121 protein-coding genes and 1 tRNA gene (2 of these 122 running past the window's edge) are annotated in these 110,606 nt (G+C 64.8%); 74 read left to right on the top strand and 48 right to left on the bottom strand.

Annotated features, from left to right (window positions below; genetic code table 11):
- From QW881_RS14670 to QW881_RS14650, 5 genes are all read right to left on the bottom strand, one after another.
- On the bottom strand, window positions 1–134 hold the 5' portion of the coding sequence (locus QW881_RS14670) for a DUF2182 domain-containing protein (RefSeq protein WP_315758959.1). 688 nt of this gene lie to the left of the window's left edge; the window shows 134 of its 822 coding nt (coding positions 1–134); it begins with the start codon at window positions 132–134; the stop codon falls past the left edge of the window.
- 36 nt (window positions 135–170) lie between these two features.
- Window positions 171–803, bottom strand: coding sequence for a DUF1326 domain-containing protein (locus QW881_RS14665; RefSeq protein ID WP_315797629.1), 633 nt, complete (start codon window positions 801–803; stop codon window positions 171–173).
- Window positions 804–954: 151 nt separating this feature from the next.
- Window positions 955–1,986, bottom strand: a complete 1,032-nt coding sequence (gene moaA, locus QW881_RS14660) for a GTP 3',8-cyclase MoaA (protein ID WP_315758957.1) — start codon at window positions 1,984–1,986, stop codon at window positions 955–957.
- 184 nt (window positions 1,987–2,170) lie between these two features.
- On the bottom strand, window positions 2,171–2,563 hold the full coding sequence (locus QW881_RS14655; protein WP_315739633.1) for a hypothetical protein: 393 nt from the start codon (window positions 2,561–2,563) through the stop codon (window positions 2,171–2,173).
- A gap of 266 nt (window positions 2,564–2,829) precedes the next feature.
- Entirely contained in the window at window positions 2,830–3,516 is a 687-nt protein-coding gene (locus tag QW881_RS14650; RefSeq protein ID WP_315758956.1) for an HAD family hydrolase, read from the bottom strand.
- A 174-nt stretch (window positions 3,517–3,690) separates the two neighbouring features.
- Between QW881_RS14650 and rpiA the strand changes: the two genes are divergently transcribed.
- From rpiA to QW881_RS14630, 4 genes are all read left to right on the top strand, one after another.
- On the top strand, window positions 3,691–4,383 hold the full coding sequence (gene rpiA, locus QW881_RS14645; protein ID WP_315758955.1) for a ribose-5-phosphate isomerase RpiA: 693 nt from the start codon (window positions 3,691–3,693) through the stop codon (window positions 4,381–4,383).
- Between the two features lie 48 nt (window positions 4,384–4,431).
- Entirely contained in the window at window positions 4,432–4,953 is a 522-nt protein-coding gene (locus QW881_RS14640) for a DUF2059 domain-containing protein (protein ID WP_315739635.1), read from the top strand.
- A gap of 33 nt (window positions 4,954–4,986) precedes the next feature.
- Window positions 4,987–6,372, top strand: a complete 1,386-nt coding sequence (gene gor, locus QW881_RS14635) for a glutathione-disulfide reductase (RefSeq protein ID WP_315758954.1) — start codon at window positions 4,987–4,989, stop codon at window positions 6,370–6,372.
- A gap of 146 nt (window positions 6,373–6,518) precedes the next feature.
- Window positions 6,519–7,277, top strand: a complete 759-nt coding sequence (locus QW881_RS14630) for a DUF4336 domain-containing protein (protein ID WP_315758953.1) — start codon at window positions 6,519–6,521, stop codon at window positions 7,275–7,277.
- Between the two features lie 199 nt (window positions 7,278–7,476).
- Here the strand turns inward: QW881_RS14630 and QW881_RS14625 are convergent, their stop codons facing one another.
- The 5 genes from QW881_RS14625 to QW881_RS32600 form a co-directional block, all read right to left on the bottom strand.
- On the bottom strand, window positions 7,477–8,112 hold the full coding sequence (locus QW881_RS14625) for a LysE family translocator (protein ID WP_315758952.1): 636 nt from the start codon (window positions 8,110–8,112) through the stop codon (window positions 7,477–7,479).
- 173 nt (window positions 8,113–8,285) lie between these two features.
- Window positions 8,286–8,507, bottom strand: a complete 222-nt coding sequence (locus QW881_RS14620; protein ID WP_315739639.1) for a hypothetical protein — start codon at window positions 8,505–8,507, stop codon at window positions 8,286–8,288.
- 36 nt (window positions 8,508–8,543) lie between these two features.
- Complete coding sequence (locus QW881_RS14615; protein ID WP_315758950.1) at window positions 8,544–8,954, bottom strand: SRPBCC domain-containing protein; 411 nt, start codon at window positions 8,952–8,954, stop codon at window positions 8,544–8,546.
- Complete coding sequence (locus QW881_RS14610; protein WP_315758949.1) at window positions 8,951–9,274, bottom strand: metalloregulator ArsR/SmtB family transcription factor; 324 nt, start codon at window positions 9,272–9,274, stop codon at window positions 8,951–8,953. Before QW881_RS14610 ends, QW881_RS14615 begins: the two co-directional genes overlap by 4 nt.
- 77 nt (window positions 9,275–9,351) lie before the next feature.
- A complete protein-coding gene (locus QW881_RS32600; protein WP_409999040.1) occupies window positions 9,352–9,525 on the bottom strand; it encodes a hypothetical protein in 174 nt (57 codons plus the stop codon).
- A gap of 118 nt (window positions 9,526–9,643) precedes the next feature.
- On the opposite strand from QW881_RS32600, the gene QW881_RS14600 reads away from it, so the two are divergent.
- On the top strand, window positions 9,644–9,826 hold the full coding sequence (locus tag QW881_RS14600) for a hypothetical protein (RefSeq protein WP_315758948.1): 183 nt from the start codon (window positions 9,644–9,646) through the stop codon (window positions 9,824–9,826).
- A 39-nt stretch (window positions 9,827–9,865) separates the two neighbouring features.
- A complete protein-coding gene (locus QW881_RS14595) occupies window positions 9,866–10,594 on the top strand; it encodes a sulfite exporter TauE/SafE family protein (protein ID WP_315758947.1) in 729 nt (242 codons plus the stop codon).
- Window positions 10,595–10,657: 63 nt separating this feature from the next.
- Here QW881_RS14595 and QW881_RS14590 read toward each other — a convergent pair whose 3' ends face one another.
- Together QW881_RS14590 and QW881_RS14585 are read right to left on the bottom strand one after the other, a co-directional pair.
- Window positions 10,658–11,392, bottom strand: coding sequence for a metallophosphoesterase family protein (locus QW881_RS14590; protein ID WP_315758946.1), 735 nt, complete (start codon window positions 11,390–11,392; stop codon window positions 10,658–10,660).
- Window positions 11,393–12,195: 803 nt separating this feature from the next.
- Window positions 12,196–13,068, bottom strand: a complete 873-nt coding sequence (locus tag QW881_RS14585; protein ID WP_316196801.1) for an alpha/beta fold hydrolase — start codon at window positions 13,066–13,068, stop codon at window positions 12,196–12,198.
- 170 nt (window positions 13,069–13,238) lie between these two features.
- On the opposite strand from QW881_RS14585, the gene QW881_RS14580 reads away from it, so the two are divergent.
- From QW881_RS14580 to QW881_RS14570, 3 genes are read left to right on the top strand one after another with little or no spacing between them, the layout of a single operon-like run.
- A complete protein-coding gene (locus tag QW881_RS14580) occupies window positions 13,239–14,627 on the top strand; it encodes a class II 3-deoxy-7-phosphoheptulonate synthase (protein ID WP_315758944.1) in 1,389 nt (462 codons plus the stop codon).
- The gene (locus QW881_RS14575) at window positions 14,627–14,980 is read left to right on the top strand and encodes a diacylglycerol kinase (protein WP_315758943.1); all 354 of its coding nucleotides are present in this window, start codon (window positions 14,627–14,629) and stop codon (window positions 14,978–14,980) included. Before QW881_RS14580 ends, QW881_RS14575 begins: the two co-directional genes overlap by 1 nt.
- 12 nt (window positions 14,981–14,992) lie before the next feature.
- Complete coding sequence (locus QW881_RS14570; protein WP_315758941.1) at window positions 14,993–16,381, top strand: nitrilase-related carbon-nitrogen hydrolase; 1,389 nt, start codon at window positions 14,993–14,995, stop codon at window positions 16,379–16,381.
- Window positions 16,382–16,403: 22 nt separating this feature from the next.
- Here the strand turns inward: QW881_RS14570 and QW881_RS14565 are convergent, their stop codons facing one another.
- Together QW881_RS14565 and QW881_RS14560 are read right to left on the bottom strand one after the other, a co-directional pair.
- Window positions 16,404–17,558 (bottom strand): DUF2865 domain-containing protein, encoded by a 1,155-nt coding sequence (locus tag QW881_RS14565; protein WP_315739651.1) that lies wholly within the window; start codon window positions 17,556–17,558, stop codon window positions 16,404–16,406.
- Between the two features lie 153 nt (window positions 17,559–17,711).
- Entirely contained in the window at window positions 17,712–18,020 is a 309-nt protein-coding gene (locus QW881_RS14560; protein ID WP_315739652.1) for a hypothetical protein, read from the bottom strand.
- A gap of 29 nt (window positions 18,021–18,049) precedes the next feature.
- Here QW881_RS14560 and QW881_RS14555 point away from each other — a divergent pair, with 29 nt between their 5' ends.
- From QW881_RS14555 to QW881_RS14535, 5 genes are all read left to right on the top strand, one after another.
- Window positions 18,050–18,337, top strand: coding sequence for a hypothetical protein (locus QW881_RS14555; protein WP_315758940.1), 288 nt, complete (start codon window positions 18,050–18,052; stop codon window positions 18,335–18,337).
- A 72-nt stretch (window positions 18,338–18,409) separates the two neighbouring features.
- Entirely contained in the window at window positions 18,410–19,819 is a 1,410-nt protein-coding gene (cysS, locus tag QW881_RS14550) for a cysteine--tRNA ligase (protein WP_315758939.1), read from the top strand.
- Window positions 19,820–19,932: 113 nt separating this feature from the next.
- A complete protein-coding gene (locus QW881_RS14545; RefSeq protein ID WP_315758938.1) occupies window positions 19,933–20,436 on the top strand; it encodes a GNAT family N-acetyltransferase in 504 nt (167 codons plus the stop codon).
- Entirely contained in the window at window positions 20,433–22,046 is a 1,614-nt protein-coding gene (gene cimA / locus QW881_RS14540) for a citramalate synthase (protein WP_315758936.1), read from the top strand. Before QW881_RS14545 ends, cimA begins: the two co-directional genes overlap by 4 nt.
- 120 nt (window positions 22,047–22,166) lie before the next feature.
- Entirely contained in the window at window positions 22,167–22,544 is a 378-nt protein-coding gene (locus tag QW881_RS14535) for a VOC family protein (protein ID WP_315758935.1), read from the top strand.
- 3 nt (window positions 22,545–22,547) lie between these two features.
- Here QW881_RS14535 and QW881_RS14530 read toward each other — a convergent pair whose 3' ends face one another.
- The gene (locus tag QW881_RS14530) at window positions 22,548–23,150 is read right to left on the bottom strand and encodes a TIGR00730 family Rossman fold protein (protein WP_315739659.1); all 603 of its coding nucleotides are present in this window, start codon (window positions 23,148–23,150) and stop codon (window positions 22,548–22,550) included.
- Between the two features lie 242 nt (window positions 23,151–23,392).
- Between QW881_RS14530 and QW881_RS14525 the strand changes: the two genes are divergently transcribed.
- The 13 genes from QW881_RS14525 (at window position 23,393) to QW881_RS14465 (ending at window position 39,628) form a co-directional block, all read left to right on the top strand.
- The gene (locus QW881_RS14525) at window positions 23,393–25,363 is read left to right on the top strand and encodes an ABC transporter ATP-binding protein/permease (protein ID WP_315758934.1); all 1,971 of its coding nucleotides are present in this window, start codon (window positions 23,393–23,395) and stop codon (window positions 25,361–25,363) included.
- Between the two features lie 93 nt (window positions 25,364–25,456).
- A complete protein-coding gene (locus QW881_RS14520) occupies window positions 25,457–26,191 on the top strand; it encodes a phosphatidylserine decarboxylase (protein WP_315739724.1) in 735 nt (244 codons plus the stop codon).
- Between the two features lie 86 nt (window positions 26,192–26,277).
- Complete coding sequence (locus QW881_RS14515; RefSeq protein WP_315739662.1) at window positions 26,278–27,168, top strand: phosphatidylcholine/phosphatidylserine synthase; 891 nt, start codon at window positions 26,278–26,280, stop codon at window positions 27,166–27,168.
- A gap of 110 nt (window positions 27,169–27,278) precedes the next feature.
- Window positions 27,279–27,998, top strand: coding sequence for an RraA family protein (locus tag QW881_RS14510; RefSeq protein ID WP_315758933.1), 720 nt, complete (start codon window positions 27,279–27,281; stop codon window positions 27,996–27,998).
- 295 nt (window positions 27,999–28,293) lie between these two features.
- Window positions 28,294–30,483, top strand: a complete 2,190-nt coding sequence (locus tag QW881_RS14505; RefSeq protein WP_315758932.1) for a hybrid sensor histidine kinase/response regulator — start codon at window positions 28,294–28,296, stop codon at window positions 30,481–30,483.
- Window positions 30,480–30,842, top strand: coding sequence for an Hpt domain-containing protein (locus QW881_RS14500; protein WP_315758931.1), 363 nt, complete (start codon window positions 30,480–30,482; stop codon window positions 30,840–30,842). The genes QW881_RS14505 and QW881_RS14500 overlap by 4 nt, the downstream gene beginning before the upstream one ends.
- 165 nt (window positions 30,843–31,007) lie before the next feature.
- Complete coding sequence (locus QW881_RS14495; protein ID WP_315714499.1) at window positions 31,008–31,781, top strand: motility protein A; 774 nt, start codon at window positions 31,008–31,010, stop codon at window positions 31,779–31,781.
- A 36-nt stretch (window positions 31,782–31,817) separates the two neighbouring features.
- The gene (locus tag QW881_RS14490) at window positions 31,818–32,648 is read left to right on the top strand and encodes a flagellar motor protein MotB (protein ID WP_315739667.1); all 831 of its coding nucleotides are present in this window, start codon (window positions 31,818–31,820) and stop codon (window positions 32,646–32,648) included.
- Window positions 32,649–32,927: 279 nt separating this feature from the next.
- A complete protein-coding gene (locus QW881_RS14485) occupies window positions 32,928–34,826 on the top strand; it encodes a potassium transporter Kup (RefSeq protein WP_315758930.1) in 1,899 nt (632 codons plus the stop codon).
- 151 nt (window positions 34,827–34,977) lie between these two features.
- Window positions 34,978–36,900 carry a potassium transporter Kup gene (locus QW881_RS14480; protein WP_315758929.1) on the top strand — a complete coding sequence of 641 codons (1,923 nt, stop codon included), beginning with the start codon at window positions 34,978–34,980 and terminating at the stop codon, window positions 36,898–36,900.
- Window positions 36,901–37,008: 108 nt separating this feature from the next.
- Window positions 37,009–37,338 (top strand): rhodanese-like domain-containing protein, encoded by a 330-nt coding sequence (locus QW881_RS14475; RefSeq protein ID WP_315739670.1) that lies wholly within the window; start codon window positions 37,009–37,011, stop codon window positions 37,336–37,338.
- A 9-nt stretch (window positions 37,339–37,347) separates the two neighbouring features.
- Complete coding sequence (locus QW881_RS14470; RefSeq protein ID WP_316158506.1) at window positions 37,348–38,511, top strand: aminotransferase; 1,164 nt, start codon at window positions 37,348–37,350, stop codon at window positions 38,509–38,511.
- Between the two features lie 10 nt (window positions 38,512–38,521).
- The gene (locus QW881_RS14465) at window positions 38,522–39,628 is read left to right on the top strand and encodes a polyamine ABC transporter substrate-binding protein (protein ID WP_315758928.1); all 1,107 of its coding nucleotides are present in this window, start codon (window positions 38,522–38,524) and stop codon (window positions 39,626–39,628) included.
- A gap of 148 nt (window positions 39,629–39,776) precedes the next feature.
- On the opposite strand, the gene fabF is transcribed toward QW881_RS14465, so the two are convergent.
- The 9 genes from fabF to QW881_RS14420 all read right to left on the bottom strand — a co-directional run bounded on the left by fabF (window position 39,777) and on the right by QW881_RS14420 (window position 47,379).
- Window positions 39,777–41,039 (bottom strand): beta-ketoacyl-ACP synthase II, encoded by a 1,263-nt coding sequence (gene fabF, locus QW881_RS14460; RefSeq protein WP_315758927.1) that lies wholly within the window; start codon window positions 41,037–41,039, stop codon window positions 39,777–39,779.
- Window positions 41,040–41,052: 13 nt separating this feature from the next.
- Complete coding sequence (locus tag QW881_RS14455; protein WP_315739674.1) at window positions 41,053–41,568, bottom strand: helix-turn-helix domain-containing protein; 516 nt, start codon at window positions 41,566–41,568, stop codon at window positions 41,053–41,055.
- Window positions 41,569–42,050: 482 nt separating this feature from the next.
- Window positions 42,051–42,428, bottom strand: a complete 378-nt coding sequence (locus tag QW881_RS14450; protein WP_316158505.1) for a VOC family protein — start codon at window positions 42,426–42,428, stop codon at window positions 42,051–42,053.
- 158 nt (window positions 42,429–42,586) lie between these two features.
- Window positions 42,587–43,519: a lipid A biosynthesis lauroyl acyltransferase gene (locus QW881_RS14445; protein WP_315758924.1), complete on the bottom strand. Its 933-nt coding sequence runs from the start codon at window positions 43,517–43,519 to the stop codon at window positions 42,587–42,589.
- A 16-nt stretch (window positions 43,520–43,535) separates the two neighbouring features.
- The gene (locus QW881_RS14440; RefSeq protein WP_409997704.1) at window positions 43,536–44,810 is read right to left on the bottom strand and encodes a beta-ketoacyl-ACP synthase; all 1,275 of its coding nucleotides are present in this window, start codon (window positions 44,808–44,810) and stop codon (window positions 43,536–43,538) included.
- A 37-nt stretch (window positions 44,811–44,847) separates the two neighbouring features.
- A complete protein-coding gene (locus tag QW881_RS14435; protein ID WP_316158504.1) occupies window positions 44,848–46,053 on the bottom strand; it encodes a beta-ketoacyl-ACP synthase in 1,206 nt (401 codons plus the stop codon).
- A complete protein-coding gene (locus QW881_RS14430) occupies window positions 46,050–46,520 on the bottom strand; it encodes a 3-hydroxyacyl-ACP dehydratase FabZ family protein (RefSeq protein ID WP_315739678.1) in 471 nt (156 codons plus the stop codon). The genes QW881_RS14435 and QW881_RS14430 overlap by 4 nt, the downstream gene beginning before the upstream one ends.
- Window positions 46,521–46,529: 9 nt before the next feature.
- The gene (locus QW881_RS14425; RefSeq protein WP_006609130.1) at window positions 46,530–46,811 is read right to left on the bottom strand and encodes an acyl carrier protein; all 282 of its coding nucleotides are present in this window, start codon (window positions 46,809–46,811) and stop codon (window positions 46,530–46,532) included.
- Between the two features lie 217 nt (window positions 46,812–47,028).
- On the bottom strand, window positions 47,029–47,379 hold the full coding sequence (locus tag QW881_RS14420) for a hypothetical protein (RefSeq protein ID WP_315739679.1): 351 nt from the start codon (window positions 47,377–47,379) through the stop codon (window positions 47,029–47,031).
- 239 nt (window positions 47,380–47,618) lie between these two features.
- On the opposite strand from QW881_RS14420, the gene QW881_RS14415 reads away from it, so the two are divergent.
- Entirely contained in the window at window positions 47,619–48,245 is a 627-nt protein-coding gene (locus QW881_RS14415; RefSeq protein ID WP_315758921.1) for a ParB-like protein, read from the top strand.
- A gap of 5 nt (window positions 48,246–48,250) precedes the next feature.
- Here QW881_RS14415 and QW881_RS14410 read toward each other — a convergent pair whose 3' ends face one another.
- Together QW881_RS14410 and QW881_RS14405 are read right to left on the bottom strand one after the other, a co-directional pair.
- Window positions 48,251–48,835: a peroxidase-related enzyme gene (locus tag QW881_RS14410; RefSeq protein ID WP_316158503.1), complete on the bottom strand. Its 585-nt coding sequence runs from the start codon at window positions 48,833–48,835 to the stop codon at window positions 48,251–48,253.
- Between the two features lie 160 nt (window positions 48,836–48,995).
- Entirely contained in the window at window positions 48,996–50,750 is a 1,755-nt protein-coding gene (locus tag QW881_RS14405; RefSeq protein ID WP_315739682.1) for an ATP-binding protein, read from the bottom strand.
- Window positions 50,751–51,244: 494 nt separating this feature from the next.
- On the opposite strand from QW881_RS14405, the gene QW881_RS14400 reads away from it, so the two are divergent.
- A complete protein-coding gene (locus QW881_RS14400) occupies window positions 51,245–51,766 on the top strand; it encodes an Hsp20/alpha crystallin family protein (RefSeq protein WP_315758918.1) in 522 nt (173 codons plus the stop codon).
- 170 nt (window positions 51,767–51,936) lie between these two features.
- The gene (gene hpaD, locus QW881_RS14395; protein WP_315714484.1) at window positions 51,937–52,854 is read left to right on the top strand and encodes a 3,4-dihydroxyphenylacetate 2,3-dioxygenase; all 918 of its coding nucleotides are present in this window, start codon (window positions 51,937–51,939) and stop codon (window positions 52,852–52,854) included.
- A 13-nt stretch (window positions 52,855–52,867) separates the two neighbouring features.
- On the opposite strand, the gene QW881_RS14390 is transcribed toward hpaD, so the two are convergent.
- Entirely contained in the window at window positions 52,868–53,002 is a 135-nt protein-coding gene (locus QW881_RS14390; protein ID WP_315758917.1) for a hypothetical protein, read from the bottom strand.
- 74 nt (window positions 53,003–53,076) lie between these two features.
- Window positions 53,077–55,104: a lipase/acyltransferase domain-containing protein gene (locus tag QW881_RS14385; RefSeq protein WP_315758916.1), complete on the bottom strand. Its 2,028-nt coding sequence runs from the start codon at window positions 55,102–55,104 to the stop codon at window positions 53,077–53,079.
- Between the two features lie 299 nt (window positions 55,105–55,403).
- Between QW881_RS14385 and QW881_RS14380 the strand changes: the two genes are divergently transcribed.
- A complete protein-coding gene (locus tag QW881_RS14380) occupies window positions 55,404–55,925 on the top strand; it encodes a hypothetical protein (RefSeq protein WP_315758915.1) in 522 nt (173 codons plus the stop codon).
- Window positions 55,926–55,964: 39 nt separating this feature from the next.
- On the opposite strand, the gene QW881_RS14375 is transcribed toward QW881_RS14380, so the two are convergent.
- From QW881_RS14375 to QW881_RS14365, 3 genes are all read right to left on the bottom strand, one after another.
- Entirely contained in the window at window positions 55,965–56,123 is a 159-nt protein-coding gene (locus tag QW881_RS14375; protein ID WP_315739687.1) for a hypothetical protein, read from the bottom strand.
- 230 nt (window positions 56,124–56,353) lie between these two features.
- Window positions 56,354–58,582: a tetratricopeptide repeat protein gene (locus QW881_RS14370; protein ID WP_315758914.1), complete on the bottom strand. Its 2,229-nt coding sequence runs from the start codon at window positions 58,580–58,582 to the stop codon at window positions 56,354–56,356.
- A gap of 315 nt (window positions 58,583–58,897) precedes the next feature.
- Window positions 58,898–58,971: transfer RNA gene (locus QW881_RS14365), tRNA-Gln, on the bottom strand.
- Between the two features lie 216 nt (window positions 58,972–59,187).
- On the opposite strand from QW881_RS14365, the gene QW881_RS14360 reads away from it, so the two are divergent.
- Window positions 59,188–59,403 carry a hypothetical protein gene (locus QW881_RS14360; protein WP_316158502.1) on the top strand — a complete coding sequence of 72 codons (216 nt, stop codon included), beginning with the start codon at window positions 59,188–59,190 and terminating at the stop codon, window positions 59,401–59,403.
- Here the strand turns inward: QW881_RS14360 and QW881_RS14355 are convergent.
- The 4 genes from QW881_RS14355 to QW881_RS14340 are packed head-to-tail and all read right to left on the bottom strand — an operon-like array spanning window position 59,393 to window position 61,604.
- Window positions 59,393–60,559, bottom strand: coding sequence for a hypothetical protein (locus tag QW881_RS14355; RefSeq protein WP_316158501.1), 1,167 nt, complete (start codon window positions 60,557–60,559; stop codon window positions 59,393–59,395). The genes QW881_RS14360 and QW881_RS14355 overlap by 11 nt on opposite strands.
- Window positions 60,546–60,839, bottom strand: a complete 294-nt coding sequence (locus QW881_RS14350) for a hypothetical protein (protein WP_316158500.1) — start codon at window positions 60,837–60,839, stop codon at window positions 60,546–60,548. Before QW881_RS14350 ends, QW881_RS14355 begins: the two co-directional genes overlap by 14 nt.
- A 10-nt stretch (window positions 60,840–60,849) precedes the next feature.
- Window positions 60,850–61,245 carry a helix-turn-helix transcriptional regulator gene (locus QW881_RS14345; RefSeq protein WP_316158499.1) on the bottom strand — a complete coding sequence of 132 codons (396 nt, stop codon included), beginning with the start codon at window positions 61,243–61,245 and terminating at the stop codon, window positions 60,850–60,852.
- A 32-nt stretch (window positions 61,246–61,277) separates the two neighbouring features.
- Window positions 61,278–61,604, bottom strand: coding sequence for a hypothetical protein (locus QW881_RS14340; protein ID WP_316158498.1), 327 nt, complete (start codon window positions 61,602–61,604; stop codon window positions 61,278–61,280).
- A 91-nt stretch (window positions 61,605–61,695) separates the two neighbouring features.
- Here QW881_RS14340 and QW881_RS14335 point away from each other — a divergent pair, with 91 nt between their 5' ends.
- The gene (locus QW881_RS14335) at window positions 61,696–62,427 is read left to right on the top strand and encodes a hypothetical protein (protein WP_316158497.1); all 732 of its coding nucleotides are present in this window, start codon (window positions 61,696–61,698) and stop codon (window positions 62,425–62,427) included.
- On the opposite strand, the gene QW881_RS14330 is transcribed toward QW881_RS14335, so the two are convergent.
- Window positions 62,390–62,695 (bottom strand): helix-turn-helix transcriptional regulator, encoded by a 306-nt coding sequence (locus QW881_RS14330; RefSeq protein WP_316158496.1) that lies wholly within the window; start codon window positions 62,693–62,695, stop codon window positions 62,390–62,392. The two genes, QW881_RS14335 and QW881_RS14330, sit on opposite strands and share 38 nt — an antisense overlap.
- Window positions 62,696–63,088: 393 nt before the next feature.
- On the opposite strand from QW881_RS14330, the gene QW881_RS14325 reads away from it, so the two are divergent.
- The 11 genes from QW881_RS14325 to QW881_RS14275 all read left to right on the top strand — a co-directional run bounded on the left by QW881_RS14325 (window position 63,089) and on the right by QW881_RS14275 (window position 69,806).
- A complete protein-coding gene (locus QW881_RS14325; RefSeq protein ID WP_316158495.1) occupies window positions 63,089–63,400 on the top strand; it encodes a hypothetical protein in 312 nt (103 codons plus the stop codon).
- Window positions 63,401–63,403: 3 nt separating this feature from the next.
- Window positions 63,404–63,631: a hypothetical protein gene (locus QW881_RS14320; RefSeq protein ID WP_316158494.1), complete on the top strand. Its 228-nt coding sequence runs from the start codon at window positions 63,404–63,406 to the stop codon at window positions 63,629–63,631.
- Window positions 63,628–64,101 carry a DUF2312 domain-containing protein gene (locus tag QW881_RS14315; protein ID WP_316158493.1) on the top strand — a complete coding sequence of 158 codons (474 nt, stop codon included), beginning with the start codon at window positions 63,628–63,630 and terminating at the stop codon, window positions 64,099–64,101. The genes QW881_RS14320 and QW881_RS14315 overlap by 4 nt, the downstream gene beginning before the upstream one ends.
- Window positions 64,098–64,586, top strand: coding sequence for an HNH endonuclease (locus tag QW881_RS14310; RefSeq protein WP_316158492.1), 489 nt, complete (start codon window positions 64,098–64,100; stop codon window positions 64,584–64,586). Before QW881_RS14315 ends, QW881_RS14310 begins: the two co-directional genes overlap by 4 nt.
- Window positions 64,583–64,951, top strand: coding sequence for an ABC transporter permease (locus tag QW881_RS14305; RefSeq protein WP_316158491.1), 369 nt, complete (start codon window positions 64,583–64,585; stop codon window positions 64,949–64,951). The genes QW881_RS14310 and QW881_RS14305 overlap by 4 nt, the downstream gene beginning before the upstream one ends.
- Window positions 64,948–66,399 (top strand): MT-A70 family methyltransferase, encoded by a 1,452-nt coding sequence (locus QW881_RS14300; protein ID WP_316158490.1) that lies wholly within the window; start codon window positions 64,948–64,950, stop codon window positions 66,397–66,399. The genes QW881_RS14305 and QW881_RS14300 overlap by 4 nt, the downstream gene beginning before the upstream one ends.
- Window positions 66,396–66,761, top strand: coding sequence for a hypothetical protein (locus QW881_RS14295; protein WP_316158489.1), 366 nt, complete (start codon window positions 66,396–66,398; stop codon window positions 66,759–66,761). Before QW881_RS14300 ends, QW881_RS14295 begins: the two co-directional genes overlap by 4 nt.
- Entirely contained in the window at window positions 66,758–66,976 is a 219-nt protein-coding gene (locus QW881_RS14290; RefSeq protein ID WP_316158488.1) for a hypothetical protein, read from the top strand. The genes QW881_RS14295 and QW881_RS14290 overlap by 4 nt, the downstream gene beginning before the upstream one ends.
- 66 nt (window positions 66,977–67,042) lie before the next feature.
- The gene (locus QW881_RS14285; protein WP_316158487.1) at window positions 67,043–68,203 is read left to right on the top strand and encodes a helix-turn-helix domain-containing protein; all 1,161 of its coding nucleotides are present in this window, start codon (window positions 67,043–67,045) and stop codon (window positions 68,201–68,203) included.
- A 9-nt stretch (window positions 68,204–68,212) separates the two neighbouring features.
- Window positions 68,213–68,800 (top strand): hypothetical protein, encoded by a 588-nt coding sequence (locus QW881_RS14280; RefSeq protein WP_316158486.1) that lies wholly within the window; start codon window positions 68,213–68,215, stop codon window positions 68,798–68,800.
- A gap of 442 nt (window positions 68,801–69,242) precedes the next feature.
- Window positions 69,243–69,806 carry a hypothetical protein gene (locus tag QW881_RS14275; protein WP_316158485.1) on the top strand — a complete coding sequence of 188 codons (564 nt, stop codon included), beginning with the start codon at window positions 69,243–69,245 and terminating at the stop codon, window positions 69,804–69,806.
- A gap of 146 nt (window positions 69,807–69,952) precedes the next feature.
- Here the strand turns inward: QW881_RS14275 and plsY are convergent, their stop codons facing one another.
- Window positions 69,953–70,633 (bottom strand): glycerol-3-phosphate 1-O-acyltransferase PlsY, encoded by a 681-nt coding sequence (gene plsY / locus QW881_RS14270; RefSeq protein ID WP_316158484.1) that lies wholly within the window; start codon window positions 70,631–70,633, stop codon window positions 69,953–69,955.
- Window positions 70,634–70,946: 313 nt separating this feature from the next.
- Here plsY and QW881_RS14265 point away from each other — a divergent pair, with 313 nt between their 5' ends.
- Together QW881_RS14265 and QW881_RS14260 are read left to right on the top strand one after the other, a co-directional pair.
- A complete protein-coding gene (locus tag QW881_RS14265) occupies window positions 70,947–71,552 on the top strand; it encodes a hypothetical protein (protein WP_316158483.1) in 606 nt (201 codons plus the stop codon).
- Window positions 71,553–71,564: 12 nt separating this feature from the next.
- On the top strand, window positions 71,565–73,622 hold the full coding sequence (locus QW881_RS14260; protein ID WP_316158482.1) for a phage terminase large subunit family protein: 2,058 nt from the start codon (window positions 71,565–71,567) through the stop codon (window positions 73,620–73,622).
- Between the two features lie 165 nt (window positions 73,623–73,787).
- Here the strand turns inward: QW881_RS14260 and QW881_RS14255 are convergent, their stop codons facing one another.
- Complete coding sequence (locus QW881_RS14255) at window positions 73,788–74,390, bottom strand: lysozyme inhibitor LprI family protein (RefSeq protein WP_316158481.1); 603 nt, start codon at window positions 74,388–74,390, stop codon at window positions 73,788–73,790.
- Window positions 74,391–74,542: 152 nt separating this feature from the next.
- Here QW881_RS14255 and QW881_RS14250 point away from each other — a divergent pair, with 152 nt between their 5' ends.
- From QW881_RS14250 to QW881_RS14220, 7 genes are all read left to right on the top strand, one after another.
- Entirely contained in the window at window positions 74,543–75,244 is a 702-nt protein-coding gene (locus QW881_RS14250) for a hypothetical protein (protein ID WP_316158480.1), read from the top strand.
- A gap of 6 nt (window positions 75,245–75,250) precedes the next feature.
- Window positions 75,251–75,619, top strand: a complete 369-nt coding sequence (locus tag QW881_RS14245; RefSeq protein WP_316158479.1) for a hypothetical protein — start codon at window positions 75,251–75,253, stop codon at window positions 75,617–75,619.
- A 4-nt stretch (window positions 75,620–75,623) separates the two neighbouring features.
- Window positions 75,624–76,010, top strand: a complete 387-nt coding sequence (locus tag QW881_RS14240) for a hypothetical protein (RefSeq protein WP_316158478.1) — start codon at window positions 75,624–75,626, stop codon at window positions 76,008–76,010.
- A gap of 6 nt (window positions 76,011–76,016) precedes the next feature.
- On the top strand, window positions 76,017–76,226 hold the full coding sequence (locus tag QW881_RS14235) for a phage head-tail joining protein (RefSeq protein ID WP_315729094.1): 210 nt from the start codon (window positions 76,017–76,019) through the stop codon (window positions 76,224–76,226).
- A gap of 11 nt (window positions 76,227–76,237) precedes the next feature.
- A complete protein-coding gene (locus QW881_RS14230) occupies window positions 76,238–77,812 on the top strand; it encodes a phage portal protein (protein ID WP_316158477.1) in 1,575 nt (524 codons plus the stop codon).
- Window positions 77,772–79,808 (top strand): prohead protease/major capsid protein fusion protein, encoded by a 2,037-nt coding sequence (locus QW881_RS14225; protein ID WP_316158476.1) that lies wholly within the window; start codon window positions 77,772–77,774, stop codon window positions 79,806–79,808. Before QW881_RS14230 ends, QW881_RS14225 begins: the two co-directional genes overlap by 41 nt.
- Before the next feature lie 80 nt (window positions 79,809–79,888).
- A complete protein-coding gene (locus tag QW881_RS14220; protein WP_316158475.1) occupies window positions 79,889–80,227 on the top strand; it encodes a DUF2190 family protein in 339 nt (112 codons plus the stop codon).
- 136 nt (window positions 80,228–80,363) lie between these two features.
- Here the strand turns inward: QW881_RS14220 and QW881_RS14215 are convergent, their stop codons facing one another.
- Window positions 80,364–80,849, bottom strand: coding sequence for a TIR domain-containing protein (locus QW881_RS14215; protein WP_316158474.1), 486 nt, complete (start codon window positions 80,847–80,849; stop codon window positions 80,364–80,366).
- Between the two features lie 334 nt (window positions 80,850–81,183).
- Here QW881_RS14215 and QW881_RS14210 point away from each other — a divergent pair, with 334 nt between their 5' ends.
- Genes QW881_RS14210 through QW881_RS14200 form a run of 3 tightly spaced genes read left to right on the top strand, consistent with a single transcriptional unit; the run spans window position 81,184 to window position 82,576 of the window.
- Window positions 81,184–81,582 carry a hypothetical protein gene (locus QW881_RS14210; protein WP_316158473.1) on the top strand — a complete coding sequence of 133 codons (399 nt, stop codon included), beginning with the start codon at window positions 81,184–81,186 and terminating at the stop codon, window positions 81,580–81,582.
- Window positions 81,583–81,584: 2 nt separating this feature from the next.
- Window positions 81,585–82,349 (top strand): hypothetical protein, encoded by a 765-nt coding sequence (locus QW881_RS14205; RefSeq protein ID WP_316158472.1) that lies wholly within the window; start codon window positions 81,585–81,587, stop codon window positions 82,347–82,349.
- Window positions 82,349–82,576 carry a DUF2635 domain-containing protein gene (locus QW881_RS14200; protein WP_316158471.1) on the top strand — a complete coding sequence of 76 codons (228 nt, stop codon included), beginning with the start codon at window positions 82,349–82,351 and terminating at the stop codon, window positions 82,574–82,576. Before QW881_RS14205 ends, QW881_RS14200 begins: the two co-directional genes overlap by 1 nt.
- Before the next feature lie 28 nt (window positions 82,577–82,604).
- Here QW881_RS14200 and QW881_RS14195 read toward each other — a convergent pair whose 3' ends face one another.
- A complete protein-coding gene (locus tag QW881_RS14195; protein ID WP_316158514.1) occupies window positions 82,605–83,591 on the bottom strand; it encodes a cysteine synthase A in 987 nt (328 codons plus the stop codon).
- A 345-nt stretch (window positions 83,592–83,936) separates the two neighbouring features.
- Between QW881_RS14195 and QW881_RS14190 the strand changes: the two genes are divergently transcribed.
- The 5 genes from QW881_RS14190 to QW881_RS14170 all read left to right on the top strand — a co-directional run bounded on the left by QW881_RS14190 (window position 83,937) and on the right by QW881_RS14170 (window position 88,999).
- Window positions 83,937–84,344 carry a nuclear transport factor 2 family protein gene (locus QW881_RS14190; protein ID WP_316158470.1) on the top strand — a complete coding sequence of 136 codons (408 nt, stop codon included), beginning with the start codon at window positions 83,937–83,939 and terminating at the stop codon, window positions 84,342–84,344.
- A gap of 244 nt (window positions 84,345–84,588) precedes the next feature.
- A complete protein-coding gene (locus QW881_RS14185) occupies window positions 84,589–86,091 on the top strand; it encodes a phage tail sheath subtilisin-like domain-containing protein (RefSeq protein WP_316158469.1) in 1,503 nt (500 codons plus the stop codon).
- Window positions 86,092–86,142: 51 nt separating this feature from the next.
- Window positions 86,143–86,529: a hypothetical protein gene (locus QW881_RS14180; RefSeq protein WP_315792457.1), complete on the top strand. Its 387-nt coding sequence runs from the start codon at window positions 86,143–86,145 to the stop codon at window positions 86,527–86,529.
- 14 nt (window positions 86,530–86,543) lie between these two features.
- Window positions 86,544–86,852, top strand: coding sequence for a hypothetical protein (locus tag QW881_RS14175; protein ID WP_316158468.1), 309 nt, complete (start codon window positions 86,544–86,546; stop codon window positions 86,850–86,852).
- A gap of 128 nt (window positions 86,853–86,980) precedes the next feature.
- A complete protein-coding gene (locus QW881_RS14170) occupies window positions 86,981–88,999 on the top strand; it encodes a hypothetical protein (RefSeq protein ID WP_316158467.1) in 2,019 nt (672 codons plus the stop codon).
- A gap of 308 nt (window positions 89,000–89,307) precedes the next feature.
- Here the strand turns inward: QW881_RS14170 and QW881_RS14165 are convergent, their stop codons facing one another.
- Window positions 89,308–90,480: a hypothetical protein gene (locus QW881_RS14165; protein ID WP_316158466.1), complete on the bottom strand. Its 1,173-nt coding sequence runs from the start codon at window positions 90,478–90,480 to the stop codon at window positions 89,308–89,310.
- Window positions 90,481–90,858: 378 nt separating this feature from the next.
- Between QW881_RS14165 and QW881_RS14160 the strand changes: the two genes are divergently transcribed.
- The 10 genes from QW881_RS14160 (at window position 90,859) to QW881_RS14115 (ending at window position 100,368) form a co-directional block, all read left to right on the top strand.
- The gene (locus QW881_RS14160; RefSeq protein WP_316158465.1) at window positions 90,859–92,103 is read left to right on the top strand and encodes a DNA circularization N-terminal domain-containing protein; all 1,245 of its coding nucleotides are present in this window, start codon (window positions 90,859–90,861) and stop codon (window positions 92,101–92,103) included.
- 4 nt (window positions 92,104–92,107) lie between these two features.
- Entirely contained in the window at window positions 92,108–93,166 is a 1,059-nt protein-coding gene (locus QW881_RS14155) for a phage baseplate assembly protein (protein WP_316158464.1), read from the top strand.
- Window positions 93,167–93,169: 3 nt separating this feature from the next.
- The gene (locus tag QW881_RS14150; protein WP_316158463.1) at window positions 93,170–93,775 is read left to right on the top strand and encodes a phage baseplate assembly protein; all 606 of its coding nucleotides are present in this window, start codon (window positions 93,170–93,172) and stop codon (window positions 93,773–93,775) included.
- A gap of 3 nt (window positions 93,776–93,778) precedes the next feature.
- Entirely contained in the window at window positions 93,779–94,336 is a 558-nt protein-coding gene (locus QW881_RS14145) for a phage GP46 family protein (protein ID WP_316158462.1), read from the top strand.
- Window positions 94,336–95,466, top strand: coding sequence for a baseplate J/gp47 family protein (locus QW881_RS14140; protein ID WP_316158461.1), 1,131 nt, complete (start codon window positions 94,336–94,338; stop codon window positions 95,464–95,466). Before QW881_RS14145 ends, QW881_RS14140 begins: the two co-directional genes overlap by 1 nt.
- A 10-nt stretch (window positions 95,467–95,476) precedes the next feature.
- Complete coding sequence (locus QW881_RS14135; protein WP_316158460.1) at window positions 95,477–96,190, top strand: hypothetical protein; 714 nt, start codon at window positions 95,477–95,479, stop codon at window positions 96,188–96,190.
- 12 nt (window positions 96,191–96,202) lie between these two features.
- Window positions 96,203–97,594, top strand: coding sequence for a hypothetical protein (locus QW881_RS14130; protein ID WP_316158459.1), 1,392 nt, complete (start codon window positions 96,203–96,205; stop codon window positions 97,592–97,594).
- Window positions 97,595–97,608: 14 nt separating this feature from the next.
- Window positions 97,609–98,187: a DUF4376 domain-containing protein gene (locus QW881_RS14125; protein WP_316158458.1), complete on the top strand. Its 579-nt coding sequence runs from the start codon at window positions 97,609–97,611 to the stop codon at window positions 98,185–98,187.
- Between the two features lie 82 nt (window positions 98,188–98,269).
- On the top strand, window positions 98,270–99,688 hold the full coding sequence (locus tag QW881_RS14120) for a hypothetical protein (protein ID WP_316158457.1): 1,419 nt from the start codon (window positions 98,270–98,272) through the stop codon (window positions 99,686–99,688).
- Window positions 99,689–99,921: 233 nt separating this feature from the next.
- Window positions 99,922–100,368 (top strand): hypothetical protein, encoded by a 447-nt coding sequence (locus QW881_RS14115; protein WP_315759733.1) that lies wholly within the window; start codon window positions 99,922–99,924, stop codon window positions 100,366–100,368.
- A 44-nt stretch (window positions 100,369–100,412) separates the two neighbouring features.
- On the opposite strand, the gene QW881_RS32595 is transcribed toward QW881_RS14115, so the two are convergent.
- On the bottom strand, window positions 100,413–100,721 hold the full coding sequence (locus QW881_RS32595) for a putative quinol monooxygenase (RefSeq protein ID WP_409999060.1): 309 nt from the start codon (window positions 100,719–100,721) through the stop codon (window positions 100,413–100,415).
- 350 nt (window positions 100,722–101,071) lie between these two features.
- On the opposite strand from QW881_RS32595, the gene QW881_RS14110 reads away from it, so the two are divergent.
- The gene (locus tag QW881_RS14110) at window positions 101,072–101,446 is read left to right on the top strand and encodes a hypothetical protein (protein WP_315759734.1); all 375 of its coding nucleotides are present in this window, start codon (window positions 101,072–101,074) and stop codon (window positions 101,444–101,446) included.
- A gap of 265 nt (window positions 101,447–101,711) precedes the next feature.
- A complete protein-coding gene (locus QW881_RS14105) occupies window positions 101,712–102,554 on the top strand; it encodes a DNA adenine methylase (protein ID WP_316158456.1) in 843 nt (280 codons plus the stop codon).
- Between the two features lie 75 nt (window positions 102,555–102,629).
- Here the strand turns inward: QW881_RS14105 and QW881_RS14100 are convergent, their stop codons facing one another.
- The 5 genes from QW881_RS14100 to QW881_RS14080 form a co-directional block, all read right to left on the bottom strand.
- Complete coding sequence (locus tag QW881_RS14100) at window positions 102,630–103,043, bottom strand: hypothetical protein (protein WP_316158455.1); 414 nt, start codon at window positions 103,041–103,043, stop codon at window positions 102,630–102,632.
- 232 nt (window positions 103,044–103,275) lie between these two features.
- Window positions 103,276–104,130 (bottom strand): SDR family NAD(P)-dependent oxidoreductase, encoded by an 855-nt coding sequence (locus tag QW881_RS14095; RefSeq protein WP_315826138.1) that lies wholly within the window; start codon window positions 104,128–104,130, stop codon window positions 103,276–103,278.
- A gap of 31 nt (window positions 104,131–104,161) precedes the next feature.
- On the bottom strand, window positions 104,162–104,857 hold the full coding sequence (locus QW881_RS14090; protein ID WP_315826139.1) for an alpha/beta fold hydrolase: 696 nt from the start codon (window positions 104,855–104,857) through the stop codon (window positions 104,162–104,164).
- 380 nt (window positions 104,858–105,237) lie between these two features.
- Window positions 105,238–105,879 carry a hypothetical protein gene (locus QW881_RS14085; protein ID WP_316158454.1) on the bottom strand — a complete coding sequence of 214 codons (642 nt, stop codon included), beginning with the start codon at window positions 105,877–105,879 and terminating at the stop codon, window positions 105,238–105,240.
- A gap of 673 nt (window positions 105,880–106,552) precedes the next feature.
- Window positions 106,553–107,266, bottom strand: a complete 714-nt coding sequence (locus QW881_RS14080) for a TetR/AcrR family transcriptional regulator (protein ID WP_315757956.1) — start codon at window positions 107,264–107,266, stop codon at window positions 106,553–106,555.
- Between the two features lie 162 nt (window positions 107,267–107,428).
- On the opposite strand from QW881_RS14080, the gene QW881_RS14075 reads away from it, so the two are divergent.
- Complete coding sequence (locus tag QW881_RS14075; RefSeq protein WP_315757955.1) at window positions 107,429–109,708, top strand: arylsulfatase; 2,280 nt, start codon at window positions 107,429–107,431, stop codon at window positions 109,706–109,708.
- 18 nt (window positions 109,709–109,726) lie between these two features.
- Here the strand turns inward: QW881_RS14075 and QW881_RS14070 are convergent, their stop codons facing one another.
- Window positions 109,727–110,606, bottom strand: the final stretch of a protein-coding gene (locus QW881_RS14070; RefSeq protein WP_315757954.1) for an efflux RND transporter permease subunit. It continues 2,267 nt past the right edge of the window; the window shows 880 of its 3,147 coding nt (coding positions 2,268–3,147); the start codon falls outside the window, past its right edge; it ends in the stop codon at window positions 109,727–109,729.

Here is a 110,606-nt window from a genome sequence, read left to right as displayed (position 1 = left end):
TCCATGCCGCCCATGTCCATGTCGTTGGCGAGCCAGAGCACATAGGCCCATGCCAGGGCGACCATGATCGCGATCGCGCCGCCCACGATCCAGCGATCACGCCGCAGCACGGCTTCCAGGGCGCTGCCCGTCATCTGCAAGGTGGGTTGGCGGCCTTGCCGCACGTCGCATCAGGCCTGGTTGGACCAACTGATCGACGCGTACAGGCCGTTCTTGCCGGAATTGTCCCAGCGCATGCCGTGATCGTTGTAGGTGTTGCCCGCAGCGCCGACGGCCAGCGCCATCCGGTCGGGGCTGACGGGATGGCCGATATTCACCCACATCTCACCGCTAGGATGCATGGTCGGCAACGGATCGACGGACATGTGCAGAATGTCGGCGATGTCGGCGGACCGCGTCTTGCCGTCGATCCGGAAGGTGATGGCGACCTTGCGCACACCGAGATTGGTGCTGATCAGCGGCGTGAACGCAGCCATCGGGCCGCCGGCAGCCCCGGTGAAGATCGCGGCCATCGCCTCGGTCTGCGGATCGTCGGCGCGCTGATCGATATAGGCGGCGATCGACCAGTCTCCCTCCGCCATCACGCCGGGCGCATGGAGCATCACCGCCGCGTTGAGGCCATCGAGCGCGACATCGCCATAGCGGCCGGTTTCGATGTGGAACAGCAATGGTACGTTGCAGAACCCCTCCGTCGGTTGCGCGGTCAGGGGAGGGGCGGCCGACATGAGGCACGGACACAGCAGGCTGCAACTGCAATTCTCGAAATAGTCACCGGACAGGTGCCATGCGACTGGGTCTGCCATCGCTGTCTCCCGCTAGGCCGAACCGACAAGTTGCTTGCGAAATGCGCGATCTGCAGCTGAAAGCTACGCCGCATGGGGACGTGCCGCAAGCCTAGAAACGATGAGGTTCCGACTGCGATTGATCGCAGGGCCAGATGGTTATGAACGCCGATTACCCGCCCGTCACGCTCATGTGCCGGCTGACGCTCGGACGGTTGTGGCGGCGGTCGATGATGAAGTCATGGCCCTTCGGCTTGAGGCCGATGGCGCGGTCGATCGCGGCGCTGAGCTCCTCGTCGCTCGCCGAGGCACGGAGCGGCTTGCGCAGGTCGGAGGCGTCCTCGTGGCCAAGGCAGGTGTGCAGGGTGCCGGTGCAGGTGACGCGGACGCGGTTGCAGCTCTCGCAGAAATTATGCGTCATCGGCGTGATGAAGCCGATTGTGCCGCCGGTCTCGGCGACGCGGACGTAGCGGGCAGGGCCCCCGGTGGTCTCGTCAAGATCGGTCATGGTGTAGGTCTGCGCCAGACGCGCGCGCAGCAGCGACAGCGGCAGATACTGGTCGATGCGGCCTTCGCCGATCTCGCCCATCGGCATCACCTCGATCAAGGTCAGCGCCATGCCCTTGCCGTGCGCCCAGTCGATCAGCGAGGGGATCTCGTCCTCGTTCATGTTCTTCAGCGCGACCGCGTTGATCTTCACGGCGAGACCTGCGGCGCGCGCCGCCTCGATGCCGGCCAGCACGCGGTCGAGATCGCCCCAGCGGGTGATGGCGCGGAACTTGTCAGGATCGAGCGTGTCGAGCGAGACGTTGATGCGGCGGACGCCGCAATCGGCGAGCTCGGCGGCATATTTGGCGAGCTGCGTCGCGTTGGTCGTCATCGTCAGCTCGTTGAGCGCGCCGCTCTTCAGATGCCGCGACAGCGAGCGGACCAGGCCCATCACGTTGCGCCGGACCAGCGGCTCACCGCCGGTGAGCCGGAGCTTCTTGACGCCCTTATGGATGAACGCCGAGCACAGCCGGTCGAGCTCCTCAAGCGTCAGCAGGTCGGCCTTCGGCAGGAAGGTCATGTCCTCGGACATGCAATAGAAGCAGCGTAGGTCGCAGCGGTCGGTCACCGAGACGCGCAGATAGCTGATGCGGCGACCGAACGGGTCGGTCATCGGGCGCGTCAGGGCGGTGTCACTCAACGTCTCTGCGGTCATGGAAAGCCTTGGCTGGTGGCGGCCCAGGTGGCGGCGATGCCACGCGGCGGCCGCGCAAGCGCGGCCGGATGTCGATCTCACGACAATCTAATCATGATCGGCGCGCCTCACAATCATCGACGTGGATCCGTCGATGCTGCAATGCAGCTTCGCTCTGGCAGGTGGCGCGCGGGACGATGGTCCGCTACTGGCGTCCCGGCGCGGGGGCGGGGAAGGCTGAACCGGTGGTCGCGGGCGCCGCCGGCGCAGCGGCTGATTTCTGCGGCTTCGGCTTCTTCGGCCGCATGTGCTTGACGGCCTTCGGCGGCGTACCCGGCATCGGCTGCAGCTCGGCGACCACCGGGCTCGGGTCCATCACGACGGGCGGCGAGCTGTTGAAATCCCCGGTGTTGCGGATCACCTGCACCGGGATGGTTGCGGGCTGGTACCTGTCCATCGTGAAGGTGACGCTGAAGCCGGCATCGGGCGCCGGCACCGAGACCGAGCACGGCGTCTTGCAGCCCGGTCCGAGCGAGGTCTTGGCGTCGGCGCCCGGCGGCACCGAGTCGAGCTGCACCGGCACCTCGGGCGCTGCCATCTTGAAGCTGTCCATGGAGAAGGATGAGCACCCGGCCAAGCCGGCTCCCGCAACCGCAATTGCGATGACACGCCGCATCATGATGTCCGCCCCACAACCCTGCGGCCATCGGCCGCAATCCCAGGGCGACCATAGGAGCGTCAGAACAGCGGCGCAACTGCGGTCAACCCTATTCTCAACAGAACGTTAATGCACCGCAAGGTGCGGATTCAGGTCGACAGGGCAGTGGGTTAGGTTGCGATGCGGCAGTGGAATCGCAAGTCCGCTCAGGCGATCCTGAGCGATGGGCTGAGGGCCGTGACGGCCGCCGGCAGCTCGCGCATGTGGTCGATCAGGTGGTCCGGATTGAGCTCCGCGATCGGTACGTCGGTATAGCCGAAGGTGCAGCCGATCACCGGCACGCCGGCGCGGCGGGCGGCGCCGACGTCGGTGCCGGCATCGCCGACCATGATCGCGGCCCCGATCTCACCGCCGGCCTGCGCGATGGTCTGGCGCAGGATCGCCGGATCCGGCTTGGCGACCCCGAACGTGTCGGCACCGCAGATCGCGGCGAAGCGGGAGGACAGGCCGAGCTGGTCGAGCAACCGCTTCGACAGCCATTCCAGCTTGTTCGTGCACACCGCGAACTGGCAGCCGCGCGCGGCGAGGTCGTCCAGCGCCGACTCCAGCCCCTCGAAGGGACGCGATTCGACCGCGATGTTGTCGGCGTAGAAATCGATGAAATCGGTGGTGAGGCGGCCGATGTCATCGGTGCTGGCCAGGCGCCCCTCCGCCTCCAGCCCGCGCTCGATCAGCTTGCGGGCGCCGTGGCCGATCATCTTGCGGGCCGAGGCCAGCGGCACCGGCCGCAGACCCTCGCGCTGCAGGATGTGGTTGAGCGCGCTGATGAGATCCGGCGCCGTGTCGACCAGGGTGCCGTCGAGATCGAAGACGATGGTGCTGGAGATGGGCATCGGTATCCGCTAGCGGCCGGCTCATGTCCTTGCAAGAGGCCCGCAATGGCTTTTTGTCCGATTTCGTGGCCGGCGAGAGCTAGGCCCCGCGTCAAAACATCGCTAGATATGCGCCGGCTTTTGGCCCCCGTCCGTGGGGGTCTCGGGGTGCGAAGGGCGGGTTCCTTGGTCGACATGGATGCATTGAAGCGGCAGGCGGCGGCGCGTGCGCTGGAGGAGGTCGAGAGCGGCATGAAGCTCGGTCTCGGCACCGGCTCGACGGCCAAGCATTTCGTCGATCTGCTCGGGGAAAAGGTGCGCGCCGGCCTCAAGATCGTGGGCGTGCCGACCTCGGAGGCGACAAGGGTGCAGGCGCAAGCGTGCGGCGTGCCGCTGACCACGCTCGATGAGATCGACCGGCTCGACATCACCATCGACGGCGCCGACGAGATCAACCCGGCGCTCGACCTGATCAAGGGCGGCGGCGGCGCGCTGCTGCGCGAGAAGATCGTCGCCAGCGCCTCGGATCGCATGATCGTGATCGCCGACGACAGCAAATGGGTGGCGCAGCTCGGCCGCTACCCGCTGCCGGTCGAGGTGGTTCCGTTCGGCCTCGCCGCGACCCAGCGCGAGATGAGTGACGCCTTCGCCACGGCCGGCGTGTCCGGGCCGATGAGCCTGCGCAAGTCCGCAGACGGCCACGTTTTCGTCACCGATGGCGGCCACTGGATTATCGACGTCCGCCTTGGGGAGATCGTGGATCCCCCGCGCCTGGCGGGTCTTTTGAGCGCAATTCCGGGCGTGGTCGAGCACGGGCTGTTCATCGGCCTCGGCAGCACGGCGATCCTGGCAGGCGCACAGGGAATTCGCGTTATCCAGCGGCCCTGAGCGCGGCACGAGGCTGCGCTCAGGGCGGCAACTCACAGGAGACTTGGAATGAAGAGCGTGTTCAGAATCTTGCCGGCCGCCGGAATCGTACTGGCCCTGGCCTCGGCAAGCCCGGTTGCTGCGCAGGGGCAGGCACCGGCGCTGAAGCCGGCCTCGCCCGCCTGCATGGCCGGCGCGCGCGAGATTCTGGGGATGAAGAACGCGGCTGCGATGTACGCCAATGCCGTCCCGGGCATCGTGCAGCAGACCAAGCAGGCGCTGCTGCAGTCCAATCTCAACTACCAGAAGGACCTCGACGAGGTCGCCGTCTCGGTCGCGCAGACCTATGCCGGCAAGGAGAAGGAGATCGGCGAGAAGATGGCGCAGATCTACTGCAACGAGTTCTCCGACCAGGAGATCGCCAACCTCGTCGCCTTCTACAAGTCAGCCATCGGCCAGAAGCTGCTTGCGGCGGAGCCGAAGGCGATCCAGATGAGCATGCAGGCGATGAACCTGTGGGCGGCGGAGTTTTCCGACACCGTCACCGCGCAGTTCCGCGCCGAGATGCGCAAGCGCAACAAGCCGATCTGAGGCTTGCGGCCGAAAGGCCAGGTCGGGGGAGAGATGGCTGAATTCGACGTCGACCTGTTCGTGATCGGTGGCGGCTCGGGGGGCGTGCGCGCCGCCCGCATCGCCGCCGGCTATGGCGCCCGCGTGATGGTCGCCGAAGAATACCGCATGGGCGGCACCTGCGTGATCCGCGGCTGCGTGCCCAAGAAGCTGTTCGTGATCGGCTCGCATGTCCGCCAGGAGATCGCCGATGCCGCCGGCTTCGGCTGGACGATCCCGACCGCGACCTTCGACTGGCCGACGCTGATCAGGAACAAGGACAAGGAGATCGCGCGGCTCGAGGCGGCCTACACCAGCAACGTCGAGAAGTCTGGCGCCAGGATCGTCAAGACCCGCGCCGTGCTCGAGGACGCCCACACCGTGCGGCTGACGACCGGCGAGACCGTCCGCGCCAAGTACATTCTCATCGCGACCGGCGGCGCGCCCAACCACGGCACGCCGATTCCCGGCATCGAGCACGTCATCTCCTCCAACGAGGCGTTTCATCTCGACGAGCTGCCGCGCCGGATCGTGATCCAGGGCGGCGGCTACATCGCGCTCGAATTCGCCTGCATCTTCGCCAATTTCGGCTCCGACGTGACCGTCGTCTATCGCGGCGACAACATCCTGCGCGGCTTCGACGAGGACGTTCGCCGCCACGTCCGCTCCGAGATGGAGAGGGAAGGCATCACCATCCTGACCGGCTGCACGGTGACGAGCGTCGACAAGCACGGCCAGGACTACACCACGCATCTGTCGAACGGCTCCAGCATCGCCTCCGACAAGGTGATGTTCGCGATCGGCCGCCATCCGGCCGTGGCCAATCTCGGCCTGGAGAAGGCCGGCGTCGCCATCAATCCGAGGAACGGCGGCATTGCGGTGGATGCGTTCTCGCAGAGCTCGGTGCCGAGCATCTACGCGATCGGCGACGTCACCCATCGCTTCAACCTGACGCCGGTCGCGATCCGCGAGGGCCACGCCTTCGCCGACACCGTGTTTGGCGGCAAGACCGTTCGCGTCGATCACGCGGACATTCCGACGGCCGTGTTCTGCCAGCCTGAAGTGGGCACCGTCGGTCTCACCGAGACGCAGGCGCGCGAGCTGTACGACCGCGTCGACATCTACAAGACGAACTTCCGCCCGATCAAGGCGACGATGTCCGGCCGCGACACCCGCGTTCTGATGAAGCTCGTCGTCGACGGCGCCAGCGATCGCGTGCTTGGCTGCCACATCGTCGGCGACATGGCCGCCGAAATCACCCAGGCCGTGGCGATTGCCATCAAGATGAAGGCGACCAAGGCCGATTTCGACGCCACCGTCGCGTTGCATCCCTCCGCCGCCGAGGAGCTGGTGACGATGCGCACGGTGACCGAGCGCCACGTGCGGCAGGCGGCGGAGTAGGGCGCCAACTGCTTCTGGGGGCTCGTGCGCGGCCGGCGTCCGTAGCGACTGCGGTGGGCCGGTGCTCACGGTCTGACGACGGTCCACACCGTGGCCGATTGGGCTTGCTGCCGTTGGAACCGTTCAGCGGTTGGAGAGCGACCAGCATGTCCCAAGATGATTGCCTTGCGACCTATCCGCCGCTGAACACCCTGAAGCCCGTTGCCGAGAACATCTGGATCGTCGACGGGCCCGTGATCCGCTTCGGCATTCCCGGGCTGAAATTTCCGTTTCCCACCCGCATGACCGTGGTGCGCTGCGCCTCCGGCGATCTGTTCATCCACTCGCCCACGCCGTTGACGCCGGCGCTGCGGGCCGAGATCGACCGGGAAGGCCGCGTGCGCGACATCATCGGTCCGAATCGCATCCACTATTGGTGGATCCCCGACTGGCAGGCGGCCTTTCCCGACGCGGCGATCTATCTGGCGCCGGGCATTCGCGCGCAGGCGAAGGACCGTATCGAATTCGAGGGCAGGCCGCTGGATCGCAGCGGTGGTTATCCCTGGGATGATGAGATCGCGACCTTGCCCGTCGTCGGCAGCTATATGACGGAGGTCGAGTTCTTCCATCGCCCTTCGCGCACGCTGATCCTGACCGATCTGATGGAGAATTTCGAGCCGGCCAAGATCGGTGCCGGCTTGGCGCGCTACTTGAGCTGGATCGGGGGCGTCGGTCCGCCGCATGGCGGCCTGCCGCGCGAACTCCGGCTGACATTTACCTGGCGGCACCGACGCGAGTTGCGGGCGGCCGTGGAGACCATGCTTGGGTGGCACCCCGAGCGGATCGTGATCGCCCATGGCGCCTGGCACCGGACTGACGGCACCGAGATCCTGCGCGAGGCGTTCTGCTGGTTGTTGCGGCCTTGAACCGCCGGCTGGGCTTCACGAGACCGGCCTTCGTGATGCCGTGCTTTTCTCTTCCCGCGACGGACGTATAAGCTCGTGCGATTGAGGTTGGCGCCAGGCATCCCTCGGCCGCGGAGGAGCTGGTGACGATGCGCACGGTGACCGAGCGCCACGTGCGGCAGGCGGCGGAGTAGGTGGACGACCGCGACGCGCGGCCGGGTCAGGGGCCGGCTCGCCGGTAAAGCGCAAGGGCGCCGGCAAGGCTCAGCAGCGCGCCGCCGCAGCTGCGATCGAGCCAGAGGGCACCGGAGCGCTTGAGGAAACGCATCGCTTGCGAGCCCGCGCTCGCGTAGGCGAGCATGATCAGGACATCGAGCATCGCGAAGGTGAGGGCCAGCGTGAGATATTGCGGCAGCTGCGGCGCGGACGGCACCACGAACTGCGGCAGGAATGCCGAGAAGAACAGATAGCCCTTTGGATTGGTGATCGCGACGAGGAAGCTTTTCAGAAACAGCGCGTGCGGCTGTCGTGACCCGTCCTTGCCGTCTGCGGACGCCGCAAGGTCGATCGACCCGCTGGACCGCAGCAGCATGAGCCCGAGATAGGCGAGGTAGGCCACGCCGATCCACTTCACGACCGAGAACCAGAATTCGGAAGCGGCCAGCAGCGCGCCCAGGCCGACCGCGACCGCGCCGATGAGGATGAAGTCCGAAGCTACCGCGCCGGCGATGCCGGCCCAGGCGCGGCGTACACCGACACGCGAGCCGTTGGTGAGGGCCAGCAGCACCGTCGGACCGGGGGTCGCGATCCCGATGAAGGCGACGATGGCGAAGCTGAAGAGCGTAAGAGCGTTCACGTCAGAATAGCCTCGTTGGCGGAAGACGCGCCAGTAGGGCGCGGTTCGGCCGCGAACGCAAGACGTTCCTTGGAGGCGGCCAGCGATCGTCTTCGCTGACGCACGCTCGACCTGCCGGATCGCCAAGAGGCTTGACTCCCTCCCGGAAAACGCCGCTGGGCGCGATTGCCCGTTCAGCGCTCCACCCGCGAGGCGGTCAACTTCGTCGCGACGTAGGGCAGCGCGAACAGATACAGCCCCGTGCCGAGCAGCACGATGAGCGGAATCAGCGCCAGCAGGCCGACCCACAGCGGGGCTTGCGTCTGCGTCATCGCGGCGATGTTGACGATGACGGCGACCGTGAAGGCGATCGATACCCAGCGATGGACCTGCCGGACGGTGTTGTTCCAGTTCAAGTGCTTCTCCCCTGATGACGTCGTGATGCGCACGCCTCAGCCGAGGCGCGCGACGCTCTGTTCGAGCGCATCGAAGAATTTCGGCCAGCCGTAGCGTGCGCCCTGATAGGCGCGGGTCTGGTCGGCTGCGAAGCCGGTCTGCTCCATGCGCAGGTGCGTGCCCAAGGCGGTCGGCGTCAGCGTCCAGGTCACGACGCTGTCGAGGCCAGCCGCCGCCCAGGTGTAGGACAACGTCTTGTGCGGCTCGATGGTCACGACCTGGCAGTCGACGACGCCCCAGTCGGCCTTCAGCTTGAAGCGATGATCGACCGCCGGCGCGAAATCATTCGTCATCAGCCACTCTGCGATCAGATGCGGCTGCGTCAGCGCGCGCCAGAGTTTTTCGGGCGGATGCGCGAATTCGCGCTCGACGACGACGGTGCGGGTTTCCGGCGCAGGTGAGCTCATTGATCCATCCTGTTGAGCAGAGTGTCGAGTTCGTCGAACCGGCTCTCCCAGAACGCAGCCATCCGGCCGGTCCAGTCGAGCAGGGGCGCCAGCGCCTTGGGTTGCGCACGGTAATGCGTCTGGCGGCCTTCGTGACGCTCCCGCACGAGGCCCGCCTGCTTGAGCAGGCCGAGATGCTTCGACACCGCCGGCTGCGACACGCCGGCCTTGGCCGTCAGCGCCCCGACGGTCTGCTCGCCATGCCGGCACAGGCCTTCGAAGATGGCGCGCCGCGTCGGGTCGGCAAGCGTGCGGAACAGCATGTCGGGAGAGCGCGGCATTCAATCCATAACTCGTTGGTTATGGATAGACGCATAACCGGCTGGTTATGGATTGGTCAAGCGGAATCCTTCGCCGGTCAGGCGCGATGGCGTAGCGCCTCGAGCAGAACCGCGAAGGCGGGCGTGGTCTGCCCGACGAGCTCGCTCTCGATCTTCTCGAACCGCGGCCCGATCCGGTGCAGCAGACGCTCGCCGGCCTTGGTGGGAGCGACCGATCGCGTCGTGCGCGACAGCAGCCGCACGGCGAGCAAACAAGACTCCGGACGCCGAACACGCCTTTGTGACGAGCTCGGGGATCACGGCCACAAGGGACGGCCAGGGGACGTCGCGGTGCTACCAGCCTGACAGCAGTAGCTGGAGATGACGGACATGCAGGCCAACGAGACCCCGCCGCGGCGCAAGCTGTCGATCATGCCGCAGGCGGCGCTGGCGGCGAGCGTCCTCGCCATCTTCCTGCTCCTGCACGTTGTCGCCGGTGCGATCCTGCGAGGTGCTGCCATGCGGGATGGCACGCAGGCGAAGCAGGCTTCGACGCTCCAACCCACGGATTGACGACCATCCTTTTCAGCCCTCATCAGCCGGAGATATTTCATGCCCGGGATCGCCTCTTTCTTGCTGCTCAGCGCCGCCGTGTTCTTTGGCGCCTTCGTGTCCGGATTGGCCGGATTTGCCTTTTCAGCCGTGGCCGGCGCGATCCTGCTGCATAGTCTGCAGCCGCTGGAGGCGGTGCCGCTGATGATGGCGTGCAGCGTCGGCGTGCAGGCGACGAATCTGTGGGCGCTGCGCAACAGCATCCGATGGAAGGACAGCCTGGTCCTGATCCTGGGCGGGCTGCTCGGCGTGCCCTTGGCGCTCTGGCTGCTGCGCAACGCCGACGCCCGCCTGTTCCAGCAGATGTTCGGACTGACGATCGCGATCTACGCCGCCACCATGCTGTTCAAACCCGCGCTCGGCTGCGTTCGACACATGAGCAGACATCGCACGGCCATCGTCGGGTTCGGCGGCGGTCTGATCGGTGGCCTCACGGCGATGCCTGGCGCGTTGCCGACGATCTGGTGCGAGATGCACGGCCTGCCGAAAACCGAGCAGCGCGGCCTGGTGCAGCCCTTCATTGCCGTGATGCAGATCGCCTCGCTCGCGATGATGCTGGCCCGGCAGGACCTGTCGTCGGAGGTGATCGTTGATCTCGCGCTGAGCATTCCGGCTCTGCTCGCCGGAACGGCGCTCGGCATCCTCGCCTTTCGCAGGGTCAATGACGCCTTGTTCAGGAAGCTCATCCTGGGCATCCTGCTGATCTCCGGCGTGCTGCTTGTTGTCTGACCGCCGGCCGTTTCAATCGCGCCCGCGCCGGGACGCTCTGCGATGACGTGCTGGCGACGGCCTTCACCCGGCCCAGCCGGTCGCGATGGCGTTCGCCCAGTCGTGCATGCCCTTGCTTCGCGCGAGTGCCGCCATCGGCGCGGGATCGTACGGCACATAGCGGAATGTCAGCGACCATCGTCCAAGCCGTTGCTCCGCGATCGCATAGCAGGCATCGGGTGTCCCGGTCTCGACGCGATAGGCGTGCGGGGGGCGGCAGCGATAGCCGGGCAGCCCGACGCTGCCGGGATTGACGACGAGTCGGCCATCGCTGAGCCGGACCATGCGCGGAATGTGGCTGTGTCCGCACAGGATCAGCGAGGCACCGATGCCGGCGGCCCGTGCTTCGATACGTGCAAGGGGGCTCTGACGCAGCGTGCCGTCGGCGGTGACCTCATCGAGCCAGAACACGGCATCGTCGTCCGGCGCGGCATGGCACAGGAAGACCTCGTCGTGATAGATCAGCGTCGCAGGCTGCGCCGCCAACCAGTCGACATGCACCTGATCGAGGGCGCGGACGTCGCTGCGCGCCGTGTCTCCCGCACGATAGAGGTCGATCATGTGCCGGTCCTGATCGCCCCGGATCGACGGAAAGCCGCGCGCCATCAGCATCTCGGCGGTCCGAACCGGTTCGAGCGGGCCGCTGAGATGATCCCCGAGATTGACGACCTCATCGATGCCGAGCGCCGCAATGTCCGCCAGGACCGCGGCCAGGGCGTCGGAATTTCCGTGGATGTCGGCAATGGCCGCAAACCGCATGAGAGCCTCCGTTCAGAGAACGGCCGGCAGGGCTCTTCCATGCGGGACACCGTTCGCTTTAGCTGCATTTTGAGACGCGCCCGCAAGCTGATGGTCAAATCGGCGCTTGGCGGTGTTGATAGCACGGGACGTCGGGGGTGGACAACCTGCAGGCAGCAGTCGTGCAGCTCGAGCCGTTGCCGCTGGGCCACGATCTCCGAAACGCTACTCTCCGTCGCCGCCTTTATTGTCGTGCAGCAGCGACCGCAGGGCGGGCTGATTGGAATATTACGGCTGCTTCGTTGGACGCGTTTCTGGAAGCACCATTCGAGCTCAGAGATTTCTCTTTACGAATATCAGAAATCATGCTCTATTGTGCGCATCCCGCCTCACTCGGAGGGGCGTTGCGCGCGATCGTCACGACACGCGGGGCGGGGAGCGATGGCCGCGAGTAAGCCGCAGCGTGTCTTCGGACACGCGGACGAACGGCTTGGCGCGGACGTGAAGTCGCAGCGTGCTGACACCCCGATGCTGGTGTCCCACGCAAGGCGCGTAAGCGCGTTGCGTGCATGGTGGCCAACAAGCCCGGCGCACCAGGCAGACTGCGTATAAGCGTTAAGACTGTCGCGCAGGGAATGCCGGTTGAAACGGCTTTGCCTGTGGTACCTGCCGCCTGCATTTTTTCCGCAGGCGGGCCATGGGTGAGGCCTTCACCCGGCATTCCCTGCGCCCTCTGATCTTTCAGAGGGTGAACGTCATCAGCACAGCTCGGGCAGCACCTGCCGCGGGAGCGCTCGCTCGTGGGCCATGACGAACCGTTCGCGTCAGCTTTCGAGCAGCCACTCTGCCGCGCTGCGCCACAGCGTGTCGCGATGCGCCGCGCGGAAGAAGCCCATATGGCCGATTGCGGACGCCCCGACGTCCTGCGGCGCGATGCTGAGCAGTTCCGGCTTGGTGCCCGTATAGCCGGCGCACAGCAGCTCGACCGCCGGCCGGGTCGCCCAGGGATCGTCGGCGAGGCACAGCGCCCGGACGGGACTCTTGAAGTTGGCGTAGTTGGCAAGCGGCAGCGATGCGTCATCGAACAGATAGCGCGGGCTCATGATCCAGCGCACCCATTGCAGGAAGACACCCTTCGGCAGGTCCTCGCCGACGCCACTCCAGCCCGGCGTGTAACCCAGCGCATGAGTCAGCGGGACGCCAACGCCGTTGAGCATCGTCGCCACGCGCCAGCGTTCGCCCGGGGCCATGAGCTTCCAATAGCCGGCCTGCGAGGCGATGAAGAGGGCGCGCGACACCTCGGTGTTGTTGGCGAGCAGGCCGAGCGTCTGGCCGCCGAAGGAGTGGCCGACATAGCGCAGCGGCAGCGCACCGTAGCGCGCACGCATCCAACCGACCGCGCCGGTGATGTCGAGGGCGGCCCAGTCGGTCATCGAGGCCGCAAAGCCCTTCAGGGAGAGGGGACGGCTGCCGCCGATCCCGCGATAGTCGTAGGTCAGAACCGCGCAACCCTGCTGGGCAAGATGAGCAGCGAAGCCGCGATAGATCCGGCGCGGGATCGCCGCCCCGGAATTGATCAGCACGGCATGCGCGGGTGTACCGCGCGGCGCGAACAGGGTGCCCGCGAGCTCAAAGCCGTCGATGGCCGTAATGGTCAGATCCTCACTCGAAACGCCATTGGATCCCGTCTCGCCCACGCCTCGTCCTCCCATCACGCGCCGGACCGCAGCAAAGTCAAATTCGGCTTGCGGTGCAAGCCCTTGTGTCTGCGCCTTAAATTCCAAGTGGCGGCGCGGAGGCAGGCTGTGTATAAGGCGCGCGCCGCAGTAGGGGATGAACGCGCGGTATTCGCAAGGGAGTTGAAGCCATGACCGAGCGCTGGAGCCCGGAGAGCTGGCGTTCCAAGCCGGTGCAGCAGGTGCCTGACTATCCCGACCAGAAGGCGCTGGCCGAGGTCGAGGCGCAGCTTGCGACCTTCCCGCCGCTGGTGTTCGCCGGCGAGGCGCGCAACCTGAAGAAGGCGCTGGCGCGGGTGGCGGCCGGCCAGGCCTTCCTGCTGCAGGGCGGCGACTGCGCCGAGAGCTTCGCCGAGCACGGCGCCAACAACATCCGCGACTTCTTCCGCGTGCTGCTGCAGATGGCCGTGGTCATGACCTATGCCGGCGCGGTGCCGGTGGTGAAGGTCGGCCGCATCGCCGGCCAGTTCGCCAAGCCGCGCTCGTCGCCGACCGAGAAGATCAATGGCGTCGAGCTGCCGAGCTATCGCGGCGACATCGTCAACGACACCGCGTTCACGCCCGAGGCGCGCATTCCCGATCCGCGCCGCCAGCTCGACGCCTACCGGCAGTCGGCGGCGACCTTGAACCTGCTTCGCGCCTTCGCCACCGGCGGCTTCGCCAATCTCGGCAGCGTGCATCAATGGATGCTCGGCTTCGTCAAGGATAGCCCGCAGTCGCGCCGCTACAAGGAGCTGGCCGACCGCATCTCCGAGGCGCTCAACTTCATGCGCGCCTGCGGCCTCGACCTCGAGAGCCATCCGGAGCTGCGTGCCACCGACTTCTACACCAGCCACGAGGCGCTGCTGCTCGGCTATGAGCAGGCCTTCACCCGGGTCGATTCCACCACCGGCGACTGGTACGCGACCTCGGGCCATTTCATCTGGATCGGCGACCGCACCCGGCAGCTCGATCACGGCCATGTCGAGTATTTCCGCGGCATCAAGAACCCGATCGGCCTGAAATGCGGCCCGTCGCTGAAGCCGGACGAGCTGCTGAAGCTGATCGACATCCTCAATCCCGACAACGAGCCGGGCCGGCTGACCCTGATCAACCGCTTCGGCGCCGACAAGGTCGGCGATCATCTGCCGGGACTGATCCGCGCGGTGCAGCGGGAAGGGCGCAAGGTGGTGTGGTCGTGCGATCCGATGCACGGCAACACCATCACCTCGACCTCGGGCTACAAGACGCGGCCGTTCGATCGCATTGTATCCGAGGTGCGGGCGTTCTTCGCGGTGCATGCCGCGGAAGGCACCCATGCCGGCGGCATCCATCTCGAGATGACCGGCAAGGACGTCACCGAATGCATCGGCGGCGCGCGGGCGATCACCGACGAGGATCTCAACGACCGCTATCACACGGTGTGCGATCCCAGGCTCAACGCCGAGCAGTCGATCGACATGGCGTTCCTGATCGCCGAGTTGCTGAAGCAGCAGCGCGGCGGCAAGTCCGCACCGATGCCGGCCGTCGCGGGCTTCTGATGCTGCGTCTGTGGCGCGCGACGGTCAACTCGCGCAACGGCCTGGCCTTCGCGCTGCGCTCCGAGCAGGCGGTGCGCGAGGAGGTGGTTGCGTTCCTGCTGGCGCTGCCGATGGCCTATGTCGTCGGCGCGACGCCGATGCGCAGCGTCGAGCTGGTCTGCGCGGTGGTGCTGGTGCTGGTGGTCGAGCTGCTCAACACCGCGATCGAGAAGCTCGCGGACCGGCTCACCACGGAGCATGATCTGCAGATCGGCCGGGTCAAGGACCTCGGCTCGGCTGCGGTCGGCGTCGCGCTGCTGATGTCCGGCAGCTTCTGGCTGTTCGCGATCGCCGAGCGGCTCGGGCTGCTTTGAACGGGTTGAGCGATGGCCGCCGACATCTTCAGGATCACGCTGGCCCAGCTCAACCCGACGGTCGGCGACATCGCCGGCAACGTCGCCAGGGCGCGCGAGGCGCGGGCGAGGGCGGCGGCCGATGGCGCCGATCTCGTGGTGCTGCCGGAGTTGTTCATTGCGGGCGATCCGCCGCAGGACCTCGTCCTGCAGCCGGCATTTCAGGCCGCGTGCCAGGCCGCGATCGAGGCTCTCGCGCGCGAGACCGGCGATGGCGGGCCGGCGGTGCTGATCGGTACGCCCTGGATCGAGGACGGCAAGCTCTACAACGCCTGCGCGCTGCTCGACGCCGGCCGCATCGCCGCGACGCGCTTCAAGGCCAACCTGCCCGATGGTGATCAGAAGCGCCTGTTCACGCGCGGCCCGGCTGCCGGCCCGCTCAGCGTGCGGGGCGTCCGCATCGGCGTCGCGATCGGCGACGACATCTCGCTCGAAGAATCCTCGAACTACGAAAACGTCATCGAGACGCTGGCGGAAACCGGGGCCGAGCTCATCGTCGTGCCGAGCCGCTCATGCTACATGCGCGGCGGCGGCGACCGGCGCCTGTCGGCCGCCGTGGCCCGCGTCACCGAAAGCGATCTGCCGCTCGTCTGGCTCAATCAGGTCGGCGGTCAGGATGACGAGGTGTGCGACGGCGCGTCCTTTGCGCTGAACGCCGATCTCTCGGTGGCGGCACAGCTCCCGGGCTTCGTCGATCAAGTCACGACCTTGGCATGGAGCAGGGGAGACGATGGCTGGCAGTGCCGGGGACGGGTCACCACGCTGATCGAGGGCGACGAGGCGGACTACGCGGCCCGCGTGCTCGGCTTGCGCGACCATGTCGAGAAGCACGGCTTCACCGGCATCGTGCTCGGCCTGACCGGAGGCATCGAATCCGCGCTGTCATTCGCGATGGCCGTCGATGCGCTGGGAGCTGCGAGGGTTCGCGGTGTGGTGCTGTCCGGGCCCGACATGCCGCAGGAGGCGCGGGCAATTGCAATCGCGGCGCGGCTCGGCGTCACCGCCGAGGTGTTGCCGATCGCGGCGGCAGTGGCCGGCTTCGAAACGGTTCTGCCCGGTCCGCTGGCGGACGGGGCCCGTCACGATCTTCTGGCGCGCGTGCGCGGCACGCTGCTGCTGGCGTTGGCGAGTCTTTCTGGTGCGCTTGCCGTCGCTACAGGCGAGGAGTCGGATCGGAATAGCTGTGAGATCGGTGACGCGGCCGGCGGTGTCGCTCTATTCGACGACATGTCCCAGGCCGAGATCGTTCGTCTCGCAGCGCTGCGCAATCGTTGGAAGCCTGCGAACGCGCTGGGACCGTCGGGCGAAGTCATATCGCCCGATCTCGCTGGCCGCGCGTTCTCAGATGCGTTCGAAGGATGACCCGATGGCCCGGCGATCTCGCTCAGCGCGCCGGGATGAAGGTCGGTCCGACCGTGCGGATCTGCTTGTCGCCACCGGCGCCCGTGGTGTCCGCGGTCGCGGGCGCTGCGGCCTCGGCCGGCGCGGCACCCTTCCGGGCGGCGTTCGCCGGCGGCTTACCGGTCTGGCGCTGCTGCATCCGCTTGGCGCTCTCCTCGGTGACGATGATGTCGCCCTGCTGCTCGGCAGCGGCCTTGTCGTCGATCGATTTCAGCGCGTCGGCCCAGGTCTGTCCCGCCGCCTTGCAGGAACAGCTCGGGTTGAACTCGGTGCGATACTTGAAGGCGTTCGGCAGCGCGGTGTAGGGCTGGCCGTTGACCGAGACCGCCTGGTTCATGTCCTCGCCGGGATTGCGATAGGTGAACAGCGTCGCGTCGGCGGCGGGGCATTGCGCCTTGCAGGCGCGCTCGTCGTCGGCGAAGCGGCCGGGAACGGTGGCAAACGAAATCGGGAAATAGGCGCCGTCGCAGCTACGCACGCACACGGTCCGGTAGGTGCCCTGCGGCGCCGCGAGATCGGCGCTCGGCGGGGGCAACGATGCGGCCGGATTGCTGTCGGCGCCGCCGCCGAACAGGCTGGTCAGGAAGTTGCCGCCGCCGCCGCGATTGGCGTTGGCATATTGCTGGTACTGCGGGCCGCAATTGTTCTGGCCCAGCGCAGCCAGCACCGAGCGGCGCTGATTGTCGCGCTCACCACCAAACCCGCCGCCGCGCAGCCGCTCCAGGCTATTGGTGATCTGGTCGAGATTGGTTCGCATCTGCTGGATCTGGTTGTTGACCGGAGCGCATTCCGCGGAACGGCCATTGAACAGCGAGAAGAAGCCGGTGCTGTCGCAGCCCATGCGCTTGGCCTGCATGCTGACGCGGTCGAGTTCGCCTTGCTGCTTGGCGGCCGCGTCCTGATAACGCCGGATCTGGTCCTCACGCGCGGGATCGCCGCCACCGCCGCGATCGATCGAGGCGAGCTGCGCTTCCAGACGCGGGCAGATCGGATTGACGCCGGCCTGCGGCCCGGGCTGGCCCGGCGGCATCTGCGCATAGGACTCGGAGCTGGATTGCGCCAGGGCGTGCGAGCCGGTCAGGGTCAATCCGAGCAGCGCAGAGACGGCCAACAGGCGCGGAGACAGGGATGCGATCAAGATGCGGTATTCCGGTCCATGGGTGCAGCCGCGGGACTAGCACAGAATTCGGAAAAATCGCGGCAGCGGCGGGCATCCCTTAGCCGCTTTGTCGGGCATCGTCACGTCGTTTCCGGGGCGCCGGGGTGGCGGGAACAGCCGTTCCCGGCCGTCTCAGCGCTGGCAGGTGATCGCGACGAAGTCGCTGCAGCCGCCGTGGGCACAGTTTGCGCCAGCTTTCGGCACCGATCCGGTGATTTCATCGGGGTCGACGCGGCGATAGGAGGAGGCCTGTGCAAAATCCCGTGATTGGCAGTACGACCGCGCGGCCGAGGCGCCGCATCGGTCGCCCTTGGCGAGGCACTGGTCGACACCGTAGCCGTCGGCTTCGTTGGCGATGATGAAGATGCGGCTCTCCGCCGTGGCGGTGGTCGCGGCGGCGAGGAGAACACAGCAGGCAAGCAGCGCCGAGGAGATTCGCATGGTGCACCGGTGGGTGTAGGAGACAACTCATGGTTAGGCCCAAAAGGTTAAAAATGATTAACCATGAGGCGGGGCGCGAGCATTTGGGCAGTGAAAACGGCCGTTTTGCGGCTCTTGACGGAGACAGCCTGCTGCAGCATGGTGAGTTTCATGAACGGTTTCCTCGCCATCTGCTGCATTTGCCGCGAGATTACGCGCTAGCGATTCGCTGGCTGAGGCCGTCTTTTCTCAACAGAGATGATCAGGACGCCCGGCCGGCAGGTCGGAAGCGTGATTCGTGCCGTGGCGGCCCGCTCGCGGGCGGTCGTGCGGCGTAGGACACCCGTTGCGCTTCGTCATGGACTGTCGGTCCGGCGGGGCGGTGAGCACAGGGCATTCGGGGACGGACCATGGACTTGCGTTTGTACGACACCGCGTCGCGGGAGAAGCGCCCCTTCGTGCCGCTCGATCCCAACAATGTCCGCATGTATGTCTGCGGACCGACGGTCTACGACTTCGCCCATATCGGCAATGCGCGGCCCGTGATCGTCTTCGACGTGCTGTTCCGGCTGCTGCGGCATCTCTATGGCAAGGATCACGTCACCTACGTCCGCAACATCACGGACGTCGACGACAAGATCAACGCGCGCGCCGCGCGCGACTTTCCCGGGCTGCCGCTGAACGAGGCGATCCGCAAGGTCACGGAGGTGACGGCCAATCAGTTCCACAGCGACGCGGCTGCGCTCGGCAGCCTGCCGCCGACCTTCGAGCCTCGCGCCACCGAGTTCGTGCTGCCGCGCCTTGATGGCAAGGCGGATATGGTGACGCTAATCCAGCAGTTGATTGCGCGCCGCCATGCCTACGAGGCGGGCGGAGAGGTGCTGTTCGATACCCGGTCGATGCCGGATTATGGCGCGCTGTCGGGCCGCAAGCTCGACGAGCAGCTCGCCGGCGCGCGCGTCGCGGTCGATGCGCACAAGAAGAGCCCGGCGGACTTCGTGTTGTGGAAGCAGTCGTCGGAGGACGAGCCGGGCTGGGACAGCCCGTGGGGCCGCGGACGGCCGGGCTGGCACATCGAGTGCTCGGCGATGAGCGCAGCCTATCTCGGCGAGGTCTTCGACATCCATGGCGGCGGGCTCGACCTGATCTTCCCGCATCATGAGAACGAGATCGCGCAGTCGCGTTGCGCGCACGGCACGTCCGTGATGGCGAACTACTGGCTGCACAATGAATTCGTCCAGGTCGAGGGCGCGAAGATGTCGAAGAGCCTCGGCAACTTCGTCACCATCCGTGACCTGCTGGCGGACTGGCCCGGAGAGGTGTTGCGCCTCAACATGCTCAAGATGCACTATCGCTCGCCGGCGGATTGGACGGTCAAGGGCCTGGAGGAGAGTGCGAAGACGCTCGACGACTGGTATCGCGTCGCGGCCGATGCGCCGGGCGAGCAGCCGGAGCCTGAGATCATCGCCGCCCTCGTCGACGACCTCAACACGCCGCTGATGATCGCAGAGCTGCACGCGTTGCGGAGCCGTGCAGCGTCCGGCGGCGAGACGGATCGCGCTGCCTTTGCAGGCTCGCTTCGTTTTGCGGGCTTCCTGTCAGAAACCGTCGCGCAATGGGAGGCGCGAAAGCAGCAGGCCAAAGGCGTCGACGCCGCCAAGGTCGAAAGCCTGATCGCCGAGCGCACCGCGGCTCGCGCGCGCAAGGACTTCAAGGAGTCCGATCGCCTCCGCGACGAGCTCGCCGCGATGGGTGTCGTGTTGAAGGATGGCAAGGGCGCCGACGGCAAGCCGGTCACGACCTGGGAGATCGCGCGATGAGCAAGCCCGACACACCGTTTCCGCGGCACTGGCTGTACTACATCCTGCTCAAGCTGGTGCTGATCGCGGGCGCAGTGGCGCTGGTCACGAAACTCTACGGGATGTGGTGACGCATGGGACAGGCTCTCCCGAGGCCCGCGCTGCGGCCGTTTCTCCCCGCTGATGCGCCGGTGCTGGCCGCGATCTTCGTCGCCAGCATCCAGGAGCTGACCGGTGACGATTACAGCGAGGAGCAGCAGGAGGCCTGGGCTTCCGCTGCGGACGATGAGACGGGCTTCGGCAAGAGGTTGGCGTCCGAGCTCACCTTGATTGCGACCCTGCAGGGCTCACCGGTCGGCTTCGCCGCGCTGAAGGGAAACGATCACATCGACATGCTCTACGTCCATCCGAACGCGGCGGGGCAGGGCGTCGGGGCCCTGCTATGCGACGCGCTGGAAAAGCTGGCGGGCGCGCGCGGCACGACCGGTCTGTCGGTCGACGCCAGCGACACGGCGGTCGAATTCTTCCGCAAGCGCGGCTACGTCGCGCAGCAGCGCAATAGCGTCTCCATCAATGGCGAGTGGCTCGCCAACACCACGATGAAGAAGACGCTCGGCTCCGGGGGAGCACAGGCATGAGCACGGCAGGCACAAGCAGGGAACGACTTTATCTGTTCGACACCACCCTGCGCGATGGCGCGCAGACCAACGGTGTCGATTTCACGCTGGCCGACAAGCAGGCGATCGCGCGCTTGCTCGACGATCTCGGCATCGACTATGTCGAGGGCGGCTATCCCGGCGCCAATCCGCTCGACACGGAGTTCTTCGCCGCCAAGCCCAAGCTCGGCCACGCCTGCTTCACCGCCTTCGGGATGACGCGCCGGGCGGGACGCTCGGTGTCCAACGATCCGGGCGTAGCGGCGTTGCTGGAGGCCAAGGCAGACGCGATCTGCTTCGTCGCGAAGTCATCCGCCTATCAGGTGCGCGTCGCGCTGGAGACTACCAACGAAGAGAATCTTGCCTCGATCCGCGACAGCGTGACGGCCGCGAAGGCTGCGGGGCGCGAGGTGATGCTCGACTGCGAGCATTTCTTCGACGGCTACAAGGAGAATGCGGAGTTCGCGCTGGCCTGCGCCCGCGCGGCCTATGAGGCCGGCGCGCGCTGGGTCGTGTTGTGCGACACCAATGGCGGCACCATGCCGCACGAGATCGAGGCGATCGTCGGCGAGGTCGTCAAGCACGTGCCGGGCGATCACCTCGGCATCCACGCCCATAACGACACCGAGCAGGCGGTGGCGAACTCGCTTGCTGCGGTGCGCGCCGGCGTGCGCCAGATCCAGGGCACGCTGAACGGCCTCGGCGAGCGCTGCGGCAATGCCAATCTGTGCTCGCTGATCCCGACCTTGAAGCTGAAGACGGAGTTCTCGGATCGCTTCGAGATTGGCGTCTCCGACCAGCAGCTCGCCGGGCTGATGAAGGTCTCGCGGACGCTCGACGACATGCTGAACCGCGCGCCGAACCGCCACGCGCCCTATGTGGGCGAGAGCGCCTTCGTGACCAAGACCGGCATTCATGCCTCGGCCGTGCTCAAGGATCCACAAACCTATGAGCACATTCTGCCCGAGAGCGTCGGCAATCGTCGCAAGGTGCTGGTATCGGACCAGGCGGGCCGTTCCAACGTGATCGCGGCGCTGGAGCGTGGTGGCATTCCCTTCACCAAGAGCGATCCGAAGCTGACGCGGCTGGTCGAGGAGCTGAAGGAGCGCGAGGCCGCGGGCTATGCCTACGAGTCCGCCAACGCCTCGTTCGAGCTGTTGGCGCGGCGCACGCTGGGCTCGGTGCCCGAGTACTTCCGGGTCGAGCAGTTCGACGTCAATGTCGAGCAGCGCTACAACGCGCTCGGCGAGCGCGTCACGGTGGCGCTGGCTGTGGTCAAGGTCGACGTCGCCGGCGAGCGGCTGATCTCGGCGGCCGAGGGCAACGGTCCGGTCAATGCGCTCGACGTCGCGCTGCGCAAGGATCTCGGCAAGTACCAGGGCTATATCGATGGTCTGAAGCTGATCGACTATCGCGTCCGCATCCTCAATGGCGGCACCGAGGCGGTCACGCGCGTGCTGATCGAGAGCGAGGACGAAAAGGGCGAGCGCTGGACCACGGTCGGCGTGTCGCCCAATATCATCGATGCGTCGTTCCAGGCGCTGATGGATTCGGTATTCTACAAGCTGGTGAAATCCGGCGCGCCCGGGTGAGATGGTGTATCCGTCATTGCGAGCGAAGCGAAGCCATCCAGAGTCTTTCCGCGGATCGAGTCTGGATTGCTTCGTCGCTCTGCTCCTCGCAATGACGGAGGAGAGGGCAGGAGGTAACGCATGATCGACCACGTCTCAGTCGGCGTCAGCGATCTCGCCCGCAGCGCCCGCTTCTATGAGCTCGCGCTGGCGCCGCTCGGGATGACGCGCCTGGTCGCGCGCCCGGCGACCATCGGCTTCGGCAAGGCCTATCCGGAGTTCTGGATCAATCTGCGCCCCGCGATGGCGCGGGTATCGTCCGACACCGGCTCGCATCTGTGCTTCCGTGCCAGGAGCGCCGCCGAGGTCGATGCATTCCATGCGGCGGCGCTGGAGGCGGGCGGTGTTTCAGACGGCCTGCCCGGGCTGCGACCGCATGATCGCGTGCGCTACTACGCCGCCTTCGTGCTCGATCCCGACGGCAACCGGATCGAAGCCGTCACATTTCCCGCGGAGTAGGGATCAGAGCCGCTTGGCGATCTCCGGCGCCATTTCGGTCTCTTCCCTGGCGATGCCGGCGGCGGCCGCGCGCAGGCGCGGCAGGATGTCCTCGACGCGCTCGGCCTTCAAGAGCTCGATCGAGAAGCCGGGGCGGATGAACTCGGTCTCGCGCATATGGGCGAGCAGCGAGAACAGTGGTTCCCAGAAGCCGTCGATGTTGGCCATCAGCACCGGCTTGGCGTGGCGTCCGAGCTGCTTCCAGGTCAACTGCTCGACCAGCTCCTCGAGCGTGCCGATGCCGCCGGGCAGCGCCACGAACGCATCGGAATGCTCGAACATCAGCCGCTTGCGCTCGTGCATGTCGGGCGTGACGATGAGATCCTTCAGCGGCATCATGACTTCCTTCTTCACAAGGAAGTCCGGAATGATGCCGGTGACGTCGCCGCCGTGGTCGAGCACCGCCTTGGCAACCGCGCCCATCATGCCGATGGAGCCGCCGCCATAGACGAGCCTGACGCCGTTCTCGGCGAGCGCCTTGCCGAGCGCTTTCGCTGATTCGATGAAGCTGGGATTGGTCCCGGGGCCGGAGCCGCAATAGACACAGACGGTGCGGATTTCAGTCATTGGACGGATGTGACACTGCAGTTGAAAGGCGTCAAGACGAGGGCGGAGGGCGTGGATTCGCGGGCTTTCACGGAATGATGCGGACTGGATGGATCCATTTGCCTGGGAATGGAGTATGCAAATACTGCGCCGCGGCAACGGAATCCGCCGACGCACGGGTGCATCCGGCGCCCGGACACTCTATATGACCAGCAACGCCGGCATCACAACATGCCGAGACACTCGCTGTTCCAGAACGTTAGATGCCGCCTGATTCCTCCTCCGAACCAGCCGCCAGCCAGCCATCGTCCCTCGAGCAGGGAACGCTGGCCGGCACGCTGCGCCATTTGTGGCCCTTCATCTGGCCGAGCGATCGCGCCGACCTGAAGATGCGCGTGCTATGGTCGGTGGTGCTGCTGATTGTGGCGAAGGTCGCGACTCTGGTCCTGCCCTTCACCTTCAAATGGGCGACCGACGCGCTGACCGGCGCCAACACCGCGCCGATTGCGCCCGCCAACTGGGCGTTCTGGCTGGTGGCCTCACCGCTCGTCATGACGGCAAGCTACGGTGGGATGCGCGTCCTGATGGCGGTGCTGACGCAGTGGCGAGATGGTATTTTTGCCCGCGTCGCCATGCATGCGGTGCGCAAGCTCGCGACCATCACCTTCGTCCACATGCACGAATTGTCGCTGCGTTTTCACCTGGAGCGCAAGACCGGCGGCCTGACCCGCGTGCTCGAGCGCGGCCGCAACGCGATCGAGACCATCGTGCGCATGGTGATCCTGCAGCTGATCCCGACCATCGTCGAGGTCTCGCTGCTGACGGCGGTGCTGCTCTGGCAGTTCGACTGGCGCTACGTGCTGGTCACGCTCACCATGGTCGCAGCCTATCTCTATTACACCTACATCGCGACCGAATGGCGCATCGAGATCCGGCGCCGTATGAACGACTCGGACACCGACGCCAACACCAAGGCGATCGACTCGCTGCTCAACTACGAGACAGTGAAGTATTTCGGCGCCGAGGCACGCGAGGCCGAGCGCTATGACCGTTCCATGGAGCGCTACGAGCGCGCCAGCGTGAAGACCTATACCTCGCTCGCAGTGCTCAACGCCGGGCAGGCCGTGATCTTCACGATCGGGCTGACGGCGGCGATGCTGATGTGCGCCCAGGGCGTGCGCCAGGGTCGCAACACGGTCGGTGACTTCGTCATGATCAACAGCATGATGATCCAGCTCTACCAGCCGCTGAACTTCATGGGCATGGTCTATCGCGAGATCAAGCAGGCGATCATCGACATCGAGAAGATGTTCGGCGTGCTCACGCGCGATGCCGAGGTGAAGGATTCACCCGGGGCGACGCCTTTGGTGGTGACCTCCGGCCATGTCCGCTTCGAGGACGTCCGCTTCGCCTATGAGCCGGAGCGGCCGATCCTGCAGAGCCTGAGCTTCGAGGTGCCGGCCGGCAAGACGGTCGCGATCGTGGGTCCCTCCGGCGCCGGCAAGTCGACCATCTCGCGGCTGCTGTTTCGCCTCTACGACGTCTCCGGCGGCCGCATCCTGATCGACGGGCAGGACATCCGTGACGTCACCCAGGTGTCGCTGCGCGCCCAGATCGGCATGGTGCCGCAGGACACTGTGCTGTTCAACGACACCATCCGCTACAACATCCGCTACGGACGCTGGGATGCCGACGACGCCGCCGTCGAGGAGGCGGCCCGCCTCGCGCAGATCGACGGTCTGATCCGGATGGCGCCGAAGGGGTACGAGACGCAGGTGGGCGAGCGCGGCCTCAAGCTCTCCGGTGGCGAGAAGCAGCGCGTTGCGATTGCCCGCACCATCCTGAAGGGGCCGCCGATCCTCGTGCTGGACGAGGCGACCTCGGCGCTGGACAGCCATACCGAGCACGAGATCCAGGAGGCGCTCGATGGCGTGTCGCGCAATCGCACCTCGCTCGTGATCGCGCACCGGCTTTCGACCATCGTGGCGGCCGATGAGATCATCGTGCTCGACCGGGGGCGCATTGCCGAGCGCGGCACCCATGCCGAGCTGCTGGGCAAAGGCGGGCTGTATGCCGGCATGTGGAACCGGCAGCGCGAGGCCGAGGAGGCGCGCGAAAAACTGGCCCAAATCGGCGACGATGCGGCGGCGCCGAACCGCAATCCGCCGCATCGGAGCGAGCCGGACGCGGTCGGGCCCGAACGGACCGGCCAGGTGGCGAGTGCCGCCGAATGATGCCGCGGACCGCCCTGATCTGAACTCAAGAATACATTAAGGATTCATTTTGACCTTCGCCGGCCATCGACCTAGTCAAGGCGGCGGTCCGCTCTGAGGTCAGAGCGACAACACTCAACGAAGCAGGCCATGTCGATCAGCAATTCCATCCGCGCTCAGATCCCGCCGATCCACCCGGAAGGCTATCCCTTCATCGGGGGATTTGCCCTCGTCAGCCTGATCCTGTTCTGGATATTCACCCCGCTCGGCTGGATCGGCACGCTGCTCACCGTCTGGTGCGCGCTGTTCTTCCGCGACCCGATCCGGGTCACGCCGCAGCGGGAAGGGCTGGTGGTGGCGCCGGCCGACGGGCGCATCTCCATGATCACGCGCGCCCTGCCGCCGGCCGAGCTCGGCCTCGGCGACCGGCCGCTGCTGCGGGTCTCGATCTTCATGAGCGTGTTCAACGTGCATGTGAACCGCAGCCCGGTGGCCGGCCGGATCGAGAAGATCTCCTACCGTCCGGGCGCCTTCATCAATGCCGAGCTCGACAAGGCGAGCGAGGACAACGAGCGCAACTCGCTCGCGATCTCGACGCCGCATGGCCGCATCGGCGTGGTCCAGATCGCCGGCCTCGTGGCGCGCCGGATCGTGTCGTTCGTGCGCGAGGGGCAGACCATCGGGGCTGGCGAGCGCTTCGGCCTGATCCGCTTCGGCTCGCGGCTCGACGTCTATCTGCCTGACGGCACGGAAGTTCTGGTCTCGGAGGGGCAGACGGCCATTGCCGGCGAGACGATCCTGGCCGATTTCGACGTGCCCGTGCCCGGCCTGACCTTCCGGAGCCAATGAACCGTCGCCGGCCGATGATGACTCATTAAAGGTCCTTGAGGCACCTTCCGACACAAGGTTCCGACCAACCCACACGTGGTGTGATCATGAGCTTCGATCCGAACTCTCCCGAGCTGCGCCGGCGCCGTTTCCGCCCGATCCCGGTGCGGCTGCTGGTGCCGAACATGATCACCCTGTTGGCGATCTGCGCCGGCCTGACCGCAATCCGGCTGTCGACCGAGGGGCGGATGGAGCTCGCCGTCGGCGCCATCGTCTTCGCTGCCTTCCTGGACGGCATCGACGGCCGCATCGCCCGCATGATCAAGGGCCAGTCGAAGTTCGGCGCCGAGCTCGACAGCCTGGCCGATTTCGTCAATTTCGGCGTGGCGCCGGGCCTGATCCTGTATTTCTGGCAGCTCCATGAGCTGCGCGACGGCGGCTGGATCGCCGCCATGATGTACGCCATCAGCGGCGGCCTGCGGCTGGCGCGCTTCAATGCCAGCATTGACGATCCCAACAAGCCGCCCTTCGCCGCCAATTTCTTCACCGGCGTGCCGGCCCCGCTTGGCGCCATCACGGTGCTGCTGCCGGTCTATCTGGCGTTCCTGGATCTGCCGAGGCCGCCGGCGCTGGTGACGGCTTTCTACACGCTGCTGATCGCCTTCCTGATGGTGTCGCGGCTGCCGGTGTTCTCCGGCAAGACCACGCGGATGCGCGTCTCGCCCGAACTCGTGCTGCCAGTGTTCGCCTCGGTGGTGTTCTTCGTGGCGCTGCTGGTGGTCTATCCCTGGCACATCCTATCGGCAGGATCGATCCTCTACATCCTGAGCCTTCCGTTCGGCTGGCGGCTGTATCGGCAGCAGGCGGCGCGGCACTCCGCGGTCCTTGGTGCCGCGGCTGCAGCGCCGCACGCCTCGTCCTCATCCGCGACGGCTTTTGCGCCGACCGGCGCGCCAGCGGCGGAGCAGGGGCAGCGGCCGCCGGAACGGCTGCACTGAGCGCAGGGCCCCAAGACCCAGCGCGCGCTTTGCCGGCTTCGGCGCCTCAGTTATACCGGATGGCCAAGGACGGCCGCGAATGCCGTCCGCATCATCCGGAGAAAACGCCCGTGACACGCACTGCCGCCGCGCCCCTCGCTGCTTCCGTTCTCGAGGCGCTCGCGCGCTACGATACGCCGACCATCTGCAACGCGATGGAGATCGTGGCGCCCGAACGCCGCCTCGTCGGCTACACGACCAAGCCGCTGGTGTGTCCGTTCCCCGATCTGCCGCCCATGGTCGGCTACGCGCGGACGGCGACGATCCGGTCCGTCGTCAAATCGGGATTGCCGGCGGACGAGCAGGCGAGGCGGCGCACAGACTACTACGAATATGTCGGCACCGGTCATGGTCCCCGCATCGTCGTGATCCAGGACATCGATGGTCCCGACATCGGCTACGGCGCGTTCTGGGGCGAGGTGCAGAGCAATGTCCACAAGGCGCTCGGCTGCCTCGGCGTGATCACGGATGGATCGATCCGCGACATTCCGCAATGGGCTGCCGGCTTCCAGGCTCTGGCGGGCTCGATCGGTCCGTCGCATGCGTGGGTGCATGCCGAGAGCTTCGGCGGCGAGGTCCGCGTCGCCGGGATGACCGTGCGCTCGGACGATCTGATCCACTCCGATCGCCATGGTGCGATCGTCATCCCGGCCGACATCGCGGCGAAGCTTCCCGAGGCGGCCGAGCTGTGCGCGCGCCGCGAAACGCCGATCCTGGAGATCGCGCGGTCAGCGGATTTCTCGCTCGAGAAGCTCAAGGCCGCCTTGAAGCGGTCGGCGGAGATTCATTGAGCCTCGCTTCGCTCCGGTCCCAATCAGCGAGAGCCGTACCGCTCGGCGGTGCGGCCCCGTTCGGGCCCTGCGCAGGGCCGCTCGCCGAACTGCGACGCTGCAACCGCATCCGGATGACTACGGGGTGACGGCCGAGCTTCCGCCGAAAGTATCGAACGTGGTGGCGAATGACCCGCAAACAGGCCGGGATTCGCCGAAGGTTAGGCGGCCGTCGCTCGTTGAGAAGATTTTATCCATCAAGCTTTACCTGATGGCCAGCCTGTCCCGATAGGCATGTCGCCCGAGGGCGAAGGACATGCGCAGGCTGATATCGAAATCGAGGCCGTTGTTCGGGCGGCTCGACCAGACCGTCGACAAGATGGTTCGGCTGATCGGACATTTCGGCAGCGCCGCGATCGGCCTCTCGGCGATCGCCCTGGTGTGGGCCGGCATCTTCTACACGATCTCCGAAGAGCATACGCGCACCGAGCAGTCGGCGCTGAAGAACGGCGCCAACCTGGCCCGCGCGTTCGAGGAGCAGATCATCCGCTCGATCCGTGCGGCAGATCAGACCTTGCTCTACGTCCGCGACTCCTATGCCAGGGATCCGCACAACTTCGACATGTCGCTATGGTCGAAGAACAGCCAGTTCCTGTCCGACTTCTCGTTTCAGGTCGTCGTGATCGGAAAGGACGGCATCATGCTGTCCAGCAACATCGATCCGAACATGCGCGGCCTCGACCTGCGCGACCGCGAGCACTTCCGCGTTCATGCCGGCGGAAAGGATGATTTTCTCTTCATCAGCAAGCCGATCTTCGGCCGCGTCTCCAACAAATGGTCGATCCAGCTGACCCGCCGCATCATCATGCCGGACGGTTCGTTCGGCGGCGTCGTCGTGGTCTCGCTCGACCCCGAATATCTGTCGAGCTTCTACAATTCGGTCGATCTTGGCAAGAAGGGCAATGTCACGCTCCTCGGTCTCGACGGCATCGTGCGCGCACGGGCCTCGGCCGGCCCGGGGGGCGTGGGATCCTCGCTCGCCGGCAGCCCGGTGATGAGCGCCATTCAGCACAGAAGCAGCGGCTTCTACACCTTCAAGAGTCTGATCGACGGCGTCACGCGCATCTACTCGTTCCAGCGCATCAAGGATCTTCCGCTGGTGGTCATCGTCGGTCAGGCCTCCGAGGAGATCTTCAGCGCCTTCAAGCTCAACCGCGATCGTGATCTGCTGGTCGGGGCGTTGCTGACGGTGGTCATCGGCATCATCACGATCCTGATCGCGCGCTATCAGGCGGGGCTTGCCGCCTCACGCGATGCCGCCGAGGCCGGTACGCGGGCGCGCTCCGAATTCCTGGCGATGATGAGCCATGAGATCCGCACGCCGATGAACGGCGTCATCGGCCTTGCCGATCTCTTGCTGTCGGCGGACCTCGCGCCGGAGCAGCGCAAGATCGCGACGACCTTGCGCGAGTCGGCCGACTACCTGTTGCAGCTGCTCAACGACGTCCTCGATTTCTCCAAGCTCGATGCCGATCGTCTGGAGATCGAGCACATCGAGTTCGACCTGCACCGGTCGGTGACGGCGACCGCCGAGCTGCTGGTGTCCCGCGCCAAGGAAAAGGGTCTGCAGCTGACGACCTCGATCGCGCCGGAAGTGCCGAACTACGTGGTCGGCGATCCCGCGCGGTTGCGCCAGGTGCTGTTCAACCTGGTCGGCAATGCGCTCAAATTCACCGAATCGGGCGGCGTCCATGTCGATGTCCGTGCCGAGAACCTTGCCGGGCCGACCCTGACGCTGGTGTTCTCGGTGGCCGATACCGGCGTCGGCATTCCCGCAGACGCCGTCAGCCGGCTGTTCAAGCAGTTCTCGCAGGTCGACAATTCCATCTCGCGCCGCTTCGGCGGCACCGGTCTGGGGCTCGCGATCTGCAAGCGCCTCGTCACCTGCATGGGCGGCGACATCAAGGTGCAGAGCAAGGTGGGCGTGGGCAGCACCTTCACCTTCTCGATCCAGCTTCAGCCGCAGCCGGACGTCGAGCAGGTGAGCGCGCCCGAAGCGACCATCGCGCCGGTCGGCGAGACGATCGCCGAGGAACGTCCGGCCAGCGTCGAGCCGCTGAAGATTCTCGTTGCCGAGGACAATCTGACCAATCAGTTCGTCGTCAAGAAGCTCCTGGACAAGCTCGGTCACCGCTACGACATCGTCGAGAACGGAACGCAGGCGATCGCGGCCGTGCAGAGGCAGAGCTACGATCTCGTGCTGATGGACATGATGATGCCCGAGATGGACGGGCTCACGGCGACGCGGATGATCCGCTCGCTGCCGCCGCCCGCCCAGGACATCTACGTTATTGCCCTGACGGCCAACGCCACCAGCCAGGATCATCTGGCGTGCACGGAGGCCGGCATGAACGACTTCGTGACCAAGCCGGTCACGCGCGATCGACTGAATGCCGCTCTGCTTCGCGCGGTCGCTGCTACACACAAGGAAAGGCTTGTCGCATGACCGACTTGGTGCAATTCGACGAATCCGTCTATCAGACCCTGGTCTCCGAGCTCGGCGAGGAGGATGCGCTGGAAGTCCTGCGCACGTTCCTCGACGATACCTCGGGAAAGTTCGGCACGCTTGCCGCCAAGTTCGAGGATCGCCTCGAACTGAGGCGCGAGGCGCATTCGATCAAGAGTTCGTCGGCGACGTTCGGTTTTTCGGCGCTGTCGCGCCTGTCGCGCGAACTCGAGGTCGGATCGGCGACGATGGAGCCGGCGCAGATGCTGGAGATGATCCACAAGATGCAGCGATCATTCGATCAGTCAGCCGTCTTCGCCGCGGCTAACCTGCTCAAGTCCGGAGCGTCAGCCGCTTGAGCGAGGTCGGCGTGGTCTGCGGCGCTGCCGTTTACCTTTCATTATGCCTACCGAATTCAGTAACTCGTCCTTAATGGCGGACATTTAGGGTCGTGACACGCGGTCCAGAAGCACCGCGTCGGTCCGGCAGGGTCCGTGGTTTGCGTACGCGGGTGGAGTTGACTCATGGATATTATGACGAGTGCGGGGCTCGTGGCTGGCGTGATCGTCATCGCGACGATGATGCTGCTGGGCGGCGATCTCGAGATGTTCGTCAGCGAGCACGCCGCAATCATCATCTTCGGCGGTTCGATCGCAGCCACCATGATTCGCTTCCCGCTGGGTGTCATGCTGCATGGCGTTCCGCTTGGAATGAAGTACGCTTTCACCATGAGCCGCCTGTCGGCCCGCGAGCTCGTCGACGAGCTCGCCCGCATTGCCGAGATCGCGCGCAAGCAGGGCCCGGTCGGCCTGGAAAAGGTCGAGACCGACGAGCCGTTCCTCGCCAAGGGAATCCGCTACGTGGCCGACGGCTACGACCTCGAATTCATCCGCGACAATCTCGAGCGTGACCGCGACAATTTCCTGATGCACCTGGACGAAGGCAGCAAGATCTATCGCGCCATCGGCGACTGCGCCCCGGCGTTCGGCATGGTCGGCACGCTGATCGGCATGGTGCAGATGTTCGCCAACATGACCGACCCCTCGAAGCTCGGCCCGTTCATGGCGACCGCGCTGCTCGCGACCTTGTACGGCGCGCTGGTGTCGAACCTGATCTGTCTGCCGATCGCCGACAAGCTGCATGGCAAGCTGCTGGACGAGGAAACCAACCGGACGCTGATCATCGACGGAATCCTGATGATCCGTGACTCCAAGAGCCCGGCCCTGGTCCGCGAAATGCTCCTGGCCTATCTGCCCGAGAAGCATCGCCACGCCGAAGGCGAGCCCGTGCCGGCCTGATCGGCTGCGGCGGGGCGATCCGGGGTGGGGTAGGCAATGGCAAAGAAGAAGAGGGGCGATGCGCATGGCGGCGGTCACGGCTGGTTCGTGACCTTTGCCGACCTGATGGGACTTCTGGTCAGCTTCTTCGTGATGCTGGTCGCGTTCTCCACCATGGACAACAACAAGCTGAAAGTCGTCGCAGGCTCGATGCGCGACGCCTTCGGCGTGCAGTCCGAGTCGCGCTATTCGGGCATCGTGGAATCCGACGGCCTGCCGACCCGGCCGAAGCTCAAGAACGCCGCCCACATCTCGCCGGAGGAGACCGCGCGCGAGCCGAGCCCCGAGCAGGAGGAGCGCCAGCATACCAATGGCGCCAAGCTGAAGATCGATCGCCAGTTCGCGCTGGCGTCCGCCTCGCTGCGTCAGGCGCTGCAGGACATGCCGGAGATGACCGAGATCTCCAAGCACATCATGTTCGAAGAGACCAAGCAGGGGCTCAACTTGGAGATCGTCGACCAGGACGGGCGGTCGATGTTCGCGGATGGCTCGAAGGTGCCCTTCGACCGCACGCGACGACTGATCGAGAAGCTGGCCGCACCGCTCAAGGCGACACCGCTTCGGGTCCAGATCACCGGGCACACGGCCGCCGGCTTCGTTCCCGCCCGCAGCGATTATGGTGGTTTCGACCTGTCGGCGGACCGCGCCAACGCGGTGCGACAGATCCTGGAGCGGGAAGGGCTGCCGGCGAGCCACATCTACGCGGTCTCCGGCAAGGCGGACACCCAGCCGCTGTTCCCGGACGACCCCTCGCTGGCCGCCAACCGCCGCGTGACGATCACCTTGATGCGGGAAGACCCGCCATTGCCGCCCGATCTGAAGCCCTAGCCGGGACGCTTCGCTTCCCGCATCATATTGCCGCATGGCGGCTTGCGAACGGCAACGAAGAGCATCGGCAGGCACTTGATTCGCCCGAGGCAGATCCGACATCTGCCTCAGGATGCTTGGGCTAAAGGCACTTGCCGCGATGCGGCATGCGACATCCGTGTCAGTCGTGCCGTTTGGTTGCGGCCTGGGAACATCGGTCTGCTTACGGTAGAGGCTTGACCTGCGAACGGTCTGCGTTCACACGCGCCGGGCCAGACAGGAAGATGCGTTCCAAGCAACATGACGGCCAGCGCGACATCGACCGAAGGACAGGACACCGCGAGCACGTCGGGGTTCTGGGGGCTGACGCTAGGCAGCATCGGCGTGGTGTTCGGCGACATCGGCACCTCGCCCCTCTACGCCTTTCGCGAGGCTGCGCACGGCGCTGCTCAGGGGCAGCCGGTGTCGCGGATCATCGTGCTCGGCGTGCTTTCCCTGATCCTCTGGTCGCTGTTCATCGTGGTGACGGCCAAATACGTGCTGCTGCTGCTCCGTGCCGATAACAATGGCGAGGGCGGAACGCTGTCGCTGATGGCGCTGGGACAGCGCGCCCTGGGCCGGCGCAGCCTGTTCCTGATGTCACTGGGCGTGATCGGCGCGTCGATGTTCATCGGCGATTCGATGATCACGCCGGCGATCTCGGTGTTGTCCGCGGTCGAGGGCCTCAAGCTCGCGGCGCCCGCGCTCGAGCACTACGTCGTGCCGCTGACCGTGTTCATCCTGGTCGTGCTGTTCGCGGTCCAGAGCAAGGGGACGGCGCGCGTCGCCTCCGCGTTCGGCCCGGTCATGATCACATGGTTCACCAGCCTCGCCGTGATGGGAATCATCCACATCAGCGACGACCCCTCCGTGCTTGCGGCGATCAATCCCTATTACGCGGTGCAGTTCCTGCTCTCGCATGGCACGATCGGCCTGATCACCCTGGGCGCGGTGTTCCTCGCGGTCACCGGCGGCGAGGCGCTCTATGCGGATCTCGGTCATTTCGGCCGCAGGCCGATCCAGTCGGCTTGGCTGTTCTTCGTGCTACCGGCGCTGCTGATCAACTATTTCGGGCAGGGCGCCCTGGTGCTGTCCGATCCCGCCGCGATCGAGAATTCGTTCTACCGGATGGTGCCTGAACTGTTGCTGCTGCCGCTGGTGGTGCTGGCGACCGCCGCGACCGTCATCGCGAGCCAGGCCGTGATCACCGGTGCCTATTCGCTGGTCGGCCAGGCGGTCCAACTCGGCCTGCTGCCGCGTTTCGAGGTCCGCTATACGTCCGAGAGCCATGCCGGCCAGATCTATCTGCCGCGCGTCAACCGGTTGCTGCTGATCGGCGTGCTGCTACTGGTTCTGCTGTTCCGGACCTCGAGCAATCTGGCCTCCGCCTACGGCATCGCGGTGTCCACCACCATGGTGGCCGACGGCATCATGGGCTTCGTGGTGATCTGGAAGCTGTGGAACTTGCGTGCGGCCGTGGCGGCGGCCGTGATCGCTCCCTTCGTCATCGTCGACATGACCTTCTTCAGCGCCAATCTGCTGAAGCTCCTCGAAGGAGCCTGGGTTCCGCTGCTGTTCGGTGCCGCGATGGTCGTGACGATCTGGACTTGGCGGCGTGGCTCTGCGATTTTGGTGCTCAAGACGCGCAAGATCGAGGTTCCGCTGGACGACCTGATCACCAGCCTGGAGAAGAGGCCTCCTCACATCGTCAAGGGCACGGCGGTGTTTCTCACCAGCGATCCGACCTCAGTGCCGACGGCCCTGTTGCACAATCTCAAGCACAACAAGGTGCTGCACGAGCACAATGTGATCCTGACCATCGAGACCGCGCAGACGCCGCGGGTCGATGTGTCGGAGCGCGTGCGCATGGAGAAGATCAGCGAGAAGTTTTCCAAGGTGCGGCTGCGCTTCGGGTTCATGGAATCCCCGAACGTGCCGCGCGCGCTGGCGGTGGCGCGCAAGCTCGGCTGGCAGTTCGACATCATGTCGACGTCGTTCTTCGTCTCGCGCCGCTCGTTGAAGCCATCGTCCCAATCGGGCATGCCGACCTGGCAGGACCATCTCTTCATTGGCCTGAGCCGGTCGGCCAATGACGCCACGGACTACTTCCAGATTCCGACGGGCCGGGTCGTCGAAGTGGGTACCCAGGTAACGATTTAATCGATTGATCTTCCCTGGCGGCTCATGCATGCTTAATTGCATGGCTGAAGCGCATTCTCTTCAGGTCCATAGCAGCGCTCTGCCGCTATAAGCCGCGCGCTCTGCCGCGTTGTGCAGTGAAGCATTAACGAGTCCTCGAGGGGGCTACCCCATGACAGTCGACGTCGCAGCTACGCCCGCGGAAGCGCCGGCGACCAACGGGCATGGCAACGCCCATTCCACGGCCAGCTTCGCGGCGCTGACACTGGGAAGCATCGGTGTCGTCTATGGCGACATCGGCACCAGCCCGCTCTACGCGTTGCGTGAAGCGGTCATGGCTGCGAGCAGCGGCGGCGAACCTGCGCCTCACGCCGTGATGGGGGTGATCTCGCTCATCCTGTGGGCTCTCATCGTCGTCGTAACCCTCAAATACGTCGTGATCCTGCTGCGCGCCGACAACCACGGCGAGGGCGGAACGCTGGCGCTGATGGCGCTCGCCCAGCGCGCGGTCACGCGCGGCGCCAGCGTCATCGTTCTGCTCGGCATCATCTCGGGCGCGCTGTTCTATGGCGATGCGGTGATCACGCCGGCCCTGTCCGTGCTGTCGGCGATCGAGGGCATCAAGCTGGTGACGGCGGCGTTCGATCCCTACGTCGTGCCGCTCACGGTCATCATCCTGGTCATGCTGTTCGCGGTCCAGGTGCGCGGCACGGCCAAGGTGGCAGCGTTCTTCGGCCCGATCATGCTGATCTGGTTCGTGGTGATCGGGATCGCGGCGCTGCCGCCGATCCTGCACCATCCGGAGGTGCTGTGGGCGATCAACCCACTGCATGCCGTGTCGTTCATGCTGCATCACGGCATCATCGGCTTCATCACGCTCGGCGCCGTCTTCCTGGCCGTGACCGGCGCCGAGGCGCTGTATGCCGACCTCGGCCATTTCGGCAAACGTCCGATCCAGACCGCCTGGCTGTTCATCGTGCTGCCGTCGCTGGCGCTCAATTATCTGGGGCAGGGGGCGCTGGTGATCGCCGATGCCAAGGCGATCGAGAATCCGTTCTTCCTGATGTTCCCGGACTGGGCGCTGATCCCGATGGTCGGGCTGGCCACCGCCGCGACCGTGATCGCGAGCCAAGCCGTCATCACCGGCGCCTATTCGCTGACGCGGCAGGCGATCCAGCTCGGCCTGCTGCCGCGCTTCGAGATCCGCCACACCTCCGAGGCGCATTCGGGTCAGATCTACATTCCGCGCATTAACAAGCTGCTGCTGATCTCGGTCATGCTGCTGGTGCTGATGTTCAAGTCGTCCAGCGCACTCGCCTCGGCCTACGGCATCTCGGTCACCGGCACCATGGTCGTCACCGCGATGATGGGCTTCGTCGTGATCTGGAAGGTCTGGCGCTGGTCGCCGTTCGCGGCGGCCGCGCTGATCGCGCCGTTCCTCTTCCTGGACCTGACCTTCCTGGCGGCGAACCTCCTGAAGGTGCTCGAAGGCGGCTGGGTGCCGCTGGCGCTGGGCGGCTTCGTGATGACGCTGATGTACACGTGGCGGCGCGGCAGCCGGCTCTTGTTCGACAAGTCGCGCAAGCTCGAATTCCCGCTCGCCGATCTCGTTGCGATGCTTGAGAAGCGTCCGCCGCAGCGGGTGGCGGGAACGGCCGTGTTCCTGACCAGCGATCCCTTGAGCGCGCCGACCGCGCTGATGCACAGCCTCAAGCACTACAAGGTGCTGCACGAGAAGAACGTGATCCTCACCATCGAGACCGCGCCGACGCCGCGCATCGATCCGTCCGAACGTGTTCGCCTCGAGCAGATCAGTCCGACTTTCTCCAAGGTGACGTTGCGCTTCGGCTTCATGGAATCGCCCAACGTGCCGCGCGCGCTGGCGATCGCGCGCAAGCTCGGCTGGCAGTTCGACATCATGTCGACCTCGTTCTTCCTGTCACGCCGCGCGCTGAAGCCGGCTGCGCATTCGGGCATGCCGCACTGGCAGGATCACCTGTTCATCTCGATGAGCCGCTCCGCCAACGATGCGACTGACTATTTTCAGATCCCGAGCGGACGGGTGGTGGAGGTCGGCACCCAGGTCACGATCTGAGCTCTGGACCCGCCGCGCCAGTGTGCCGAAGCGCTTGATTTTCGTAGCGTCTGGGGTGAGTTTGGCGGCCGGATCAGGGGCGGTACGGCCCTGCTGAAGGCTTGGAGGATGGGCGTGGCTGTTGTGCACGATTTGACCCCGCAGGACGTGGCCCAGGGGATCGCGGAAGGGCGAATTCTTCTGGTTGACGTGCGAGAGCCGAACGAAGTTGCTGCGGAAGCCTATCCCCACGGCGTCGTCGTTCCGCTGTCGGGCTTCGACCCGAAGCTGATCCCGGATCCCCAAGGCAAGGATGTCGTGTTCGCCTGCCGCTCCGGCAAGCGCTCGGTGACGGCCTCGCTGGCGGCGCAGGCCGCCGGTCTGCCCTACGACAAGCATCTCCAGGGGGGCATGCTCGGCTGGAAGGCGGCCGGCCTGCCGACTAGGACCGGCGGCTGACAGGCGATCATGATCTCGCAGAACAAGGTCTTCGCCGACCTGCCCGTCACCATTTTCGAGCAGATGTCGCAGCTCGCGCGCGACAACAACGCTATCAATCTGGGGCAGGGCTTTCCCGACGATCCGGGCCCGGAGGATATCCGCCGCGCGGCGGCCGACGCCGTCCTCAACGGCTACAACCAGTATCCGTCGATGATGGGCCTGCCCGAGCTGCGCCAGGCCATCGCGGCCCATTACCGGCACTGGCACAAGCTCGATCTCGACCCGATGAGCGAGGTCATGGTCACCTCCGGTGGCACTGAGGCGCTGACGTCGGCGATCCTGTCCGTGGTGGAGCCGGGCGACGAGGTGATCTGCTTCCAGCCGGTCTATGATTCATACCTGCCGATCATCCGCCAGGCCGGCGGCATTCCGCGCCTCGTCCGGCTCGAGCCGCCGCATTGGCGGCTGTCGGAGGAGATGCTGCGGCAGGCGTTCTCGCCAAAGACCAAGGCGGTGCTGTTCAACAACCCGCTCAACCCGGCCGCCGTGGTCTATCCGCGCGAGGACCTCGAGCTGTTGGCGCGCTTCTGCCAGGAGTTCGATGCGGTCGCGATCTGCGACGAGGTCTGGGAGCACGTGGTGTTCGACGGCCGTGCGCACATTCCGCTGATCACGATCCCCGGCATGCGCGACCGCACCATCAAGGTCGGCTCGGCAGGAAAGATCTTCTCGTTGACGGGCTGGAAGATCGGCTTCTTCTGCGCTGCGCCGCATCTGTTGCGCGTCGCCGCCAAGGTGCATCAATTCCTGACCTTCACGACCGCGCCGAACCTGCAGGTCGCGGTCGCCTACGGACTCGGCAAGTCGGACGACTATTTCGTCAATATGCGCAGCGAGCTCGCGCGCAGCCGCGACCGGCTCACGGCTGGTCTCGAAAGCCTGGGGTTTCCCGTGCTGAAGGCGCAGGGGACCTACTTCCTGACCGTCGACCTTTCGCCGCTCGGCCTCAACGAGACCGACGAGCAGTTCTGCCGCCGCATCGTCCACGACTACAAGGTGGCCGCCATCCCGGTGTCGGCGTTCTACGAGACGGATGCCGTGACCTCCGTGGTGCGGTTCTGCTTTGCCAAGAAGGACGCAACCCTGGATACGGCGCTGGAGCGCCTGTCGGACGCCATCCACCGGCGCTAGGAGACAAGTGATGACGCGCGGCTGCATGGGTTCGGCTCTGGCGCTGGCCGTCGCGGCGTTGACGCTTTCCGTACCGGCGGGGCGCGCCGAGGAGCGCGTCGTCAACTTCTACAACTGGTCGAACTACATGGCGCCCGGTGTCCTTGACGACTTCACCAAGGAGACCGGCATCAAGGTGGTCTACGACACGTTCGACGCCAACGAGACCCTGGAGACGCGGCTGCTCGCCGGCAAATCCGGCTACGACGTCGTGGTGCCGACCGCGTACTTCCTACAGCGCCAGATCAAGGCAAAAATCTTCCAGCCGCTCGACAAGTCGAAGCTGCCGAATCTCACCAACGCGTGGCCTGTCGTCACTGAGCGTCTCGCCACCTACGACCCCGGCAATCAGTTCGCCGCCAACTACATGTGGGGCACGACCGGGATCGGCTACAACGTCAAGGCGGTCGAGAAGATCCTGGGTCCCGGCGCGGGGATCGACAGCTGGGACATGGTGTTCAAGCCGGAGAACCTCGCCAAGTTCAAGGATTGCGGCGTCCACATGCTGGATTCCGCCGACGACATCTTTCCGGCGGCGCTCAACTTCCTCGGTCTCGATCCGAACTCGACCAAGCAGGCCGACCTGGAGAAGGCGGGCGACGTGGTCGGCAAGGTTGCGTCGTCTGTCCGCAAATTTCATTCGTCGGAGTATCTGAGCGCGCTCGCCACCGGCGAGATTTGCCTGGTGGTCGGCTGGTCCGGCGACATCATGCAGGCGCGCAGCCGCGCCGAGGAGGCCAAGAACGGCATCGAGATCGGCTACGCCATCCCGAAGGAGGGCGCGCAGATGTTCTTCGACAATTTTGCGATTCCCGCCGACGCCCCGCACGTGGCTGAGGCGTATGCGCTGATCAACTACCTCTACCGCCCCGAGATCGCCGCCAGGAACTCGGACTTCCTGTCCTATGCCAACGGCAACCTGGCCAGCCAGAAGCTGATCGATCCAAAAATCTTTGGCGACAAGAACATCTATCCGGACGAGGCGACGCTGAAGAAGCTGTTCGTCATCACCGCCCGCGATCCGGCCACGCAGCGGATCATCAACCGGTTGTGGACCAAGGTGAAGACGGGGCGGTGACGCGACACCTGGTGTCCGAGACGATTGTCTCTGGATGACAACATCGCGCAACAGTCAGCAGCATGGCGAAGCGTAAAGGATGGCTCGAGCCCGTAGGCGCGTGGGCGCGTACGGGATCGTCGATACGGTTGAACCTGACTCGAAAGGGTCACGACCAGCGCTGGAAAACGATGCTGGCGTTGACTCCGCCGAAGCCAAAGCCGTTCGAGATCGCACGGTCCATTCTCATCGATCTCGGTTCACCGCGGACCAGGTCCACACTGTCGGCCGCTGCGTCGGGCGTGGTGATATTGCGGGTCGGCGGCGCGATCTGATCGCGCAGAGCCAGAACGGTGAAGATCGATTCCAGCCCACCGGCTGCTCCGAGGAGATGGCCGGTCGATGACTTTGTCGCGCTCACGGCAATGCGCCTGTCGCACCCGAACACCGCCTTGATCGCTTCGAGCTCGCTGCGGTCGCCCGACGGCGTGGAGGTCGAGTGAGCGTTCAGATGCTGCACGTCGCCCGGTTCGAGCCCGGCCTGTCGCAGCGCAGCCTCCATTGCGCGACGCGCGCCTTCGCCGTCCTCGGGCCCGGACGTGATGTGAAAGGCGTCGCTGGTTGTGCCATAGCCGACGACCTCGGCGATTGGCGACGCCCCGCGTGCAAGCGCATGCTCCAACTCCTCGATCACCAGGACGCCGGCGCCTTCCCCCATGACGAAGCCGTCGCGGTCTCGATCGAACGGCCGGGACGCGCGGTCCGGCGTGTCATTGAAGCGGGTCGATAGCGCCCGAGCCGCGGCGAAACCTCCCAAGCTGACGAGGTCGATGCAGGCCTCCGTGCCGCCACACACCGCAACGTCAGCTTCGCCCGATCGGATCAGGCGTGCTCCATCGCCGATCGCCTGTACGCCCGCTGCGCATGCGGTAACCGGCGTTCCTACGGGCCCCTTGAAGCCAAACCGGATGCTGACATGACCCGCTGCGAGATTGGGCAGGAATGATGGTACTGTGAAAGGCGACAGCCGTTGCACGCCTCGCTGCTCGGTGGTCCTGACCGCCTCGACGATAGCCGGAAAACCGCCGATGCCGGACGCGATGATCGTGGCGGTTCGTCCGGCCGCGTGTGCATCAGCGGGCGCCCATCCGGCCTGGGCGATCGCCTCGGCGGCAGCCGCCAAGGCGAAAATGATGAACCGGTCCATCCTGCGCTGGTCCTTTGGCGATGCGGCAAGGTCGGCATCGAAGCCACCCTCGGCATCCTCGCTCTTGCTGGGCACGATCCCGGCAACTTTGGCCGGCAAGGCTGCAGCCCATTCGGGTAGCGCGCGGAGTCCCGACCGGCCGGACAGCAGACGCGCCCACGCAAGTTCAACGCCGCATCCCAAAGGGGACACGACACCCAATCCCGTCACGACAATCCGACGCATGCTGCTCTCCTAGCTAGTCTGGCGAGGAAGACGTCTCCGGGCGCATTGCTCTGATCGAGGCGAGACGCTTGCGCATGCCTGCGCTTGCTCGCGGACCAGGGAGAAGCACCGCGTTCGTCGGCGTGATCGGCGTCTTGCTGCAGGCATCCACCACGACCGGATCGAACGTGCGTGCGCTGTTGCGATCAGCCATGACAATCGATTTGCCCTCGGGGGCGAGGTGCCTGTTTCCCCACGCGAACATCGCCACCACGACCGGGAAGAAGTCTTGGCCCTTGGGGGTGAGAACATATTCGTATCGGGGCGGGTGTTCGTTATAGAGCCTCCGTTCGAACATGCCCGTATCGGTGAGATGCGCGAGGCGACGCGACAGGATGTTGGACGCGATACCCAGGCTGTCCTGAAATTCGTCGAAGCGAGTGAGTCCCTGGAACGCGTCGCGCAAGATCAGAATGCTCCACCACTCGCCGACGCACTCGACCGCCCGTGCGGCGGGACATTCCGCAGATTTGAATTTCTTCGGCTGCATACCGCCACCATGCCCGAGTAACTTGCTAATTGCAAGTCACAAGCCAGAGCCGTGCCCGCACACTGGTGCCGGGCGCTTCACACGCGCGACCATGACGGTCGGGCAGCGCGGCTCGTCGTTCCCGGCGACTGAGGGGGTCGTCTGCAGGTGGGGTGGACGGCACTTCAGCGAGCTGGCGGCGTCTCGCGCGAGTGATGCGCCGCTTTGATGGCGTCGGCGCGACCAGACGACCGCGTAACCGTCACCGGCCGCGCCGAGATCCATTTAGATCAGCGTTTGGAATGATGGGGTCGTCGAGCTTGACCAGGTCTGGACGAAAGCCCTCTTGGCGATCCGCTGTCGCGCGGCGTCCATCTTTTGCGCTGACTGGTGCGCGACCTGACCAGGCCCAACGGGCGTGTCCCAGTCGATCGTCAGCCCCGCGCCTCATCGACCGGAACCGCCCGGCAATGGGCGATCCCCGCCGTTGGCAACCTCTCGGATCACCCCAACCGATGCATGGCGCAGAGCTTGTTGCCGTCGAGGTCGCGCAAGTAGGCGAGGTAAAGCTTGCCCGCCGAACCTTCGCGGATGCCGGGCGGATTTTCGCAGGTCGTACCGCCGGCTTCCAGGCCCGCTGCATGCCACGCGTCAGCCTGTTCAGGCGAGCTGCAGGCAAAGCCGATGGTGCCGCCATTGGCAGGGGTCGCGGGCTGGCCGTTGATCGGCTTTGACACCGAGAAGATGCCGGTCGGTGTGATGTAGAAGATGCGGTGGCCGTCGACCTTGGCGGGGCGCACGCCCAGCGTCCCCAGCAGCTTGTCGTAGAAGGCCTTGGCCTTGTCGAGGTCGTTGGTGCCGATCATCACATGCGAAAACATTCGCGCTTATCCTCCCTGGAGCTCCGAACAGCTGTCGGATAGGCGGCCAAGGTAGCGGCCGTTGGTACAAGAGGTAAGGGTTTTGTTCGGATGGGCCGATCGACGGAATGGGATGCTGCGGACCGGCTTCCTCGTGGTGGAATTTGGTACGGCGCCGACTACCGCCAGCGCCGGTGCAGCCAAAGCCACTGCTCCGGATATTCGCGGATCCAGCCCTCGACGACGTCGGTGACCGCCTGCGTCGTGCCCTGGATGTCGATCTGACCGTCGGCCGTCCGCACCGGCTTCACTTCCTCCGACACTTCGGCGCGGAAGCGATTGCCGGGAAGGCGGATGATGCGGACGCCGTGCACGGGGCATTCGACCTGGCGTAACAGGCGAGCCAGCATCGGATTGGCGCGGGTCTTGCGGCCGAAGAAGGTGACCTCGACGCCACCGGTCAGATACTGATCGACCAGCATGGCAACGTGCTGGCCGTTCTTGAGCGCCTGTGCCAGCCGCAGCGGCGCGTCGCGGCCGGCCGGGACCAGTGTGCCCATCTTGACCTGCCGTATCTCCTGGATGATGCGGTCGGCGGCGGCGATGTTGGGTCGGCGATATAGGATCGCCGTATCGAGCTTATGCGCGACCGCCGCCAGCGCCGGCATCTCCCAATTGGCGAGATGGCTGGCAAAGATCAGGGCTGGCTTGCCGTCGAGGCGGAGCTGATGAAACAGCTCATGGGTGCGCGGCGACAGCTCGATCCGGCTGAGCTCGGGATGCGCCTCGTCGTAATCCCAGATCTTGTCGAGATGGGCGAACTCGGCGCCGACGCGGCCGAGATTGTCCCACACGCCGGCGAGGATCTTCTCGATCTCCTCGGGCGATTTCTCCGGGAAGGCCGCGGTGAGATTGTCGCGACCGATGCGCTGCTCGCGCAGGCGTGGCCCGATCATCTGCGCGAGGCGCGCGAAGCGGTCGGCCGTCTTCTGCGGGTCGAAATAGCGCGTGGTCCTGAGCATGCCAACCGTCAGCGCGCCGACGGCGGAAGCCCCGGCCGACTTCACGGCTCGGCGGATCACGAGCTTGGTCCGGAGTGGCAGGAGACTCATCGATGGCAGCGGCGGATCAGGCCGGTTCGCGCGTCAGGATCAGCGAGGCGTTCTGGCCGCCGAAGCCGAACGAATTCGACATCACGGTGGTGACCCGCGCGTCGCGGGCCTTGTTGCCGACCACGTCGAACAGGATCGCGGGATCCGGAATGTCGTAGTTGATGGTCGGCGGAATCCGCTGATGCTCGAGCGTCTGCAGCGAGAAGATCGCCTCGACCGCACCGGCTGCCGAGATCGTATGCCCGACCATCGACTTGTTCGACGACACCGGGATCTTGCCGGTGTGCTCGCCGAACACGGCGGAGACGCCGACATATTCCATCTTGTCGTTCTCGGGCGTGGCGGTGCCGTGGGCGTTGATGTGGTCGATCTGCTCCGGCGCCATGCCGGCGTCGGCCAGCGCCTTGCGGATGCAGCCGATGATCGGCTTGCCGTCCGGCGAGGAGCGGGTGCGGTGGAAGGAGTCGGTCAGCTCGCCGCAGCCGGCGACGACGCCGAGGATCTTGGCGCCGCGCGCGACCGCCGCATCATAGCTCTCCAGCACCAGCGCCCCGGCGCCTTCAGCCATCACGAAGCCGTCGCGGTTCTTCGAGAACGGCTTCGAGGCGCCTTGCGGTGGGTCGTTCTGGGTCGACAGCGCCGACAGCAGCGAGAAGCGCACGAGCCCTTCCGGATTGACCGACCCTTCGGTGGCGGCGCATAGCGCGACGTCGGTCTCACCGCGCCGGATCGCCTCGACGCCGAGCTGGATCGCGGTCGCGCCGGAGGCGCAGGCGGTCGACAGCGAGATCGGCGAGCCCTTGGTGCCGAATGTGTCCGACAGCGAATCCGCCACCGAGCCGAACAGGAAGCGGTGGTGATAGTTGACGAACTTGCCGCCGCCGCAGACCTTCAGTAGGTCGTCATAGGTGAACTGGGTGCCGCCGACCTCGTGCGCGAGCTCGAGCCGCTGCGGCCATTCGATCTCGACCGGGGCGACGGCGAGAAACAACGGCCCCGGGAAGTCGCCCTTGGAGCCGATCCCGGCCTGCGCGATGGCTTCCTCAACGGCCATGTGGCCCAGCCGTTCGGACAGACCCGTCGACGTGAACGGGGCCACGGGAACGAAGTCGACCGTGCCGGCCATCGTCGTCTTCAGGCCGTCGATCGGGAAGCGCGTGATGGTGCGGATGCCGGACTCGCCCGCAACGAGCTTGTTCCAATTGTCCGACTTGCCGGCCCCGAGCGAGGTGACGATCCCCATCCCGGTCACGACCACGATGGGACGTCCAAACTTGTCGCGTACACTCATGATGTCCCCCGTCGTGAATCGATCGGCCGAGCCGCGTTCACTTGACTGCTTCGACCAAGGCCATGCCTTCGCCGCGGTAATGGCCGGCGCCGACCACTACGATCTGGGTCGGAGCCTCCTTCATGTCCGCCTCGACGCCCGAGGAGTCGCCCGGTGCGAACAGGGCACCGCGCGAGATCGACAGCGCCGCCAGCGCGAGATCGAGCGCGAAATGCGCCTCCATCGTGTGGCCGAAGCGGGTGCCGCTCGAGCGCACGGCGTAGGATTTGTGATGGTCGAGGAACGCGCGTTCCTCCGACGTCACGGGCTCGGCACCGGTCGCGCCGGTGATGATCGCGCCCGGCGCGTCATGCACGTCCAGCGCCGACCAAAGACGGTCGAGCGTCCCGGTGACGGCACCTGCCTCCTTGCGGCGGGCGCGGTCGGCGACGACCTTGCTGAGCCGCGCCAGCGGCTTGGCGCCGCGGGCCTCGGCATGCGGCTTGGATTCCAGCACCAGGAACGCGCCGGCCGATCCGAGCGCGAAGCCCGGATGGTCCTTGCGGGCCCAGACCGGCTTGAACTCGTTCTTCAGATTGTAGTCGCCGAACTCGTACAGCACGAGCAGATCCTTGCGCTCGCCATTGTGCGAGCCGCCGACCAGAGCGATGTCGCTCTGGCCGCCGGCGATGCGGGCCAAAGCGATCTTGAAGGCGTCGACGCCCGCAACCTCCTCGCCCATGAAGGTGCGCGAGGTGCCGCAGACGCCGTGCGAGATCGCGATGTTGCCGGCAAGCAGGTTGGACAACTGCGCCAGGAACAGGGTCGGGCGCAGGTCGCTCATCAGCCGGTCGTTCAGGAAGCCGGGCGTGCAATTGCCCTGGGCTTCCGCGTTGAGGATCGCGATGTCGACGGAGATGTCGCGCTCGCCGCCGCCCGCGGCGACGATCATGTCCATCCGGGACAGGATGTCCTTGTTGCCCTTGAGGCCGGCGGAATCCAGCGCCAGCCCGGCGGCATAGGTGCCGATGCGCTGCCACGCCTCCATCTGGCGCTGCTCCTTCTTCGGGATCTGCGCTTCCAGATTCACCTTGGCCCAGGGATGCACGATGTAGGGCGCAAAACCCCGCTCGTCGACGTTGATCTGGCCGGAGTTGAGGGCGTCCCAGTTCGCATCGAGTCCCTCGCCAAGCGAGGTCGCAAGACCGATACCGGTGATCCAGACTTCGACGGGATTGGAGGTCACGGCTGTCGTCTCACTCATCGCTGCAGGACCTGTTGCGGAAAGCCGACGCGCTCGGCGACGGCGTCCATGTGTCCGCGCAGCTCCGGATTGGGGAAGGGGACGTGGCTGAAAGTGATCGTCGCGTTCGAGCGCAGCTTGCCGCCGACCTTCACGCGCGCTTCGGTCACGGCGTAGCCGGAGCCCTCGTGCAGCACGTTGGCCTCGACGGTCAGCACCTCGCCCGGCGACACGAAGCCGCGCATCTTGGCTTCCTTCACGGCAGCGAGGAACGGCATCCGCTCGAACTTCATCAGCGCGAGCAGCAGCCAGCCGGACGTCTGGGCCATGGACTCGATCAAGAGAACACCGGGCATGATCGGATAGCCCGGAAAGTGTCCTTCGAAGATCGTGCTCTCGGTGGGAACCTTGGCTTCGACAGTGATGGCCTTCTCGTCCAGTCGGAGGTCAAGAATGCGGTCGATGAGCAGGAAATATTCGATTTGCATGGCGGGCGCTCAGGCGCCCTTGGCGGCGACCAGCTCGTCGATGCGGGCGCACAGGTTCTTCAGCACGAAATACTGCTCGGTGCTGGCTTTGCCGTCGTTGACTTCCTGCGTCCACTTCTCGAGCGGCAGCTTGATCCCGAAGGCCTTGTCGATCGCAAACGCGATGTCGAGGAAATCGAGGCTGTCGATGCCCAGATCGTCGATGGCGTGGCTATCCGGCGTGATCGTGTCGCGCGGGATGTCGCAGGTTTCAGCGATGATCGTGGCGACCTGATCGAATGTTGAGGACATCACTAAGCCTTTGATATTTTGGAGCTAATCCGGTAGGTGGCGACGGGAGGACACCGCGCCCCCGGGGCCGTCTGATGCGAGCCCTTCTACCCCCGCCGCCCGGGAGTCGTGTGCCCGTATATCGGAGCGACGCGGTGAGTTCAATGGAGCCGGACACGGCGGTTGTGGCGGGATTGTGATGCTCCGCCGGTGGAGGCCGAGCGGCGTCCAGCAGGGATCAGGGCGTGTAGGTCTCGGTGATGATGCGGGCGCAGTCGCGCCGTCCGGTCAGCAGGCAGTCCTGGGTCTTGCGCAGGTCGGCAATGCTCATCGCCAGCCAGATGCCGATCGCGGTCAACGCGACCGTGAAGGCGATCGCCGCGATGTTGGCCAGGATGCGGTGACGGAAATCGTCGGGCTCTTCGCGCGGCTGCTCATATCGGGAGAGATCGAGTGTCGGCCGCTCGCGCCGATGCAGCTGAATCGGCGGGCTGCCGCCCTCGGTCACGCGCCGCACCGGACTGCTGCGCGGCCGGAACGGCACCACGCGATGCTCTTCCTCCGCTGCAATGGGGCGCTGGGACTTCATGCCTCGACTCCGATGGTCCTTTTTAGCACGCGGGCCCAACCTCTCACAAAGAAACTTTGCCACAATTGAGCTGCATCAGCAAAACATCTCCCTCCTCGGATGCATCCAATCGGCGCCCGCCCCGCGGGTGATTGGAACCTGCCGCGGCCGGTCCGAACGGCGTCGCAGCTACGGGCAGATGCGCTGGAACGGCTCGGCAGGCGTGGCATAATGCTGATCATCCCCCGGGAGCCCAGGCCATGGCCAATACCCGCGAGCCGCTGCTTCATCCCGTGCCGATCCTGTCGCTGCGCCCGACGCAGATGACCGTCGGCATGCGCGAAGTGAAGGAGAAGCGCGAGCGCTGGCGCGAGCACAAGTCGAAGAAGAAGCAGGCCGAGCTGCTCGGCAAGCACATGATCCCGGTGGTGCTCGGTGCCGACCAGCGGCACTACGTCGTCGACCATCATCACCTCGCCCGCGCGCTCCATGACGAGGGCGTCAAGGACGTGCTGGTCACGGTGATCGGCGATCTGTCGATGGTCGATCGCGAGGCGTTCTGGGGCGTGATGGACAACAAGCGCTGGGCCTATCCTTACGACGCCAAGGGCGAGCGGCGGCATTTCAAGGACCTGCCGAAGACCGTCGCGGATATGAAGGACGATCCGTTCCGCAGCCTGGCCGGCGAGTTGCGCCGCGCCGGCGGCTTTGCCAAGGACACGACGCCGTTCAGCGAGTTCCTATGGGCCGACTTCCTGCGCCGCAAGGTCAAGCGCAAGACGGTCGAGACCCATTTCGCCGCCGCCATGGAGCACGCGCTGGCGGCCGCAAAGAGCCATGACGCCGTCTATCTGCCCGGCTGGTGCGGACCCGCGTCGGACGACTGACTGGCTCACTTCGCCTTGGGCAGCCGCCCCATCAGATAGAACTCGTCGTTGGGCCGCATGCCCGCGACATTTGCCATCCTGTTCGACAACGCGAAGAACGCCGCGATTGCGGCGATGTCCCAGATGTCGTCGTCGCTGAAACCGTGGCCGGCCAGCGCCTTGAAATCGACGTCCCCGACCGTCTGCGCCTCCAGCGCCACCTTCATCGCGAAATCGAGCATCGCCCGCTGCCGCGGCGTGATGTCCGCTTTCCGGTAGTTGATCGCGATCTGGTCGGCGATCAGGGGATTCTTGGCGCGGATGCGCAGGATCGCGCCGTGCGCGATCACGCAATACTGGCACTGGTTGGCGCTCGACGTCGCGACGACGATCATCTCGCGCTCGGCTTTGGTCAGCCCGCCGTCCTTCTCCATCAACGCGTCGTGATACGCAAAGAACGCGCGGAACTCGTCCGGCCGGTGCGCGAGCGTCAGGAACACGTTGGGCACGAAGCCGCTCTTCTCCTGCACGCCGAGCAGCCGGGTGCGGATGTCGTCCGGCAGGGCGTCGATTGCGGGAACGGGAAAGCGGCTGATGGCGGGCTGGGTCATGGCAACGGGTCCGGCATGTGTGGCAGGGGGCGAACCTTAGTGGATCGCGGCGCAGGCGCAACGGTCCAGCTCGGCCCATGACCTCGTCCGTGGCGGAATGCCCGCAACGCCTTCTCGAAGGCGTCGTCGATCGAGATTTGAGAGGGGGCCGCCGCCGTATTTAGCGCAGCGGCTTCTTCAGCAGCGAGAAGCGGTCCGGATCGAGGCCCATCGAGGGCTGCAGCATCGGCGCGTCCAGCGAGGCCGACAGGTTGCCGCGATCTCCGAGGCTGCCGGCGCCGCTGTCGCCGCTCGCAGCGTCGCGGCTCGAGGTCGCTCCGCGCCAGCGCTCCAGCACGGCGCTGACGAAATGCATGTCGTGTCCGGCATTGACCGAGCGGACAGTCGCGATCGTCGCCTCGCTGCGCGGCAATTGATGCAGCGGCACCTCCTTGAAGCGCAGCCGGGTTGGTAGCGCGACGCCTTCGCCGAAGGCCAGCACCTCGCGGGTGCCGAGCGAGGGAACGAAGGAGAGCAGGTTGGCGGCGGCGTCCGACACCGCGGAGCGCAGCAGCGACTGGTCGCGCTCGTTGGCGAGGCGCATCGTGAACAGCGTGTTGCACTGGGAGATGATGGTGGCGTCGAGCTCGGCCGGCCGCTGGGTGATCAGGCCGAGATAGACGCCGTATTTGCGGCCTTCCTTGGCGATGCGCGAGATCGCCTTGCGGGTCGGGCCGAAGCCGATCGAACGGTCTGCGGAGGCGTAGCGGTGGGCTTCCTCGCAGACGAACAGCAGTGGCGAGACGCCGTCGCTCCACAGGCCGAAATCGAACGCCATGCGGCACACGACCGAGACGACGGAATCGACCACCTCGGCCGGGAAGCCGGCGAGCTGCATCACCGTCATCGGCCGGCCGTTGGCCGGCAGGCGGAACAGGTGGCTGATGACCTCGGCCATGGTGTCGCCGCCGACATTGGCGTTGTCGAACATGAAGGCGTAGCGCGGGTCGTTGCGCACGGTCTCGATGCGCGAGATCAGCTTGTGATAGATGATGCGCGAGGAGCGGTTCTCCAGCTTGCCCATGCGCTCGTCGATCAGGTTGATGAGGTCGACGAGGCGGTAGGGCACCGGCGTATCGACGGTGTAGCCGACCATCTTGGGATCGACGCGCTTCAGCCCGATGCGGTCCGTATTCTGGTATTGGGTGTAGATGCCCTTCGCCAGCGGGATGACCTCGGCGAGGATGTCGAGCTCCTCCGGCACGCCCGGCCGGCCGCCGAACAGGACGTCGACGATCTCCTCGAAATTGAACAGCCAGAACGGCAGCTTCAGATTGCGCGGGTTCAAGACCAGCGCGCGCTCGCCGAAGCAGCGGCCATATTCGTTGTGGACGTCGAGCAGGAAGATGCGCAGGTTCGGCCGCGCCTTGAGGATCTCGTTGAGCAGCAGCGACACGCCCGTCGATTTGCCGACGCCGGTCGAACCGAGGACGGCGAAGTGCTTCGACAGCATTTCCTCGACGTTGACACAGGCGCGCACGGAGGTGTCCTGCTGCAGCGCGCCGATGTCGATGTGGTCGCCGGCGGTCGGCGTGTAGATCGTGCGCAGCTCCTCGCTCGTGATCATGTCGACGGCGTCGCCGATGGTCGGGTAGTGGGTGACGCCGCGCTGGAACTTGGGCCGTTCGGCCGGTCCGAGGATCTCGCCCAGCAGGTCCACCGACGCCGTCGCGACGTATTCGCTGGCATGCGACAGGTCTTCGCTGGTGACCTCGGTGATGATCGCAATGATCGTGGCGCTCGGGCAGCGAATGCTGATGAAACGGCCGACTGTGGCGCGGATATCGGAAACGGTCATCTGCTGGGTCGACAGAATGCCGACGCGGGCCTGGGAGCCCCGCACCGAGATCACGCGTCCGAAGGATGTCACGGTCATGAAACCTGTGGTGAATTGTTGAGCTGACACCTTCTCTGCTGGGACTGGAAAATTTGTTAAGCGGGCAATGTTTGTGAACGTGCTGGCGCCCAGCCCGGCGGTCGGAGGGGCGCGCGGAGCGTTGCGAATGCACCTTCTCAATGGCGCCTAACACCTTGCGGCATAAGGCTTTCTGCATCCTTCCCTAAAGCGTCGCTCGAGCCGCTCGGATTAACGTCCGGTTCACCATCTCCAAGGCTCTTCCCGAAAGGCTCTTCAGCTCTGGGCGCGCGGTGCCGAAAGATTGCCGAAAGCCAAGTGGATGGTCCCATGCCGATCCGAACCCGTCCAGCCGCTCAGCGATTTGATCGCAATCAATCTGGAACCGGGGCGTGCCTGCAATATTTTTCCCGTCAAGCGCGAGGGAGCGGATGCCGGCCGATCTCGTCGAACGAAATCGGTCGCGCCCATGCCGTTGCGGACCCGATCCTCGCGTGAAGCAGGAGGATGATGTCATGGCTGAACCTACCAAGCTGCCCGTCAACACCGAGAAAGCAGGTGCGCCATCCATGCAGGGATGGCGGCCGTTCGAGAACCTGCGCCGCGAGATCGATCGCGTGTTCGAGGACTTCCAAGGCGGGATCTGGCGCACGCCGTCGCTGTTCGACCAACTGCCGGGTCTGGCCCGCGCACGGTCGTTTGCCGTGGCGCCGGCGGTCGACGTCGCCGAGCACGACAATGCCTATGAGGTCACGGCTGAGCTACCCGGCCTCGACGAGAAGAACGTCGAGGTGAAGGTTGCGAGCGGCGTGCTCTCGATCAAGGGCGAGAAGCAGGAGGACAAGGAGGAGAAGAGGAAGGACTATTACGTCCGTGAGCGCAGTTTTGGCTCGTTCGAACGCTCCTTCCAGATCCCCGACGGCGTCGACACCGACAAGATCGAGGCCGTGTTCAAGCAGGGCGTGCTCAAGGTCACCCTACCGAAGAAGCCCGAGGTACAGAAGGCCGCCAAGACCATCGACATCAAGGCGGCGTGACCGCATCTCGTGGCTTTCTGTCCCATGATCGTGGGACAGGCGATGGATTGGACGCCGAGGAAGGGCCGCGCGCGCGGCCCTTTTTTTCGCGAAGCTGCAGGGGTAGTCTGCCTCCCAAGCAAACGGTCGGCGATGCCGGACCGGGGAACGACCGGAAGGGAGACGAGAGGATGGGCAAGCTCGCACTGGCGGCCAAGATCACGCATGTGCCGTCGATGTATCTCAGCGAGCTGGATGGTCCGGCCAAGGGCAAGCGACAGTCGGCGATCGACGGTCATATCGAGATCGGCCGGCGCTGCCGCGAGGCCGGCGTCGACACCATCGTCGTGTTCGACACCCATTGGCTGGTCAATGCCGGCTACCACATCAATTGCGCGCCGCATTTCGAGGGGCTCTACACCTCAAACGAGCTGCCGCACTTCATCGCCAACATGACCTATGAATACGACGGCAACCCGGAGCTCGGCCACATCCTCGCCGAGGGCGCCAACGCCCATGGCGTTGCCACCATGGCCCACGATGCGACGTCGCTGGCGCTGGAATACGGCACCTTGGTGCCGATGCGCTACATGAACCCCGACCGCCACTTCAAGGTCGTATCCGTCTCGGCGCTGTGCACCTCGCATTATCTCGCCGACAGCGCCAAGCTCGGCTGGGCGTTCCGCCGCGCGGTCGAGGATCATTACGACGGCACGGTGGCCTTCTTCGCCTCGGGCTCGCTGAGCCACCGCTTCGCCCAGAACGGCACCGCCGACGAATATCGCGACCGGATGTTCAGCCCGTTCCTGGAGCGGCTCGACCACGAGGTGATCCAGATGTGGGAGCACGGCGAGTGGCCGGATTTCTGCGACATGCTGCCGGAATATGCCAGCAAGGGCCATGGCGAGGGCTTCATGCACGATACGGCCATGCTGCTGGGCGCGCTCGGCTGGAACCATTACGACCGCGGCGTCGAGGTGGTGACGCCGTTCTTCCCGTCGTCGGGAACCGGCCAGATCAACGCGGTGTTTCCGGTCTCGCCGATGCCGCATGTGCTCGATGATGTCGGCCGCCCGCGCGCTGCGGCGCTTGCGGGCGGACGGCTGTAGCAGGCGGGGTGTCCTACCAGACGCCCGCACACATCAGCATCTCCGTGATGTCCTCGGGAAGGGCCTGATCGGCCGTCGCCGCCAGCTCGTCCCTTTGCCACCAGCGTTGCGCGGCGACGGCCGCGCGCTCGAGGTCGGTCCAGTGCATCGAAATGATTGCAGCGTGTCCCGACGAAATTGTTGACGAGCAGGAGCTTATGCGTTGGCCAACGAGGCTATGCTTCAGTTCGGATTTGCCATCGGAGTAAAGAAGCGAATATTGCCTGCAGACGGGTCGTAGGTAACCCAGGAATCAGGATTGCCGGAATCATAGACCCAGACCGGCTGCCCCTTTGTCGCGAGGAACCATTGTGCGGCCGGATTCTGCTTCTGGGACGGCTCCTTGAAATCTTCTTTGGCCACAGTGAACTTGTTGGCATAGGAGGAGGCGCGGTTGTTGAACGCCGTAAGGTCGCCGCTACGCAAATAGGACCATCCTTCGACCTCGGCCGCTGATTTCTGCAGGGCAATGAGGGTCGGATCGTTCTGCGGCAGGGTGTTTGCGGCTGCGACCGCAATGTAATTCGAGCCGGTGATGGCGTCCTGGTATTGGCCGGCGACGTAGGACGAATTGGCGGCATCGGCGATCCAGGTCAGCTGTTGCTTCTTGTCCTCCGTCGTCGCTGCGGCAACGGCGTAGAGTCGAGCACGTTCTCCGGCGTCGAAGGAATTGACAGCCAGTATGGCGATATCGGCTGGCTTGGCACCGGCAGCAGCCAGAGCCCGCTTGTTGATGTCGATCGCGAGCTTGTCGTCGCTGTGCGACCAGTTCTTAGGATCCGAGGACACCGGAATCCATGATCGCGTCGCGGCGGTTTCTGCAGCCAGCAGCGAGGCATATCGGGCCTCCGCGCGTGCCGTCTGGAGATCGGCCCGCTTCGCCGCGGAGATGTAGAGGTCGTCGATCATGCTGAGCACGGGCTTGCTGCTGATGATCTTGGTATGGTCCTCCTGAACCTCGATGGTCTGGCGCGTGCTGCTGACCAGCATGCTCTGCGCGCTGTAGACGGGGACGGTGCCGTCGCCCTGGACGATCTTCGTGCCGTCGATCCGATCGGCCTTGCCGCTACGCAGGTGGAACCAGCCATAGGTGCGATCGGTCTTTTCCCGACCAAAGAAATACGACACGTCGGCAATGCTGGCCGGATCGAAATCGGCGATTTCGCACAGCACCTGCTCGGCGTTCTTCAGCATCGGCGCGAGCTCCCTGTCGTAATAGCTGTTTCGGACCGCGGGCAGACCGATCCGCTGCAGCAGATCGTATTTGCGCCAGGTCTCGACGTCGAACAGGTTGACCGGTTTGTCGTTGTCGCTCGCGACCGGCACCCCCGCTCTGCTCAGCGCAGGCTTTTGCCGGAGGCAATATTCGCTGCTGCGGATCGGCAGCAGCTCGTAGAGGCTCGGGAATGAGATGCCCGCCGCATTGATCGAATCCAGCAAATAGTTGCGCTCCCACCAGCCGAGGTAACGCTTCAGCCCGGTCAGCTCATCGAACAGGATGTTGTAGCCATCGACGACGGCCTTGATCGCCTTGGGTGATCCGAGATGCGGGGTTGCAACGAACACGATCTGCGACACCTCGGGCAGGCTGCCGTTGCTGCAGGGCTGCTTGGCGTAGCGGGCGGCCCAGATCTTGGTCATCAGTCCGCCCATGCTGTGAGCGATGATCACGATCGGCGACTTTGCCGCGCCAACTCGGATGTCGCAGATGCGGTCGCGCAGCAGCGTGGCGTTCGAGGCGTTGGAGAGCCGCCAGTCATACGAGAATACAGTGACGAGCGGGTCGCCGGAGGTGTCAGGTCCGATCGTGCCGGCCTTCTGGCGAAGATGGTCGACGATCCCGCCATAGATGTCGCTGAACAGCAAGGTTTCGACGACGTCGGTCTGATAGCGGCGATCCGCCTTCAGGCTCAGATCGACATCGCTTCGCGTAATCGCGCCGGCCGTCCCCCAGATGTCGCGGCACTGGCTGCCATCGGCGCGACATTCGGCGATCTTCGAGCCGAGGATGCCCGGAACGAACAGGACCCGCGGGGCGGTCTGCCGTCGGATCTCGCGGCGCTTGGCATAGAACTCGTCACGGGTCTGCTGCGGGATGTCCTTGATGATCGCGCTTCCCGGAACCTCTGGCTCCGGCGCGGCCTGCCCACGGCAAGCGCTCGCAACAGCAAGCGTGAGAATGACAGCGATGACAAACCTGGCCGGAAGCATCGGCGATCTCCATTGAGATTGATCGCAACACATGCGTGTCTCATGGCGGGATGAGACTGGTGGTATAGGATATCAACAACTCATGATAGCAACGAACCGTCAGGCCGTCACGACAGGTTTTCAGGTGCAGCCGCCCGCCTCGATGAATGACCAGGTGCTGCTCGAGCCCGCTTCGATGCGGCCGACATCCTTGCCAAGGATGCGGATGCACAAGGCTTTGCCGGGACCGCCTCCGGCCGGTTGAACTTCATTACGACGGGAGCGACCAATGCGAGAGGAATCCGAGGCCGGTTGACCGCATGACGCAGACGAAAATTCTGTTGCTGACGGCGCTGCTCGCGGCGCCGAGCGTGGCCGCTGCGCAGGCGCTTCATCGCGAAGCCTGCAACGTCGAGGTCGACATCGCCGACCGCGATCCGAACGGCGCCAATGTCCGCGCGGAGCCGGGCGGCAGCATCATCAAGGCGCTGAAGAATCCGACCAGCGACGGCTGGATCGTCGTGCACCTGACCGCGCAGCAGGGCGACTGGTTCGAGATCGACCGGGCCGAGCTGAACGACGTCGATCAGGGCAAGGAGAGCGTGATCTTTCAGGGCAGGGGCTTCGTGCATCGGAGCGTGGTGGGCGTCGGCGGCCTGCAGAACGGTGCGGTGATCTATCGCGACCATGCCACCTCGAGCCCGAAGCTCGATCCGCATGCGAACGGCGACCAGGCTGTCGAACTGCTCGGCTGCTTCGGCGACTTCGCCAAGATCCGCATGAAGAAAGGCATCGGCTGGACCCGGCAGCTCTGCACCAACATGGTGACGACCTGCTCGTGAGCGGCCGCGTCCGCCGCCGGCGGAAGCGGATCAAACCCCTCAGGCCGCGTGCTGCCGGTGCCGCGACAACCGCTCGCGCTCGCGCCGGCACTTGGCCGCGAATTGGCGCAGCCGCTCGATCGTCAGCGTGTCCGTGATGCTCCGCTCGAGCCGCTCGGCCCGCTCAATCTGGTCGTCGAGGTCCGTCAGCTTGGTCATGTCCCGTCTCCCTGGCCAGACAATTTGAAGCAAATTGCATCGTTCCGGCCGGATGAGGATCGTGGTGAATGACGGGTTAATTCCGTGATCGGGCGCACGCTGGCAGGATCGTGCCGGCGAGCCGACGATGATCGGCGGGACTGCGTCATCGATGCACCGCAAGCGTCGGCATGGGTCGAACGGCGCACGGGCGCGACGCTGTGCCGGCCGGACGAGGTCTGATTCAAGCGCTAGCCGGTCGTCGCTCGTGCGCAATAGTCACGCCAGAACGTCCGGTATCCCTGTTCCACATGCTGCGTGTAGAGCGCGCCGTTTCCGGCGGCTGAATTCAACACCCTGGCGGGCAGCTCGGCACGGAGCGCGGCAAGCTCGCCGGGCCGCGAGCAGAATTTCAGCGCTGTCGCGAGATAGCCCTCGTCGTCATCGGCGACCCACGCATCGAGGCCGACTGCCTTGACGATCGCGCCGCCCGCCCGTGCCGAGGGGCTGCTGCCGAGCTTGGTGACGACAGGCACGCCCATCTGCAGTGACTCCCACGTCGATATGCCGCCATTTTGCGGGAACGGATCGAGTGCGATGTCGATATCGGCGAACGTCGCAAGATGCTCCTCGCGCGATGTCTTTCCGACGCAACGGAGGCGTTCCGCGGCGATGCCGTGGGCGACGAAGCGGGCGATCAATCGGTCGCGCAGCAGGGGATCGCTCATCGCATGGTTCTTGACGACGATCATAGAGCCCGGCGTCGCAGCCATCAGCTTCGACCATAGAGCCAGAGTGGGCTCCGAAAACTTGTCGGCGCGATTGAATGAGCCGAAGGTGACGTGACCGTTGCGAAGCATGGGCAGCGGCGACGGTGGAATTGGAGGCGGCGGTTCGATCGTGATCAGCGACGGCAGGTCGTAGATCCTTTCGGCAAACAGATTCCGGACCGCGGCCGGGATCGTCACCGCATCGGCCAGCAGATAGTCCATCACTGGCAGCCCCGTGCCGGTGACGCTGCCGACGGCGGAGACCTGGATCGGGGCGGGCTTGCGCGCAAACAAGGTGAGCCGATGGCCGGCGGAATGCCCTGAGAGGTCGACGAGGATGTCGACCCTGTCGGCCCGGATCTGCTCGGCGAGCCTCTCGTCGGTCAACTGCCAGGCGTCGACCCAGCGATCGACCAGCGAACGGCACAACTCCGTCTTGGCGTCCTTTGCCGGCGAACAGGAATAGGCGATGATTTCGAACTTGGCACGGTCGTGATGGCGCAGGATCGGCAGGAAGCCGAGAGCCGCCGAATGCTCGCGGAAATCGGAGGAGACGTAGCCCACGACAAGCTGCCGATCGGGGTCGAGATCTCGCCCACCGAGTTGGACACGGGGCAATCGCGAGCCGATCGCTTCCCACCAATATCTCCGTTCTGCCTGGAGACGTTCGACTCCGATCTCGGGCAGGAAATCCAGCGCGAAGATCTTCTTGGTGATCGCGTCCTCGTAGTTCGGGTTGATCGCGAGCGCGCGGTCGTAATCTGAGATCGCCGTGGCGATGTCGCCTTGCATCGCAGAGCAGACCCCGAGCAGGGTCCAGGCGCTCTCCTGCTTCGGGTTCTGCGCCAGGATCTTGTCGACGAACGAGATCGCCAGGGCGATGTTGCCGCGCACAAGCGAAACCGTGGCTTTGCCGCGCAGGGCGTCTTCCAGCAACGGTTCGAGGACCAGTGCCGCGTCAAAATCGGCTTCCGCCTCGTCGAACTTGCCCTGCTCCTGATAGGCCCGCCCGCGCTGGGCGAGGGCAGGGGCCGCATTCGGATTGATGGCCAGCGCCGCAGTCAGCGCCGCCAGTGCAGCATCGAAATTCCGCAGGTTCATGCTGACCAGGCCCTTGCCGAACAGGGCCGTCAGCAACCGCGGCTGCAGTGCAAGCGCGCGATCGAAGCTCTGGCCGGCGTCCTCGTACCGGCCCGTGAGCAGCAGCGCCATTCCGCGATTGGCGTGGGCGTCGCCATAGCCGGGCTTCAGCGCGACGGCGCGGTCATGCGCAGCAATCGCCTCCTCGAAACGCGAGAGGCTCATCAGCGTAGTGCCGAGATTGGTGAGCGCGGCCGGGAAGTTCGGCTGGAGTTCGACGGCGCGTTCGTAACGAGCGCGGGCCTCCTGATAGCGGCCGAGCCGGAATAACGAGAGACCAAGATCGGACTGGGCTCCGGCCGAGCGCGGGTCGATCTCGACCGCGCGTGTCAGGACGAGCACCGCCTGGTCGAAACGGCCGCAATCCCGCTCGGACACGCCGAGCAGATGCAGGGCGCCGAAATGCTGCGGCAGGTCCTGCAGGATCTGCTGGCACAGTGCCTGAGCCTCCGGATGCCGGCCTTCGCGGTAGGCCTTGACCGCCGCCGGCAACAGCACGTCCGCCTGTTTCTTGGCGCGCTTCTGCAGCCTTGCGTTTTGAAAGGCGCGGGAGCCAACGCTGCTCTGCAAGTGCAATCCTCCGGGGAGCGCTTCATCGCTCGCAATGGTTGTTTTGTTTTCGTCGATTCGCAATCGGGAGGACTGCGTTCCCGGCAATTCGGCGCCGGGTCAGGCGATGTCGACCATCCGCCGTCGCAAGCATCGCGCTGGAGGATCTGGAAGAACAGGGCACCGCTGCGATCGAGAGAGCTCTCCGGGGACGAAGTGCGCGGAGACGTCGAGGTGCAGTGACGGGACGAAGTGTGCGCGACGACGGGGGAACGCTTCGTTCGCGAGTCGAAACCGGCTGACTTCAAAAATAAAAATAGTGGGTCAGCGCCGAAATGGCTGGGGAACCTGGATTCGAACCAAGACAAACAGAGTCAGAGTCTGTTGTGCTACCGTTACACCATTCCCCACCGAAGTCACTGATGTTGCAGTGATTTTTTCGGAAGTTTTGCAATCAGAGCCAGAAGTTTTGCAAACCCGGCGATCGCTGACGGTCATATAGCTGCGTCGGCGTTCGCGGTCTAGCCCTTTGCATGATGTGGAGATCCCTTATCCCGAACGTTATCGGGATGGCTTCGCTCACTAGAGCGTGTATCTTTCCGCCTCTTCAACAAGGAGGAAGGCGGATGAGCGATCCGGCTGTGGTGCACATTGGAGAGAATTCCCCCGAGGAGGTGGCCTTCAAGCTATTGCGCGTGATCGGCGCTGCCGAAGGGAAGGCACTGGCCAGCCCCACTCCGCAAGCAGACCGTGAGTGGATATTGAAAACATACGCCCAATGTCTCTTGACCGTTAATGCTCCGGGTAATGTCATGCTCCACTTGGAAGCGCTCAAGCCTTGACAATCTGCAGCCGCCGCTGGCCGTCGGCGCCGATCTTCATCTGATCCTTGAACCGCATGTAGTGTTCGACGTTCTGTCGGGACATTCCGATATCATTGGCGATCTGGTCGACCTCGTAGCCCTGCTCGGCGCGGGCCAGGATGCCGGTGCCGCGCAGGCCATGGATCGTGGGGTGGTCGGCGTCCTCGGGATCGATGTCCCACTCGTATTTCTTGATCTGGCCGGCGACCCATTCCTTCCACCGGCGGCAGAGCTGCTTGCCTTCCGATGTGCCGTCCAGCCAGCGGCCCCATCGTGCCCGCAGGCCGTCCGGGGTGTATTGCGCGCCCTTCGGCGAATAGAGGTAGAGGTCTTCGCGGAAGCGCTCGATCGGCTTGAGCCAGCGCGTGTTCGTGAAGGTCATGGGCGTTTCGGCCCAGCGGTCGATCTCGATCGCGTCGACTGCTGCAAGCGGAATGTGGAACGCGCGGCGGCGCTTCCGGGTCTTCTTGGGCCGGCACCAGAGCCCGTTGCGGTCGCGATGCTCCGGCCCCATGCGGATCAGATCGCTGCCGCGCTGGCATGTCATGATGCCGAGCCGCGTCATCCGGACCAGGTCCGGCCAGGCGTGCGCGCGGACGTCATCGACGATCCAGTCGGGCCATGGCACATGGCCGCGGTCGGGAATGTCGAAGTCTCGGACCTTTTCGAAGGGGTTTGCTTCCGCAAGGCCGAGCGGGATCGCCCAATCGAAGATGGTCCGTCCGACCGACAGCATCTGGTTCGCCATGACCGGCGTGGCTTTCATCGCGTCGCGCGCTGTCTGCACGACGAACGGGGTCAGATCCCGCACGCGCGCCGCGCCTTGCTCCTCCATTCGGCGCATCGTCACTTCGTAGTTCGTGCGGGTGCCGTCGGCGAGGCGCTTGAACTCGTCGCTGGCGCGATAGCGCGAGATCAGATCGCCGATCGATCCCGCGGGAAACGCCGTCCGAACGGAGGCCTGGCGCCGTTCAACCTCGGTCCAGAACGCTCGCGGCTCGGTCTCGGCGTTCGGCAGCTTGATGCGCTCACCTTCGCGGTCGGTGCCGCGTCCGGGATTCCAGTAGTAGTAGGTGTAGGCCTTGCCGTTCTTCTTGCGAACGGTGACCTTTTCGACACCCTCAGGCAGCGCCACTCCGCTTTCCCTTCTTCTTGCCAAAGCTCGCTGCCCACTGCATGGCGTCGACGACGGGTGCCGCCGTATCGGTGCCGCGTAGTCTACGATCGACGTCCTCCCAGCGCCAGCGGGGCGTTCCCACCGGGAACGAGGGGGAGGGCGGCGGCAGACGGCCGTCCTTGACCCATTGATCCCAGGTGGCCGGCGAGACCAGCAGCTCGGCCGCGCCCGTTTCTCTCGTGACGTAGGCCGGAGTCCGATCACCCCGGAGCAGGTTGTCTGTCTTGCGGATCGTCATTCCGCGGTCCTCATCGAACGAGTTCCTGCGCCAGCGACTCCGCGAGCTTGACGATCGTCAAGCAGATGCTCTCAGGGATCTGAGCAAACGCCCTGGCGATGCGCACGCCTTCCGACGAGGTGATGAACGTATCCAAGACGGTATCGTCCGGCGCGGCGTCCTTGGCCGCGAACAGGAAGGGAAGATCGACCTGCAGCGCGGCGGCGATGGCAGCGAGCCGTGATCCGCGGATGCCGTTGATGCCCTTCTCGTACTTCTGGATCTGCTGAAACGTGACACCGACCGCGTTCGCCAGATCGGTCTGACTCATGCCGAGTTCGAGGCGGCGCATGCGGATGCGCCTGCCGATCTTCGCATCAGTCTCGGTCGTTGAACGTGGCTTCTTGGTGGAGGCGCTTTTTGGCATCGCTGTCTCTCGATGTGGTGGTTGGGATCGGCTTATCGTTCGCGCGTGGCGGATTGCTCCGCGGCGGTCGCGGTGACCTCGGACGGCGGCCCGGCAAGCCACGTGCTGGCGAGCGCGATCGCCTCGGCGTGCAGCACATGGACGTCGATGAGGTTGTGCCCTCTCGCGAGCAGCAGCCGACGTGAATCTCCGGCGTCGCTGCATTCGCGCGCTGCGTAGAGGTCACGTGCCATGTTCTCGAGTGCGGCCCGGCGTCGCGCCTCGGCACCCATCAAAGGGCCGTCGATCAGAAAGGTGAGCTTGGCGCGGGCGGCCCCGTGCGCGCTGCGGTCGGCCGGACGAATTTCCGCCGAGGGCAAATTGATTAACCCGGTCCTCGATTGTTGCGGACTATCCCCGCAATCCCCTGGCGATCGATGTTGTTCGAGGTCAACACGATCAAAAACGACATTGGGCCCCGATGTAATCAAAATTTTCACCTCAAGCCGCTTGCTTGTCGATTACACCTTGCGTGTAACAAACTATCGTAATTACACGCAAGGTGTATTTATGCCTGAGGATATGGAAATGCTGAAAAAGTTGGTTGCTACAACTGACAATGTGCGCCGATCTGCGATGCAGATTGCCGTACAACTGCCTGAAAATGTTGATGAAGCGCGCGCAACCCTGGCGGAGGCGCAAGACCTGCTGGAGAACTTTCTGGTGCGTGTGCCGCCGGAGACCGCGCAACTCGGCGAGAGCGATCAGGTGGTGTCGCCCCCGGCGGCAAGAACCTCCGTCGCCGGCGCAAGCTGCAGCGGGGCGTTGTCTCCCTTAGGGGCAGGAAGGTCCGCATTGGCAACGGTCGCGCTGATGGCCGCCTTTACGCCGGCGGCCATGGGTCTGGCCTGGCTTGCGGGTGTCGCAGCCGTTTCTGGATGGATGTTTTCGGCAGGTATTATCTTGACGTCGCTGGTATTTGGGTCTGGTTGCGGCGCCGTCTTCGCGGTGTGCGCTGCTATTGCGCACGGCTACATCCTTGCGGCCTTGTCCAGTGGATTCAGCTTTCCCGGCGCTGCCGAGGTTGTTGCAACGGTAGGCTTCTTTGGTCTCGCTCTGGTCCTGCCGCCGCTCGTGCGCCGCTTGGAGGCCCTTCGGCTCTGGATTAGTTCTTTCGGTCGATCTGTTCCTGCAGGCCGTTGATGATGTTGACCGGAAGGCCGGCGGCGATGCCGCGATAGATCCAATCTAACGAAACGCCGGTTACTTTGCAGACACGAAGGGCTTGGTCGAGGGAGATCCGTCGCAAGCCCCGTTCATAATTGTTCCAGGCCTGCTGCTGAATGCCGACCAAGCGACAGAACATCGCTTGGTTGAGCTTCATGGCCTCGCGGGTGCGGCGTAGTCGCCGGCCGATTTCAACGATTTCGTCTGCCATCTTGTTGGGAAAGATGCTCAAAATGCCGGACATTGCATAACAACCGTTGGTACGATTTTGAAATTACACGTGGTGTGTAGTATTTTGAGGGCATGCTTGATTCGCCCCCCAAACAGCTCCATTCGGCGGCCGAAGTCATCGACGCGCTGGGAGGTACCCGCAAGGCGGCCCTTCTTGCGGGCTATAGCCGCCAAAATCCGATTACGAACGCCCGCGCTCGAGGGAACCTTCCCTATTCGACGTTCCTGATTTTCTCCCGTGCGCTAGCAGAACGTGGGCTCGCGGCATCTCCAGCCCTCTGGGGTATCAAGCCCGCTCCCTCCGAGGGGGAGAGGCGCGATGGCCAATAGCCTAGCATTGGAGCCGGCCTCAAAAAGGCGAAACCGCGCCGATGCGGGTCAAATCCCGCAGGAATGCGGGTGGTTCTTGCCTGTCGCCCTGGAGCTGAAGCGGATTTTCGGCCGCAAGTGCCCGCGCGAGATCGTGGCACGGACGGGATGCGACATCTCGACGGCCGAGCGTTGGCTCGGTGGCCACACCTCGCCGAGCGGCGAAGCGTTGGCGCGGCTGCTGCGCTCCGACATCGGCGACCGCGTGCATGACGCCTTGATCGAGGGCGTGCAGGCGCCCTGGGCCAAGAGCGTGCGCAGCGTGCGCGAGATCGCGCGGCTTCGTCAGCAACAGAACGACACGGCGCGGCGGCTGGCTGCGCTCGAAAGCAATCTCAGGGAAGGGTGAGGCATGCCGGCAATAGAAGCCGAGATCGACAGCGAGCAGGTCTGTTCGTTGCAGCACGTGTTGGAGCTGTCGGTCTGCGAGGACCTTTCGGTGCGGGTGCGCATTCGCGGCGCCGACGGCCGGACGCTGGCGGACATCGCGACGACGCCGAAGCGCGCGCTGAGGATCGCCGGCCTGTTCAAGCTGGCGGCCGAACGCGCCGACCCATCGCTGGGGAAGGCGCCGGCATGAGCAACCTCGCCACCACCGAAACCCGCGAGGAGCTGAAATCCTACATCGAGCGCATCGAGCGCCTGGTGCAGGAAATCGTTGAGCTCAGGGACGAGCAGAAGGTGCTGTTCGCCGAGGCGAAGGCCAAGGGCTACGATACCAAGTCGATGCGCCGCATCATCAAGCGGCGGCAGAAGGATCCGAACGAGCTGGCCGAGGCCGAGTCGGTCGACGACATCTACATGCACGCGCTCGGCATGATGGCCGAACATCCGCTGCACGTTCAGGTGCGGCGGTTGACGCAGGATGGTGTCGGCCGCGAGCAGGTGATCGAAGCGCTGCAGCTCCTGATCCCGGTCAATGGCGAGATCATCGCCAGCGTGGGCGGCGTGCCGATGCGGCTGTGGCGCACGGCCGACGGCCAATCCTTCGCCGAGGAATACGTCCCGCCGCTGTTCCAGGACTTCATGAACAAGCGGAAGGCCTCATGATCCGCGCTGACGTCGCCGAGGCGCGCCGGCGGATCGAGTTCGAGACGGTCGATCTGATCGACCTGAGCTGGACGCCGTGGCGGCGGATCATGCTGTCGGCGCGCGACAACATCTGGTGCCTGGTCGATGCCGAAGATCATAGCTGGTTGTCGGAGACGATCTGGAACGTGTCGTGGGGCTCGCGAACGCCTTGGCAGAAATATGCCAAGCGCAATGTCGGGCCGTCGCGCGCAACCCTGCGAATGCACCGCGAGATCATGATCGAGGCCGAGCCGCGCTCGGATCGCTTCATGGCGACGCACTACGTCGACCACATCAACGGCCAGACGCTCGACAACCGCCGCGCCAATCTGCGCTGGGCCACGCACAAGCAGAATTGCAGCAACCGCTTCCGGCGCGACGAGATCCCGCCGCTCGACGGCATCGTTCGCGACCTGGTCGCGGCGCTCGGCCCGGTGCGGCAATTGGAGGAGGTGCCGTTTTGACCGACATCGTCATTCCCTCAGGCATCGGCTTGACATCGCGGATGGCCGAAGCGTTGCGGGCCATCACTGAGCATGTGGCCTTGCATGGCGTGATGCCGTCCCGGCGCTTGCTCGCGGCCAAGCTCGGCTGCAATCCGAACAATGCCAACCGCCTGATCCATTCGTTGATCGAGCGTGGCGAGTTGAGCGCGATGACGCCCGGCGGCCCGCTGTCCGGCTTCGGTCACCAGGGCGTCGCGGTGTTCGTACCGGCGCATGTCGCCGCGACGCTTGCCGCCTTTTGCCTGGCGCATGGCGAGAAGCTCACGGCCGTTACGGCCGACGCGATCACGCTGCATATCGACCAGGTGGAGGGGCAGCCGTGACGTTGTCCGTTCACCCCTATGCCGACCTGTTCCCGCTGATCGAGGGGCAGGAATTCTACGACTTCGCGGAAGACATCCGGCTGACCGGATTGGCCGATCGGATCGACCTGCTCGACGGCGCCATCCTCGACGGTCGCAACCGCTACCGCGCCCTGGTCTGGATCATGTCGACCGGGGAGGCGCTCGGCGACGGCTGGGGTGCGGTCGACCTGCATGGAAAGCCGCTGCCCTTGGCGCAGCTCGATCAGGCGACCAGTCATCTCTTCAAGCGGTTCGATCCGGAGACGGATGGCGATCCGCTCGACTACGTCCTGTCCAAGAACTTCCGGCGCCGGCATCTGACCGACGACCAGCGCCGCATGGTCGGCGCCAAGCTCGTCACCCTGAGACAGGGGCGCCCGGCGGAATGTTCGCAAATTGCGAACATTAGCCGCGACCAGGCGGCAAGGATGACGCAATCGGACGTCGCGGGCATCGATCGTGCGCGCGCGGTCATTGCGCATGCGGCACCGGAGATTTCTCAAGCCGTCGAGCAGGGCAGGGTATCGGTCGCGGCCGCGGCCGAGATCGCGGCGCAACCGGCCGAGCGGCAGGCAGCGATCGTCGCCAGCCTGCCGCGCGATGCCGAGGGCAGGCTGACGCCGGAGACCAAGAAGGCGCTGGCGCCGGTCATCCGCGAGATCCGCAAGGAAAAGATCGAGGCCAAGCGGGAGCGGCGGGCTGAGCGAGAGGCGCAGCAGGGACGTAAGATCCAGGCGCTGCCGGACAGATACGGCATCGCGATCGAGGATTTCGAATGGGACCATGAGGCCTGGTCGCGCGAGACCGGGACCGAGCGGCATCCCTCGATGCACTACGAAACCGCTGAGGATGCGCACACGCCGGAGGAGATCGTCGCGCGCTGCGCCGAGCGTTTCGCCTGCCTCGCCGATGACTGCATCCTGTTCAAATGGACCACGGGGCCGCATCTTTCGATCGCGATCAAGGTGATGGAGCTCCAGGGCTTCCGCTACGTCACCAATCTCGTCTGGAACAAGCAACGCAGCGGCAACGCGCGCGGTCCCGGCTATTGGTTCACCGGCGAGCACGAGATCGTCTTGGTGGGTGTGCGCGGCAAGGTGGTGCCACCGGCGACAGCACATTTCCGCAGCACCTTCTCGGCGCCGGTCGGCGCGCACAGCGAGAAGCCCGACAATCTGCATGAGATCATCGAACTGCACTGGCCAAACACGCCGAAGGTGGAGTTCAACGCACGGCGCGCGCGTCCGGGCTGGGCCGTGTGGGGCAACCAGGCGCCGGCAGCGCAGGTGCAGCCGATCGTGGCTGAGACCTTGCCACTTCCGCCGAAACCGCCTGCGAGCCGGCCGCGCGCCGAAGTGTTGGCCGACGGGCTCGACATTCCGGCATTCCTCAGGCGAACCGCCCAACCATCCGGGCTCAAGGCATGACCGCCATTCCCAGACATCAAACGGTCGCGCCGCGCGAGATGCGCCGCGTCATTCTCGAGTCGCCGTATGCCGGCGACGTCTCGGACAATGTCGCCTATGCGCGGGCTTGTGTGCGCGATGCGCTGCTGCGCGGCGAGGCGCCGCTCGCCTCGCATCTGCTCTACACGCAGACTGCCGTTCTCGACGACAACGATGCTCGCGAACGCGCGCACGGCATCAACGCCGGGCACGCCTGGCTGCACCTCGCCGACGCCGTGGTCGTCTACGTCGACCGCGGAGTCTCGGAAGGCATGGCGGCCGGCATTCGCATGGCCGAGTTCATCGGCGTGCCGATCGAATATCGCCGCGGGATCATCTCATGAATTCGCCGCGCCATCGCTGGGGCGACAAGGTCCGCTTCGTCAACAAGACCGAGCAGCAATGCCTCCGCTGCGACGTCGTGAAGGTCGGGCGCCAGGAATGGCAGGGCGACCGGTCGATCTACTGGACCGAATATTGGCGCGAGCTGGAGCGGATCGATCGCGCCGGCAAGACGCCGCCTTGCAGCCTTGAGGAGGCGTCGGCTTGCGGACGCTGAACCTGCTCGTCGAGCCCCCTCTGTGTCGTCGCGTGCGTGCGTCTGCTCTTTCCTGGAATTCATGACATGAGCCGTCCCCGTCTTTCCATCATCCCGGCCGGCGCGATCTTCGATCGCTCGCTGGAGCCGCGCGATCTACAGGTGATCGGGCTGCTCGGCTGCCACATCGACAAGGCCGGATGGTGCCGGCGCAGCCAGGTCAAGATGGCGGCGCAGCTCGGCTGCGGGCGCGCCTCGGTGCAGCGTTCGCTCGAACGCTTGGTCGATGCTGGCTGGGTCGAAAAGAAGCGGCCGCCGTGGAGCAACGAAGCGGGCCAGCCGTCGAACAGCTACATGTATCGCGTCGTGCTCGATCGCGACGATTGGGAATCCCAATCGAACGACGATCCGGATGGCGATGACGACGACAGCCATGCAGAAAGCGCATCCGAGGGGGAGGGGGTGCCCACGGGTGGGCAGGGGGGTGCCCAGCCAGGCGGGCACCCGGGTGCCCAGCCATGTGTGGGCACGGGTGCCCACACATACGTGGGCACCAAGAACGACCCCTTAGAACGTCCCCTTATTGAACGGGAGAGAGACGCGCGCGCACGCGACCGAAACGCGAAGTTCATCGCCGCATTCGAGCAGCGCTGGCCGTCCGCGTTCGCCGACGATCGCCATCGCATCGCCTATGCCGCGGCTGCGCTGAGCGAGCCGCAGCAGAAGGCCGCGCTGGATGGCGTCGGGCCGTTCCTCGACCATCTGCAGCGGCTCGGGCGGAAGACGATTCCGGCGGGATGGCGCTATCTCGAAGAGCGCCGATGGGAGCTGCTGACGCAGGCCGAGGCGACGCCCGTGGCGAAGGTTCATCCTGGCGACAGCGCCGAGGCCAAGGCGATCAAGGCGCTGCACGACCTGGTCGGGCGGGGCGAGGCGTTTCGCAAGATCTACTGCCGGGCAGGCGACGGGTCTGTCAGCTTTCCGCACGGCGTGACGGCGCAGCTGTTGGCGCTCGCAGGTGCGCCGGAACAGGCGGAATGGGTTGATCTGACCCATCAGCAGGCCGGCGCCTGGGAAGGGTTCGTGAAGCCGTTCTTCGATGAGCGGGCCGTGCGCCGGCATTTCCGGGCGGGCGCGCGCGCTCCATGGTCGTGGCCGCCGAAGGTCAACGGCGAGCTTTGCAGCATCGCGACCGGGCCGCCGGTGCCGCCTGATGTCGACGATCACGACTTGGCGGATTTCAGATAGGGGATGGCGATGCGCGCGCAATCGGACAGTGTCGAACCGAGACCAGACCAGTGCTATTTCGTGTTGCTCGCGGAGCCGAAGCGCGAGTTGACGGCGCAGGCCAATCTCGGCATCCGCCGCGTGCCGTTCTATCTGCCGACGATCTTTCGTGCGGCGCGCGTCTCGGCCAAGGCCTATGCGCAACGGCTCGATCGGCCGGATGTTGCGTTCCCGCTGTTTCCGCGCATGCTATTCGTCGCCGAAGATGTCGTTGGGCGCATGCTGCCGCTGATCCGAACTGCGCCGGGGATGCAGTCGAGCCCGTTCTTGATCTTCGGAGAGCGTGCCGCCGTGATCCGGCCGCTCGGCATGCAGGTGATCCAGGCGATCGAGACGCGGGAGCGCGAGAAGTTTTTCGCGCGCAGGCGCAAGAGCGAGCCGCCGTCTTGGCTTCCCGAGATCGGGCAGGATGTGAAATTCCTGCTCGCCGATGTGCTCGGTGGTTTCAGCGGCACAGTGTCGGACGTTGACGACAAAGGCCGACTCACCATACTGACCGAAATCATGAAGCGCACGGTTCGCGTCCACGCGACAGTGAACCAGGTTGAACCGGTATAGCGGACTCTGCCGCGACAACGGATCAAGTCGGAACATCCGATGCGCAGGGCCGAGTTCTCGGCCTGAAGCGGAGCTTTGGAGCCCGGTCTCGTCGCGAGATCGGGCTTTTGCTTTGCGCAAGTCTGCTGCCACCAAATTCGAACATCGCCACACCGCGCGCTCTCGCACCGAGCAACCGCGTTTGTGATCACCCGCGAGCTAAGCCGGCGCTGGTGTGGCGATTGCCATTCCGAGGGGATGCCATGGGTTGCCGCTGCAATGAACGGAAGCAAGCGATCATGCGCGGCGTGTCCGCCGCCGTGAGAGGCGATGCCAAAGGCGCCGTTCAGTCGGCGGCCTATGTGTCGCGGACCTTGATCGAGGATGCGCGCTCGGGCGCACTGCGCACGGCGGCGGCGGAACGGCTGGCCAGCCTTCGGGCAAGCCTCAAGAGGTCATAGCGATGGCGTTCTCGACGCTCGAAATCGACGCTTCGCAAGTCGAGCATCTGGCCGAACTGTTCAAGCTGGCCAAGCAGAAGGCTCCGGCCGCGATCGGCCGCGCCGTGCGCCGGACCGGCGACATGACGGCAACCCGCGTCGTGCGGTCGTTGACGGCGCAGACCGGGTTGAAGCGACCGGTGATCGTGCGAGCGGTCAAGAAAAAGCCGGGCGGCTCGACCTATGCGCTCAAGTCGCGCGGCGGCGACGTGTCGTTGAAGTATTTCGGCGCGCGCGAGACGCGCAAGGGCGTTTCCGCTGCGCCCTGGAATCATCGGCGGGTGTTTGCAGGCGCATTCATCAAGGGCGGGCGCTTCCCGCATCGGGTCGGCCTCAACCTCGGCGGCCAAGTCTTCAAGCGCACGGGCTCTGGCCGCGTGCCAATCGTGAGGCAGAGGTCGGGCCTGTTCATTCCGACCGAGATGATCTCGGGCGCGACAAAGGACACCTTCCTACGCTCGGTCGCCGCCATCCTGCCCGCGCGACTACAGCACGAGATCGCGGCCATCCTCGGCGGCCATGCGTAGCCGGGAGCTCTCGCAAAATGCAATGGAATGCGGCTTACTCGCGTCCGCCTTTCCCAGATAGCAACCAAACTCAGCGTCGCAGCAAGATCTCGCGATGGGCCACTAGCGGCCCATGGCGAGATCGAAACCTAGAAGAGTGTCCAGATCTAGGTTTGTACTTTCGCATCCATTACACTTCGACCGATGCGCGGCTCTGTCCTTGCGAATAGCCGTTGAATATTCGCACGATGACGAACGATCACATAGATGGCGCCTGCGATCACCAGCAGCCGATGGGGCATCGGTTGCGCGAGAACGCAGACGAGACCGATGGCCGTCAACGCCGCAAGGATCGACCCGAGGGAAACGATCCGCACCGTCGCAAGCACGATGCCAAAGACCATCGCAGCCCCCAATCCGACCGGCCACGACATGGCCAGCAACACACCTAGCCCCGTCGCAGCCGATTTGCCGCCGGTGAAGTTCAGCCAGATCGAGCGGCTGTGCCCCAACAGGACCGCAATTCCGGCTAGGCAAACGACCCATGGCAGCCAGCTTTGCAGATCAATGGCGGAGAGCGGCGTTTCAGATAACTGCGCTGAGAGCCATGGACAGAACGAGCGGGCAACGATGATCGCAGCCGAGCCTTTCAGCACGTCGGCGACCAGCACCACGAAGGCAGGCCATTTACCAAGGGTCCGCAAAACATTCGTCGCGCCGGTCGATCTCGAGCCATGCTCTCGGAGATCGATACCCTTGAGGAGCTTTCCCGCCAGATAGCCCGTCGGTATAGAACCCAATAGATAGGCGATCACCCATCCAATCACGCTCGCTGTCCAGAAAGCCATGGGTTCTACTTCCAGTTTCACGCAGCCGGTGTTTTATCGCCGATCTGATTTGACCGCTATGGGGCAGTCGCAACCGGGCTGAGCCGACAGCAGGCGAAGCCATGCGTCCTTTGCCCCGAAAGCGAACGTTTCCATAGCGCCATCGGCTCCGCGAGGCACCGTGACGCCCGACAGGGCGTTCAGATGAAGCAGGTGCCCAGGCTGCCGCGGGTCCTTCCCCACCCCCCGGCCGCACACGGCCCAAGCGCGCCCCGGAATTTCGCCAGCCGCAAAAGTTGGAATCTGGGTTGACACGGTTGACAGGTTGACACGCATGGATGGGCTCCTCGCTCTTGATGCCGGGCTGTGGCTGTCTGTGTCGGAAATCGCACGGCAGAAGGGGAAATCGCGGCAGGCGATTGCGAAGCGCGTTGACGCGCTGGTCGGTGAGGGCCGGCTCGAAACCCGGCCGGGGCCGAACGGCACCAAGCTCGTGAACCTCGCGCAGTTCGATCGGGCCGTCGGCGAGGTCGGGGACGCCGTCAAGGAAGGGGCTGCCGAGACGCGGGCGGAAATCGAGGCCTGGGAGATGCCGGCCTCGCCGGTGCTGCGAGATCACCAGGCGCGCGCGGCGCAATATGCGGCCGATCTAAAATTCCTCGACCTTGAGGAGCGGCTCGGCCGGCTGGTGCCGGTCGCCGAGGTGAGGGAGGCCGGCATGCAGGTCGCCGAGGCCATCATCCGGATCGTCGACCGCCTGCCGACATCCGCCGAGACCGTGGCCGCCGCCGTCGTCAGGGACGGCGTGCAGGGCGCGCGTGCCGCGCTCAAGGACGTTGCGCGGGACATGCGGGCGGCGATCGCCGAGGCCATGGGCGCGATCGAGGCGACCGCGCAGCCATCAATGATCGAGCCGGGAGAGGTGGGCGAGCCAGCATAACCAGGCCGGATCATGTTGCACTTCAAGAACTCCGGCGTCGCGCTGTTCATCAGCGAGATCCGATCCCTGGTCGCGCCGCCGCGCAAGGTGCTGCCGGCCGAGTGGGCCGCGCAGAACCTGATCGTGCCGGACGGCCCGCGCGCCAACGAGAAATGGGACCCGGCGCTGACGCCTTACGTCGTCGAGCCGCTGAACAACAGCGGTCCGGACTCATCCGTCAACAAGGAGGTGATCCGCAAGAGCGCGCAAACCGGCTTCACGGTGATGGCGATCGCGATCGTCGGCTCCTCGATCGACACCGATCCGTCAGGCGGCATCCTGCTGGTGCAGCCGACCGACGGCGCGCTGGCCGACTTCATTGCCGACAAGCTCAACCCGGCGATCGAGCAGTCGGCGGCGCTGAAAGCCAAGGTCAAGCCGCAGGTGTCGCGCTCGGGTGAGGGCTCGACGACGTACCTCAAGCGCTATCCCGGCGGCTCGATGGCGCTGGCGATCGCCAACTCGACCGCCGATCTGCGCTCGAAGACCAAGCGCAAGATCATCAAGGACGAGGCGAGCGAGTATCCGGCCGATCTCGACGGCCAGGGCTCGCCGCACACCATGATCGAGGCGCGGTACGAGTCGTTCCTGGCGACCGGCGACTGGAAAGAGGTCAACATCTCGACACCGACGGTCAAGGGCGCCTGCTACATCGACGAGCAGTTCAACGCCGGCGATCAGCGCTATTGGCACATCACTTGCCGGCATTGCGGCGGCACCTTTCCGTTTCGGTTCGGGCCGCAGTTCCGGTTCAACGAGGCCTATCCCTATCAGGCGCACTATGTGGCGCCATGCTGCGGGGTGATCGTCGAGGCACACGAGAAGAACGAGTTGGTGCGCGGCGGTGCCTGGGTCGCGACCGCGCCTGGGCCGGGGCGGTTTCCGTCGTACCATATCGACGCGATGTCCTCGCCCTTCGTGCCCTGGGACAAGATCGCCGAGCGCTGGCTCAACGCGCAGGGCGACCCGGCAAAGCTCAAGGCCTTCTACAACCTCACGCTCGGCGAGGCCTTCGAGATCAAGGGCGATGCGCCCGATCACGTCAGGCTCATGGAGCGGCGCGAGGACTATCCGCGCGGCCGCATCCCGCCGCGCGGCCTGATGCTGACGGCCGCCGCCGACGTGCAGATGAACGGCATCTATGTCGAGGTCGTCGCCTGGGCGCCGAACCGCGAGTCATGGGTGGTCTACGTCGATGTGCTGGAAGGCGACACCACCAACGCCAATGCCGGCGCCTTCCTAAAGCTGGCGGAGCTCTATGACCGCGAGTGGCCCGATGCCTTCGGTGGCAAGCGGCGGGTTGACGGCTTCGCTGTCGATTCCGGCTTCCGCTCGCATGTCGTCTATCTCTGGTGCACGACCCGCCACAACGCCTATGCGGTCGACGGCCGCGACGGTTGGCACCTGCCGGCGATTGGCACGCCGAGCGTCAAGGATATCGACCTCAACGGCCGCAAGCTCGGCTTCGTCAAGCTGTGGCCGGTCGGCACCTGGTCGCTCAAAGGCCACTGGTACGAGGATCTGAGACGCGAGGGAAAATCAGCGGGACGAGAGGTCGATCCGCCCGGCTACTGCCACTTCGGCAAGTTCCTGGACGAGGTCTATTTCAAGCAGGTGACCGCGGAATATCTCGCCGAAATCCGCTCGCGCGGGCGAATGACGCGAGGCTGGCGCCCGCGTGGCACGCAGGAAAACCATTTCCTCGACTGCCGGGTCTACAACATGGCGATCGCCGATCACCTCGGCCTGTCGTCAATGACGGAGGAGGAGTGGAAGGTGTTGGCCCGCGAGCGCGCGCCTGGCACCACGCAAGGCGATCTGTTCGCGCCGCGACCACTGACGGTTCAAATTGCGTCAAGTCCCGTGGCCTCGATGTCCACTTTGCAAGAGGCAGATGATGGTTCGCCACCCGACGAGCCATTGGAACTGCCCAATAGGCTAAGCGACGATGCACCGGAGGCGCGCTCGCAAAGCGAGCTTCCGGGCTCGGGCTGGATCGGTCGCGATATCAGTGGATGGTTGAGTCGGTAGGCGCGCGGCCATAGGATATGGGAGGTCGTCTGTCGAACCGACAGCAGGCGGATGGCCAACGTAGCAGGGTGCCCGAGGCGGGCCAATGGCCGACTGAGGCGTTCAAGAACGGCAGTCTCCGCGCGGCGCTTGCGCGTCAGCCCGCCAGCTATACTCGGTCACGCTTCATGTCTTTGACAATCGCTGTTCAAGTTCTTTGATCCTTGCCGCAGTGACTTCGATGAACTCAAGATTAAATTCAAGAGGGGCCAAGCTCCCTCCGTGAGACTTGACCGCCGCCTCGGCCATGGTCCGCCGTTTGCCTAGCCAATTCTCCTGCTCTTTCCGAAAGTCTTCGTGCTTATCAGGCGCAAGACGTTCATAAAGTCGGACGTAAATCTGGAAGAGCTTCGCGTCTTGAACGAAACCGAGGTCGGCGCTGTTGCGATTCGCGCCTTGTTGTCCGCCCTGCCAAGCGTCCAATTCTGTCTTCAGGTACCACATAGGCTGATCGAGAAATGGCTCCCACTCGCTGGGGAGAATGAGAGTAGCGGTCTTATCCGTTGGGGCGGGAAGCGCGGCGCTTTGATGCTGTCCAGCATAGAGTTCCAGGTGTAGCTTTTGAAGGCCGATGACGTCGCTCTGCGCTTGGAAGCGCTGCGAGTACAACCAGTTGAACAGATAGAAGAGAGCAGTTCCCACAGTTACGGAAAGAAGAGCAATAACCAGCCACTGGGAACTGTTTAACGCGAGGATGTCATTCCATCGATCAGTGAGAAACTGGCTCATTGTATACCATTTGCCGCAAACAATCCGGTTGTTATTAGCATGTTATCGGGGATGCCGTCACTTGAAGTTGTAACTCGTTCACTGCCGTTAATATCGACTATTCCTCATCAAAAGCCGCCCTCTTGGGCGGCTTTTTCATTTTGGGGTCTTCCATGCCATTTGATCTCACCGCCTTGAAGGCGGACAATCTAGCGCGCTGGCAGCGGGCGAAGGCGACGCGCGATTTCTCGTCCGTGGCCCGCCGCTTGGTCGCGAGCAACGCACGTTATCAGGTCGTGTCTGTGCGCGCTGGCGTGCCCTGGCACGTCATCGCGGTCATCCACGAGCGCGAGAGCAGCCAATCTTGGAGTGCGTCGCTCGCGCAAGGCGATCCGTGGGGCCGGGTCTCGGTGCACGTTCCGGCCGGGCGCGGGCCGTTCAAGAGCTGGGAGGATGCGGCAGTCGATGCGCTGGCCAACTGCGCGCCGTATGCGGCGCGCTGGAAGGACTGGTCGATCGGCGGCACGCTGACGCTGCTCGAACAGTACAACGGGCTCGGCTACGCCAGACGTGGCGTGCCGTCGCCCTACATCTGGGCAGGCACGGATCAGTACCGTTCCGGCAAATATGTCCGCGATGGCATCTATGATCCCGATGTCGTCGACAAGCAGCTCGGATGCGCCGGCCTGCTGCTGGCCATGAAGGCGCTGGACGCCTCGATCTTCCCAACCACCACGTCGGTCCCATCAGCGCCGCGGCCCTCGGATGCGACGCCGTCGCCGCGGCCGTCGATCACCCATCCTGCCAAAGGCTCGATCGGCGATCTCGTCGCAAGCCTGGTCCGGGCCGTCGTCCTCACCTTCAAGCGGAGCTAACCTCTCATGTTCGGCAAGATCCTCTTTGTGCTCGCAGTCGTTCCCAGCCTGATCGCGGCCTACGCGCTGTTGCTGCGGCCGATCTTGCATCGCATCCCGGCGTTCCAGACCTTCTACGATGAGGCGGATGGCTTCTGGTCGAAAGTCTGGGCGATCTGCGGTCAGTCGGTCACCGTCCTGTGGGGCTATGTGCTCGGCGGCATCGGTTCGGGCCTGGCGCTTCTCGACAAGGTCGCGCCGGCCGTCGGCGACGCTGATCTCAAGGACAAGGTCACGCAGGCCTTGCAGAGCAGTCCGCAGACCCTCGGCTACATTCTGGCTGCGATTTCGGCCGTCACGATCGCAGCCCGCGTGCGCTCGCTGTTGAGGGCTTGACCCCGTGTGGATGGCGATCCTCAGTTTCCTCGGCGGCCCGGTCATCAAGGGGCTGATCGAGGCCTACAAGGCCAAGGTCGCCGCCGGGGTGACCGACACCAAGACGGCGGCCGATCTGGCGGCGGCCGAGATCGCAGCGCAGACGGCCGAGACCAACGCGATCACGCAATACCGGATCGCCGAGCTTGGCCGCTGGTATGAGCCCGACAAGCTGATGGGCTATTTCGTGGCGGCGTATCTCGGCAAGCTCCTGATCTACGACAAGGTGCTCGGGCTCGGCAGCACGGACCCGCTCGCCGGCTTCGCGGCGACGACGTCCAACCTCATCGTGAGCTTCTACTTCGCCAAGCGCGGCTTTGAGAACGTGGCGAAGATCATCAGCCGGCGGTGATGCGCGATGGCCTATACGCAGGACGACATCGACGCGCTCAAGGCGGCGATCGCGACCGGGGCGCGGCGGGTCAAGTTCGGCTCGGGGCCTGATAGCCGCGAGGTCGAATATCGCTCGCGGGCGGAGATGATCGCGACCCTCGACGACATGGTGAAAGAGGTGTCGCCTTCGGCGGCGCCCCCGCGTGTGTCCTACGTCCGGCACTGCCGCGATTGAGGCTTTCCAACATGAATGTGCTCGATCGCGTCGTCGCGTTCTTCGCGCCGGCCGCCGGCCTGCGCCGGGCCGCTGCTCGCGTCAGCCTCGATCAGGTCCGCCACTATGACGGCGCGATGGGAGGAAGGCGGACCGACAATTGGCGCGCGACCAATGCCTCGGCCAATGTCGAGGTCAAGGCCGCGCTGCATCGCTTAAGGGCGCGGTCGCGCGACCTCGTGCGTAACACCTGGTGGGGCACCCGCATCAAGTCGGTCACAACTGCGCATGCGGTCGGCACCGGCATCATGCCGAAGCCGAACACCGGCAACAAGGCGCTCGACCGCAGGGTCAAGGCGGCCTGGCGCAAATGGTCGAAACAATGCGACCGCGAGGGGCAGCTCAACTTTGACGGCCTGTTGGCGCTCGCGGCCGGCTGCATCGTCGAGTCCGGCGAGGTGCTGGCGCGGCTGGTGCCTGTGCCGCAGGAGAGCGTGGCGCGCGGCGTGGTGCCGCTCGAAATCCAATTGCTCGAGCCGGATCATCTCGACGCCTCGCGCGACCGCATCCTGATGGCGGAACGGCCGCAGGCCAACGCTGTCGACATCGAAGGCGTCATCGTCGATCAGGGCATCGAATACGACGTCCACGGCAAGCGCCGCGCCTATTGGATCTTCCCGGTGCATCCCGGCGCGCGTGGCCTGGTGATGCCGTCGGCCTCAGTCCGCGTGCCGGCGTCCGAGATGCTGCACGCCTATCGCAAGGAGCGGATCGGGCAGGGGCGTGGCGTTCCCTGGCTGGCGCCGGTCATGCTCACGGGCCGCGACGTCGCCGACCTGCAGGAGGCGATCGTCGTCAAGTCGCGGATCGAGGCGTGCCTCGCCGCCTTCGTCAAGACGACGAGCTCGGCGCGTACCCTGGCGCAGGCGACGCAGCAGGCGGGCGCTTCCGGCCAGCAGCGGCGCATCGAGAATTTCGCGCCGGGCATGGTCGCCTATCTCGAACAGGGCGAGGAGGTGCAGGCGGTCTCGCCGTCGTCGTCGATGCAGTTCGACAGCGTGCTGCGCACGACGTTCCAGGCGCTCGCCGCTGGTGCGGGCCTCACCTATGACCAGCTCACGGGCGATCTGACGCGGGCAAACTTCTCCTCGCTCAAAGCCGGCAAGATCGAGTTTCGGCGCGTCATCGAGCAGTTTCAGTATCTGACGCTGGTCGCGATGCTGCTGGATCCGCTGTGGGAGGCCTGGGTCGGCCTGGCGCAGGACACCGGCATCCTGCCGCGTCGCGAGGGCGGCTATCCAGTTGAATGGATCATGCCGGCCAACGAGCCGATCGATCCGATGAAGGAAATGCAGGCCGACATCCTCGCGGTGCGCTCCGGCCGCATGACCTGGGCGCAATTCGTGCTCGCCTGGGGCGTCGATCCCGACACGCAGCTCGACGAGATCGAGGCGTGGTTCAAGGAGATCGATAAGCGAAAGATCGTGCTCGACACCGATCCGCGCCAGGCGCCCGCCTCGACCAAGGGCGGGGCGCGGCCTGAATCCGAAACCGAGGTCAACACCAATGTCGAAACCAAGTCCGGCGGCGGCAAGCCCGGCAAATGATCCGGCCGCGCTGCCGATGCAGACGCGCGATTTGCCGGTCGGCTCCGTCGATCACGACAAGCGCACCGTCGAGGTGACGTTCACCACGGGTGCTGCCGTGCGGCGCCGACGCTGGACCGGCTGGGATACGTCCGTGCCGTTCGACGAGATCCTCGAAGTCTCGCGCTCGGCGGTCAACCTGACCAGGCTCAATGCCGGGGCACCGGCGCTCGACAGCCATTCGGCCTACCGCACGGCAAGCCAGGTGGGCGTGATCGAAAAGGCCTGGATCGACGGCAGCGAGGGGCGGGCGCTGATCCGCTTTCCGAGCAAGGGCGTCGATGACGGCGCCGACCGCATGTTCGCGATGGTGTCCGAGGGCATCATCCGCAACGTCTCCGTCGGCTACGCGATCGACGAACTGCGTGTCGAGGAGCCGCAGAAAAAAGGCGATGTCGAAAAGCGCATCGCCACCCGATGGACGCCGTTCGAGGTGTCCTTCGTCACCATCCCCGCGGATGCCGGCGCCCAGGTGCGCGGCACCGACGAAACCTTTCCCATCATCATCAAGCGGGCTGCGCCCGACCAGAGGGAGTCCACAATGGAGCCTGAAACCCCCACACCTGGCGCGAGCCCGGCTGCGACCGAAACTCGCGCCGCGCCGGTTGCCGCGACCGCGCCGGCCGTACCGGCGGCGACCGATGGCGCCGTGCGCAGCGCTGTCGAGGCCGAGCGCGCCCGCGTCGCCGAGATCACCACGCTCGCCTTGCGTCACGGCATGCCGGCCGATTTCGCTGCCACCCACATCAACGCCGGCACGGCGGTCGATACTGTGCGCTCGGCCGTGCTCAACGCCATCGCGGCCCGCGCCGCGGAGACCCCGATATCCGCCCGCGTCCAGGTGATCGCCGACGAGCGCGACACCATGCGCGCGGCGCTGGAGAACGCGATCCTGCACCGCGCCAACCCGCAGGCGATCCAGCTCGACGACGCCGCGCGGGAGTGGCGCGGCATGTCGCTGATGGAGATGGGCCGCGTCTATTTCGAGCAGACCACCGGCCAGCGTCTGCGCGGCCTCGGCAAGATGGAGCTGGCGACCCGCCTGCTCGGGCTCGACTCCGGCCTGACCCGTGCCGGCGGGATGATGGCGACCTCGGACTTCCCGGCGGTCCTGGCCAATGTCGTCTCCAAGCGGCTGCGCATGGCCTATCAGGTCGCGCCGCAGCACTGGAAGAAGCTGTCGCGCCAGAACAACGCGCCGGACTTCAAGGCCCGCGCCATTGTGCAGCTGTCCAACCTGCCGCAGTTCAAGCCCGTCAAGGAAGGCGGGGAGTACCAGCACGCGGCGCTCGGCGACGGCAAGGAACAGTACGCGCTGGCCACCTATGGCCGCATCGTCTCGATCACCCGGCAGTCGCTGATCAACGACGACCTCGGCGCCTTCGACCGCCTGCCGATGCTGCTCGGCCGTGCCGCGGCCGAAACCGAGTCCTCGCTGTTCTGGGCGATCATCCTCAGCAATCCGCAGATGGGCGACAATACCGCGCTGTTCGATGCCAAGCACGGCAACCTCGGCACCGGCGCGGCGATCGCGATCGCCTCGCTCAACGAGGCGCGCTCGCTGATGCGCAAGCAAAAGGGCCTCGCGCTCAAGGCGGCCGATGCCGAGCCCTTGAACCTGACCCCGGCCTTCATCGTGGTGTCGCCGGACAAGGAGACCGAGTGCCAGCAGTTCCTGGCCACGACCCTGTACCCGACGCAGAACGCGCAGGTGAACCCGTTTGCCGGCTCGCTGTTGCAGATCACCGAGGCGCGGCTGTCCGGCAATGCCTGGTACGTCTTCGCCGACCCGGCGCTGATCGACACCATCGAATACGCCTATCTCGAAGGCGAGGAAGGCCTCTACACCGAGAGCCGGCTCGGCTTCGAAGTGGATGGCATCGAGATCAAGGGCCGGCTCGACTTCGCCGCCAAGGCGATCGACTGGCGCGGCATGGTCAAGAACCCCGGCAACTGACAAGGGCGTTTCGACCACATGCGGCCAGCGTCTCGGCGCCGGCCATTCATCTTGTCCAGCACAGCAAGTGAGAACCTCCCATGCAGACCTATCGTCACGAGGGCGATACCATCGACATCGTCTCGCCGGCCGGCGGCACCAATCGCGGCCTCCCGGTCCTGATTGGCGCGCTGTTCGGCGTCGCCATGAACGACTCCAATCCCGGCGACACCGTCGCCATCGTCCGCGAGGGTGTCTTCGCCGATCAGCCGAAGGCAGCCGGAGCCGCCTGGGCGCTCGGTGATCCCTTGTATTGGGACGCGACCGCGCTCAATTTCACCAAGACGGCCAACAACAACACGCGCGTTGGCCTGGCCGGCGACGCCGCCCAGGCCGGCGATGGGACGGGGACCGTGATCATCGACCGTAGGGTCGGGTAGGGTGCCGTGGCGTCTGGCAGCAAGAAAGTCGGTTCAAGTGTCCAAGGAGTTCGCCATCATGCGGCATCGCCCTGCAAACCTCTGAAACCGCCGGAAGGCGGTCTAGAAGTCAGGTAGCGCTTGGCCCGAAGCGGGACTATGTATTCCGATAAAAATTGGGGCGGACTGCATTTGCGGCATAGTCGACCCAAGCCGCGATGTTGTGGTCACCATCATGCCTGATCCACTCGTAACGTCGATATTTCGTCATTGATAGTCTGAGAAGATCAAGCGGGCATAGTCCGTGCGAAACATCTGTGCCGGCATGGGGATCGCAGATCCCGTGAATATCAATTGCAAGGATGCCTAAGTTTAGCTCAATGCTTTTTCTTACCGCATCGAGTACCCAAGGCTTTTTGTAAGACTCGTAGCCAACTAACACAGCAAGAACGGAACATTCTCGAAGATGTTCGTCGATCCAGTTCTGAATGCTTCCCGCACGCCGTGTTGCTTCTTCAAACCCGGCTGCGTCATAAAGTGGCAAAGTCTCTCCTTTGCCATTGAGCTCCCAAGCGTCGCGTACGAGCTTGGCGCGCAGAAAATCCCGATCAAAATCGAGGATAAAAAAGACGCGTTGTGGCATCGATAACGTCCTTCTATTTAGCCATGTGTATTAGCCCCAGTAGGTTAACGACGGCTAAGCCATCCTTATTTAGCCATGTCCCCTCTTGGCTCATCTGAGACGCTCAATTTCTCCCGACCGTACGGTTTGCGCTAAGACCGATCGCTTAGGGGGCGGACGTGGTTCTGAATTCAAATGCATCGATCGACGGGGGCTCGAAGCTGTAGCTTCGGCCAGATTGGCATCATAGCCGGGCACGCGTCTCGGTGATTCCTTCGGTGCACCTTGAGAAGAGGGAAATTGATGCGCGGGCCAAGTCCGCGCATGACGGAAATATTCAACCGGAATGGGAACCATGCCGTCACCGTTCGCGCGTGCGGTCGCTGCTGCTGCGGTGACGCATGACCGTATCCAGGGCGAGCGCTTCACCTTCGCCCCGATGAAATACGACACCGATCGCAACGCGCCGCTGATCTCCGATCCGGCGCGCGCCGTGGTCGAGCACATGCTGTGCCCGTTCGGCGAGTCCGCTGCCCGCGCCGGTGCCGGGGCCTTCGCACAAGCAGGCGTCAAGCCGGAGCGCGCCGGGCATTCGACCGATCGGCCTTACATCTCGTTGGACCTCTCGCGTCTGGCCTGGCGCCCGCGCACCGGCGATCTCGTGACGCAGGAAGCGACCGGGCGGCGCTTCCGCATTCACGAGGTCCTGCCGTCGACGCCGGGCTTTGTCCGGCTCACGCTCAATGGGATCTAACCATGCTGGCGCGCGAATTTCTGCGGCTGACGGCGCTGGAAGCGCTGCGCCCCTCGGCGCTGCTGCCGAGCAACGGCCCCTGGCCGACCATCGCAGGCGCCTACGTCTCGGACTCGCGCATCGATCCGTTCGATGATCTGACCGACGACGAAAGGCGCCCGCTGATCGCGGTGTTCACGGAAAACTCGTCGCTCTCCAAGATCGCGCAGGCCGGACCCACCTTCTACAAGGGCGAGGTCGATCTCGTCTTCGAAATCTCTCTCGTCGCCAACTTCCATCAGGACGGCGAGGTGATCGTCGACTATGCCGACACCGACGCGTCGATCGAGGCCTCGCTCGGCGTGCTCGAAGATCAGATCTATCACGCGCTGCATTTCGGGCCGACCGGCGCGCTGTTCCGACAGATGGTCAAGCTGCCATTCGAGGAGTGGCACTCCACCATCAAGCATCGCTCGGGCGAGGAAAACATCCGCCTTGCGGCCCGGACGATCCGGGGCCACATCCGCGTGAAAGAGGCCTGTTACGATCCGGCGCCGGCCTCGCCGCCGGCGGATTTCGACCGGCTGCCAGCCGCGCTCAAGGCGATCGCAACGCAGCTCGGCGCGTCCACCTATCTGCACGATCTCGCACTCGGCATGGCGCGCGCCGCGTCCGTGATGCCGACACGCGTCAACCTCGATGCCGTCGCCATCAAGACGGCCCCGCAACCCGGCGTCAACGGTACCGAGCCGGTGCAGGCCAGCGCTGACAATCTGCAAGGTGGATAATGGACAACATCTTTCTGAAACCGGCGCCGGTCGCGACAGATGGCGTCGTACGCGTGCGCGATCCCCAAACCGGTGCCCCGCTAGCTGCGAGCGGCGAATGGAAAGCGCGGTCGCAATATTGGACGCGTCGGCTTCGCGACGGTGACGTCATCGAAGTGCAACAGGCCGAGGTGGAGCCTACTGCAGCCACGTCGGCGGTGTCCGAAGCGGACATTGCCAATGTATAGGAATGCAATGCCCGACTGACGGGAATTGTTATCCCAACCAATGTGGGGTCGGCAGATTTTTCTGGCGCAGAAATTCCGGATTAAACAGCTTGGATTGATATCTCTGTCCGCTATCCGCGAGGATGGTCACGATCGTCTTACCGGGACCGAGGTCGCGCGCAAGTCGCATGGCTCCAGCGATATTGATGGCGCTCGATCCACCTAGCACCAGCCCTTCGTGCTCGATCAGATCGTACAGAATAGGTAACGCTTCCTCGTCCGTGATCTGATACGCTACATCAATTGGCGTACCTTCCAGGTTCCTTGTCACACGCACTTGCCCTATTCCTTCAGTGATCGAATCTCCTTCGGTCGTCAGTTCTCCCTTGGTGAACCAGTTATAGAGCGCAGCCCCCATCGGATCGCTGAGCGCGATCCTGACGGTTGGATTGCGCTCCTTGAGGGCTCGCGCAACCCCACCCAAAGTCCCGCCGCTGCCGACGGCACAGGTGAAGCCGTCGATCTTTCCACCCGTTTGTTCCCAAATCTCCGGCCCAGTTGTGCGGTAGTGGCCCTCGCGATTAGCGACGTTGTCGAACTGGTTGGCCCAGAATGCACCGAGTTCTTCGGCAAGCTTACCCGAATAGCGAGCGTAGTGACCGGGATTCGAATACGGAACGGCGGGGACTAGTCGGAGATCCGCGCCACACAATCGCAGCATGTCCTTCTTCTCCTGACTCTGCGTGTCAGGCATCACGATCACGCTTCGATAGCCGCGTACGTTCGCGACGAGCGCAATGCCGATACCGACATTTCCCGCCGTGCCTTCGACGATGACGCCGCCAGGCCTGAGCCTGCCACTTCGCTCAGCATCATTGATCATGGCGAGCGCCGCGCGATCCTTGATCGACCCACCAGGGTTGAGAAATTCGGCCTTACCATAAATCTCGCAACCTGTGGCCTCCGACGCCATACGCAGTCTGATCAGTGGCGTATTGCCAATAGAATCCAGAAATCCCGTTCGGATACCGTTCATCGTCAGCCCTCTCCGCGTTCCCGCAACTTTAGGCTGCTCGGTGAACAATTTTGCTCTCTAGTTCAGGCGATGTGGGAAACAACTTTGGCGTCCAACCTTGCTGATCGGCAATTCTATTCTTGCGCTGTTTCACTGTGTTTCATTTCGACTTCTGGCACGAAGCGAAAATTCCCCCGAACGGAGGGGGTATTTCCGAAACTGGGGATCCACGGGCTGTGCCAACACCCGACTGGCAACAGCCCTTGACCGAAATTAGATATCTCGACCCGTCTGTTGTGCTCAACGAATAGGCGAGTAAGTCGGCATCGAGTGAATTAGGCTTGGGTAACAACGCAAGGGGTACGGATGTCAAACGAAGTACGCGACCTATTCGACCGATGGGAGCGGGTCTGGCACGAACGCGAATATGATCTCGTGCCGAGCTGCGTAGGGCCAAACTACATTCGTCACGACGAGAATGGGGACCGGACCGTGACGCGGGAAGCCTATGCGGCAGAGTTGAAAGACGTCCACCAGAACCGACCGGGTATCCGTGTCGTTGTCTACGACCACACATTCACAGCTGATCGAGCTTGGTTTCGTTTTTCATTCCAGTGGCCGGATCCCAAAACAGGTGAAATACAGAGCCGAGCGGGCATGCAGAGCTATCGCATCGAGGACGGCAAGCTAGTTGAGACCTGGATCACGATGCGCCCGCTCGGCACGTCATGGGCAGACACTGCACAAGAACGCTGGACCAGCGTCAAGTCGTGAACGAACCACGCAAATTGTGTTCCGTTTTCCAATTGGTCCGAGAGCCGTCTGTGGCTCTACTCGGACTTTCGTTGGAGCCATCGATTCATTCGTTGTTGCGGGTAGGGGGCATTGCTCCGCCCGGTGATTGCGATCAGGAATGACCTCTGAGAGCACGCCCTAGTCCGGCGCACGGCCCATCAAACCAGAAAGTCCAAGCCTCGCCGACGCCAATCACGTCGTGCAAACGCGGAGTCACGTCACCATGTCGGTGTTGTTCAACAACATTCCGGGCAACGAGCTGGTGCCCTTCTTCTATGCCGAGATCAATTCCGGCGGCACGCCATATCAGGGCAGCCCCCGCATTCTTTTGATCGGGCAGAAGCTCGCGGCGGGCTCGGCGCCCGTCGGCACCGTGTATGGCCCGATCCAGAACGAGCGCGAGGCCGCGGCGGTGTTCGGAGTCGGATCGATGCTGGTGGCGATGTATCGCATCGCGCGGCTGAATGCGCCGTTCCAGCCGATCTGGGTGTTGCCGCTGGCCGATCCCGCAGGCGCGGCCGCGGCGGGCTCGCTCACGTTTACAGCGCCTGGTGTGACCGGCGCCGGCATCCTGTGGGTGATGGGGCGGCGGGTGACGTTCCAGGTCAACGCCTCCGATACGGCCGCGATCGTCGCGGCCAATGCCGCTGCTGCGATCAATGCCGTGGGCTTGCCCATCACGGCCGCGGTGGATGGCGCCGCGGCCGGCAAGGTCGACGTGACGGCCGTGCACAAGGGCGCTGTGTTCAACGGGCAGGAGGTGACGTTCGCGACCGACGAGGCGAACGTGCTGTCGGCGGCCAACACTGCCGTGGTGCCGCTGTCGGGCGGCAACGGCGTTCCCGACCTTGCCGGGCCGCTCGCTGGTCTCGGCGATCAGGAATATGATTTCCTGGCCGGTCCTTACTCGGACGCGGTGTCGCTCAATGCTGTCCGAGATTTCCTGAACGACAGTGCTGGCCGCTGGTCGCCCATTCAGCAGCTCTACGGGCATTACTTCTCGACGCAGTACGGCACCCTGTCGGCGCTGGTGACCTTCGGCAACAGCCGCAACGACCAGCATGTGACCGTGATCGGGTCGCAGCGATCGCCGACGCCGGAGTGGGAATGGGCGGCTGCTGCGGCGGCGATGGCGAGCGCGCATCTCGGCGATGCTCCGGAAGTCTCGCGCCCTCTGCAGACGCTGGTGCTGCAAGGCGTGCTGCCGCCGCGCGACCGCTCGCTGTGGTGGGATATCCCGGACCGCCAGGCGCTCTATGCCGATGGCATCGCCGGCTGCAAGGTGCGCTCCGATGGCCTGGTCGCCATCGATCGCCTGGTGACCACCTACCAGAAGACGGCTGCAGGCGTCGCCGACGGCACCTTTCGTGACGTCGAGACGATGTTTCAGCTGATGTTCGTGGCCCGCTACTTCAAGACCGCGGTGTCCGACAAGCATGCGCGCCAGGCGCTGGCGGACGACAACCCCTTCAACCTGGCCGAGATCGCGACCCCGAAATCGGTGCGCAACACGCTGATCCACGCCTACAACGATCTGGTCGCGCTCGGCGTGCTGGAGAAGCCCGATCTGTTTGCGCAATTCGTCAATGTCGAGCGCGACCCGAACGACGCGAACCGGCTCAACGCCTATCTGCCGGTCGACGTCGTCAATCAGCTGCGGGTGTTCGCGGCCAACATCACGGCCTATCTGCAATATCAGACCGCATCCGGCGCGGCGGCGGTTTAACCGCGCTCGCCCCTGGCGCCCATTCCGCAACAGCTTTGAGGCTAATGAACCATGGCCAATGATCCCGGCGACAGCAATTTCGGCGGTCGCATCTCCGTCACCGCCGGCACCGATCGGTTCCCGCCGAGCGACGCCGACATCTCGATCGAGCCGACCAATATCAAGGTGGAGGCGAAGGCGAATGGTGACGGCTCGCCTTGCTTCACCGCCAGCCCGAAACTGTTCGGCGCGAAGATCAAGTTTCGCGATCGGTCCGGCATCGTGTGGAACGACGTGATCCGGAAGACGCTCGACGTCACCATCGTCGAGGAGGACAACAGCCGCACGCACATCTTCACCTCGGCGCGGATCGTCGGCGAGCCCGATGTCAATCTCTCGTCCGGCGAGGTCGAGGGCTGCGAGATCCGGGGGCCGCAGTACCAGAAGCTCAACAGCTAAGCGGGGGAGGGCGCATGGCACGCGAACGAAAGACCATTCCGCTCAAACGGCCGATCGAGGGGCCGAAGGGGCGCATTGCGGCCGTGGTGCTTCAGGAGCCGGCCAGCGCCGATTATTGGGTGCTCGGCGACCCCCGCACGTGGGTCAAGGCCAAGGGCGGAATGGCGCTGGTCGACAATGACGAGGTGATCCGCGCCTATACCGAACGGATGATTGTCGAGCCGGATCCGCTGCTCGCCATGAACAACCTGTCGATCCTCGACGCCATGGCAGTGAAGAACGGGGTGCTGAGTTTTTTCGAGGACGCGACGCCGACTCCATAGGCGTCATCTGCGATTACCTCGTGCTGGTCGAGCGCATCGTCGATGCCGAGGCCTGCGGGCGCATGGGGTTTTCGGAGCTGGACTATTGGGCCGGTCGGGCGATCGCGTTGCGGAAGAGGCGGAAGTAGATGGGAACGATCCTCGAAGCGACTGCCGTCATCAAGGGCAAGGACGCGACCGGCGGCGCCTTCGACGCCGTCGCGAACAAGATCAACCGCATCGCCCGTGCGGCCAATGCGCTCAACCGCGATGTGCAGAAGCAAATGAGCATGGCATCGGTTGCCGAGCGGCAGGCGAGCCGGCTGCAGCGGGGGGCGGTGACAATCGGCGGCGCGGCGAAGATGGCCGCTGGCGCTGCGGCGGCCTATGAGGGCTCGCGCGCCGTGCATGCGCTCGCGGCCCGGACGGCGCAGGCGGCCTCGGACCGTACGCACGAGGAGGTGCGGATGTCCGCCGCAGGCATGTCCGCGCAGGAGATTGCCGAGGCCGACGACATCGCGGGCAAGCTCTCGGCGCATTACAAGTCGGTCTCTCAGACCGAGATCATGCACACCGCGCGCAATATCCGCTCCGTGGTCGGCAGTTTCGAGGAGGCGACGCACATCCTCGATCCCCTGATGAAGCTGCGCGTCGTGGCCCTGGGCGCCCATCCCGAGCATGCCGCGGAGCTGGGCGAGGATTTCGACAAGCTCGTGAAGGGCATGGAGATCAAGGGCGTCACGCAGGACCTCGCCAAGTTCAACCACTATATCGACGGCATGGCCAAGGCCATCAACGTCTTCGGCGACACCCTGCGGCCGACCGACTACTACGAGATGTTCAAATATGGCCGCGCCGCAACCAACGCCCTGAGCGACGATTTCATGCTCAAGACGGCGCCGACCCTGGCGCAGGAGCTGGGCGGCTCGTCGGCCGGCAAGGCCCTGTCGAGCTTCTACACGCAGTTCGTCGGCGGCAAGATGTCGAACAAGGCCGTCGAGGCCCTGGCCACCTATGGGCTGCTCGATCCATCGAAGGTCATCAAGACGACGACGGGCAACGTCAAGGGCGTCAAGCCGGGCGGCATCGTGGGCCAGGAGTATCTGCAGCCTGGCGCGACCGACCCTTACGCCTGGACCAACAACGTGCTGATCCCGGCGCTCGCCAAGAAGGGGGTGACGGACCCCGCGCAGATCCAGGAGGTGATCGCGGCGATCGCCTCGCAGCAGACGACCGCGCAGATGATGAGCATCTTTGCGACGCAGCAGGCGCGCATTCAGAAGGATGCCGCGCTCGTGCACGGCGCCATGGGCGGCGAGGCGGCCGACGACTTCCTGCAGCACGATCCGAAAGTGCTGCAGAAGGCGATCGGCGCGCAGGTCGACAATCTCCTGGGCAATACGGCTGCGCCGCTGATGCCCGGCGTGACGACGGGCATGAACTGGCTGTCGAGCGGATTGAGCTACATGAGCGAGCGGGCCAAGAAGGACCCGCTGCGCTCGGCGGCCGAGCTGGGCTTCGGTGCCGCGCTCGCCGGTGCTGTCGGCGCCGACTCGGCGTCGTCGCTGTTGAGCGGTGCCGGGAGCATCTTCCGCGGGGAGAGCGCCGCCGGGAGCCTGAAGTTCGGCCTGACCCGGATGACGGCCATGCTGGCGCCGATCCTGGACATCGCGACACGGCGGGACGTCTTGCCGGCAAGCGAGCGAATGAAGAGCCTGGCCGGGCTGCATCCGGATAAGTTCGACGCCTTGCACGATATCGAGGATTCGGAACGGGCTGCCGCTGTATACGGCGACAGCGATCCGACCTATCTGGCCCAGCTCAAGGCGATGAACGACGCCAAGCGGGCGAAGATCGAGGGCGACTTGACGGAACTCGGCTACGCGCCGGCCGGAATACCCGGCCGCGGGCAATTTGCGTCGCAATGGATGATGGACGACATCCGCAAGGCCACGGGCATCGGCTCGGCCGAGCCGGCCAAGGCCGAGGTGGTCGGCAATGCCACGCTGGAGACCAAGGTGACGGTCGAGCCGTCGCCCGACTTTCTCACACGGATCGAGCAGCGGGTTCAGAACGCCATCAACGTGTTTCGGTCGAGCGGGACCACGACAACAGGATCGACCGGCTCAACGGGGCGATCGATGCCGGAGGCGGGAGCGCTACCGTAACCTTGAGGTGTGTCGCTGGCGTCCTGCGGCGACGTCGCTATTTGGGCTCCGCAAGAGGTGCATCAGAGCAAATCTTGGCAATTAGTCCTCTCTCAACTGCCAATGAGCGACAGTAAGGGTCTGTCCAAATCGAGCAAAGCAGTCCAGCTGAAGCCGCCTTTTTCTCGGCGGCAACAATTTGTGCTGTGCAACTTTTCTGTTGCTTGGAGGAAAGAGTTGCCGCGCCGGCGGACGACAAGAATCCAGTCGCCACCGCACAGATAGTTATGAAAATAGATTTCAAGTTCATGAACTCCTCCCAGTACTGTCTAACCGCCAGCCGCCTGCACAGTCTTGGTTGATGGTATCTCATTGGCGTCACGATTAATGTTGAGAAGAATGCTCAGAATGGCCAACACGGGCAGCGTCCGATCCAGCACCTCAGCATTCCCGCAGATAATCTTGTGACCGAAGCCCGACACGTAATAAGCGGAATTGCGATATGCGACCGAAAATCTGACATCATCCGTGGGAGTCGAGGAGAGAGAAATAGGCAGTCGCGGACAGCCGCCGCCTGGACCGTTTCCCGGCCTAAGGAACTGAGGATTGTCAACTATCGATCCAAGATAGGTGAATACTTGCCGGGTCGAGCGTAAGTGGAGTGCGTAACGTGTTCCGTTCGCGCGACCCGGGCAGCCTGGTATGCTCCTAATAAAACTGATACCTCCAGCCGGTCCCTTTCCAACGCTGTTTGATACGATCGCAACGGGTGTATAGACCTCGCCATCCCAGAAACAAACAATAGGCTCGGAGCCACCGCCGCCCTTCATGAACTGCATGCGGCCTTCGCCTGCATCTACAACGTCGAGTCCGGCAGAACTGGCTTCTACGATGGCTTTTGCGTCTAAAGGTATAGGAGGGCCAAACGGTTTTGCCGTCTCGCCTTTAGTTTTCATGATGATTGGAGGTTTTCCACCCCATAGCCAGCGGTTCGCGATCGCAAGATACTCGGCACCCCCGTGCTCGTCATACCAGGCGACCAGCCGCGGAGAAGAACCTGGTTGGCCAACCTCGATCCCGCTAACCAACATATGGAAAACTTCTTCGAAACTGCCATAGCCCTGCGCACTTGCTACGAAGTTTCGAAACATCAGATCGCTGATCGGATTCATCAGGCCAAGATAGAATTGCTTCGTATTGCCTGGTGCGACGTCAAATCCGGGAGTCGAACCTGCGGAGAGTGGCCCAATTCCAGTCGAGCCGGTAGAAGGACCTTTCCAAGGGAGCGTAGAGCTCGCCGAAACACTGGCGCTTATTGCGCCATGTATCAGAGATAAATCGGGAAAGTAGAGCGGGGCGCCGTCACGCGCGCGTAGAATATTCGTAACCAGGGACTTGTTAGCAACTTGTTCGATCGTTCCTGTATAATCCAAGCTATTTTGTTCGACCGCCGGCGAAAGCGAACACGCGCCCAATATCGCAGCGCAGGCGCTCGCCTGCATAAACAGCCGCCACCCGGGTCCCATAAGACCCCTCCCCAAAAAACGCTATCAATCTAAAATTGTCTACTTCACAGAGAGCACCACAAAATTTGTTCCTGCGCAAGACCCGGTACAACGAGAAGCGTTCCAGACGACTCCCAGGCGGGCCAGCTTGTGAGATCGGGTGACTACGGCGACAGGCGGATGCCAATTATAGACTTGTCCGGGTTGGCCCAAGGCCGCCGAAATTTCGTGTAGCAACAAGCCGTACCGCTACCAGCTGGCGATGGCCCTCCATGGGTTAAATGTTGCCGGCCGGACGATAGTGCTTGGCACGTCGAACGGCGGCCCTTTCAGCCGCCGTTCTGTTTCGTATAATACGAGGTGAGGATTCTACTGATGGCGACATCTCAGGCCAGCCGCGACTGGCTTAAGACGCTATGGCCGGCCTCCTTCAAAGGCGTGCCGTTCTTCTTCGAGCAGGACAAGGAGGAGGGCGGGCGCGGCCTGGTCGTGCACAGCTTCCCGAACCGGGACGATCCCTTTGTCGAGGATCTGGGCGAGGAGCCCCGGGTCTATTCGGGCTCGGCCTATGTGCATGGCGACAGCGCCGACGCGCTGGCGACGGCGCTGAAGGCGGCGCTGGCCTCGCGCGGCGCGGGCATGCTGGTGGTGCCGTATTTCGGGCCGGTCACGGTTCATTGCCAGAGCTTCGAGCGTGCGACGCAGCGCGATCAGATGGGCTATGTGGCCTTCGAGCTCAAATTCGTCCGCAAGGGTGCGGCGTCGGGTCTGATCTCGGTCCCGCTGCTGCAGAATGTCGGGTTTGTCGCGGCCGACAAGCTGGCCGCGACGGTCTCGGTGCTTTTTCCGCAGGCGATCGTGACGCTCGGCCAGCCCGACCATGTCATTGCCGCGGCGGCCGATACGCTCGCGAGCGCCGCGGCAGCGATCGAGGTACTGCGCCAAGGCTATCCGACAGCGCCGGCGGCATCGGCGAAGCTGCGCGACGAGGTCGCCGGTCTCATCACTGACGTGCCTGATGCGATCAATGACGGCCTGGCGCCTGGTGACGCCGCGCGTGCATTGGCGGCGCGGCTGATTCAGACGGTGCGCGATCTCGGTAGTGCAATGCCGGCGCCGTCGGCCAGGCAGGCCGCGCTTGCGCTGGCAGCCTCGTTCCCCTCGGCACATCTCGTGCTCAACGGCACCCCCTACCAGGCGTCATCGGCCCGGGCCTCCGTCAATGCCGAGGCAGCGGCGCGGGTGGCGAGGCTCGCCGGGCTCACGGCCTATGCTGAGGCAGTGCTGCGCACGACCTTCACCTCGCGCCCCGATGGCGTGACCGCGCGTGGCGAGGTCGCCGAGCGGTTCGAGGCGGAGCTCTATGACACGACCGGCGCGGGCAATGCCGCGCTTTATCTCGCGATCGACCAGTTGCGCAACGCCGTGATCAATTGGCTGACGAGGGTGATCAACGACCTCGCGCCGGTGATCACGGTCGAGAGCGCCAGCATCCGGCCGTCGCTCGATCTCGCCTGGGTCTTGTACGCGGATCCCACGCGGGCCGCCGAGCTAGTGGCGCGCAACAATGTGCGGCATCCGTCATTCGTGCCGCGCGTGATCGAGGCCTTGGCGAGGTGAAGCCATGGGGGAAGAACTGGTCACCGTCGCGGCCGACGGCAGGCTGTGGACGGCCTGGCGTCGGCTGATGGTGCGCGCCTCGTTCCAGGAGGCGGCACGCACGTTTCAGATCGAGGCGGCTGTCGAGCTAGGCGGCGCGGCCATGGCCTGGACGTTCAAGGCGGGCACCGCGCTCGACATTCTGCTCAACGGTGATCTTGCCTGCCGCGGCTATGTCGATCGCTACCAGCCGAAGCTCGGCGAGCACAATGTCGCTGAAGCCGTGATTTCCGGCCGCTCCAGGTCGCAGGACTTCATCGATTCGAGCGCGGTGCACGACACCAACCAGTTCAAGAACAAGGATCCGCAGGAGATCGGCGCCGCGCTCGACAAGTTCGGCGTCGGCATCGCGGCCGACGTGCCCTTGAGCAAGGTGCCGGTCTATCGGATCACGCCAGGCGAGACCGCATTCCGCTGCCTCGAAAAGCTCTGCCGTGAGCAGGGCGTGTTCGTGGTCGGGCAGGCCGACGGCTCGATCCTGATCACCAGAGGCGGCCGGCAGCGCCACGCCGGGGCGCTGATCGAAGGCGTCAACATCAAGATCATCGAGGCCGATCACAACTGGTCGGGCCGGCATTCCGACGTGATCGTGCGGGGGCAAGCGCCTTACGGTCACGGGCCGGATGCACTGCAGATCGAGGGTATTGCCCGCGACGCCGAGCTGGGGCGCTATCGTCCCGTCATCGTGATCCACGACGGCGATACCGACAAGGAGCGTGCCGGGACGCGGGCGAGCGCGCGCCGCGACCGCGAAGCCGGCAATGGTCTGAAGGCCAATGTCACGGTGCAGGGCTTTCGCGACGATGGCGGCATGCTGTGGCAGCCGGGCGCGCTGATCTTCGTCGACAGCGACTTCGCCGATATCCATCAGGACATGGCGATCGAGACGGTGACCTTCTCGCAGGACCGCGCGCAGGGGTCGATCAGCGTGCTGTCGCTGGTCGATCCGCGCGCGCTTGGCGGCAAGGGTGGTGGTGGCGGCGGCGCCGGTGCCGCATGGCGTTCGGACGCGGGCGAGGAGTAGCTGATGTGGCTCTGGTTTCCTGAGGGGCAGGAGGGCGTGGTTGCGACGCTCCGGCGGGCGACCGTGCTCAAGACCGACGACAGCGGCACGCAACAGATCCTGCGCAAGATGACCGGGCTCAAGACCGAGTCGTTCGAGGACGTCTATCGGCCGCAGATGCATGGATTGTCCTCGCACGCGCCGCAGGGCTCGGAGGGCGTCTATCTCGCGCTTGGCGGCCGGTCGGATCGCCTGCTCGCGCTCGGTTTCGAGCACAAGGACCATCGGCCGAAGAACACGCCGGAAGGCGGGACCATTCTGTACAACCACACTGGCGACGTGGTGCGGGTCTTCAAGGACCAGCTCGAGCTCTACCACACCGCGACGATCAAGCTGTCGATCGGCAAGGGGCTCACGCAATCCGACGACAGCCATTGCACGGTCATTATGACGGCCAATGACGTGACCATCACCAAGGGGCAATCCTCGGTTCAGATCTCGGACGGGCAGATCATGCACAGCGCCCCGCACGTCGTCATCAAGTCGCCGAAGGTCGATCTCGGTGATGTCGGCGGAACGCCCGTCGGTCTCTGCGGCGGCGGCTGTGCCACCAAGGTGTTTGCGGTCTGAGCCATGGCCAATGATGTCGTGATCCGCGTAGCCGAGGGATGCGCCGCGGACAGCAATGTGCTGTGGGATTCCGTCTGGGACCCCGCGCAGGGCTTCGCCGATTGGGCGCCGGCCGAGCCGGACGAGACGATGAACCGCGGCGGCCTGCGCGCCAAGGCCGCGATCGAGACCGCGGTCATTCTTTGCCTGTTCACCGACCGGAGGGTCGAGCCGGATCATCCGCTGTATACCCTCGGCGATGGCGATGTGCGCGGCTATTTCGGCGACGGCATCGACGTGCGGGCCGATCTCAACGAGCGGCCGCTGGGGTCGCTATGGTGGCTGCTGGAGCGGGCGCCGATGACGATCAATGGCGCGCCGGCAACGACCTGGTGCGAGCAGTTCGCCTATGAGGCGCTGCAATGCCTGCTCGATCAGGGCGTCTGCGTGCGGATCGACGTGAAGGCCACGGCCTATGAAGCCGAGGGCCGCATCGAGGCGGCCGTGGCGCTGTACGGCCGCGACGGGCTCAAGGTCTATGACCGCAAATTCGATGTTCTCTGGACGGGGATGGCGCGTTGATGTTCGACATTCCGTCGCTTAAGGATCTGGTCCAGCGCGCCCGCGACCGCTTTCGTGCAAATCTCCCGGGATCGGACGCGTGGATCTGGCCCAACAACCTCAACCCGACCGCTAAGGTGATCGGCGGCATGACGCATGAGGTGTTCGGCTTCGCCGATTACATCCAGCGGCAGAAATTCGCCCTGACCGCCGATGGCGAAAATCTCGACCTGCATGGCGCGGAGCTTGGAATAGCGCGCCGGCCGGCAGCGCCGGCGCGCGGTGACGTCACGATCACCGCTGCGGCGGCGATCACTGTTGACCCGGCTGCGCTGTTCCAGCGCAGCGACGGCATCCAGTTTCGTGCGCTGGCCGGCGGCAGCCTCGCCGGCCCGGGGACGGTGGATGTCGAGGTGATTGCGACCACGAATGGGCAGGCCACCACGACGATTGCCGGAACTGATCTCGCGATCGTCTCCGGCGTCAACGGCGATGATGCCGCGACGGCGCAAGCGGCGGCCGAGGGCATCGGCGGCGGCACCGACGACGAGATCGATGGCGAGCCGTTCACCGACGATCTCGGCACCTATCGCGGCCGGATCCTGTTTCGCAAGCGCAACCCGCCGCATGGCGGGGCGGCGGCGGATTACGTGTCCTGGGCGCTGGAGATGGCTGGCGTGACGCGGGTGTTCGTCGAGCGCCTGGCTGCCGGTGTCGGCACCGTGCGCGTCTTCGTCCTGATGGATGACCTCTATCCGAATGGGATCGCGCCGGTTTCGGCGATCGCCGGTGTGGCCGATCATATCTCGCTGCTGCAACCCGCCGGCGCGCGCGTCAGCGTCGTTGCGCCGACGGCGCTCCCGGTCGACATCCAGATCGCGGGCCTCACGCCGAGCACCACGGCCGTGCAGGAGGCCGTCTTGACAGAGCTGCGCGACATGTTCCGGCGGCTGTCGCGTGTCGCCGGCATCGATCGCCAGATCGGCAACATGCCCTATCTCGCCTATCCCGCCTCGTTCTCGCGGTCCTGGATCTGGCAGGCGGTCGCCAATGCGACCGGCGAGCAGCGGCACATCCTGAACTCCCCAGAGGCAGACATCGCGCAGCTGCCCGGGCAGATCCCGACGCTCGGTCGCGTCAGCTTCGTCTAGAGATCCAGTCATGGCTGTTTGCGAAGCAACGCGCCCGGCGCCGTTGCGTTGTCCGACCGCGCCCGACATCCTGGCCTCGGCGCTCAAGCTGCTGCCGAAAGGGCGGGCGTGGCAGAGCCACGAAGGCGGTCCGCGCGACGGCGCCGAGATCGCGTTCCAGCCCGACGCCTTCAGCAGCGGTTTCGCGACACGATATCGCAAACCGTCTTGGCTGCTGCGGTTCTGGAAGTCGGTGGCTGAGGTCTATGCATTCCTCAATCAGCGGCTCTGCGACCTTCGTCTCGAATTCTGGTGCGCCACGCACAAGGAGACGCATGATCTCTGGATGGCCGAATATGGCCTGCCGGATGCCTGCGATCCCTTTCCCGATCTCTGCGCCAAGGTCGCCGCGATCGGCGGCACACGGTGCGACTACTACGCCGGCATCGCCGCGCGCGCCGGGTGGTCGATCGCATGCGTCGATCAGCTCGCGCGCTGTGGCGCGCAGGCCGGCTTTGCCAAGCCGGGGCGCGCCAAGCCGGGCGGGCAAAGCTCGGCGAAGCTGCAGATCCTCGTCGATCTCGACAACAGCACCGCCTACACCGGCGGCCCGCGCCGCCTGCCGCTCGCCGGCAAGATGAAGGCAGGCCGGCCGCTGGCCTGCGGCCCCGACATCTCGCCGCTCGAATGCATCCTATCCCGCGTCGTGCACGCGGAGATCCAGATTGCCTATGTGACGAACTGAGGACGGTATCTGATGGCGGATATTCTCGGCCCCGCGAGCGCGCCCAATGCCACGACGCTGCGCCCCTCGGAAGGACGCAACTTTGCAGCGCTCGATACCTGGTTCAAGGATTGCTCGTCGGCGGATGCCGATGACGGCACCGACATCCAGGCCAACTGGCTCAATGGCGTGATCGCAGGCTTGCGCGCGGTCTGGCGCGGCAACGGCGTGAAGGCCGACGGGGTGACGCCGGTCGTCGCCGAGAACGGCACCGACGATTACGGCCTGCTCACGTCGGTGTCGCATCTGATCCAGCGCGGCCAGCCGCGCTATGGCGAGGACACCAGCGCGACCGCCGGGGTGCTGACGGCGACTTTGTCGCCAGCCCCGGCCGAGTACAAGAAGGGCATGACGGTCGCCATTCGGGCGGCCAGCACGTCAGGCGCGGGCGCGACGCTGAACCTCAACGGCCTCGGCGCGATCGGGATCGTGCGGCCGGACGGCTCGGCGCTGCATGATGGCGACATCTTTGCCGGCTCGTTAAACGACTATCGCTTCGACGGCGTGCATTTCCAGCTGCTCGGCGCCGATGCGCCGCCGATCATCAAGCGCAATCTGACCTATTATGTCGCGCCGGCTCCCCTTGGCAGCGACGCCAATGACGGCACCTCAGCCAATGCCAGCGGCGGCCACGGTCCGTTCGCGACGCTTCAGGCGGTGGTCAATGCGGTCGCCAACGTCAACCTCAATGGCTACAGCATCACGGCCTATGTCGCCGACGGTACCTATCCGGCGGTCAGGCTGCTGCCGACGGCGGGGTCGGGCTCGGTCGCGTTCATCAGCACCTCAGGTAATCCATCGGCCTGCGTCATCGCCGGCGTCAATCAAAGCGCGATCCAGGCCGCCTATTGCGGATCGGCCTACAGCTTCCAGGGTTTCAAGGTGACCGCGTCGGGCGCGTCCTATGGCGATCCGATCGCCGGCGTGAACATCCTCGGTGGCAACGCCTATGTGATCCTGACGAACATGGAATACGGCGCCTGCGTCGGCGCGCACATCATGTGCTCGGGCAGCGGCCAGGTGCTGCGGCTGGGAACGCAGACCATCAGCGGCGGGTGCTCTGGCAATCTGTGGGCGCAGGGCTGTCACCTCCTGGCCAATTCCGGGGCGCTCATCAACACGCAGGGCTCGGCGCTGCCGACGCTCACCATCACCGCGCCGGTCGTCTTTGCTGGCGCGTTTGCGATCGCGCAGGACCTTGCGGAATGCGTCGTCGTGTTTGCGAGCATCACCGGCGCGGCCAATGTCGGCGGGCAGAAGTTCGTCGTCAACATGAACGGCGTGATCTTCACGGCGGCGTCAGGCGACAGCTATCTGCCGGGCACCATCGCCGGCGTCAGGGCCAATGGCGGCATCTATATCTGAACGGGGCGAGCATGATGAGCTTTCAACCAGGCAACTGGTATTGGATCGTGGCCGGCAATCCCGGCGTCTATTCCAGTGCGTTCAATGTCTATGTGCCGGCGACGGATCCGATCTATCTCGCCTGGCTGGCCGCGGGCTTTGCGCCGGGGCGCATCGCGAGCGAGGCCGAGATCTGGCCCTATGTCGCGGGCTTTCTGCCGGACTGGTTGTTCAATGGCGTCACCTTCGCTCAGCCCGGCGCCGGCATTTATACGACGGCGCAGCTGTCGGCCTATGCGGCCTCGGTGCGCTACGCGCGGGAGATTGCCGGAATCACCGTCGATGGGGTTTCCGTTACGACCGACCGGCAGTCGCAAGCCATGATCAATGGCGGCTTCAACATGGCGCTGCACGACCCGACGTTCACGACGCAATGGAAGACGGCGTCGGGAGGCTTCATTCAGGTCGATGCGCCGACGATGATCGCGATCGCAACCGGCGTCGGCCAGCACGTGGCCGTGTGTTTCGCCAAGGAAGCGGCCGTCATCGCAGGGATTGCCGCAGGCACCATCAAGGCGCCGGCCGAGATCGACTCGGCCTTCGCGGGCATCTGATCCCGCGTCCTCTCTCCAAAACCCTGAAAGGTATGTCGTGGCTATCAGGCATAAATTCCGCTCGCCTGTATCCGATGAAGGATTGCCCGAGGAGGCTGTCAAGCCGTCCAACTGGAACGAAGCGCATGAAATCGATGGCGTGCTCGGCGCACTCGCGGCGCTCAGCCTGACCGGCGACTGTGTGCCCTATCTCGACGCCGAGATGCGGGGACAGCTTAGCCGATTGACCGCCACAGGCCGCGCGATGCTCGCCTGCGCCGTGGTGAGCGACGTTCTGACGCTGCTGGGCGGCGCGCCTCTGATCAGCCCCGCCCTGAGAGGCACGCCGACGGCGCCGACAGCGCCGGTCGGGACATTCACCGACCAGATCGCGACGATGGCGGCGGTGCAGAACGCCATCAACGCGCTGGTCGGCGGAGCGCCTGGCGCGCTCGACACGCTGAACGAACTGGCCGTCGCTATCAACGATGACGCGAGCTTCGCGGCCACTGTCACGAACGCGCTGGCGGCGCGTTTGCGGGTGGATGCCGCGCAGAACCTGTCGGCCGCGCAGATGGGCCAGGCCCGCGCCAATCTCGCGCTTGGCTCGGCGTCGATGCTCGATGTCGGCATGACCGCGGGCAAGTTGGTGCAGCTCGATGGCAATGCGCGGCTGCCGGCGGTCGACGCCTCGCAACTGACCGGCGTGATCGCAGCCTGGGCTGCGATCACCGGCAAGCCTGCTTTTGCGGCGGTGGCGCTGAGCGGCTCCTACGCCGATCTTTCCAACGCGCCGGCGCTCGGCACGGCGGCCACCAAGAACGTCGGGATGACGGCCGGCAGCGTGGTGCAGCTCGATGCGAACGCGAAGCTGCCGGCGTTGGACGGCTCCCAGCTGATCAACGTGCATGCGGCCGGCTCGCCGGCGAGCTGGACACGGACGGTGCTGACCGCGGGATCGGGGATCTACGCGCTTAAGGCCGGCTGCGTCGCACTTCACGTGCGTCTCGTCGGCGCTGGCGGAGGCGGCGGTTACGGACCCTCCGGCGGGGCGGGGGGGGCGGGCAGCGCAACCACCTTCGGGACGCTCACCGCGGGCGGTGGCACCGGCGGCGCGCAGCTCGGCGGTGGCGGCGGCAACGCGTCGGGCGGCGACGTGAACATATCCGGTGGAAACGGGCAGGGCGGAAATTATTACACGTCCACCGTCAACGCCGCGGGCGGGTGCGGCGGCGCGAGTCCCTTCGGTGGCGCAGGTAACGGCAACTACAACAATACGGGCTACCCGGCCGCGCCGAACTCCGGCTCGGGCGGCGGTGGCGGTGGTCTTTCCAACAGCGCGAGCTGTTCGGGCGGCGGCGGTGGTGCTGGGGGCTTCGTCGACAAGCTCATCACGGCACCCAGCGCGAGCTACGCCTATGTTGTTGGCTCAGGAGGCGCCGGCGCCGCCGGCAGCGGGGCCGGCTTCGCTGGAGGTGCGGGCGGCTCGGGGATCATCATCATCGAGGAATATTACTATTGAGGTTGACTCAATATCCCTGAGAAGATTGAGCGGCCAGAATCCAAGGTTTGGCAGTCAACCACCGTAGGTCAGCGCCAACAGTGGTGCCGGGCAGAACCTCGCGGCCGGGACGGTCTATTGTCTCTACGCGTTTGCCAGTGGTGGTGGCCTTACCAGCGATTTCTGCGCCACCTCGCATGCGACGAGCACCACCGCCGGCAAAGAGTGGCGACGATACGCGCAGCCTGATTGGTATGGTCTACACCAACGCCAGCGGGCAGTTTCAGCAGTCGACCCTCGTGCGCGGCGTCATCACTTGGCTCAATCGGCGGTCGTATGTGTTGACGACGGCGAACGCTAACTATGCGACGTCATCAGCCTATTTCTCCGAGGTGAGCACCAGCCTGCGGCTTTACTTCCTGGTGTGGCGCGATGAATCGGACGTGACAGTCTCGGCGGCCAGCGATCTGACCTATACCGATCAATGCAATGCCGGCATCGGCGTCGGCATTGACGGCACGACGCCATTGCCCGGCTATGGGGTTCCGTTGTTGAATAACGGCAATCACAACTGGGTTGCGGCTCCGGCGGCGGCGGCCGGCCTGTCCGAGGGGCTACACTACGCGACCGTGCTCGGCGGCACCAATGCCGGAACGCTCACCTACAACAATGCTGCCCTCACCTTGAGGGCGGCCGGCTAGCCCGGACAGGCGGCTGCCTCGGGCCATCAGGAGAAGCACGGCGTTCATACAGCGCGCGCAGCTGCAATGTCATAGGCGATGAACCTTCGCTCAATTAATCCGCAGCGACGTGCGACTGTCCTCCAAGGCTCAATATGAGGCGCTTTGAGGTGCCGCTCTAAAGTTTCATGACTAGGCCAGAGTTCAGAGAATCGGATCAGGCCGGGATCAAATGGATCCTCGCCGACGTCATATGCGACACAGCCGTCATTCTTGTAGGTGGCATCCACGAGCGCCCTCAGATGTGGACGCACTTCGTCCATCTGATCTGGAGGGAACCTAAGGATTCCAAATACAGCGATTGTTGCTTGCATACAGCATTCCTCTTGATTTCCACTATGCAGTGCAAATTGCCATAGTATTCGTGTGCGGACAATGTTGGGCGAGCGTCGGCGCGCAACTTCGGTTTCGGGTCAGTGGTGGACCAAGCAGATCCGACAGTAGCTCAAACCACGTGTGCAGTGCCCCGAAGCGGACGTTCTCGGAGCACTATAGCTCCTCAACACCCTGGACACCCAACAGAAGTTCGAGTCCTTCAGATTGGCCGAAGCTTGCGACCGAAGCCGGACTTTCTCTTTCAATTGCCGGAGACATGAAGCATGCGATCACTCATCGCAGCGAACGCGCGCGCGTTGGCGCGCGAGAGCCATCGGGGGACATTGTGATGGCGGTGCCGCTCGATCAGGGGGCGCTCACGCAGGAGGTGATGAACCTCAAGGATGGGCATGCGGAGCTGCGCAAGGAGTTCCGCATCCTCGACACCAAGATGGACAATGGCTTTGCGCTGCTGTCGCAGAAGCTGGACACGCGGAGCAAGATCGACTGGACGCCGATCAGCATCCTCGTCGGCTTCCTCCTGAGCATCGGCGGCGCGCTCTATTGGCCGGTGCGCGAGGCTCAATCGAAAACCGAGGCGCAGATCGAGAACATGCGGCGCGAGGACGAGGCGCGGGTGGTCAAGCTCTGGGACGAGCACAACCGCATCGCGCGCGATCTCGCTTATCTACAGGGGCAGATGCATCCGCTGCCGAGGCCGTGAGGCAGGGGGGATGCGACGAGGCGAGGTCGGTGATTTCGGCGTGCCAGCCGATTGCCCGCACCTTCGCATCTCTAACCGTCGATAGATCGCTGACTTGATCCTCGCCACGACGAGCCTCGTCCGTGGCGGGGGTCGGAGCGCGCCAACGCTCCAATCCGCGGGTCCTGCGTCAACAAGCCCCGCCCGACTACAGATCGCTCAACGCCGGCCCGCCTAACGGGAGATTTAGCGCGCGGCAGGTTTCGAAAACGTTGAGTGAAATCCCATGAGAGAAGAGAAGCGGTCGGTTGTGCCCGTTCGGCCGGCGGCGGCCTATATCGGCGGCAAGCGGCGTCTCGGCGAGTTGCTGGCGCGGCGCATCGAGGCGATCCATCACGACACCTATGCCGAGCCATTCATCGGCATGGGCGGCGTGTTCTTCCGCAGACGCTGGGCGCCGCGCCGCGAGGTCATCAACGACGTCTCGCGCGACGTCGTGACCCTGTTCCGAATTTTGCAACGGCATTATCCGCAATTTCTGGAGACGCTGAAATTCCAGGTGACGTCGCGCGCGGAGTTCGAGCGCCTGGCCGCGGCGAATTCCGACACGCTGACCGATCTGGAGCGCGCCGCGCGCTTCCTGTACCTGCAGCGCCTGGCCTTCGGTGGCAAGGTCGCGGGGCGCAATTTCGGTGTCGAGCCGACCGGCTCGGCGCGCTTCGACGTTACCAAGCTCGGCCCGCTGCTCGAAGCCATTCATGAGCGGCTCGGCGGCGTGGTCATCGAATGCCTGTCCTGGGCCGACTTCATCGCGCGCTACGACGGACCTGGCACGCTGTTCTATCTCGATCCACCTTATTGGGGCTGCGAGGCAGACTACGGCGCCGGCGTATTCTCGCGAGACGATTTCTCGCGCCTGGCCCAACGGCTCGGCGGCATTGCCGGCAAGTTCATGCTGTCGGTCAACGATGTGCCGGAGACGCGCGAGGTCTTCGCGGACTATGCAATCGAAGCCGTGACGACCCGCTACACCATCTCGGGCCAATGGTCCGACGTCGCCGAGATCCTGGTCACCGGCCCGTCGCCGGACCGCTTTGCGACCGCGCCGGATCTGTTGTCGATGGTGTGACGAAACGCTGGCTCGATTCTGGGCGCAAGGCGCATGGGGAGGCGCGCAAGCGCCTCCTCAGATTTGCTCAATACGTCAGTGCTCCCCTGGCCACCAGATCGAAGCCGGGTTTGCGGACGACATCTTCGTCTCACGCAGCGCGACAAGGACGCTCCGCTTGTAAGGATAGCCCCGCAGCCGCGAGCAGTCCTTGCAGCGCATGTAGCGCTCCAGCTCATGTATCGGGGTCGTCTTTGGTCGGCGAACGATGTCGAGCGCGACCGTCTGGTTGGTGTCGCAGCCGAGGCATCGGACCTCAAGAAAGCAAAAACCTGCGTTCAAGACGTCGCCAAGCATTGGGGAGGGTTGGGCTGGCCCCTTGAAGCCGAGCATGCGCTTGTTCCAGGCATCGCAGGCAAGCCGGTCAGCCTCCTTGCGCGCTTGGGCAGCGCGCTCCGCTGCCATGCGTACATCGGCGCCGTACAGCCGTTCCCGCGATTTGGTGCTCATGCCGCATGATCCCGCGGAATGCGGATCGCGGAAAGCCGCTAGGTCTTGCGGTGGAAACCGATCGAGCCACAAGCCGGTGAATCGCTCCCGGTGACCGAGCCAGGGGTGTGTACCTACAAAAGCAATGTCGGTTCCTGAAGCCCGAGCGGAAATCTTGTAAGCGGAGAGGGCATTCCTGCTTGTGACCCAAAGCGGACTTGCAACCACCGCGGACGGATGTCTTACGGGGGGCTCAGCCTTGCTGGACGATGTCATACCAGCGCGCCGCAATCATCTCCGGAGCTATTGGCTCAGGGCCGAAGTCGACGCCGGCGGCTCTGCTCCACTGGTCGCCCGAGAACCGTCCCCCCGCCGCACTTAGAACCACGCCGGACGCGTCGCAAGCTGGCGAAGCCAGAAAGATAACACCAGGGGCAACGAGCTCGGGTTTGAGTTCTGGCGCATGGCGACGCAATATCCGCGTTGCTGCAACTGGTGAGATCGCGTTGATACGGATGCCGGCATCCCGAGTCTCGGCGGCGATGCCAACCATCAGACCAAGTTGCGCCATCTTGCCGACTGCATAGCCGGTCAACCCCGGCACGTTATCAGCGACCCGTAATGCGCGGCCCGACGTGGTCAACACGACGCGTCCATAGGCTTGGCGGATCATATGAGGGATTGCCGACTGGAGCAGATGGAACGGTGCGTGCACACCAAGATTGACCATTCGGTTCCAGACTTGCGGCGTTGTCTCCTCTAGGGGTGCGAAGATTACCAGCCCGGCATTGTGAATCAGGACGTCGAGACGACCAAAGGTGTCCATCGTAAACTCGATGACGCGCTTGCATCCAATGGCTTCCTCCAGGTTCTCATGGCAGGCCACTGCGCTGCCGCCCGCGTCGACAATCTGACGCGCGACGCCATCTGCCACAGAGGGATCAAAGCCACTGCCATCCTTAGCAACGCCGGCATCATGGACGACGACGCGCGCACCACGGTTGGCAAGAAGATGCGCGTAGGCAGCTCCTAGACCGCGGCCCGCTCCGGTGACGACAGCCACCTGGTTATCGAAGCGAATTGTGGTTGAACGACTACGCTCCGTCACAGTACATCTCCTAATGGCCAAGCGGCATCAACTATGTCATGAGCGCGCCAAAGGCTTCGGCGACGGCTTGCGGGGCGGTCAGCATCGAGTAGTGCCCGCCTGGCACGTCCCCGCATTGCCAGCCTGCGGCTCGCGCGCGTTCCATGAGTCGATCATAGAGTGGGACGTGCGTCGACGATCGCAAGAACACACGCCTAATACGAGCGGCGGTTGGGGATCGCAGCCGTACAGGATCCTCGAAAGAGCGCAGAGGATGCGGCGTCAGCTTCTGAGCGGCCCAGATGTTGATGTCGTCCGGCACATCCAGAGATGAGGGTGGCGGCACGCGCCATCCGTCGCCCGTCTCGCGAGCCGTGGCTCGAATACGGTCCGCCCATTCGGACCCCAGCACGTCATTATTCGACTGACCATCCTGCGGGATAGAAGCGTCGAGAAAAACCAGGCAGCTCACTCGATCGGGCAGCTGTTCAGCAACCGCGCTGATGACAGTGCCGCCGTAGCTATGGCCAACAAGCGTGACGTTGCGGAGGGCCCTGTCGCTCAACAGCGACACGACGTCAGAAACGTGGGCATCAAGCCCAATATCAGGGTTGAGCAGATTAGCCCGCTCGCCAAGGCCCGGCAGCGTGATGGCGATCGACTGCCAACCCGCCTCGTCCAGCCGGCGTGTCACTTCGCGCCAGCACCATTCGCCGAGCCACGCACCTGGGATGAGGATAAAGGTCACAATACCAGTCTAAGAGCTGGCCCGCGTCCTCGCAACTCTCCGAAATGCAGCAGCCACCAGCATGCTGACCTCGACTTTCAAGAGCTGAAGAACACGATAATCGGCCCGCTGTACCTGGGCCTCGTTTGATGCCGATCACCCCGGGAATCGGTCCATTTTTGCACGCCAATTCCATCGATAACTGGGCGGCTCTACTCGCGGCCTACTTCATTCTCTTGTCCGCTGTTGGCCCATTTCGGACCTTCCGGTCGGCGCGACCAACGTCCGCTGTTGGGGCACAACCGGAAGTGACCCTACGGCAGGATCGAAAGGCGGCTTGTGACCCGAAGCGGTCATTACGATTACCGGAAACTTCTGACCATGATTTGACTCGGGGACGATCAGAAATTGGCCCGTATGGGGTGCCCCCGCTCACCCCAAAAAACAAACCAGCGCCCCGCAGCGCGCACAATATCGAGCTGCTGCGCCAAAGGCAGAGGCTCAGCTGATCTGACAAGGCCGATACGTGAAAGAATTCTCCGGGGCGCAACGCGGGGCGACGTCTCGGCCGCGTCTGCCGCCGCGACGAGTGCTCGTCCGTACTGAATCGCCGCCTCGGGAAACTTATGTTCCCACGCTGCTTCCAGCAATCCCTCGTCGAGCACGTTGCCGCAGCTCTTCAGGAGCTCGCCGCGAAAACTGGTCTCGTCGACGCCGTCGTACAGGCTGCCATTGGAATAGTTTGGCACGCCGTCGCATTTCATAAGCCTTAACACGTAGTAGCCGGAGAATTCCGTTAGAGTAGCTGCTACTTCCTCGGGCGTTCTTGCCTTCCGAGCCTCGATGATCCACGCGTCCGCCGCCGCATCAAGACCGACCCGTGGGGCGCCGATACGTTCATATCCGGGAACGCTGATCAAGTTGAAACGGGCGATCTCTGCCTCCGATAGCTGACTATCGGAGAATGCGCGCTCCAACAGATGTCGCCATTCCCCTTCATGGCCAGGCCGGGCGCAACCTTCCACAACGAGGTCGAGACCCATACCCCCCCCAATTGAACACGATTGAATCGTCGAAGCAGAGATAGCACAGCCAATACTGTCGTTGCATAGCGGCTTCAATTCCACTTCTTCTGATGATCATTAGCTATAAGCGCGTTCCAGCTATAGTTCCGGAGGTTCGGATATGGCACATCGGCGACCTGCAATGGTCCCCGCCGCTTGTGCCGGTGTTGAGGCATGAGCGGACAAACTAAGCCCCCGACTTTTGAGCGCGTTGCCGATCGTGTCCCGGAGCGCAACTGAGCGCGGAGTTCACCACGTTCGCCGGTATGGCCAGATCGTCAACTGGCGATAGTCGGGAAGCTACAGTTGGATCATCGCTCAGGAGGGACGAAATCCAACCGATCGGGTTTTGCAAACCCGCAAAAAGTGCTGGGAAATCAACAGGGCGAAATCAGGGGTGTTTGCAAAACGGGGTGAGTGTTTTCAACGAGTTAGCCCGGAATGCGTTAGGCTACCGTTACACCATTCCCCAACGGAATGCCCTGCAGTTTCAAGCAATTGCCGGACTGTCTGGCACCGTTTTGCGCGCCGGCCGGCAAAGCAGGGCCGCGGCGACGGGTCCTTCTACCCGCATGTCTCAGGCTTTGGCAAGCTGCTGGATGACGGATTTCCAACGTGGTCTGGCCGCCGCCGCGCCACGGGCCGGCAGGGTCTAGCGCCCGCCTCTCGCGGCCTGCGGCTTTCGCGGCACGCCGTTCGGGCCGGCGCCGAGCAGCAGGACCAGGCAGGCGCCGAGCCGTTCCGCGATCTCGTCATCGTCGATCGACAGCGGGCCGGGATCGTTGAGGATGGCGTTCACCAGGGTGCCGAGCACGACCTGGACGCCGAACGCGACCGTCTTTCGCGCGTCCGTTGTCCCCGACCGCGCGCGCGACGCCGTGCCGACGCCCTGGCCCGCGGGCAGCAAGAGCAGCGCCGCACGCTCCGAGAGCGCCTGCGCCAGCTCCTTGAAGCCGCTCCAGTCGTTCGGTCCGTGCTCGCTGCGCACGAGCGCGGCGCGCAGCACGCCCTTGTGGCGGCGCATCCACAGCACGGTGCCGCGCACCAGCAGATGGCACTGCTGGTCAAGATCGCCCCCGTGGACGGGACCGGGCGGCGGGAGTCTCAGGAGCTGGTCCCTGCCGTCCGCCAGGGTGAGCGCGAGCAGGGCGTTGAAGTAGGCTTCCTTGCTGTCGAACCGGCTGTAGAACGCGCCGACCGTTGCACCGATATGCGCACAGAGATCGCTGATCGACAGCTCCGCGAGGCTGCGCGTACGCAGCAACTCCGCACCGGCCGTCAGCAGGGCGAGCGTCGTCTCGCGGCTGCGCTGCTGCCGCGACGGCGTGACGCCCGGCAGGTGGTCCGGCGCGATCCGCTGGGGCATGCCGCTTGTCTCCGTCTAGAACAATAATAATAACTATGATTATGATCTGAGGCAAGCGCGGCCGGGCCGCCCGGTACGGGGCTTTGCGGATCCCGGCGCAATCAACAATAGCGCTCGCGCCGTCCGCCAGGCGGGCCGAGGCGAGCAGCAGGGAGGACAAGCATGAGCGAGCCCGCATTCGGTGGCACGATCGGCAAGACCATCGCAGGCTCAAAACCCTGGTGGCCGGCGCCGCAGCAGCCGCCGAAGGGCGCGCCCAACATCCTGGTGGTGCTGTTCGACGATGTCGGCTTCTCCGATTTCGGCTGCTACGGCGCGTCGATCCGCACCCCCGCGATCGATGGGCTGGCCGCGCAGGGCCTGCGCTATTCCGGCTTCCACACCACAGCGATGTGCTCGACCACGCGGGCGGCACTCCTGACCGGCCGCAACCATCATTCGGTCGGCGTCGGCTGTCTGGCCAATTTCGACTCGGGCTATCCCGGCTATCGCGGCAAGATCGCGCGCGAGGCGGGGACGCTGGCGGAGATGCTGCGCACCCATGCCTATCGCAACTACATGGTCGGCAAGTGGCACGTGACGCCCTTGACCGAGAGCGGCGCGACCGGGCCGTTCGACGGCTGGCCGCTGGGGCGCGGCTTCGACCGCTTCTATGGCTTCCTCGACGCCGAGACCGATCAATATGCGCCGGAGCTCGTGCTCGACAACACCCATGTCAGCCCGCCCGGCAGCTACGCCGACGGCTATCACCTGACTGCCGATCTGGTCGATCAGGCGATCCGCTTCATCGCCGACCACACTGCCGACCGGCCCGAGCTGCCATGGCTGACCTGGCTCGCGCTGGGCGCCTGCCACGCGCCGCATCAGGCGCCGCACGACATCATCGAGAGCTACGACGCGGTCTTCGCCCATGGCTGGGACGCCGAGCGCGCGCAGCGGCTGGCGCGGCAGCAGGCGATGGGGCTGGTGCCGGAGGTCACGGATCTGCCGCCGCGCAATGACGGCGTGAAGCCCTGGGAGGCCCATTCCGAGGATGAGCGGCGCGTCTTCACCCGGCTGCAATCGGCCTTCGCCGGCATGCTCGATCATGCCGACCAGCATCTGGCGCGGCTGCTCGCCTTTCTCGACAAGACCGGCCAGCGCGACAACACGCTCGTGATCGTCATGTCGGACAATGGCGCCAGCCAGGAGGGCGGGCCGCTCGGCTTCGTCAACGCGATGGGACCGTTCAATTTCAAGCCGGAGCCGATCGCCGAGAAGCTCGCGCGAATCGACGACATCGGCGGGCCGGATACGCACTCGAACTTCCCGCATGGCTGGGCGATGGCGTCGAACACGCCGCTGCGCCGCTACAAGCAGAACACCCATGGCGGCGGCATCCGCGATCCCTTCATCCTCTCATGGCCGAAGCGGATCGCGGCGCGCGGCGAGTTGCGCCATCAGTTCGTCCACGCCTGCGATCTGGTTCCGACTTTGCTGGAACTGATCGGCATCGAGGCGCCGGCCGCAATCGCCGGCGTGCCGCAGATGCCGTTGGAAGGCGTGAGCTTCGCCGCATCGATCGTCGATCCCGCCGCGCCGTCGAAGCCGGCGCCGCAATATTTCGAGATGTTCGGCCATCGCGGCCTCTGGTACGACGGCTGGAAGGCGGTGGCCTTTCACCCGGCGGGCACGCCGTTCGACAACGATAGATGGGAGCTGTTCCACCTCGCGCAGGACTTCTCCGAGACGCACGATCTCGCGGCCGAGCAGCCGGAGCGGCTCGCGACGCTGGTGAAGCTGTGGTGGGAGCAGGCGGAGGCGCATCAGGTGCTGCCGCTCGACGATCGTTTCGGCCCGCGCTTTGCCGCGAACGCGGCGCGTTTCCACGGCGCGCGCACGCGCTTTACGTTCCACGCCGGCATGGGCCATGTGCCGACCGACGTCGCGCCCGACGTGCGCAGCCGCGACTATCTGATCGAGGCCCATGTCGAGATCGATGCGGAGGGCGCATCAGGCGTGCTGATCGCCCATGGCGATGCCACGTCAGGCTACAGCCTCTACGTCAAGGACGGCCATCTCGTGCACGATCTCAACATCGGCGGCCGCCACGAGATCATCAGCTCGATCCGCCCGGTGCCGGCGGGATCGCATCGCCTGGGCCTGCGCGTCGAACGTCTCAGGCGGCAGACCGAGCCGGCCAAGGGGGCGCGCACCGGCATGAGCCAGTACACGTTGCTGATCGACGGCGAGGAGGCCGGCGCGCTGACGACGCAGCTCGCCTTCCACACGCTGATCTCCTGGTCGGGGCTCGACATCGGCCATGACCGCGGCAGCCCGGTGTCGGACTACGCGGCGCCGTTCGCGTTCACCGGACGGCTCTCGCACGTGACCGTGACGATGCAGGACGAGCAGAGCCTGGACGGCGAGGGCGTGGCCAACGCGGAGATGGCGCGGCAGTAGGCGACAAGAAGCGGCGGATTATTCCGCCGCTTCCTTGACCGGACCTGCCGCTGCGGTCTCGGGCTCGTGGTCGATATGCGTGCGGCCCCAGCGCGCGAAGGCGTTGTTGACCTTGTCGAGATAGAGATAGACCACCGGCGTCGTGAACAGCGTCAGCATCTGGCTGACGATGAGGCCGCCGACCATCGCATAGCCGAGCGGCTGGCGGATCTCCGAGCCGGTGCCGTTGCCGAGCATCAGGGGCACACCGCCGAGCAGCGCGGCCATGGTCGTCATCATGATCGGACGGAAGCGCAGCAGGGCGGCCTGGCGGATCGACTGCTCCGGCGGCAGATGCTGGTCGCGTTCGGCGGCGATGGCGAAGTCGACCATCATGATGCCGTTCTTCTTCACGATGCCGATCAGCAGGATGACGCCGATCAGCGCAATCAGGCTGAAATCGTAGCCGAACGCCATCAGGATCGCGAGCGCGCCGACGCCGGCCGACGGCAGGGTCGACAGGATCGTGATCGGGTGGATGTAGCTCTCGTAGAGGATGCCGAGGATCAGATAGACCACGACGAGCGCCGCGAGGATCAGCAGCGGCACGGTCGACAGCGACTGTTGGAACGCCTGCGCGGTGCCCTGGAAGCTCGAGTTCAAGGTCGCCGGCGCGCCGAGCTCGACCATCGCGCGCTGCACCGCATCGGTGGCCTGGCCGAGCGCGACGCCCTGGGCGAGGTTGAAGCTGATCGTGATCGACGGGAACTGGCCCTGGTGGCTGATCGACAGCGGCCGCACCGGCACGTTGGTCCAGCTGGCGAAGGTCGAGAGCGGCACCTGGTCGCCGGTGGTCGGCGATTTCACGTAGAGCTTGTTGAGCGTGTCGATGTTGCCCTGCAGCTCAGGCAGGATCTCC

Source organism: Bradyrhizobium sp. SZCCHNS3016 (genome assembly GCF_032484535.1).
Lineage (GTDB): Bacteria > Pseudomonadota > Alphaproteobacteria > Rhizobiales > Xanthobacteraceae > Bradyrhizobium.
The sequence above is the reverse complement of the archived record's forward strand: the minus strand, read 5'-3'. Positions and strand labels throughout refer to the sequence as shown.

Excerpts from the sequence above, each read along its gene's own strand:
- QW881_RS14665 (WP_315797629.1), bottom strand. The coding sequence starts at position 803 with ATGGCAGACCCAGTCGCATGGCACCTGTCCGGTGACTATTTCGAGAAT.
- moaA (WP_315758957.1), bottom strand. The coding sequence starts at position 1,986 with ATGACCGCAGAGACGTTGAGTGACACCGCCCTGACGCGCCCGATGACC.
- QW881_RS14655 (WP_315739633.1), bottom strand. The coding sequence starts at position 2,563 with ATGGCAGCGCCCGAGGTGCCGGTGCAGCTCGACTCGGTGCCGCCGGGC.
- QW881_RS14650 (WP_315758956.1), bottom strand. The coding sequence starts at position 3,516 with ATGCCCATCTCCAGCACCATCGTCTTCGATCTCGACGGCACCCTGGTC.
- rpiA (WP_315758955.1), top strand. The coding sequence starts at position 3,691 with ATGGATGCATTGAAGCGGCAGGCGGCGGCGCGTGCGCTGGAGGAGGTC.
- QW881_RS14640 (WP_315739635.1), top strand. The coding sequence starts at position 4,432 with ATGAAGAGCGTGTTCAGAATCTTGCCGGCCGCCGGAATCGTACTGGCC.
- gor (WP_315758954.1), top strand. The coding sequence starts at position 4,987 with ATGGCTGAATTCGACGTCGACCTGTTCGTGATCGGTGGCGGCTCGGGG.
- QW881_RS14630 (WP_315758953.1), top strand. The coding sequence starts at position 6,519 with ATGTCCCAAGATGATTGCCTTGCGACCTATCCGCCGCTGAACACCCTG.
- QW881_RS14615 (WP_315758950.1), bottom strand. The coding sequence starts at position 8,954 with ATGAGCTCACCTGCGCCGGAAACCCGCACCGTCGTCGTCGAGCGCGAA.
- QW881_RS14610 (WP_315758949.1), bottom strand. The coding sequence starts at position 9,274 with ATGCCGCGCTCTCCCGACATGCTGTTCCGCACGCTTGCCGACCCGACG.
- QW881_RS14600 (WP_315758948.1), top strand. The coding sequence starts at position 9,644 with ATGCAGGCCAACGAGACCCCGCCGCGGCGCAAGCTGTCGATCATGCCG.
- QW881_RS14595 (WP_315758947.1), top strand. The coding sequence starts at position 9,866 with ATGCCCGGGATCGCCTCTTTCTTGCTGCTCAGCGCCGCCGTGTTCTTT.
- QW881_RS14590 (WP_315758946.1), bottom strand. The coding sequence starts at position 11,392 with ATGCGGTTTGCGGCCATTGCCGACATCCACGGAAATTCCGACGCCCTG.
- QW881_RS14580 (WP_315758944.1), top strand. The coding sequence starts at position 13,239 with ATGACCGAGCGCTGGAGCCCGGAGAGCTGGCGTTCCAAGCCGGTGCAG.
- QW881_RS14575 (WP_315758943.1), top strand. The coding sequence starts at position 14,627 with ATGCTGCGTCTGTGGCGCGCGACGGTCAACTCGCGCAACGGCCTGGCC.
- QW881_RS14570 (WP_315758941.1), top strand. The coding sequence starts at position 14,993 with ATGGCCGCCGACATCTTCAGGATCACGCTGGCCCAGCTCAACCCGACG.
- QW881_RS14560 (WP_315739652.1), bottom strand. The coding sequence starts at position 18,020 with ATGCGAATCTCCTCGGCGCTGCTTGCCTGCTGTGTTCTCCTCGCCGCC.
- QW881_RS14555 (WP_315758940.1), top strand. The coding sequence starts at position 18,050 with ATGGTTAGGCCCAAAAGGTTAAAAATGATTAACCATGAGGCGGGGCGC.
- cysS (WP_315758939.1), top strand. The coding sequence starts at position 18,410 with ATGGACTTGCGTTTGTACGACACCGCGTCGCGGGAGAAGCGCCCCTTC.
- QW881_RS14545 (WP_315758938.1), top strand. The coding sequence starts at position 19,933 with ATGGGACAGGCTCTCCCGAGGCCCGCGCTGCGGCCGTTTCTCCCCGCT.
- cimA (WP_315758936.1), top strand. The coding sequence starts at position 20,433 with ATGAGCACGGCAGGCACAAGCAGGGAACGACTTTATCTGTTCGACACC.
- QW881_RS14535 (WP_315758935.1), top strand. The coding sequence starts at position 22,167 with ATGATCGACCACGTCTCAGTCGGCGTCAGCGATCTCGCCCGCAGCGCC.
- QW881_RS14530 (WP_315739659.1), bottom strand. The coding sequence starts at position 23,150 with ATGACTGAAATCCGCACCGTCTGTGTCTATTGCGGCTCCGGCCCCGGG.
- QW881_RS14525 (WP_315758934.1), top strand. The coding sequence starts at position 23,393 with ATGCCGCCTGATTCCTCCTCCGAACCAGCCGCCAGCCAGCCATCGTCC.
- QW881_RS14515 (WP_315739662.1), top strand. The coding sequence starts at position 26,278 with ATGAGCTTCGATCCGAACTCTCCCGAGCTGCGCCGGCGCCGTTTCCGC.
- QW881_RS14505 (WP_315758932.1), top strand. The coding sequence starts at position 28,294 with ATGCGCAGGCTGATATCGAAATCGAGGCCGTTGTTCGGGCGGCTCGAC.
- QW881_RS14500 (WP_315758931.1), top strand. The coding sequence starts at position 30,480 with ATGACCGACTTGGTGCAATTCGACGAATCCGTCTATCAGACCCTGGTC.
- QW881_RS14495 (WP_315714499.1), top strand. The coding sequence starts at position 31,008 with ATGGATATTATGACGAGTGCGGGGCTCGTGGCTGGCGTGATCGTCATC.
- QW881_RS14490 (WP_315739667.1), top strand. The coding sequence starts at position 31,818 with ATGGCAAAGAAGAAGAGGGGCGATGCGCATGGCGGCGGTCACGGCTGG.
- QW881_RS14485 (WP_315758930.1), top strand. The coding sequence starts at position 32,928 with ATGACGGCCAGCGCGACATCGACCGAAGGACAGGACACCGCGAGCACG.
- QW881_RS14480 (WP_315758929.1), top strand. The coding sequence starts at position 34,978 with ATGACAGTCGACGTCGCAGCTACGCCCGCGGAAGCGCCGGCGACCAAC.
- QW881_RS14475 (WP_315739670.1), top strand. The coding sequence starts at position 37,009 with ATGGGCGTGGCTGTTGTGCACGATTTGACCCCGCAGGACGTGGCCCAG.
- QW881_RS14470 (WP_316158506.1), top strand. The coding sequence starts at position 37,348 with ATGATCTCGCAGAACAAGGTCTTCGCCGACCTGCCCGTCACCATTTTC.
- QW881_RS14465 (WP_315758928.1), top strand. The coding sequence starts at position 38,522 with ATGACGCGCGGCTGCATGGGTTCGGCTCTGGCGCTGGCCGTCGCGGCG.
- fabF (WP_315758927.1), bottom strand. The coding sequence starts at position 41,039 with ATGCGTCGGATTGTCGTGACGGGATTGGGTGTCGTGTCCCCTTTGGGA.
- QW881_RS14455 (WP_315739674.1), bottom strand. The coding sequence starts at position 41,568 with ATGCAGCCGAAGAAATTCAAATCTGCGGAATGTCCCGCCGCACGGGCG.
- QW881_RS14450 (WP_316158505.1), bottom strand. The coding sequence starts at position 42,428 with ATGTTTTCGCATGTGATGATCGGCACCAACGACCTCGACAAGGCCAAG.
- QW881_RS14445 (WP_315758924.1), bottom strand. The coding sequence starts at position 43,519 with ATGAGTCTCCTGCCACTCCGGACCAAGCTCGTGATCCGCCGAGCCGTG.
- QW881_RS14440 (WP_409997704.1), bottom strand. The coding sequence starts at position 44,810 with ATGAGTGTACGCGACAAGTTTGGACGTCCCATCGTGGTCGTGACCGGG.
- QW881_RS14435 (WP_316158504.1), bottom strand. The coding sequence starts at position 46,053 with ATGAGTGAGACGACAGCCGTGACCTCCAATCCCGTCGAAGTCTGGATC.
- QW881_RS14430 (WP_315739678.1), bottom strand. The coding sequence starts at position 46,520 with ATGCAAATCGAATATTTCCTGCTCATCGACCGCATTCTTGACCTCCGA.
- QW881_RS14425 (WP_006609130.1), bottom strand. The coding sequence starts at position 46,811 with ATGTCCTCAACATTCGATCAGGTCGCCACGATCATCGCTGAAACCTGC.
- QW881_RS14420 (WP_315739679.1), bottom strand. The coding sequence starts at position 47,379 with ATGAAGTCCCAGCGCCCCATTGCAGCGGAGGAAGAGCATCGCGTGGTG.
- QW881_RS14415 (WP_315758921.1), top strand. The coding sequence starts at position 47,619 with ATGGCCAATACCCGCGAGCCGCTGCTTCATCCCGTGCCGATCCTGTCG.
- QW881_RS14410 (WP_316158503.1), bottom strand. The coding sequence starts at position 48,835 with ATGACCCAGCCCGCCATCAGCCGCTTTCCCGTTCCCGCAATCGACGCC.
- QW881_RS14405 (WP_315739682.1), bottom strand. The coding sequence starts at position 50,750 with ATGACCGTGACATCCTTCGGACGCGTGATCTCGGTGCGGGGCTCCCAG.
- QW881_RS14400 (WP_315758918.1), top strand. The coding sequence starts at position 51,245 with ATGGCTGAACCTACCAAGCTGCCCGTCAACACCGAGAAAGCAGGTGCG.
- hpaD (WP_315714484.1), top strand. The coding sequence starts at position 51,937 with ATGGGCAAGCTCGCACTGGCGGCCAAGATCACGCATGTGCCGTCGATG.
- QW881_RS14390 (WP_315758917.1), bottom strand. The coding sequence starts at position 53,002 with ATGCACTGGACCGACCTCGAGCGCGCGGCCGTCGCCGCGCAACGCTGG.
- QW881_RS14385 (WP_315758916.1), bottom strand. The coding sequence starts at position 55,104 with ATGCTTCCGGCCAGGTTTGTCATCGCTGTCATTCTCACGCTTGCTGTT.
- QW881_RS14380 (WP_315758915.1), top strand. The coding sequence starts at position 55,404 with ATGACGCAGACGAAAATTCTGTTGCTGACGGCGCTGCTCGCGGCGCCG.
- QW881_RS14375 (WP_315739687.1), bottom strand. The coding sequence starts at position 56,123 with ATGACCAAGCTGACGGACCTCGACGACCAGATTGAGCGGGCCGAGCGG.
- QW881_RS14360 (WP_316158502.1), top strand. The coding sequence starts at position 59,188 with ATGAGCGATCCGGCTGTGGTGCACATTGGAGAGAATTCCCCCGAGGAG.
- QW881_RS14350 (WP_316158500.1), bottom strand. The coding sequence starts at position 60,839 with ATGACGATCCGCAAGACAGACAACCTGCTCCGGGGTGATCGGACTCCG.
- QW881_RS14345 (WP_316158499.1), bottom strand. The coding sequence starts at position 61,245 with ATGCCAAAAAGCGCCTCCACCAAGAAGCCACGTTCAACGACCGAGACT.
- QW881_RS14330 (WP_316158496.1), bottom strand. The coding sequence starts at position 62,695 with ATGTCCGGCATTTTGAGCATCTTTCCCAACAAGATGGCAGACGAAATC.
- QW881_RS14320 (WP_316158494.1), top strand. The coding sequence starts at position 63,404 with ATGCCGGCAATAGAAGCCGAGATCGACAGCGAGCAGGTCTGTTCGTTG.
- QW881_RS14315 (WP_316158493.1), top strand. The coding sequence starts at position 63,628 with ATGAGCAACCTCGCCACCACCGAAACCCGCGAGGAGCTGAAATCCTAC.
- QW881_RS14310 (WP_316158492.1), top strand. The coding sequence starts at position 64,098 with ATGATCCGCGCTGACGTCGCCGAGGCGCGCCGGCGGATCGAGTTCGAG.
- QW881_RS14295 (WP_316158489.1), top strand. The coding sequence starts at position 66,396 with ATGACCGCCATTCCCAGACATCAAACGGTCGCGCCGCGCGAGATGCGC.
- QW881_RS14290 (WP_316158488.1), top strand. The coding sequence starts at position 66,758 with ATGAATTCGCCGCGCCATCGCTGGGGCGACAAGGTCCGCTTCGTCAAC.
- QW881_RS14285 (WP_316158487.1), top strand. The coding sequence starts at position 67,043 with ATGAGCCGTCCCCGTCTTTCCATCATCCCGGCCGGCGCGATCTTCGAT.
- QW881_RS14280 (WP_316158486.1), top strand. The coding sequence starts at position 68,213 with ATGCGCGCGCAATCGGACAGTGTCGAACCGAGACCAGACCAGTGCTAT.
- QW881_RS14275 (WP_316158485.1), top strand. The coding sequence starts at position 69,243 with ATGGCGTTCTCGACGCTCGAAATCGACGCTTCGCAAGTCGAGCATCTG.
- plsY (WP_316158484.1), bottom strand. The coding sequence starts at position 70,633 with ATGGCTTTCTGGACAGCGAGCGTGATTGGATGGGTGATCGCCTATCTA.
- QW881_RS14265 (WP_316158483.1), top strand. The coding sequence starts at position 70,947 with ATGGATGGGCTCCTCGCTCTTGATGCCGGGCTGTGGCTGTCTGTGTCG.
- QW881_RS14260 (WP_316158482.1), top strand. The coding sequence starts at position 71,565 with ATGTTGCACTTCAAGAACTCCGGCGTCGCGCTGTTCATCAGCGAGATC.
- QW881_RS14255 (WP_316158481.1), bottom strand. The coding sequence starts at position 74,390 with ATGAGCCAGTTTCTCACTGATCGATGGAATGACATCCTCGCGTTAAAC.
- QW881_RS14250 (WP_316158480.1), top strand. The coding sequence starts at position 74,543 with ATGCCATTTGATCTCACCGCCTTGAAGGCGGACAATCTAGCGCGCTGG.
- QW881_RS14245 (WP_316158479.1), top strand. The coding sequence starts at position 75,251 with ATGTTCGGCAAGATCCTCTTTGTGCTCGCAGTCGTTCCCAGCCTGATC.
- QW881_RS14235 (WP_315729094.1), top strand. The coding sequence starts at position 76,017 with ATGGCCTATACGCAGGACGACATCGACGCGCTCAAGGCGGCGATCGCG.
- QW881_RS14230 (WP_316158477.1), top strand. The coding sequence starts at position 76,238 with ATGAATGTGCTCGATCGCGTCGTCGCGTTCTTCGCGCCGGCCGCCGGC.
- QW881_RS14225 (WP_316158476.1), top strand. The coding sequence starts at position 77,772 with ATGTCGAAACCAAGTCCGGCGGCGGCAAGCCCGGCAAATGATCCGGCC.
- QW881_RS14220 (WP_316158475.1), top strand. The coding sequence starts at position 79,889 with ATGCAGACCTATCGTCACGAGGGCGATACCATCGACATCGTCTCGCCG.
- QW881_RS14215 (WP_316158474.1), bottom strand. The coding sequence starts at position 80,849 with ATGCCACAACGCGTCTTTTTTATCCTCGATTTTGATCGGGATTTTCTG.
- QW881_RS14210 (WP_316158473.1), top strand. The coding sequence starts at position 81,184 with ATGCCGTCACCGTTCGCGCGTGCGGTCGCTGCTGCTGCGGTGACGCAT.
- QW881_RS14205 (WP_316158472.1), top strand. The coding sequence starts at position 81,585 with ATGCTGGCGCGCGAATTTCTGCGGCTGACGGCGCTGGAAGCGCTGCGC.
- QW881_RS14200 (WP_316158471.1), top strand. The coding sequence starts at position 82,349 with ATGGACAACATCTTTCTGAAACCGGCGCCGGTCGCGACAGATGGCGTC.
- QW881_RS14195 (WP_316158514.1), bottom strand. The coding sequence starts at position 83,591 with ATGAACGGTATCCGAACGGGATTTCTGGATTCTATTGGCAATACGCCA.
- QW881_RS14190 (WP_316158470.1), top strand. The coding sequence starts at position 83,937 with ATGTCAAACGAAGTACGCGACCTATTCGACCGATGGGAGCGGGTCTGG.
- QW881_RS14185 (WP_316158469.1), top strand. The coding sequence starts at position 84,589 with ATGTCGGTGTTGTTCAACAACATTCCGGGCAACGAGCTGGTGCCCTTC.
- QW881_RS14180 (WP_315792457.1), top strand. The coding sequence starts at position 86,143 with ATGGCCAATGATCCCGGCGACAGCAATTTCGGCGGTCGCATCTCCGTC.
- QW881_RS14175 (WP_316158468.1), top strand. The coding sequence starts at position 86,544 with ATGGCACGCGAACGAAAGACCATTCCGCTCAAACGGCCGATCGAGGGG.
- QW881_RS14170 (WP_316158467.1), top strand. The coding sequence starts at position 86,981 with ATGGGAACGATCCTCGAAGCGACTGCCGTCATCAAGGGCAAGGACGCG.
- QW881_RS14165 (WP_316158466.1), bottom strand. The coding sequence starts at position 90,480 with ATGCAGGCGAGCGCCTGCGCTGCGATATTGGGCGCGTGTTCGCTTTCG.
- QW881_RS14160 (WP_316158465.1), top strand. The coding sequence starts at position 90,859 with ATGGCGACATCTCAGGCCAGCCGCGACTGGCTTAAGACGCTATGGCCG.
- QW881_RS14155 (WP_316158464.1), top strand. The coding sequence starts at position 92,108 with ATGGGGGAAGAACTGGTCACCGTCGCGGCCGACGGCAGGCTGTGGACG.
- QW881_RS14150 (WP_316158463.1), top strand. The coding sequence starts at position 93,170 with ATGTGGCTCTGGTTTCCTGAGGGGCAGGAGGGCGTGGTTGCGACGCTC.
- QW881_RS14145 (WP_316158462.1), top strand. The coding sequence starts at position 93,779 with ATGGCCAATGATGTCGTGATCCGCGTAGCCGAGGGATGCGCCGCGGAC.
- QW881_RS14140 (WP_316158461.1), top strand. The coding sequence starts at position 94,336 with ATGTTCGACATTCCGTCGCTTAAGGATCTGGTCCAGCGCGCCCGCGAC.
- QW881_RS14135 (WP_316158460.1), top strand. The coding sequence starts at position 95,477 with ATGGCTGTTTGCGAAGCAACGCGCCCGGCGCCGTTGCGTTGTCCGACC.
- QW881_RS14130 (WP_316158459.1), top strand. The coding sequence starts at position 96,203 with ATGGCGGATATTCTCGGCCCCGCGAGCGCGCCCAATGCCACGACGCTG.
- QW881_RS14125 (WP_316158458.1), top strand. The coding sequence starts at position 97,609 with ATGAGCTTTCAACCAGGCAACTGGTATTGGATCGTGGCCGGCAATCCC.
- QW881_RS14115 (WP_315759733.1), top strand. The coding sequence starts at position 99,922 with ATGGTCTACACCAACGCCAGCGGGCAGTTTCAGCAGTCGACCCTCGTG.
- QW881_RS32595 (WP_409999060.1), bottom strand. The coding sequence starts at position 100,721 with ATGCAAGCAACAATCGCTGTATTTGGAATCCTTAGGTTCCCTCCAGAT.
- QW881_RS14110 (WP_315759734.1), top strand. The coding sequence starts at position 101,072 with ATGGCGGTGCCGCTCGATCAGGGGGCGCTCACGCAGGAGGTGATGAAC.
- QW881_RS14105 (WP_316158456.1), top strand. The coding sequence starts at position 101,712 with ATGAGAGAAGAGAAGCGGTCGGTTGTGCCCGTTCGGCCGGCGGCGGCC.
- QW881_RS14100 (WP_316158455.1), bottom strand. The coding sequence starts at position 103,043 with ATGAGCACCAAATCGCGGGAACGGCTGTACGGCGCCGATGTACGCATG.
- QW881_RS14085 (WP_316158454.1), bottom strand. The coding sequence starts at position 105,879 with ATGGGTCTCGACCTCGTTGTGGAAGGTTGCGCCCGGCCTGGCCATGAA.
- QW881_RS14080 (WP_315757956.1), bottom strand. The coding sequence starts at position 107,266 with ATGCCCCAGCGGATCGCGCCGGACCACCTGCCGGGCGTCACGCCGTCG.
- QW881_RS14075 (WP_315757955.1), top strand. The coding sequence starts at position 107,429 with ATGAGCGAGCCCGCATTCGGTGGCACGATCGGCAAGACCATCGCAGGC.